At 73.5% G+C, this 112,484-nt stretch carries 106 protein-coding genes, 1 pseudogene and 1 riboswitch (1 of these 108 running past the window's edge); of the genes and pseudogenes, 55 read left to right on the plus strand and 52 right to left on the minus strand.

What is annotated here, in order from left to right:
* Positions 1–344: 344 nt before the first annotated feature.
* Positions 345–986 carry a DNA-3-methyladenine glycosylase gene (locus IE316_RS31630; protein WP_190207970.1) on the minus strand — a complete coding sequence of 214 codons (642 nt, stop codon included), beginning with the start codon at positions 984–986 and terminating at the stop codon, positions 345–347.
* Positions 987–1,136: 150 nt separating this feature from the next.
* Between IE316_RS31630 and IE316_RS31635 the strand changes: the two genes are divergently transcribed.
* From IE316_RS31635 to IE316_RS31645, 3 genes are all read left to right on the plus strand, one after another.
* Entirely contained in the window at positions 1,137–1,919 is a 783-nt protein-coding gene (locus IE316_RS31635) for a sporulation protein (protein ID WP_190207971.1), read from the plus strand.
* A 40-nt stretch (positions 1,920–1,959) separates the two neighbouring features.
* Positions 1,960–2,499, plus strand: coding sequence for a YbhB/YbcL family Raf kinase inhibitor-like protein (locus IE316_RS31640; RefSeq protein WP_190207972.1), 540 nt, complete (start codon positions 1,960–1,962; stop codon positions 2,497–2,499).
* Between the two features lie 146 nt (positions 2,500–2,645).
* Complete coding sequence (locus IE316_RS31645; protein ID WP_190207973.1) at positions 2,646–3,152, plus strand: HNH endonuclease; 507 nt, start codon at positions 2,646–2,648, stop codon at positions 3,150–3,152.
* Positions 3,153–3,256: 104 nt separating this feature from the next.
* Here the strand turns inward: IE316_RS31645 and IE316_RS31650 are convergent, their stop codons facing one another.
* From IE316_RS31650 to IE316_RS31660, 3 genes are all read right to left on the minus strand, one after another.
* Complete coding sequence (locus IE316_RS31650) at positions 3,257–4,210, minus strand: SPFH domain-containing protein (RefSeq protein ID WP_190207974.1); 954 nt, start codon at positions 4,208–4,210, stop codon at positions 3,257–3,259.
* 149 nt (positions 4,211–4,359) lie between these two features.
* Positions 4,360–4,791 (minus strand): NfeD family protein, encoded by a 432-nt coding sequence (locus IE316_RS31655; RefSeq protein WP_190207975.1) that lies wholly within the window; start codon positions 4,789–4,791, stop codon positions 4,360–4,362.
* Between the two features lie 54 nt (positions 4,792–4,845).
* A complete protein-coding gene (locus IE316_RS31660) occupies positions 4,846–5,643 on the minus strand; it encodes an ABC transporter ATP-binding protein (RefSeq protein ID WP_190207976.1) in 798 nt (265 codons plus the stop codon).
* 151 nt (positions 5,644–5,794) lie between these two features.
* Here IE316_RS31660 and IE316_RS31665 point away from each other — a divergent pair, with 151 nt between their 5' ends.
* On the plus strand, positions 5,795–6,574 hold the full coding sequence (locus tag IE316_RS31665) for an Rv1486c family protein (protein ID WP_190207977.1): 780 nt from the start codon (positions 5,795–5,797) through the stop codon (positions 6,572–6,574).
* A gap of 159 nt (positions 6,575–6,733) precedes the next feature.
* On the opposite strand, the gene IE316_RS31670 is transcribed toward IE316_RS31665, so the two are convergent.
* Complete coding sequence (locus IE316_RS31670) at positions 6,734–7,390, minus strand: response regulator (protein ID WP_190207978.1); 657 nt, start codon at positions 7,388–7,390, stop codon at positions 6,734–6,736.
* Positions 7,383–8,528 carry a GAF domain-containing sensor histidine kinase gene (locus IE316_RS31675; protein WP_190207979.1) on the minus strand — a complete coding sequence of 382 codons (1,146 nt, stop codon included), beginning with the start codon at positions 8,526–8,528 and terminating at the stop codon, positions 7,383–7,385. Before IE316_RS31675 ends, IE316_RS31670 begins: the two co-directional genes overlap by 8 nt.
* A 215-nt stretch (positions 8,529–8,743) precedes the next feature.
* On the opposite strand from IE316_RS31675, the gene IE316_RS31680 reads away from it, so the two are divergent.
* The 3 genes from IE316_RS31680 to IE316_RS31690 all read left to right on the plus strand — a co-directional run bounded on the left by IE316_RS31680 (position 8,744) and on the right by IE316_RS31690 (position 11,574).
* A complete protein-coding gene (locus IE316_RS31680) occupies positions 8,744–9,439 on the plus strand; it encodes an SDR family NAD(P)-dependent oxidoreductase (protein ID WP_190207980.1) in 696 nt (231 codons plus the stop codon).
* Entirely contained in the window at positions 9,436–10,542 is a 1,107-nt protein-coding gene (locus tag IE316_RS31685; RefSeq protein ID WP_190207981.1) for an S-adenosylmethionine:tRNA ribosyltransferase-isomerase, read from the plus strand. Before IE316_RS31680 ends, IE316_RS31685 begins: the two co-directional genes overlap by 4 nt.
* Positions 10,543–10,842: 300 nt before the next feature.
* Positions 10,843–11,574 (plus strand): transglycosylase SLT domain-containing protein, encoded by a 732-nt coding sequence (locus tag IE316_RS31690; RefSeq protein ID WP_190207982.1) that lies wholly within the window; start codon positions 10,843–10,845, stop codon positions 11,572–11,574.
* A gap of 90 nt (positions 11,575–11,664) precedes the next feature.
* Here IE316_RS31690 and IE316_RS31695 read toward each other — a convergent pair whose 3' ends face one another.
* Positions 11,665–14,283 carry an FHA domain-containing protein gene (locus IE316_RS31695; RefSeq protein ID WP_190207983.1) on the minus strand — a complete coding sequence of 873 codons (2,619 nt, stop codon included), beginning with the start codon at positions 14,281–14,283 and terminating at the stop codon, positions 11,665–11,667.
* A 382-nt stretch (positions 14,284–14,665) separates the two neighbouring features.
* On the opposite strand from IE316_RS31695, the gene serB reads away from it, so the two are divergent.
* Entirely contained in the window at positions 14,666–15,889 is a 1,224-nt protein-coding gene (gene serB / locus IE316_RS31700; RefSeq protein ID WP_190207984.1) for a phosphoserine phosphatase SerB, read from the plus strand.
* A 69-nt stretch (positions 15,890–15,958) separates the two neighbouring features.
* On the opposite strand, the gene IE316_RS31705 is transcribed toward serB, so the two are convergent.
* From IE316_RS31705 to IE316_RS31715, 4 genes are all read right to left on the minus strand, one after another.
* Positions 15,959–16,477, minus strand: a complete 519-nt coding sequence (locus IE316_RS31705) for a SixA phosphatase family protein (protein ID WP_190207985.1) — start codon at positions 16,475–16,477, stop codon at positions 15,959–15,961.
* A gap of 115 nt (positions 16,478–16,592) precedes the next feature.
* Entirely contained in the window at positions 16,593–16,799 is a 207-nt protein-coding gene (locus tag IE316_RS31710) for a hypothetical protein (RefSeq protein WP_190207986.1), read from the minus strand.
* 230 nt (positions 16,800–17,029) lie between these two features.
* The gene (locus IE316_RS36055) at positions 17,030–17,146 is read right to left on the minus strand and encodes an SGM_5486 family transporter-associated protein (RefSeq protein ID WP_097262240.1); all 117 of its coding nucleotides are present in this window, start codon (positions 17,144–17,146) and stop codon (positions 17,030–17,032) included.
* 34 nt (positions 17,147–17,180) lie between these two features.
* Positions 17,181–18,620: a CynX/NimT family MFS transporter gene (locus IE316_RS31715; protein ID WP_190207987.1), complete on the minus strand. Its 1,440-nt coding sequence runs from the start codon at positions 18,618–18,620 to the stop codon at positions 17,181–17,183.
* A gap of 70 nt (positions 18,621–18,690) precedes the next feature.
* On the opposite strand from IE316_RS31715, the gene IE316_RS31720 reads away from it, so the two are divergent.
* A complete protein-coding gene (locus IE316_RS31720; protein ID WP_190207988.1) occupies positions 18,691–19,389 on the plus strand; it encodes a FadR/GntR family transcriptional regulator in 699 nt (232 codons plus the stop codon).
* A 147-nt stretch (positions 19,390–19,536) separates the two neighbouring features.
* Here IE316_RS31720 and IE316_RS31725 read toward each other — a convergent pair whose 3' ends face one another.
* The 3 genes from IE316_RS31725 to fabG form a co-directional block, all read right to left on the minus strand.
* The gene (locus tag IE316_RS31725; protein ID WP_190207989.1) at positions 19,537–19,887 is read right to left on the minus strand and encodes a hypothetical protein; all 351 of its coding nucleotides are present in this window, start codon (positions 19,885–19,887) and stop codon (positions 19,537–19,539) included.
* A 166-nt stretch (positions 19,888–20,053) separates the two neighbouring features.
* Positions 20,054–20,821 (minus strand): enoyl-ACP reductase FabI, encoded by a 768-nt coding sequence (gene fabI / locus IE316_RS31730; protein ID WP_190207990.1) that lies wholly within the window; start codon positions 20,819–20,821, stop codon positions 20,054–20,056.
* 5 nt (positions 20,822–20,826) lie between these two features.
* Positions 20,827–21,531: a 3-oxoacyl-[acyl-carrier-protein] reductase gene (gene fabG / locus IE316_RS31735; RefSeq protein ID WP_190207991.1), complete on the minus strand. Its 705-nt coding sequence runs from the start codon at positions 21,529–21,531 to the stop codon at positions 20,827–20,829.
* A 256-nt stretch (positions 21,532–21,787) separates the two neighbouring features.
* Between fabG and IE316_RS31740 the strand changes: the two genes are divergently transcribed.
* From IE316_RS31740 to tyrS, 3 genes are read left to right on the plus strand one after another with little or no spacing between them, the layout of a single operon-like run.
* Positions 21,788–23,344 (plus strand): TldD/PmbA family protein, encoded by a 1,557-nt coding sequence (locus IE316_RS31740; RefSeq protein WP_190207992.1) that lies wholly within the window; start codon positions 21,788–21,790, stop codon positions 23,342–23,344.
* Entirely contained in the window at positions 23,341–24,744 is a 1,404-nt protein-coding gene (locus IE316_RS31745; protein ID WP_190207993.1) for a metallopeptidase TldD-related protein, read from the plus strand. Before IE316_RS31740 ends, IE316_RS31745 begins: the two co-directional genes overlap by 4 nt.
* Before the next feature lie 44 nt (positions 24,745–24,788).
* Positions 24,789–26,057 (plus strand): tyrosine--tRNA ligase, encoded by a 1,269-nt coding sequence (tyrS, locus tag IE316_RS31750; protein WP_190207994.1) that lies wholly within the window; start codon positions 24,789–24,791, stop codon positions 26,055–26,057.
* Positions 26,058–26,320: 263 nt separating this feature from the next.
* On the opposite strand, the gene IE316_RS31755 is transcribed toward tyrS, so the two are convergent.
* Entirely contained in the window at positions 26,321–26,605 is a 285-nt protein-coding gene (locus tag IE316_RS31755; protein WP_190207995.1) for a GlsB/YeaQ/YmgE family stress response membrane protein, read from the minus strand.
* 258 nt (positions 26,606–26,863) lie between these two features.
* On the opposite strand from IE316_RS31755, the gene IE316_RS31760 reads away from it, so the two are divergent.
* Both IE316_RS31760 and IE316_RS31765 read left to right on the plus strand, forming a co-directional pair.
* Positions 26,864–27,262, plus strand: a complete 399-nt coding sequence (locus tag IE316_RS31760; RefSeq protein WP_190207996.1) for a DUF3099 domain-containing protein — start codon at positions 26,864–26,866, stop codon at positions 27,260–27,262.
* 262 nt (positions 27,263–27,524) lie between these two features.
* Positions 27,525–27,803 (plus strand): hypothetical protein, encoded by a 279-nt coding sequence (locus tag IE316_RS31765; RefSeq protein ID WP_190207997.1) that lies wholly within the window; start codon positions 27,525–27,527, stop codon positions 27,801–27,803.
* Here the strand turns inward: IE316_RS31765 and moaA are convergent.
* From moaA to IE316_RS31780, 3 genes are all read right to left on the minus strand, one after another.
* Positions 27,800–28,789, minus strand: coding sequence for a GTP 3',8-cyclase MoaA (gene moaA, locus IE316_RS31770; RefSeq protein ID WP_229910640.1), 990 nt, complete (start codon positions 28,787–28,789; stop codon positions 27,800–27,802). The two genes, IE316_RS31765 and moaA, sit on opposite strands and share 4 nt — an antisense overlap.
* Positions 28,790–28,948: 159 nt before the next feature.
* A complete protein-coding gene (locus tag IE316_RS31775) occupies positions 28,949–30,574 on the minus strand; it encodes a monocarboxylic acid transporter (RefSeq protein WP_190207999.1) in 1,626 nt (541 codons plus the stop codon).
* Positions 30,571–30,927, minus strand: coding sequence for a DUF485 domain-containing protein (locus IE316_RS31780; RefSeq protein ID WP_190208000.1), 357 nt, complete (start codon positions 30,925–30,927; stop codon positions 30,571–30,573). Before IE316_RS31780 ends, IE316_RS31775 begins: the two co-directional genes overlap by 4 nt.
* A 256-nt stretch (positions 30,928–31,183) precedes the next feature.
* Here IE316_RS31780 and IE316_RS31785 point away from each other — a divergent pair, with 256 nt between their 5' ends.
* The 8 genes from IE316_RS31785 to IE316_RS31820 all read left to right on the plus strand — a co-directional run bounded on the left by IE316_RS31785 (position 31,184) and on the right by IE316_RS31820 (position 40,283).
* Complete coding sequence (locus tag IE316_RS31785; protein WP_190208001.1) at positions 31,184–32,701, plus strand: S8 family serine peptidase; 1,518 nt, start codon at positions 31,184–31,186, stop codon at positions 32,699–32,701.
* Between the two features lie 64 nt (positions 32,702–32,765).
* Positions 32,766–34,280: a S8 family peptidase gene (locus IE316_RS31790; RefSeq protein ID WP_190208002.1), complete on the plus strand. Its 1,515-nt coding sequence runs from the start codon at positions 32,766–32,768 to the stop codon at positions 34,278–34,280.
* 89 nt (positions 34,281–34,369) lie between these two features.
* Entirely contained in the window at positions 34,370–35,380 is a 1,011-nt protein-coding gene (locus tag IE316_RS31795; RefSeq protein ID WP_190208003.1) for a CopD family protein, read from the plus strand.
* 115 nt (positions 35,381–35,495) lie between these two features.
* Positions 35,496–36,482 carry a DEDDh family exonuclease gene (locus IE316_RS31800; RefSeq protein WP_190208004.1) on the plus strand — a complete coding sequence of 329 codons (987 nt, stop codon included), beginning with the start codon at positions 35,496–35,498 and terminating at the stop codon, positions 36,480–36,482.
* A 132-nt stretch (positions 36,483–36,614) separates the two neighbouring features.
* Entirely contained in the window at positions 36,615–36,848 is a 234-nt protein-coding gene (locus IE316_RS31805; RefSeq protein ID WP_190208005.1) for a metallothionein, read from the plus strand.
* A gap of 48 nt (positions 36,849–36,896) precedes the next feature.
* Complete coding sequence (locus IE316_RS31810) at positions 36,897–37,691, plus strand: SURF1 family cytochrome oxidase biogenesis protein (protein ID WP_190208097.1); 795 nt, start codon at positions 36,897–36,899, stop codon at positions 37,689–37,691.
* A gap of 49 nt (positions 37,692–37,740) precedes the next feature.
* Complete coding sequence (locus IE316_RS31815; RefSeq protein ID WP_190208006.1) at positions 37,741–39,522, plus strand: glycoside hydrolase family 15 protein; 1,782 nt, start codon at positions 37,741–37,743, stop codon at positions 39,520–39,522.
* A gap of 5 nt (positions 39,523–39,527) precedes the next feature.
* Positions 39,528–40,283 (plus strand): SDR family oxidoreductase, encoded by a 756-nt coding sequence (locus IE316_RS31820; RefSeq protein ID WP_190208007.1) that lies wholly within the window; start codon positions 39,528–39,530, stop codon positions 40,281–40,283.
* Between the two features lie 9 nt (positions 40,284–40,292).
* Here IE316_RS31820 and amaP read toward each other — a convergent pair whose 3' ends face one another.
* From amaP to IE316_RS31845, 5 genes are read right to left on the minus strand one after another with little or no spacing between them, the layout of a single operon-like run.
* Positions 40,293–40,880, minus strand: coding sequence for an alkaline shock response membrane anchor protein AmaP (gene amaP, locus IE316_RS31825; RefSeq protein WP_190208008.1), 588 nt, complete (start codon positions 40,878–40,880; stop codon positions 40,293–40,295).
* Positions 40,877–41,521, minus strand: a complete 645-nt coding sequence (locus IE316_RS31830) for a DUF6286 domain-containing protein (protein ID WP_190208009.1) — start codon at positions 41,519–41,521, stop codon at positions 40,877–40,879. Before IE316_RS31830 ends, amaP begins: the two co-directional genes overlap by 4 nt.
* Positions 41,518–41,901 carry a hypothetical protein gene (locus tag IE316_RS31835; protein ID WP_373311372.1) on the minus strand — a complete coding sequence of 128 codons (384 nt, stop codon included), beginning with the start codon at positions 41,899–41,901 and terminating at the stop codon, positions 41,518–41,520. The genes IE316_RS31830 and IE316_RS31835 overlap by 4 nt, the downstream gene beginning before the upstream one ends.
* Positions 41,898–42,083 (minus strand): hypothetical protein, encoded by a 186-nt coding sequence (locus tag IE316_RS31840; RefSeq protein WP_190208011.1) that lies wholly within the window; start codon positions 42,081–42,083, stop codon positions 41,898–41,900. Before IE316_RS31840 ends, IE316_RS31835 begins: the two co-directional genes overlap by 4 nt.
* A 35-nt stretch (positions 42,084–42,118) precedes the next feature.
* A complete protein-coding gene (locus IE316_RS31845) occupies positions 42,119–42,601 on the minus strand; it encodes an Asp23/Gls24 family envelope stress response protein (RefSeq protein ID WP_190208012.1) in 483 nt (160 codons plus the stop codon).
* Between the two features lie 87 nt (positions 42,602–42,688).
* Here IE316_RS31845 and IE316_RS31850 point away from each other — a divergent pair, with 87 nt between their 5' ends.
* Positions 42,689–43,420, plus strand: a complete 732-nt coding sequence (locus IE316_RS31850; protein ID WP_190208013.1) for a nucleopolyhedrovirus P10 family protein — start codon at positions 42,689–42,691, stop codon at positions 43,418–43,420.
* Positions 43,421–43,444: 24 nt separating this feature from the next.
* Here the strand turns inward: IE316_RS31850 and IE316_RS31855 are convergent, their stop codons facing one another.
* The 6 genes from IE316_RS31855 to IE316_RS31880 all read right to left on the minus strand — a co-directional run bounded on the left by IE316_RS31855 (position 43,445) and on the right by IE316_RS31880 (position 50,192).
* A complete protein-coding gene (locus IE316_RS31855) occupies positions 43,445–44,257 on the minus strand; it encodes an enoyl-CoA hydratase/isomerase family protein (protein ID WP_190208014.1) in 813 nt (270 codons plus the stop codon).
* A gap of 147 nt (positions 44,258–44,404) precedes the next feature.
* Complete coding sequence (locus tag IE316_RS31860) at positions 44,405–44,626, minus strand: helix-turn-helix domain-containing protein (protein ID WP_003976983.1); 222 nt, start codon at positions 44,624–44,626, stop codon at positions 44,405–44,407.
* A 335-nt stretch (positions 44,627–44,961) separates the two neighbouring features.
* Complete coding sequence (locus IE316_RS31865; RefSeq protein WP_190208015.1) at positions 44,962–46,560, minus strand: ABC-F family ATP-binding cassette domain-containing protein; 1,599 nt, start codon at positions 46,558–46,560, stop codon at positions 44,962–44,964.
* A gap of 186 nt (positions 46,561–46,746) precedes the next feature.
* Positions 46,747–48,150, minus strand: a complete 1,404-nt coding sequence (locus tag IE316_RS31870) for a hypothetical protein (protein WP_190208016.1) — start codon at positions 48,148–48,150, stop codon at positions 46,747–46,749.
* A 181-nt stretch (positions 48,151–48,331) separates the two neighbouring features.
* Positions 48,332–49,450, minus strand: coding sequence for an alpha/beta hydrolase family protein (locus tag IE316_RS31875; RefSeq protein ID WP_190208017.1), 1,119 nt, complete (start codon positions 49,448–49,450; stop codon positions 48,332–48,334).
* A gap of 64 nt (positions 49,451–49,514) precedes the next feature.
* On the minus strand, positions 49,515–50,192 hold the full coding sequence (locus IE316_RS31880; protein WP_190208018.1) for a class II aldolase/adducin family protein: 678 nt from the start codon (positions 50,190–50,192) through the stop codon (positions 49,515–49,517).
* 205 nt (positions 50,193–50,397) lie between these two features.
* Here IE316_RS31880 and IE316_RS31885 point away from each other — a divergent pair, with 205 nt between their 5' ends.
* The 9 genes from IE316_RS31885 (at position 50,398) to cobI (ending at position 63,082) form a co-directional block, all read left to right on the plus strand.
* Complete coding sequence (locus tag IE316_RS31885; RefSeq protein ID WP_190208019.1) at positions 50,398–51,636, plus strand: inorganic phosphate transporter; 1,239 nt, start codon at positions 50,398–50,400, stop codon at positions 51,634–51,636.
* Between the two features lie 40 nt (positions 51,637–51,676).
* Complete coding sequence (locus tag IE316_RS31890; RefSeq protein WP_190208020.1) at positions 51,677–51,898, plus strand: hypothetical protein; 222 nt, start codon at positions 51,677–51,679, stop codon at positions 51,896–51,898.
* Between the two features lie 132 nt (positions 51,899–52,030).
* Positions 52,031–52,150: riboswitch (cobalamin riboswitch) on the plus strand.
* A gap of 102 nt (positions 52,151–52,252) precedes the next feature.
* Entirely contained in the window at positions 52,253–53,206 is a 954-nt protein-coding gene (locus IE316_RS31895) for a cobalamin biosynthesis protein (protein WP_190208021.1), read from the plus strand.
* Positions 53,203–54,711 (plus strand): cobyric acid synthase, encoded by a 1,509-nt coding sequence (locus tag IE316_RS31900; protein ID WP_190208022.1) that lies wholly within the window; start codon positions 53,203–53,205, stop codon positions 54,709–54,711. The genes IE316_RS31895 and IE316_RS31900 overlap by 4 nt, the downstream gene beginning before the upstream one ends.
* On the plus strand, positions 54,708–58,364 hold the full coding sequence (gene cobN / locus IE316_RS31905; RefSeq protein ID WP_190208023.1) for a cobaltochelatase subunit CobN: 3,657 nt from the start codon (positions 54,708–54,710) through the stop codon (positions 58,362–58,364). Before IE316_RS31900 ends, cobN begins: the two co-directional genes overlap by 4 nt.
* Positions 58,361–60,379: a putative cobaltochelatase gene (locus IE316_RS31910; protein WP_190208024.1), complete on the plus strand. Its 2,019-nt coding sequence runs from the start codon at positions 58,361–58,363 to the stop codon at positions 60,377–60,379. The genes cobN and IE316_RS31910 overlap by 4 nt, the downstream gene beginning before the upstream one ends.
* Positions 60,379–60,978: a cob(I)yrinic acid a,c-diamide adenosyltransferase gene (gene cobO, locus IE316_RS31915; RefSeq protein WP_190208025.1), complete on the plus strand. Its 600-nt coding sequence runs from the start codon at positions 60,379–60,381 to the stop codon at positions 60,976–60,978. Before IE316_RS31910 ends, cobO begins: the two co-directional genes overlap by 1 nt.
* Entirely contained in the window at positions 60,972–62,354 is a 1,383-nt protein-coding gene (locus IE316_RS31920; RefSeq protein WP_190208026.1) for a cobyrinic acid a,c-diamide synthase CobB, read from the plus strand. The genes cobO and IE316_RS31920 overlap by 7 nt, the downstream gene beginning before the upstream one ends.
* A complete protein-coding gene (gene cobI, locus IE316_RS31925; protein ID WP_190208027.1) occupies positions 62,351–63,082 on the plus strand; it encodes a precorrin-2 C(20)-methyltransferase in 732 nt (243 codons plus the stop codon). Before IE316_RS31920 ends, cobI begins: the two co-directional genes overlap by 4 nt.
* A 29-nt stretch (positions 63,083–63,111) precedes the next feature.
* On the opposite strand, the gene IE316_RS31930 is transcribed toward cobI, so the two are convergent.
* A complete protein-coding gene (locus tag IE316_RS31930; protein WP_190208028.1) occupies positions 63,112–63,837 on the minus strand; it encodes a ZIP family metal transporter in 726 nt (241 codons plus the stop codon).
* Positions 63,838–64,008: 171 nt separating this feature from the next.
* Here IE316_RS31930 and cobM point away from each other — a divergent pair, with 171 nt between their 5' ends.
* From cobM to cobC, 6 genes are read left to right on the plus strand one after another with little or no spacing between them, the layout of a single operon-like run.
* Positions 64,009–64,824, plus strand: coding sequence for a precorrin-4 C(11)-methyltransferase (gene cobM / locus IE316_RS31935; protein ID WP_190208029.1), 816 nt, complete (start codon positions 64,009–64,011; stop codon positions 64,822–64,824).
* A complete protein-coding gene (gene cbiE, locus IE316_RS31940) occupies positions 64,821–66,053 on the plus strand; it encodes a precorrin-6y C5,15-methyltransferase (decarboxylating) subunit CbiE (RefSeq protein ID WP_190208030.1) in 1,233 nt (410 codons plus the stop codon). Before cobM ends, cbiE begins: the two co-directional genes overlap by 4 nt.
* Positions 66,050–67,723, plus strand: coding sequence for a precorrin-3B C(17)-methyltransferase (cobJ, locus tag IE316_RS31945; RefSeq protein WP_190208031.1), 1,674 nt, complete (start codon positions 66,050–66,052; stop codon positions 67,721–67,723). Before cbiE ends, cobJ begins: the two co-directional genes overlap by 4 nt.
* A complete protein-coding gene (locus IE316_RS31950; RefSeq protein WP_190208032.1) occupies positions 67,720–68,304 on the plus strand; it encodes a precorrin-8X methylmutase in 585 nt (194 codons plus the stop codon). Before cobJ ends, IE316_RS31950 begins: the two co-directional genes overlap by 4 nt.
* Positions 68,301–69,224, plus strand: coding sequence for a sirohydrochlorin chelatase (locus IE316_RS31955; RefSeq protein WP_190208033.1), 924 nt, complete (start codon positions 68,301–68,303; stop codon positions 69,222–69,224). Before IE316_RS31950 ends, IE316_RS31955 begins: the two co-directional genes overlap by 4 nt.
* Positions 69,214–70,275, plus strand: a complete 1,062-nt coding sequence (cobC, locus tag IE316_RS31960; RefSeq protein ID WP_190208034.1) for an Rv2231c family histidinol phosphate aminotransferase CobC — start codon at positions 69,214–69,216, stop codon at positions 70,273–70,275. The genes IE316_RS31955 and cobC overlap by 11 nt, the downstream gene beginning before the upstream one ends.
* A 24-nt stretch (positions 70,276–70,299) precedes the next feature.
* On the opposite strand, the gene IE316_RS31965 is transcribed toward cobC, so the two are convergent.
* Positions 70,300–71,214, minus strand: a complete 915-nt coding sequence (locus IE316_RS31965; protein ID WP_190208035.1) for an SCO1860 family LAETG-anchored protein — start codon at positions 71,212–71,214, stop codon at positions 70,300–70,302.
* Between the two features lie 192 nt (positions 71,215–71,406).
* Positions 71,407–72,498: an amidohydrolase family protein gene (locus tag IE316_RS31970; RefSeq protein ID WP_190208036.1), complete on the minus strand. Its 1,092-nt coding sequence runs from the start codon at positions 72,496–72,498 to the stop codon at positions 71,407–71,409.
* Between the two features lie 251 nt (positions 72,499–72,749).
* Here IE316_RS31970 and IE316_RS31975 point away from each other — a divergent pair, with 251 nt between their 5' ends.
* From IE316_RS31975 to thpD, 5 genes are all read left to right on the plus strand, one after another.
* Positions 72,750–73,853, plus strand: a complete 1,104-nt coding sequence (locus IE316_RS31975) for a pyridoxal-phosphate-dependent aminotransferase family protein (RefSeq protein WP_190208037.1) — start codon at positions 72,750–72,752, stop codon at positions 73,851–73,853.
* Between the two features lie 306 nt (positions 73,854–74,159).
* The gene (gene ectA, locus IE316_RS31980) at positions 74,160–74,672 is read left to right on the plus strand and encodes a diaminobutyrate acetyltransferase (RefSeq protein WP_190208038.1); all 513 of its coding nucleotides are present in this window, start codon (positions 74,160–74,162) and stop codon (positions 74,670–74,672) included.
* Positions 74,673–74,742: 70 nt separating this feature from the next.
* Positions 74,743–76,014, plus strand: coding sequence for a diaminobutyrate--2-oxoglutarate transaminase (ectB, locus tag IE316_RS31985; protein WP_190208039.1), 1,272 nt, complete (start codon positions 74,743–74,745; stop codon positions 76,012–76,014).
* Between the two features lie 53 nt (positions 76,015–76,067).
* The gene (locus IE316_RS31990) at positions 76,068–76,472 is read left to right on the plus strand and encodes an ectoine synthase (RefSeq protein ID WP_190208040.1); all 405 of its coding nucleotides are present in this window, start codon (positions 76,068–76,070) and stop codon (positions 76,470–76,472) included.
* A 7-nt stretch (positions 76,473–76,479) separates the two neighbouring features.
* Positions 76,480–77,373 carry an ectoine hydroxylase gene (gene thpD / locus IE316_RS31995; RefSeq protein ID WP_190208041.1) on the plus strand — a complete coding sequence of 298 codons (894 nt, stop codon included), beginning with the start codon at positions 76,480–76,482 and terminating at the stop codon, positions 77,371–77,373.
* 72 nt (positions 77,374–77,445) lie between these two features.
* Here the strand turns inward: thpD and IE316_RS32000 are convergent, their stop codons facing one another.
* Positions 77,446–78,525 (minus strand): aminotransferase class V-fold PLP-dependent enzyme, encoded by a 1,080-nt coding sequence (locus IE316_RS32000; protein WP_373311376.1) that lies wholly within the window; start codon positions 78,523–78,525, stop codon positions 77,446–77,448.
* Between the two features lie 33 nt (positions 78,526–78,558).
* Entirely contained in the window at positions 78,559–80,103 is a 1,545-nt protein-coding gene (locus IE316_RS32005; RefSeq protein ID WP_190208043.1) for an aldehyde dehydrogenase (NADP(+)), read from the minus strand.
* 101 nt (positions 80,104–80,204) lie between these two features.
* On the opposite strand from IE316_RS32005, the gene IE316_RS32010 reads away from it, so the two are divergent.
* The 3 genes from IE316_RS32010 (at position 80,205) to IE316_RS32020 (ending at position 83,237) form a co-directional block, all read left to right on the plus strand.
* Positions 80,205–80,978: an IclR family transcriptional regulator gene (locus tag IE316_RS32010; RefSeq protein WP_190208044.1), complete on the plus strand. Its 774-nt coding sequence runs from the start codon at positions 80,205–80,207 to the stop codon at positions 80,976–80,978.
* A gap of 81 nt (positions 80,979–81,059) precedes the next feature.
* The gene (locus IE316_RS32015; protein ID WP_190208045.1) at positions 81,060–82,514 is read left to right on the plus strand and encodes a peptidoglycan D,D-transpeptidase FtsI family protein; all 1,455 of its coding nucleotides are present in this window, start codon (positions 81,060–81,062) and stop codon (positions 82,512–82,514) included.
* 153 nt (positions 82,515–82,667) lie between these two features.
* Positions 82,668–83,237, plus strand: coding sequence for a SigE family RNA polymerase sigma factor (locus tag IE316_RS32020; protein WP_190208046.1), 570 nt, complete (start codon positions 82,668–82,670; stop codon positions 83,235–83,237).
* Here the strand turns inward: IE316_RS32020 and IE316_RS32025 are convergent.
* The 15 genes from IE316_RS32025 to IE316_RS32095 all read right to left on the minus strand — a co-directional run bounded on the left by IE316_RS32025 (position 83,228) and on the right by IE316_RS32095 (position 100,275).
* Positions 83,228–84,286 (minus strand): dienelactone hydrolase family protein, encoded by a 1,059-nt coding sequence (locus tag IE316_RS32025; protein ID WP_190208047.1) that lies wholly within the window; start codon positions 84,284–84,286, stop codon positions 83,228–83,230. The genes IE316_RS32020 and IE316_RS32025 overlap by 10 nt on opposite strands.
* Complete coding sequence (locus IE316_RS32030; RefSeq protein WP_190208048.1) at positions 84,276–85,385, minus strand: pectinesterase family protein; 1,110 nt, start codon at positions 85,383–85,385, stop codon at positions 84,276–84,278. Before IE316_RS32030 ends, IE316_RS32025 begins: the two co-directional genes overlap by 11 nt.
* Positions 85,386–85,454: 69 nt before the next feature.
* A complete protein-coding gene (locus IE316_RS32035; RefSeq protein WP_190208049.1) occupies positions 85,455–86,780 on the minus strand; it encodes a pectate lyase family protein in 1,326 nt (441 codons plus the stop codon).
* Positions 86,781–86,813: 33 nt separating this feature from the next.
* Entirely contained in the window at positions 86,814–87,587 is a 774-nt protein-coding gene (locus tag IE316_RS32040) for a rhamnogalacturonan acetylesterase (RefSeq protein ID WP_190208050.1), read from the minus strand.
* Between the two features lie 106 nt (positions 87,588–87,693).
* Positions 87,694–89,055, minus strand: a complete 1,362-nt coding sequence (locus IE316_RS32045; RefSeq protein WP_190208051.1) for an ABC transporter substrate-binding protein — start codon at positions 89,053–89,055, stop codon at positions 87,694–87,696.
* Positions 89,056–89,127: 72 nt separating this feature from the next.
* The gene (locus IE316_RS32050) at positions 89,128–90,633 is read right to left on the minus strand and encodes a glycoside hydrolase family 43 protein (RefSeq protein ID WP_190208052.1); all 1,506 of its coding nucleotides are present in this window, start codon (positions 90,631–90,633) and stop codon (positions 89,128–89,130) included.
* Positions 90,630–91,475 carry a DUF6807 domain-containing protein gene (locus tag IE316_RS32055; protein WP_190208053.1) on the minus strand — a complete coding sequence of 282 codons (846 nt, stop codon included), beginning with the start codon at positions 91,473–91,475 and terminating at the stop codon, positions 90,630–90,632. Before IE316_RS32055 ends, IE316_RS32050 begins: the two co-directional genes overlap by 4 nt.
* Entirely contained in the window at positions 91,472–92,629 is a 1,158-nt protein-coding gene (locus tag IE316_RS32060; RefSeq protein WP_190208054.1) for a Gfo/Idh/MocA family protein, read from the minus strand. The genes IE316_RS32055 and IE316_RS32060 overlap by 4 nt, the downstream gene beginning before the upstream one ends.
* Positions 92,626–93,522: a carbohydrate ABC transporter permease gene (locus IE316_RS32065; RefSeq protein WP_190208055.1), complete on the minus strand. Its 897-nt coding sequence runs from the start codon at positions 93,520–93,522 to the stop codon at positions 92,626–92,628. The genes IE316_RS32060 and IE316_RS32065 overlap by 4 nt, the downstream gene beginning before the upstream one ends.
* The gene (locus IE316_RS32070) at positions 93,519–94,454 is read right to left on the minus strand and encodes a carbohydrate ABC transporter permease (protein WP_190208056.1); all 936 of its coding nucleotides are present in this window, start codon (positions 94,452–94,454) and stop codon (positions 93,519–93,521) included. Before IE316_RS32070 ends, IE316_RS32065 begins: the two co-directional genes overlap by 4 nt.
* A 101-nt stretch (positions 94,455–94,555) precedes the next feature.
* Positions 94,556–96,286, minus strand: coding sequence for an L-arabinonate dehydratase (gene araD, locus IE316_RS32075; protein ID WP_190208057.1), 1,731 nt, complete (start codon positions 96,284–96,286; stop codon positions 94,556–94,558).
* Complete coding sequence (locus tag IE316_RS32080; protein WP_190208058.1) at positions 96,274–97,182, minus strand: dihydrodipicolinate synthase family protein; 909 nt, start codon at positions 97,180–97,182, stop codon at positions 96,274–96,276. Before IE316_RS32080 ends, araD begins: the two co-directional genes overlap by 13 nt.
* A complete protein-coding gene (locus IE316_RS32085; RefSeq protein ID WP_190208059.1) occupies positions 97,179–97,841 on the minus strand; it encodes a GntR family transcriptional regulator in 663 nt (220 codons plus the stop codon). Before IE316_RS32085 ends, IE316_RS32080 begins: the two co-directional genes overlap by 4 nt.
* A 329-nt stretch (positions 97,842–98,170) precedes the next feature.
* Positions 98,171–99,337: a hypothetical protein gene (locus tag IE316_RS32090; RefSeq protein ID WP_190208060.1), complete on the minus strand. Its 1,167-nt coding sequence runs from the start codon at positions 99,335–99,337 to the stop codon at positions 98,171–98,173.
* Positions 99,334–100,275, minus strand: coding sequence for a 5-dehydro-4-deoxyglucarate dehydratase (locus IE316_RS32095; RefSeq protein ID WP_190208061.1), 942 nt, complete (start codon positions 100,273–100,275; stop codon positions 99,334–99,336). Before IE316_RS32095 ends, IE316_RS32090 begins: the two co-directional genes overlap by 4 nt.
* 237 nt (positions 100,276–100,512) lie before the next feature.
* Between IE316_RS32095 and IE316_RS32100 the strand changes: the two genes are divergently transcribed.
* The 6 genes from IE316_RS32100 to IE316_RS32125 all read left to right on the plus strand — a co-directional run bounded on the left by IE316_RS32100 (position 100,513) and on the right by IE316_RS32125 (position 106,549).
* Positions 100,513–101,322 (plus strand): NAD-dependent epimerase/dehydratase family protein, encoded by an 810-nt coding sequence (locus IE316_RS32100; protein WP_190208062.1) that lies wholly within the window; start codon positions 100,513–100,515, stop codon positions 101,320–101,322.
* A 262-nt stretch (positions 101,323–101,584) separates the two neighbouring features.
* Complete coding sequence (locus IE316_RS32105; protein WP_190208063.1) at positions 101,585–102,355, plus strand: DeoR/GlpR family DNA-binding transcription regulator; 771 nt, start codon at positions 101,585–101,587, stop codon at positions 102,353–102,355.
* 78 nt (positions 102,356–102,433) lie between these two features.
* Entirely contained in the window at positions 102,434–103,804 is a 1,371-nt protein-coding gene (locus IE316_RS32110) for an ABC transporter substrate-binding protein (RefSeq protein WP_190208064.1), read from the plus strand.
* The gene (locus IE316_RS32115; protein ID WP_190208065.1) at positions 103,801–104,742 is read left to right on the plus strand and encodes a carbohydrate ABC transporter permease; all 942 of its coding nucleotides are present in this window, start codon (positions 103,801–103,803) and stop codon (positions 104,740–104,742) included. Before IE316_RS32110 ends, IE316_RS32115 begins: the two co-directional genes overlap by 4 nt.
* Positions 104,739–105,563, plus strand: coding sequence for a carbohydrate ABC transporter permease (locus IE316_RS32120; RefSeq protein ID WP_190208066.1), 825 nt, complete (start codon positions 104,739–104,741; stop codon positions 105,561–105,563). Before IE316_RS32115 ends, IE316_RS32120 begins: the two co-directional genes overlap by 4 nt.
* Positions 105,560–106,549: a zinc-dependent alcohol dehydrogenase family protein gene (locus IE316_RS32125; RefSeq protein WP_190208067.1), complete on the plus strand. Its 990-nt coding sequence runs from the start codon at positions 105,560–105,562 to the stop codon at positions 106,547–106,549. The genes IE316_RS32120 and IE316_RS32125 overlap by 4 nt, the downstream gene beginning before the upstream one ends.
* Here the strand turns inward: IE316_RS32125 and IE316_RS36330 are convergent.
* A pseudogene (locus IE316_RS36330) lies at positions 106,545–106,692 on the minus strand (cobyrinate a,c-diamide synthase); the annotation flags it as partial. The gene IE316_RS32125 and the pseudogene IE316_RS36330 sit on opposite strands and share 5 nt — an antisense overlap.
* Positions 106,693–106,781: 89 nt before the next feature.
* Here IE316_RS36330 and IE316_RS32130 point away from each other — a divergent pair.
* Positions 106,782–107,981: a TerD family protein gene (locus tag IE316_RS32130; protein WP_190208068.1), complete on the plus strand. Its 1,200-nt coding sequence runs from the start codon at positions 106,782–106,784 to the stop codon at positions 107,979–107,981.
* Between the two features lie 142 nt (positions 107,982–108,123).
* Complete coding sequence (locus IE316_RS32135) at positions 108,124–108,396, plus strand: hypothetical protein (protein WP_229910641.1); 273 nt, start codon at positions 108,124–108,126, stop codon at positions 108,394–108,396.
* An 82-nt stretch (positions 108,397–108,478) separates the two neighbouring features.
* Here IE316_RS32135 and IE316_RS32140 read toward each other — a convergent pair whose 3' ends face one another.
* Positions 108,479–109,909 (minus strand): hypothetical protein, encoded by a 1,431-nt coding sequence (locus IE316_RS32140; protein WP_190208069.1) that lies wholly within the window; start codon positions 109,907–109,909, stop codon positions 108,479–108,481.
* Between the two features lie 279 nt (positions 109,910–110,188).
* Between IE316_RS32140 and IE316_RS32145 the strand changes: the two genes are divergently transcribed.
* Complete coding sequence (locus IE316_RS32145) at positions 110,189–112,006, plus strand: DUF8508 domain-containing protein (RefSeq protein ID WP_190208070.1); 1,818 nt, start codon at positions 110,189–110,191, stop codon at positions 112,004–112,006.
* 3 nt (positions 112,007–112,009) lie between these two features.
* Here the strand turns inward: IE316_RS32145 and IE316_RS32150 are convergent, their stop codons facing one another.
* Positions 112,010–112,484, minus strand: partial view of an antibiotic biosynthesis monooxygenase family protein gene (locus tag IE316_RS32150; RefSeq protein WP_190208071.1) — the 3' portion only. Its footprint extends 230 nt past the window's final position; the window shows 475 of its 705 coding nt (coding positions 231–705); its start codon lies beyond the right edge, outside the window; it ends in the stop codon at positions 112,010–112,012.

Genomic DNA, 112,484 nt, shown 5'->3' on the forward strand with positions numbered 1-112,484 from the left:
CTTTGTACTCACCCGAGAGACTCTCTCAGGCTTTCCTCCGGGCGCTTCCCTTCGGTCTTGCGTTTCCGACTCTATCAGATCCTTTTCCGATCCGATTCCCTGTCGGCGGGATTGCCGTGAGGCTTTGGGCTTTCGCCCGGCGGCCTTTCGACATTCACTACGTTAGCCGATTCCCCGACCGATTCATAATCGGGCTTCCGCGGGTTCGAATTCGGGCATGCGAGCACGCCGAATTCATCCCCGCCGAGGGGAAGTCGTAGGTAGTGGGTGGCCGCTCCGGCTGCAGGCGAATGCCGTACCCGGTTCAGCGGCTCGGGCCACATTACGCGGCGCGCGACGCGGCGTCAACTCCGGCGTCGCCGCGGCACATGGGCGCGGTACGGGCTGACCGTCGGGTCGTCGGCGATCCAGTACCGCCAGGGGTGGACGCCTCCTTCGCCGGCCACGCCGGTGCGGGGACCGTTCCGTACCTGATCACGGGGAACGGGGGTGCCGGTCAGGATGCGCAAGGGGGTGTCGCCGGCGGCGCAGGCGTCGGTGCCGTTGAGGGCCCGGTCCACGCCGAGGGCGGTGGCCAGCCGGGCGGGGCCTTTGGCCAGTTCCTTGTCATTTCGGGCCGAGAGTCGACGGGTGCGGGCCAGTTCGGCGCCCTCGACGATCTCGCCGGCCCGGAGCAGGACGGCGCTCGCCCGGCCCTCGGGGCCGCAGACCAGGTTCATGCAGAACCACATGCCGTAGGTGAAGTAGACGTACACGTGTCCGGGGGGACCGAACATCACGTCGTTGCGGGGCGTGCGCCCGCGGTAGGCGTGGGAGCCGGGGTCGTTCTGGCCGTCGTACGCCTCCACCTCTGTCAGGCGGAGGGCGATCGGACCGTCCGGGGTGCTGCGGACCAGGACGCGGCCGAGGAGGTCGGGCGCCACCTCCAGGATGGGCCGGTCGAAGAAGTTCCTGGGCAGGGGCGTACGGTCGGGGCTCGCGATCATGCCGTCCGAGCGTAACGCAGTGCGGCTCGGGCGGGGGTGGCCAGGGGGTGGGCCCCTTGCCAGGGTGAGGGGCGCGGAACCGGCCGCGGCCGTATCGCGTTTGTAGGGATCAAGGGTCCGGACCCGTCAAGCCTGGGAGAGGGAAGACACATGGCGTTCAAGAAGCTGCTCGCGAGTCTGGGAGCCGGCGGGGCCTCGGTGGAGACGGTGCTGAACGAGGACAACGTCGTGCCGGGCGGTGTCGTCCAGGGCGAGGTGCGGATCCAGGGCGGGTCCGTCAACCAGCAGATCGAGGGACTGTCGGTCGGGCTGCAGGCCAAGGTCGAGGTGGAGAGCGGCGACCAGGAGTACAAGCAGGACATCGAGTTCACGAAGGTGCGTCTGGGGGGTGCCTTCGAGCTGCAGGCGAACGCCGTGCACGCGGTGCCGTTCGGGCTGGAGATCCCCTGGGAGACGCCGATCACGACGATCGACGGGCAGTCGCTGCGCGGGATGCACATCGGGGTGAGCACGGAGCTGGCGATCGCACGGGCCGTGGACTCCGGTGACCTGGACCCGATCAGCGTGCACCCGCTGCCGGCGCAGAAGGCGATCCTGGACGCGTTCATCCAGCTCGGCTTCCGGTTCAAGAGCGCGGACATGGAGCGCGGGGTGATCCGGGGTACCCGGCAGAAGCTGCCGTTCTACCAGGAGATCGAGTTCTTCCCGCCGCAGCAGTACCGGGGGCTGAACCAGGTCGAGCTGAGCTTCGTCGCCGATGAGCAGGCGATGGACGTGGTGCTGGAGATGGACAAGCGGCCCGGTCTGTTCAGCGAGGGCAGCGACACCTTCCGGTCGTTCACGGTCGGGCTGCACGACTACCAGGGGACCGACTGGGCGGCGTACCTCAACCAGTGGCTGTCCGAGGTCGGCAGCAAGCGGAACTGGTTCTAGGCTCGGTTCCGACTGCACGTAACGATCAGGAGGTACCGAGGTGACCGAGCTCAAGCGGCGGCCGCTCCCCCATGACTTCCACCCGCCCGTGCCAGCCTTCACCGTGACGAGCGAGGACGTCCAGGAAGGGGCGACCCTCAAGGACGCCCAGGTCTACGCGGCGGGCAACACCTCGCCGCACCTGCGCTGGGAGGGCTTCCCGCCGGAGACCAAGAGCTTCGCGGTGACCTGCTACGACCCGGACGCGCCGACCGGCAGCGGGTTCTGGCACTGGGTGGTGTTCGACATCCCGGCCTCGGTGACCGAGCTGCCGGCGGGCGCGGGCAGCGGCACCTTCGAGGGGCTGCCGGAGGGCGCCGTGCAGGCGCGCAACGACTACGGCACCCAGGATTTCGGCGGGGCCGCGCCGCCCGCCGGGGACGGGCCGCACCGGTACGTGTTCACGGTGTACGCCGTGGATCAGGAGAAGCTGGGCCCGGACGCGACGGCCACCCCCGCGTTCGTCGGCTTCAACCTGCGGTTCCACACCATCGCCCGGGCGCAGTTGATCGGTGAGTACGAGGTGCCCGCCGAAGACTGACGTTCATGGAACGTTTGCCCGCCCCTGGTCTTGGAAGTGATCAGGGGCGGGCACTTTTTATTTCGTTGTCCATCCCGGCGTGCCCGGCCAGAGTTGATCCAAGCCCGCCAGGGAGTGGGCCGGTGTGCACGGGAGGTGGGCTGGTCATGCGGGACACGCTGGTGCTGAATGCGAGCTTCGAGCCGTTGTCGACGGTGACACTGAACCGAGCCGTCGTTCTGGTGCTCCAGGACAAGGCCGTCGTCGAGCAGGCCCATCCCGAACTGCGCATGCGCGGGGCCGCGGTGGACATACCCGCGCCCCGGGTGATCAGGCTCTGCCAGTACGTACGGGTGCCGTTCCGAAGACGTGCCCCGTGGTCGCGGCGGGGCGTGCTGGTGCGGGACCGGCACCGGTGCGCGTACTGCGGGCGGCGGGCGACGACCGTGGACCACGTGGTGCCGCGGTCGCAGGGCGGGCAGGACACGTGGCTGAACACGGTGGCGTCCTGCGCGGAGGACAACCACCGCAAGGCGAACCGGACGCCGGAGCAGGCGGGGATGCCGTTGCTGCGGCAGCCGTTCGAGCCGACGCCGGCCGATGCGATGCTGCTGGCGCTGGGGCGGGAGGACTTCGCGGCGCTGCCCGAGTGGCTGGCTCTGGACGCGGCGTGAGGTCTTCGCCGTAGGGGCTTGGTTCGAGGGCTTGGCTGGTGCCTTCGGGCGCGGGTTCCCGTGGCTCGTCGCGCACGGTTCCCCGCGCCCCTTCGGGCGCCCGCTCAGTCTATGGACGGCTTCTCGCGGCGCTCCTGGGCGGGGACGGTGCCGGGGCCCGGGGTGCCGGGGGTGCCCGGGGTGCCGCCGCCGAAGTTGCCGAAGGCGCCGGAGAGGCCCTTGAGGGCGTCGCCGATCTCGCTGGGGACGATCCAGAGCTTGTTGGCGTCGCCCTCGGCGATCTTCGGCAGCATCTGGAGGTACTGGTAGGAGAGCAGCTTCTGGTCCGGGTCGCCGGCGTGAATGGACTCGAAGACCGTACGGATGGCCTGGGCCTCGCCCTCGGCGCGCAGGGCGGCGGCCTTGGCCTCACCCTCGGCGCGCAGGATCTGGGACTGCTTCTCGCCCTCGGCGCGCAGGATCTCGGACTGCCGTACACCCTCGGCCTGGAGGATCGCGGCGCGCTTGTCGCGGTCGGCGCGCATCTGCTTCTCCATCGAGTCCTGGATGGAGGTGGGCGGCTCGATCGCCTTCAGCTCGACGCGGTTGACGCGGATGCCCCACTTGCCGGTGGCCTCGTCGAGGACGCCGCGCAGCGCCGCGTTGATCTCCTCGCGGGAGGTCAGGGTGCGCTCCAGGTCCATGCCGCCGATGATGTTGCGCAGGGTAGTGACGGTGAGCTGCTCGATGGCCTGGATGTAGCTGGCGACCTCGTAGGTCGCGGCGCGGGCGTCGGTCACCTGGTAGTAGATGACCGTGTCGATGTTGACGACCAGGTTGTCCTGGGTGATCACCGGCTGCGGCGGGAACGGGACGACCTGTTCCCGCAGGTCGATGCGGTTGCGGATGGTGTCGATGAACGGGACGACGATGTTGAGGCCCGCGTTGAGTGTCCGCGTGTAGCGGCCGAAGCGCTCGACGATCGCGGCGCTGGCCTGCGGGATGACCTGGATCGTCTTGATCAGGGCGATGAAGACCAACACCACCAGGATGATCAAGACGATGATGACCGGCTGCATGGTCGTTCCCCGTACCCTTCTCCGCCTCGGCGCTCTCGGCAGATCCTTAATTGGTGCACATTGTACGGCTGTTGAGGATCTTGCTGGTCGAGTCTGACAGACCGTCGCCTGTCCTGGGGAGGTCTTCCCCCCACTCATGTGGTGCGGGGTCAGAGGATGATCGCCGTGGCGCCCTCGATGTCCACGACGTCCACTTCCTGGCCTGGTTCGTAGGAGCGGCCGTTGTCGAGTGCGCGGGCCGACCAGATCTCTCCGGCGAGTTTGATGCGGCCTCCGGAGCCGTCCACGCGTTCCAGGACGACGGCCTGTCTGCCCTTCAACGCCTCGACTCCGGTGACCAGTTCGGGGCGCTGGTCGCGGTGCCGGGCGGCGATCGGGCGGACGACGGCGATGAGGGCGACCGAGACGACGGCGAAGGCGAGGACCTGGACGACGACGCCGGCGCCGAAGCCGGAGGCGATCGCGGCGGCGACGGCCCCCACGGCGAACATGCCGAACTCGGGCATCGCGGTCACGACGAGAGGGATACCGAGTGCTGCCGCGGCGACGAGCCACCACACCCATGCGTCGATGTCGTTCACATGGTCATGGTAGGACCGCGCATCGCCGTGGGGACAGGGCGCGAAAGGGGCGGGTCAGGACAGCGGGAGGCCGTGCGCGGTCCAGCGGTCGCCGATCTGCTCGACGACGAGGGGCAGTCCGAAGCAGAGGGAGAGGTTGCGGGAGGTGAGTTCCAGCTCCAGCGGGCCGGCGGCGAGCACCTTGCCCTGACGGATCATCAGGACGTGGGTGAAGCCGGGGGCGATCTCCTCGACATGGTGGGTCACCATGATCATGGAGGGGGCGATCGGGTCGCGGGCGAGGCGGCCGAGGCGGCGTACCAGGTCCTCGCGGCCGCCGAGGTCGAGGCCGGCGGCGGGCTCGTCGAGGAGCAGCAGTTCGGGGTCGCTCATCAGGGCGCGGGCGATGAGGGTGCGCTTGCGCTCGCCCTCGGAGAGGGTGCCGAACCGGCGGTCCAGGTACTCGGACATGCCGAGGCGGTCGAGGAAGGCGCGGGCGCGCTGCTCGTCGATCTCCTCGTAGTCCTCCCGCCAGGTCGCGGTCATGCCGTACGCGGCGGTGAGCACGGTCTGCAGGACGGTCTGGCGCCTGGGGAGCTTGTCGGCCATGGCGAGGCCGGCCATGCCGATGCGGGGGCGCAGGTCGAAGACGTCGGTGCCGGGCCTGCCGAGGGTCTCGCCGAGGATGGTGGCGGTGCCGGTGCTGGGGTAGAGGTAGCTGGAGGCGACGTTGAGGAGGGTGGTCTTGCCGGCGCCGTTGGGGCCGAGGATCACCCAGCGCTCGCCCTCCTTGACCGACCAGGAGACCTGGTCCACCAGAGCCCGGCCCTCGCGGACCACGGATACGTCCTGAAGCTCCAGAACATCGCTCATGAGCGCGTTGTCTCCCCTTGCAGTGTGGCCGGTCTCGGCTGTCGCGTACGCCTGTGGCTCGGTCCGCCGCGCCGGTGGGCGCAGCCCTCTAGGAAATCTACGCCACCGGCCGCCTTCACCATTCCATCGGTCCGGTCCTTAGGGTGGGAGCATGCTCACGGAACCACGTGCAGGGCGCCTGGCCGCCTGGGGAAATGCCCTGCTTGCCGGACTTGTCTCGCCGGACGACGCGGTGCTGGCGATCGTCGGCGAGGACGCGGTGCACCGGGTGGCGGGGCTGCCCGGCGAGTCGGCGCCGGTCGGTCTGACGCTGGCGCTGGGGAGGCTGCGGGGCCTGGGGGCGAGCGGGCTGCGGGTGGCGCTGCCGGCGCCGGGGCATCCGCTGGGGCTGAGCGGGCCGCCGGAGTTCAACGCGCGGGCGCTGGACGCGGAGGAGGCGGTGCTCTGCCACGGTGCGGCGCTGGGGCTGGTGCCGGAGGTGTACGAGGCCGGGCCCGAGGGTGATGTGCACGTGGAGGTGGTCTGGCACTGTCTGCCGGTGCGGGAGGCGCCGCCGGCGGACGTGCCCTCGCTCGGGGAGGCGGAGCGGGAGCTGGCGGAGGCGCTGCGCGAGGCGACGGAGGTGTTGACGCGGCTGGACGTGGCCGGGTCGGGGCCGGTGGCGGAGGCGGCGGTCGCGGCGTACCGGGCGCGGGCGGAGGCGGGGCGGGAGGTGCTGGCGCCGGGGTATCCGCCGCGGGCGGTGCGGGTGCTGGAGCTGGCGCAGCGGGTGGGGATGCTGGTGGCGCTGGCGTACGAGAACGGGCACGGGGGTGCGGTGAGCGCGTCCGAGATGGCGGCGCGGTCGCAGGCGTTGCGGCCGGTGGAGCGGACGGCTCGGCGGGCGCAGGTGGCGGCGTACAACTCTGTGGTGGAGGAGCGGGGGCGGTGACGGTGTAAGGGCGGTGCGGTGTCTGTGCGGGGGGGGTGTGGGGTGCGCGGCCCGGCGTGGCGGGGTGCCTCCCCCAGAGGGGGGACCCCCAGCGCCCACCCTTGCCGCCCTGCGGCACGACTGCCCGCGGGCTGGCGGGGGCCGGCGCGGAGGTGTGGTTCAGGTCGGAGGGGGAGCCTCCGGGGTGGTGTGGCGGACGGCCCAGAGGGCGGCCTGGGTGCGGTCGGACAGGTCCAGTTTCATGAGGATGTTGGAGACGTGGGTCTTCACCGTCTTCTCGGAGAGGACCAGGGCGCGGGCGATCTCCCGGTTGGAGCGGCCGTCCGCTATCAGTGCCAGTACCTCGCGCTCCCGTTCGGTGAGGGTGCCCGCGCGGCCCTGACCGGAGCCGGGCCCTTCCGCGGCGAGCAGCGCGTCGGCGACCTCGGGCTGGAGCAGGACGTGCCCGGCGTGCACGGAGCGGATGGCGCCGGCGAGGGCGTCGGGGTCGATGTCCTTGTAGACGTACCCGGCGGCGCCGGCGCGCAGGGCCGGGACCACCGTGCGCTGCTCGGTGAAGCTGGTGACGACCAGCACGCGCGCGGGGTGGTCGAGTTCGCGGAGCCGGCGCAGGGCCTCGACACCGTCCGTGCCCGGCATCTTGACGTCCATGAGGATCACGTCCGGGGCCAGCTCCCGCGCGCGGGCGACTCCCTCGGCGCCGTCGGCGGCCTCGCCCACGACCTCGATGTCGTCCTGCACCTCCAGGAAGGTGCGCAGGCCGCGGCGGACCACCTGGTGGTCGTCGACGAGCAGCACCCTGATCGCGTCAGCCACCGGGAACCTCCATCTCGATCACGGTGCCCTCGCCGGGCGCCGAACGTACGGTCAGGGCGCCGCCGACGCCGCTCGCCCGGTCCCGCATGGAGACCAGGCCGAGGTGGCGTCCCGCGCGGCGCACCAGGCGGGGGTCGAAGCCGGTGCCGTCGTCGCTGACCCGCAGGACGGCACCGGAGCCGCGCCGCTCCAGGGTGACGCCGACGGCCTTCGCGCCGGAGTGCCGCAGGGCGTTGTGCAGGGCCTCCTGGGCGACCCGCAGCAGGGCCTCCTCCTGGGCGGCGGGCAGTGCCTTGACGCCGTGGGCGGTGAAGGTCACGCGCGCGGAGTGGGCGCGGTCGAGGACCTGCACCTGGGTGCGGAGGGTGGCGACGAGGCCGTCCTCGTCCAGGGCGGCGGGCCGCAGCTCCACGACGGCGGCGCGCAGCTCGTCGGCGGCCTCGGCGGCCAGGGCCGCGACCTGCTGGAGTTCGCCCTTGGCGCGGGCGGGGTCGCGGTCGACCAGGCGCGCGGCGGCCTGGGCGGTGAGGCGGAGCGAGAACAGCTTCTGGCTGACGGCGTCGTGCAGCTCGTGGGCGAGCCGGGAGCGCTCCTCGGCGATGGTCAGTTCGCGGCTGCGCTCGTACAGGCGGGCGTTGGTGAGGGCGATCGCGGCGTGCTGGGCGAGGATGCCGAGGAGTTCCTCGTCGTCGGCGGTGAAGCCGCAGCCGCCGTCGGGCTTGGGGCAGTTCTTGTTGGCGAGGAAGAGGGCGCCGATGACCTCGTCGCCGTCGCGGATGGGCAGGCCGAGGAAGTCGGCCAGCTCCGGGTGGGCCGAGGGCCAGCCCTCGAAGCGGGAGTCCTTGCGGACGTCGGCGAGGCGCTGGGGGCCGGGTTCGTGGAGCATCGCGGCGAGGATGCCGTGCTGGCGGGGCAGCGGGCCGATGGCCCGCCACTGGTCGTCGCTGACGCCGTCGACGACGAACTGGGCGAAGCCGCCGTGGTCGTCGGGGACGCCCAGGGCCGCGTACTGGGCGTCGAGCAGCTCTCTGGCGGAGGCGACGATCGTCTTCAGGACGTCGCGCACCTCCAGGTGCCTGCTCATGGCCAGCAGCGCGGTGCTCACCGCGGCGAGGCCGGACCGGGGGCCGTGACTCATGCCCTCACGGTACCGGCGGGGTACGACAGCGCGGATCGGCCCGGTGACGGGCGGGGCCTGGGCCGGGGGACCTAGGGCGCAGGTCGGGTCCGGGCGGCCTAGGGCGAAGGGACCCGGGGGGTTGCGGCCGGTGGCCGAGGTGGGTGGGGCGGGGCGGTTCCTACGGTGAGGGCCCACCGTTCGGGTGGCGTGGACGACGAGGGGACGTGGGGCACATGCCGGTAGCGATCATCACGGGGGCTTCGAAGGGGCTGGGGCGGGCGCTCGCCGGGGCCCTGGCCGGGCGCAACTGGGATCTGGTGCTGGACGCGCGGACGCCGGAGGTGCTCCGGGCGGCGGCGTCGGCGCTGGAGTCGTACGGCACGCGCGTGACGGCGCTGCCGGGGGATGTCACGGACGCCGGGCACCGGGCGGAGCTGGTGGCGGCGGCGCGGCGACTGGGCGGGGTGGACCTGCTGGTGAGCAACGCCAGCGCACTGGGCGCGGAGCCGCTGGTGCACCTGGCGGAGCTGCCGCTGGAGGGGCTGCGGCGGGCGCTGGAGGTGAACGCGGTGGCGGCGCTGGGGCTGGTGCGGGAGGCGCTGCCGCTGCTGCGGGCGTCCGGCGCGGGGACGGTGGTGGTGGTCAGCTCGGACGCGGCGGCGGAGGCGTACGAGACCTGGGGCGGTTACGGGGCGTCCAAGGCGGCGCTCGACCACCTGGCGGCGGTGCTGGCGGTGGAGGAGCCGGGGCTGCGGGTCTGGGCGGTCGACCCCGGGGACATGGCCACCGACCTGTACGCGGCGGCCGTACCGGACGACCGGGAGCCGCGGCCCGATCCGGCCGGGGTGGTGCCGGCGTTCCTGCGGTTGCTGGACGAGCGGCCGGCCAGCGGTCGCTACACGGCGTCGGCGCTGCTGGAGGCGCGATGAGGCTGCGGACGCGGGTGCCGGAGGAGTTGTCGGCGCGGGTGCCGGTCGAGCAGCGGGGTCCGGGGCTGGACCGGGACGCCGTACGGCTGCTGGTGTCGCGGGGCGAGGAGGTGTCGCACCACGCGTTCCGCGAGCTGCCGCGCCTGTTGCGGGCGGGTGACCTGCTCGTGGTGAACACGTCGCCGACGCTGCCCGCGGCGGTCGACGGACGGACCGGGCACGCGCGCGTGGTGGTGCACTTCTCCACCCGGGGCGACGACGGCCGGTGGGCGGTGGAGCTGCGCGAATCGGACGGGCGCGGCACCACGCGCGCGCGTACGGGCACGCGCGCGGAGACAGGGGTGCGGCTGCCCGGGGGGCTGCGGCTGCGGCTGGAGGAGCCGCTGAGCCCGCGGGGCGAGCGCCTGTGGTGGGCCAGGGTGTCGGCGACCCCGGAGGCGGAGCACGGCGAGGCGGACGTGGTGGGGACGCTGCGCCGGTACGGGCGGCCGATCCGGTACGCGTACACCGAGCGGGACCAGCCGCTGGAGGTGTACCAGACCGTGTTCGCGCTGCCGTCCGCCGACGGGTCGGGCAGTGCGGAGATGCCGAGCGCGGCGCGGCCGTTCACCGCGCGTCTGGTGGCGGAGCTGGTGAGCCGGGGGGTGCAGTTCGCGCCGGTGCGGCTGCATACCGGGGTGGCGTCGGCGGAGGTGCACGAGCCGCCGTATCCGGAGCGGTTCGCGGTGCCGGAGGCGTCGGCGCGGCTGATCAACGCGGTGCGGGCCGGGGACGGCCGGGTGGTGGCGGTGGGGACGACGGCCGTGCGGGCGGTGGAGTCGGCGGCGGACCGGGACGGGGTGGTGCGGGCCCGGCGGGGGTGGACGGACCTGGTGGTGACGCCGGAGCGCGGGGTGCGGGTGGTGGACGGGCTGCTGACCGGGCTGCACGAGCCGGAAGCCTCGCATCTGCTGATGCTGGAGGCGGTCGCGGGCCGGGCGGCGGTGGACCGGGGGTACGCGGCGGCGGTGCGGGGCCGCTATCTGTGGCACGAGTTCGGGGACGTGCACCTGCTCCTCCCGCCGGACCCTCACCCAGCGCATTGCGGCAGCAACGGACGGTGAGAACGGCACCCGGCCCGTGTGAGCCCCCGCATAGGGCGCACATCACGTACGAAGGGGAGTAGGAGAGCGACTCGTCCCTTTTGAGCGGGGCAGACAGTCCAGTCTGCCCCGTTTTGCCGTCCCCTGATCCACTACCCGGGATCGTACGTCACACCTTTGCCTGGCGATTTTGCGCCCGCTAACAATGGCTTCGTCGCTCAGCGCCGTGGATATCCCTTCCGCGGCGTTTGTGCCGGAAGCACCAACTGTCCCCACCGGACGAGAGCGACCTCCGCGCTATTCGAAGAGGTCTATCCCGCCATGCCGAAGAACATCCTCACCCGTGGTCATAGTCGTTCCCTGACCCGCACCCACAAGATCGCCATCGCCGGTGTCGGCACCCTGGGCGCCGCCGCCCTCGCGATCTCCGCAGTGCCCGCCAGCGGCCAGACGACCACCACGAGCGAGGCCGCTCCGGCGGCCCAGGTGGCGTACAGCTCGCAGCCGATCAAGGACGTCAAGGCGTCCGTGACCGACCAGCTCGCCGGTGCGAGCGAGAAGGTCGCCTCCATCGAGGCGAAGAAGCAGGCGGCCGCCGAGGCCGCGCAGAAGAAGACCGCCGCGGCCAAGCAGCAGGCCGCCGCCAAGGCCGCCAAGGAGCGCGCCGCCGAGCAGGCCGCCAGCCGGTCCGCCGCGCGCACCCAGACCAAGCAGGTCGCCGCCAAGAGCTACCCGGACAACCTGCACGGCTGGATCACCGAGGCCCTGGACATCATGAAGGCCAAGGGCATCCCGGGCTCCTACCACGGCCTGCACAAGAACATCATGCGCGAGTCCTCGGGCAACCCGAAGGCCATCAACGACTGGGACATCAACGCCATCAACGGCATCCCGTCCAAGGGCCTGCTCCAGGTGATCCCGCCGACCTTCAAGGCGTACCACGTGGCCGGCACGTCCTGGAACATCTACGACCCGGTCGCCAACATCACCGCCGCCGCCAACTACGCGGCCGACAAGTACGGCACCATCGACAACGTCAACAGCGCGTACTGAGGTCGGCGCGGACCTCTTCCCGTACGCACGCACGCCGAAGGGCGGCACCCTCTCGCGGGGTGCCGCCCTTCGGGGCCGTACGGGCGGCCGTCACTTGCGCATGACCTCGGGTTCGTGGCGGCGCAGGAAGCGGGCCACGAAGAAGCCGCAGACCACGCCCAGGGCGATCAGGGCGGCCATGTCCATGCTCCAGGCGCCGGCGGTGTGCTCCCACAGCGGGTCGGTGCCCGCGCCGTCCTCCGGCGGGCTGACCTTGTTGAAGTCGAGCGTGGTGCCCGCGGCGCCGACCGCCCAGCGCGACGGCATCAGGTACGAGAACTGGTTGACGCCGGCCGTGCCGCTCAGCGCGAAGAGGCAGCCGGTGAAGACCACCTGGATGATCGCGAACATCACCAGCAGCGGCATGGTCTTCTCCGCGGTCTTCACCAGCGACGAGATGATCAGGCCGAACATCATCGAGGTGAAGCCCAGCGCCATGATCGGCAGTGACAGCTCCAGCAGGGTGAGCTTGCCCAGGATCAGGCCCTCCGCCGGGATCTCCCGGCTGGAGAAGCCGATCACGCCGACCAGCAGGCCCTGGAACACGGTGATCATGCCGAGCACGAACACCTTGGACATCAGGTACGCCGACCGCGACAGGCCGGTCGCGCGCTCCCGCTCGTAGATCACCCGTTCCTTGATCAGCTCGCGGACGGAGTTGGCGGCGCCGGCGAAGCAGGCGCCGACCGCGAGGATCAGCAGGACGGTGGTGGCGGTGCCGTTCGGGACGATCCTGCCCGTCGCCGGGTGGGCCGGGTTGGGCAGCAGGCCCTTGTCCGGGTGGATGAGCAGGCTCACCGCGCCGAGCACGGCCGGCAGGACCACCATCAGGGCGAGGAAGCCCTTGTCGGAGACGATCACCGAGGTGTAGCGGCGCACCAGGGTGGTGAACTGCGACATCCAGCCCTGCGGCTTCGGCGGCCGCATCGCCTGCATCGGCGGCATCTGCACGGACTGCGGGGCGACGGCGTCGATCTCCGCCGCGTACATCTGGTAGTGCTGCGAGCCCTTCCAGCGCCCGGACCAGTCGTAGTCGCGGTAGTTCTCGAAGGCGGAGAAGACATCGGCCCAGGTGTCGTAGCCGAAGAAGTTCAGCGCCTCCTCGGGCGGGCCGAAGTAGGCGACCGAGCCGCCGGGCGCCATCACCAGGAGCTTGTCGCAGATCGCCAGCTCCGCCACGGAGTGGGTGACGACCAGGACCGTGCGGCCGTCGTCGGCGAGACCGCGCAGCAACTGCATGACATCGCGGTCCATGCCCGGGTCCAGACCGCTGGTCGGCTCGTCCAGGAAGATCAGCGACGGCTTGGTCAGCAGCTCCAGGGCGACGGAGACGCGCTTGCGCTGGCCGCCGGAGAGCGAGGTGACCTTCTTCTCCTTGTGGATGTCCAGCTTCAGCTCGCGCAGCACCTCGTCTATCCGCGCCTCGCGCTCGGCGGCGGTGGTGTCGGCCGGGAAGCGCAGCTTGGCCGCGTACTTCAGAGCCTTCTTGACGGTCAGTTCCTTGTGCAGGATGTCGTCCTGCGGGACCAGCCCGATGCGCTGGCGCAGCTCGGCGAACTGCTTGTAGAGGTTCCGGTTGTCGTAGAGCACCTCGCCCTGGTCGGCGGGGCGGTAGCCGGTGAGCGCCTTGAGCAGGGTCGACTTGCCGGAACCGGACGGACCGATGACCGCGATCAGCGACTTCTCGGGTACGCCGAAGGAGACGTCCTTCAGGATCTGCTTGCCGCCGTCGACCGTGACGGTCAGGTGGCGGGCGGAGAAGGAGACCTCGCCGGTGTCGACGAACTCCTCCAGGCGGTCGCCGACGATCCGGAACGTCGAGTGGCCGACGCCCACGATGTCGGCGGGGCCGAGGAGCTGGGAACCGCCCTTGGGTATCGGCTGGCCGTTGACGTACGTGCCGTTGTGCGAGCCGAGGTCGCGGATCTCCATCCGGCCGTCGGGCGTGGCGTGGAACTCCGCGTGGTTGCGGGAGACTTGCAGGTCGGAGACGACCAGGTCGTTCTCCAGGGCGCGGCCGATGCGCATGACGCGGCCGAGCGAGAACTGGTGGAACGTGGTCGGGCTGCGGTCGCCGTACACCGGCGGCGCGGCTGCGGCGGCGGTGGGGCCCTGCTGCTGCGGAATCCGCGGGGCGGCCTGCTGGGGTGCGGCGCCCTGGTGGTGCTGCGGCTGCACGTGTGGCTGCGGTCGCGACTGCTGGTGCGGTTGCGGCTGTTGCCAGTTGGCCTGGTGGTCCAAGGGCTGCTGGGGCTGTGCCTGCTGGTGCGGGGCCTGCTGGTGCGGGGCCTGGGGCGGCTTCTGGGCCCAGGCCGGGCCCGTGGCGTCGGCGGTGTACGGCTGCTGTGCCGGTGCCTGCGGTGTGGTCACGGCGGCGACCGCGCCGGACAGGTTCAGCAGCGGGCCGTCGGTGGCGTTGCCCAGGTGCACGGCCGAACCGGGGCCCAGCTCCACCCGCTGCAGCCGCTGCCCGGCCACGAACGTGCCGTTGGTGCTGCCGTGGTCCTCCAGGGTCCAGCCGCGGCCGTCGAACGCGATCGTGGCGTGCCGCCAGGAGACCCTGGCGTCCTCGAACACGATGTCCCCCTGCGGATCGCGTCCCAGCGCGTAGGACCTGGAAGGGTCCAGTGTCCAGGTACGTCCGTTTGCTTCCAGTACGAGTTCCTGCACTCCATGCCCCACTGAATCGTCCCCCGATATGCCCCCGTCGCGGGGAGTCCAAGGATGTCGAACATCGGGGGGCACTATTTCAGGCTCGGCCGCCTGACCGAAAGTCGGGCCTTGCGCGGACCGGACCGGCGGCCGTCGTGGCCCTCGGGGCGGGTGGTTCGGGCACGTCGGCCGGTGGGGTCGCGGTGTTCGGACCGGCGGCGCGGACGCGGGTACCGCCATCGGGATCGCGCCACTCGGCGCGGGCGAGCACGTGGACGGCGCTCCCGCCGCGGCCGGGCCCGCGGTGTCCGAAGCGCGGGAAGCGACCCCCGGGGGCCCGTGTCCGCCAGGCGGACCTCGGGCGCGCGAGGCACTCGGTGCCGGATACCGTGGGAGCACCATGAGCGCTTCGCAGACCTCTGACGTCCCCACCCTTCTCGTCAAGATCTTCGGCAAGGACCGGCCGGGCATCACGGCGGGTCTCTTCGACACCCTCGCCGCCTACTCCCTCGACGTGGTCGACATCGAGCAGGTCGTCACCCGTGGCCGGATGGTGCTGTGCGCGCTCGTGACCGCGCCGCCCCGGGGCCAGGAGGGCGATCTGCGGGCGACCGTCCACAGTTGGGCGGAGTCGGTGAAGATGCAGGCCGAGATCATCTCCGGGCTCGGCGACAACCGGCCGCGCGGGCTCGGCCGCTCCCTGGTCACCGTGCTCGGCCATCCGCTCACCGCGGAGGCGACGGCGGCGATCACCGCCCGGATCACCAAGGCCGGCGGCAACATCGACCGCATCTTCCGGCTGGCGAAGTACCCGGTGACGGCGGTGGAGTTCGCGGTCTCCGGGGTGGAGACCGAGCCGCTGCGCACCGCGCTGGTGACGGACGCGGCGGCCCTCGGCGTCGATGTCGCGGTGGTCGCCGCCGGGCTGCACCGCAGGGCGCAGCGGCTGGTGGTGATGGACGTGGACTCCACGGTCATCCAGGACGAGGTGATCGAGCTGTTCGCGGCGCACGCCGGCTGCGAGGCCGAGGTCGCCGAGGTGACGGCGGCGGCGATGCGCGGGGAGCTGGACTTCGAGCAGTCGCTGCACGCGCGCGTGGCGCTGCTGGAGGGGCTGGACGCCTCGGTGGTGGACAAGGTGCGCAGCGAGGTGCGGCTGACGCCGGGCGCCCGGACCCTGATCCGTACGCTGAAGCGGCTCGGCTACCAGGTGGGGGTCGTCTCCGGTGGCTTCACCCAGGTCACCGACGATCTGAAGGAGCGGCTGGGCCTGGACTTCGCGCAGGCCAACACGCTGGAGATCGTCGACGGCAAGCTGACCGGCCGGGTCACCGGGGAGATCGTGGACCGGGCGGGCAAGGCGCGGCTGCTGCGGCGGTTCGCGGCGGAGGCGGGCGTACCGCTGTCCCAGACGGTGGCGATCGGGGACGGCGCCAATGACCTGGACATGCTGAATGCCGCCGGTCTGGGCGTCGCCTTCAACGCCAAGCCGGTCGTCCGGCAGGCCGCGCACACCGCGGTGAACGTGCCGTTCCTGGACACCGTCCTGTATCTGCTGGGGATCACCCGCGAGGAGGTCGAGGCGGCCGACACCGTCGACGAGCGGGCCGACGGGGAGCGCTGAGCGTACTGGTACGGCGGGAGGCCGGGGCCCGGGGGCCGGCCCCCGGGCCCTGCCGCGCGGGCGGGGTCGTCAGTCGGCGGGTGCCCAGTAGTCCTGGAGGGTGGCCACGCCGGGCTCCACGGCCTTCCAGTCACCGGTGAAGGACAGGACGGCGAAGGCGGCGGCCGGGAAGCCGCGCCCGGCCATCCGCTCGCGCACCTCTCCGGCGGTGGCGCCGGCCAGGATGTCGGCGAGACCCTGCACGCCCGGGTTGTGGCCGATCAGCAGGACCTCGCGGACCTCGTCCGGGGTTTCGTTGAGCACGGCGATCAGCTCGCCCGGGGACGCCTCGTAGATCCGCTCCTCGTAGACGGTTTTCGGCCGGTGCGGGAACTCCTGGACGGCCAGCTTCCAGGTCTCGCGGGTCCGGACGGCCGTGGAGCACAGGGCCAGGTCGATGGCGAGGCCGCTGTCGGCCAGGCGGCGTCCGGCCTCGGCAGCGTCCATGCGGCCCCGCTCGGCCAGCGGGCGCTCATGGTCGGGCACCTGCGGCCAGTCGGCTTTCGCATGCCGGAAAAGAACAATCCTGCGGGGTTCTGCGACGCTCATAAAACCCAGCTTCGCATGAAACAGGCCAACGGGCGCAGGGAGTTGACACGGGGGCCGGCGCCCGGGAGGGCGGGGCCCGGCCGACCGGCCCGCCGTACCCGCCGCACGGGTGTCCCTAACGCCCGAGGAACTGGCGCACCAGCTCCAGCAGGTGGGTGATCAAGGGCTCGGCGGTGGCCGCGTGGGCGTCCGCCGGGTCGAGTATCAGCAGGAGCAGGGTGACGAAAGCCAGGGTGGGCAGGGCGAGGGCCCACCAGGGCAGCCGCATGTCGACGCCGCCGCGCGAAGCCGGGTGGGGGCTGGTCTGCGTAGGGGCCGGCATGAGTGCCTCCGCGGGTCTTCGGGCGTTCCTGGTCCGTGGTCCGTCGTCCGTGACCGCGGGTCCGCCCGTCGCCGGGGGCCTCGCGGTCACATCTCGAAGGTACGGAATCCGGGGCCCCCGACCCATCCGGTGATCCACCTACTTCACCCTGAGCCTCGCCCCCTAGGGGACGGGGGGTTAACCCCACCCCCGCCCGTGTTCCCGCGCCCGGCCCGGCGTCCGGGGCCGGGTCACGGAGAGGCGATGGTCGCGATGACGGCGATGATCACGAAGATCGCGAGGAACGAGCCGAAGACGAGCAGCATCTTCTTCTGGCCGTTCTGGGGGTTCGGGTCGAGGACTGGCATACGGCAAGTCTCGCACCCCCCGCCGGCGCCCGGGTCAGCGGGCCGCCGCCTCGTCCTCCACCGTACGGTCCCGGCCCGCCAGGACGCCCACCAGCATCTGCGGCACCATCAGGGCGGCCATCAGGGCGATCGGCAGGCCCCAGCCGCCGCTGTGCTGGTAGAGCACGCCCACCAGCAGCGGGCCGGGGATGGAGATCAGGTAGCCGGTGCTCTGCGCGAACGCCGACAACTGGGCGACGCCCGAGCCGGTCCGGGCCCGCATCCCGACCATGGTGAGGGCGAGCGGGAAGGCGCAGTTGGAGACGCCGAGCAGCAGGGCCCAGAGCCAGGCGCCGCCGGCCGGCGCGAAGTACAGGCCGGCGTACCCGGCGAGACCGCAGACGCCGAGGACCAGGACGATGGGGCCCTGGCTGGGCAGGCGGGTCGCCACGCGCGGGATGACGAAGGCCAGGGGGATGCCCATCGCCATGATGACGGCCAGGAGGACGCCGGCGGTCCCGGCGGCCACGCCCGCGTCGCGGAAGATCTGCGCGACCCAGCCCATGGTGATGTAGGCGGCGGTGGCCTGGAGTCCGAAGAAGACGGCGAGCGCCCAGGCGGTACGGCTCCGGGTGATCCGCAGCGCGGGCCGCTCGGCTCCCGCGGTCCCTGCCCCGGCCTCGGCGGACGCGCCCCGCGCGGAGGCGTCCCGGTCGGCGGCCTCCCGCGCGGGCGCGCCCTGCTCAGCGGCCTCCCGCGCGGACGCACCCCGTCCGGCGGCCTCCCGCCCAGCGGCCCCCCGCGCGGACGCGCCCCGCGCCGCCCCGGTGCGCTCGCCGTTCCGGACGAACGGGAGCCACGGCAGGACGGCCGCCGCCGCCAGCGCCGCCCACACCGTGAGGCCGGGCTGCCAGTCGCCGCCCAGCGCGTCGGTCAGCGGCACGGTCGCCGCCGCGGCGACCGCCGTACCGCAGGCCAGGGCCATGGAGTACAGGCCGGTCATGGACCCCACCCGGTCGGGGAACCAGCGCTTGACGATGACCGGCATAAGGACGTTGCTGACCGCGATGCCCATCAGCGCGAGGGCGCTGGCGGCCAGGAAGCCCGGCGTGCCGCCGGCGTACGGGCGGATCAGCAGCCCGGCCGTGATGGCGGCCATCCCGGCGCACACCACCGCCCCGGCGCCGAACCGGCGGGCCAGCCGGGGGGCGGTGACGCCGAAGACGGCGAAGCAGAGCGGCGGCACGGAGGTGAGGAGCCCGGCCACGCTGCCGCTCATGCCGAGCCCGTCGCGGACCTCTTCGAGGAGGGCGCCGAGGCTGGTGATGGCGGGGCGCAGGTTCAGCGCGGCCAGCACGATGGCGACGACGAGCAGACGCCTGCGCCACGCGCGCGTGGGGGACGCGTCCGCTTCCGCGGTGTCCTGTGCCGCCGGATCGGTCACGGTCGTCGACGTCAGCGTCCGGGTTTCCTCGCTTGGCATGAGGCCCATCATAGAATCATGGGATGAATTGCTGTCCACTCCCCGGTGGTCCACCGCCGGGGCGGCCGTGCGAAGGTGAGCCATGCCCCTGAGCCATCCCCGTCGCTCGGCGCTGTCCGAGCAGGTCATCACCGCGCTCCGCCAGCAGATCACCTCGGGCGAGTGGCCGGTCGGCTCCCGCATCCCCACCGAGCCCGAGCTGGTCGAACAGCTCGGGGTGGCCCGGAACACGGTCCGGGAGGCGGTCCGCGCGCTGGCGCACAACGGCCTGCTGGACATCCGCCAGGGCTCCGGCACGTACGTGGTGGCCACCAGTGAGCTGGCCGGCGTGATGCACCGCCGGTTCGCCGACGCCAATCCCCGGCACATCGCCGAGCTGCGCTCCACGCTGGAGTCGGCCGCCGCCCGGCTGGCCGCCGAGCGGCGCACCGAGAAGGACCTCAAGCAGCTCGACGCGCTGCTGGTGCGCCGCGAGGAGGCGTGGGAGTCGGGCGACACGGAGGCGTTCGTGACCGCGGACGCCACCTTCCACCTGGCGGTCGTGGCGGCCTCCCACAACGACGTGATGACGGCGATGTACGCGGATCTCGGCGAGGTGATGCGGGACTGGCTGCGCGAGGACGTGGGCGCGGAGCTGACACCGGAGACGCGCATGGACCACACCCGGCTGGTGGACGCCATCCGCGCGGGCGACGCCGGGACCGCCCAGGCGGAGGCCGCGGGCTACCCCTTCCTGTGCCGTCCGGGCCGGTTCGGCGCGGGTCCGCCCGCGGACGACTGACCCCGCCGCGCCGGCCTCGTGCCGACCAGCAGCGCCCGGTCAGCCGCACGGTCCCCGGCCGACCGGTCTGCCGTCCCGGCGAGCCCGTATGCCGTCCGGGCGAGCCCGTATGCCGTCCCGCCCGCCCCTCGCACCGTCCCAGCCCGTTCAGCGCGCCCCCGCCCGCGCGTGGCTGACCCACACCGCGCCGACCTCGTGCCAGCAGCGGCCGGTCAGCCGTACGGTCGTGGCGGGGCCGGCCGTCACCGGGGCGCTGTCGCCGTCCAGGTCCCACCAGCGCAGGCACTCGATGTGCAGTTGCAGGCGGTCGGGCTCCGGGTAGGGGTTGTGGCAGTACGCGGTCACCCGGGACCCGGCGGTCCGCACCCGGCACGCGGCGCCGAAGGGGTCCGCCCCCGGGTCCTCGCGGGCCGGGGACGACGACAGCGCCTCGTACGGGACGGCGATCACGAAGAGGACGGCGGCGGTCGCAGCGGCCAGGCGGCGGTACAGGCGCACAAGGGGACCTCCTCGGCCGTGCTGGGGAGGGGAAGCGCGAGGTGAACTCGTCTTCCAGAGTGCGGGGCCGCGGGCCGTGCCGCCCGGTCCGTTGGGCCGGACGGGTGAGGGGCGGACGCACGAGGGCCCGCGTCCCCCGGGGACGCGGGCCCGTGCGGCGGCGGGGTCAGGCGCCGATGGCGTGCAGTCCGCCGTCGACGTGGATGATCTCGCCGGTGGTCTTCGGGAACCAGTCGCTCAGCAGCGCCACGACACCGCGGCCGGCCGGCTCGGGGTCCTTCAGGTCCCACTCCAGGGGGGCGCGGGTGTCCCACACCGAGGCCAGGTCGCTGAAGCCTGGGATGGACTTGGCGGCCATCGAGCCGAGCGGGCCGGCCGAGACCAGGTTGAACCGTACGTTCTGCTTGCCCAGGTCACGGGCGAGGTAGCGGTTGGTGGCCTCCAGGGCGGCCTTGGCCGGGCCCATCCAGTCGTACTGCGGCCAGGCGTACTGGGCGTCGAAGGTGAGGCCGACGACCGAGCCGCCGTTCTGCATCAGCGGCAGGCAGGCCATGGTGAGCGACTTCAGGGAGAACGCCGAGACGTGCATGGCCGTGGCGACCGACTCGAACGGCGTGTTCAGGAAGTTGCCGCCGAGCGCGTCCTGCGGCGCGAAGCCGATGGAGTGCACGACGCCGTCGAGGCCGCCCAGCTCCGCGCCGACCACGTCCGCCAGGCGCCCGAGGTGCTCGTCGTCGGTGACGTCCAGCTCGATGACCTTGGTGGGCTTGGGCAGCTTCTTGGCGATGCGCTCGGTCAGCGTGGGCCGGGGGAACGCGGTGAGGATGATCTCGGCGCCCTGCTCCTGGGCCAGTTTCGCGGTGTGGAAGGCGATGGACGCCTCCGTCAGCACACCGGTGATCAGGACGCGCTTGCCCTCGAGGATTCCGCTCATGGTGATCAGTGACCCATTCCCAGTCCGCCGTCAACAGGGATGACGGCTCCAGTGATGTACGAGGCGTCGTCCGAGGCGAGGAACCGCACCGTCGCGGCCACCTCCTCCGGCTGCGCGTACCGGCCGAGCGGCACCTGGCCCACGATGTTGGCGCGCTGCTCGTCGGTGAGCACCTTGGTCATGTCGGTGTCGACGAAGCCGGGCGCGACGACGTTGAAGGTGATGTTGCGCGATCCCAGCTCCCGGGCGAGGGAGCGCGCGAAGCCGACCAGAGCGGCCTTGGACGCGGCGTAGTTCGCCTGGCCCGCCGAGCCGAGCAGTCCGACGACGGACGAGATCAGCACGACGCGGCCCTTCTTGGCCCGCAGCATCCCGCGGTTGGCGCGCTTGACGACGCGGAAGGTGCCCGTGAGGTTGGTGTCCAGGACGGAGGTGAAGTCCTCCTCGGACATGCGCATCAGGAGCTGGTCCTTGGTCACGCCGGCGTTGGCGACGAGGACCTCGACCGGGCCGTGGGTGTCCTCGATCTCCTTGTAGGCCCGCTCCACCTGCTCGGCGTCGGTGATGTCGCACTTGACGGCCAGGAAGCCGGCCGGCGGCTCCCCCGAGCGGTATGTGATCGCGACCTTGTCGCCGGCGTCGGCGAAAGCGCGGGCGATGGCGAGGCCGATGCCCCGGTTTCCTCCGGTGACGAGAACCGAGCGGCTCAACGGATCACCCTTTCCGTAGCGGTCTGGTACCCGCCCGGACCCCCGGACGACGGGCGGTGACAGCAGGCGGCTTCCTCGAAAACCTATCGGTCCCCGCTTCCGCGCGGAGAATCGGGCACCCACAGTGGCTTACGGGCGGCGCTGTCGGGTCCCTACAGAAAGATCCCCGCCGGACCGGGAAACGTGTGGTCCCGGTGGCGGCGGACGCGACATGATGCGCCGCAGCCCCCGGTCACGCCGACAGGAAGAGACACAGGTGCCCCATAGCATCGACGACAGCTTCACGGCCCTCCCCCTACGCCCCCTCGCCGACGCCGCCCTGGCACGCGCGCGTGCGCTCGGGGCCGAGCACGCCGACTTCCGGCTGGAGCGGATCCGCAACGCCTCCTGGCAGTTGCGGGACGCCCGGCCCGCCGGGTCCTCGGACACCGTCGACCTCGGGTACGCGGTGCGCGTGGTGCACGGCGGGAGCTGGGGGTTCGCGTCCGGCGTGGACCTGACCCAGGACGCCGCCGCCAAGGTCGCCTCGCAGGCGGTGGCGATGGCGAAGCTGTCCGCGCAGGTGATCAAGGCCGCCGGGTCCGACGCGGGGGCACCTCCCACGCCCTTCGGGCAGTGGGGGAAGGTCGAGCTGGCCGACGAGCCCGTGCACGCCGAGAAGACGTGGGTCTCGTCGTACGAGATCGATCCGTTCGCCGTGCCCGACGCGGAGAAGTCGGGGCTGCTGGCCGAGTGGAGCGCGCGGCTGCTGGCGGCGCGCGGGGTCGACCACGTGGACGCCTCGCTGCTCACCGTGCACGAGAACAAGTTCTACGCGGACACCGCGGGGACGGTCACCACCCAGCAGCGGGTGCGGCTGCACCCGGTGCTGACCGCGGTGTCGGTGGACGACTCCAGCGGCGAGTTCGACTCGATGCGGACGCTGGCGCCGCCCGCCGGGCGCGGCTGGGAGTACCTGACCGGCACCGGCTGGGACTGGGACGCGGAACTGGCCGAGATCCCGGAGCTGCTGGCCGAGAAGATGCGGGCGCCGAGCGTGACGCCGGGCCTGTACGACCTGGTGATCGACCCCTCCAACCTGTGGCTGACCATCCACGAGTCCATCGGGCACGCCACCGAGCTGGACCGCGCGCTGGGCTACGAGGCCGCCTACGCCGGCACCTCCTTCGCCACCTTCGACCGGCTCGGCACGCTCCGCTACGGCTCGGAGCTGATGAACGTCACCGGCGACCGCACCGCCGAGCACGGCCTGGCGACCATCGGGTACGACGACGAGGGCGTCGAGGCGCAGTCCTGGGACCTGGTGAAGGACGGCACCCTGGTCGGCTACCAGCTCGACCGGCGGATCGCCCGGCTCACCGGGTTCGAGCGGTCCAACGGGTGCGCGTACGCCGACTCCCCCAGCCATGTGCCGGTGCAGCGGATGGCCAACGTGTCGCTGCGGCCCGACCCCGCCGGGCTGTCCACGCAGGACCTGATCGGGGGCGTGGAGCGGGGCATCTACGTGGTCGGGGACCGGTCCTGGTCGATCGACATGCAGCGCTACAACTTCCAGTTCACCGGGCAGCGGTTCTTCCGGATCGAGAACGGGAGGCTGGCCGGGCAGGTGCGGGACGTGGCCTACCAGGCGACGACCACCGACTTCTGGGGCTCGATGGCGGCCGTGGGCGGCCCGGGGACGTACGTCCTGGGCGGGGCCTTCAACTGCGGCAAGGCACAGCCCGGGCAGGTCGCCGCGGTGTCGCACGGCTGCCCGTCCGCCCTGTTCCGGGGCGTCAACATCCTCAACACCACCCAGGAGGCCGGTCGATGAGCGCCCGCACGCCCCGTACGAGCAAGCCGCACGAGATCGTCGAGCGGGCGCTGGAGCTGTCCCGGGCGGACGCCTGCGTGGTCATCGCCGACGAGGAGTCCAGCGCCAACCTGCGCTGGGCGGGCAACGCGCTGACCACGAACGGCGTCACGCGCGGGCGGACGCTCACGGTCGTCGCCACGGTCGACGGCAAGGAGGGCACCGCCTCCGGGGTCGTGTCCCGGTCCGCGGTGACGCCGGACGAACTGGAGCCCCTGGTGCGGGCCGCGGAGGCCGCCGCGCGGGGCGCGGGACCGGCCGAGGACGCGCAGTCGCTGGTCACCGGGGTGCCGCGGACGCCCGGCTTCACGGAGGCGCCGGCCGAGACCTCGCCGGCCGTGTTCGCCGACTTCGCGCCGGCGCTCGGGGAGGCGTTCGCCCGCGCGCGTGCCGGTGGCCGGGAGCTGTACGGGTTCGCCAACCACGAGATGACCTCGACCTACCTGGGCACCTCGACGGGGCTCCGGCTCCGCCACGACCAGCCCAACGGGACGCTGGAGCTGAACGCCAAGTCGCCCGACCGCACCCGGTCGGCGTGGGCCGGGCGCGCCACCCGGGACTTCACGGACGTCGACCCGGCGGCGCTCGACGCCGAGCTGGCCGTACGGCTGGGCTGGGCCGAGCGGCGGGTGGAGCTGCCGGCCGGCCGGTACGAGACGCTGCTGCCGCCGACCGCGGTCGCGGATCTGCTGATCTACCAGTACTGGTCGGCGTCGGGCCGGGACGCGGCCGAGGGGCGGACGGTGTTCTCCCGGCCGGGCGGCGGCACGCGCGTGGGCGACCGGCTCAGCGAGCTGCCGCTGACCCTGCGCAGCGATCCGGCCGAGCCGGGCCTGGAGACCGCGCCGTTCGTGATCGCGCACTCCTCCGGCGGCGACCGGTCGGTGTTCGACAACGGGCTGCCGGTCGGGGCGACGGAGTGGGTCCGCGCGGGTGAGCTGAACCGGCTCACGACCACCCGGCACAGCGCCGCCCTGACCGGGCTGCCGGTGGCGCCGCCGGTCGGCAACCTGGTCCTGGAGGGCGGCGGCGACCGCTCGCTGGCGGAGATGGTCGCGGCCACCGAGCGGGGGCTGCTGCTGACCTGCCTGTGGTACATCCGCGAGGTCGACCCGGCGACGCTGCTGCTGACCGGCCTGACCCGGGACGGCGTCTACCTCGTGGAGAACGGCGAGGTGGTGGGCGAGGTGAACAACTTCCGGTTCAACGAGTCGCCGGTCGGCCTGCTGGGCCGGGCCACCGAGGCCGGGCGCACCGAGCGGACGCTGCCCCGGGAGTGGGGGGACTGGTTCACCCGGGCCGCGATGCCCCCGCTGCGGGTGCCGGATTTCCATATGAGCTCTGTCAGCCAGGGCGTATAACCTCGTACGCGAACACGAGAACCATCCGAGGAGACACGAGAGACGTGACGGACATCGTCGACGAGCTGAAGTGGCGTGGGCTGTTCGCCCAGTCCACTGACGAGGACGCTTTGCGCAAGGCGCTCGCGGACGGTCCCGTCACGTTCTATTGCGGCTTCGACCCGACCGCGCCGTCGCTGCACGTCGGCCACCTGGTGCAGGTGCTCACGCTGCGCCGGCTGCAGCGCGCCGGGCACCGGCCGCTGGCGCTGGTCGGCGGGGCCACCGGCCAGATCGGCGACCCCCGCCCGACCGCGGAGCGCACGCTGAACGCGCCGGAGACAGTAGCGGGCTGGGTGGAGAAGCTGCGCCGCCAGATCGAGCCGTTCCTGTCCTTCGAGGGCGAGAACGCGGCCACCATGGTCAACAACCTCGACTGGACCTCGGGCCTGTCCGCGATCGAGTTCCTGCGGGACGTCGGCAAGCACTTCCGGGTCAACAAGATGCTGACCAAGGACTCCGTCGCCCGCCGCCTGGAGTCCTCCGAGGGCATCAGCTACACCGAGTTCAGCTACCAGTTGCTCCAGGCGCTGGACTTCCTCCAGCTCTACCGGCGCTACGGCTGTGTGCTCCAGCAGGGCGGCAGCGACCAGTGGGGCAACCTCACGGCGGGCCTGGACCTGATCCACCGGCTGGAGCCGGACGCCACCGTGCACGCCTACGCGACGCCGCTGATGACCAAGGCGGACGGCACCAAGTTCGGCAAGACCGAGAGCGGCGCGGTCTGGCTCGACCCGGAGCTGACCACGCCGTACGCGTTCTACCAGTTCTGGCTGAACGTGGACGACCGGGACATCTCCGGCTACATGCGGATCCTGTCCTTCAAGTCCCGGGAGGAGCTGGAGGAGCTGGAGCGGCAGACCGCCGAGCGTCCGCAGGCGCGGGCCGCGCAGCGCGCGCTGGCCGAGGAGCTGACCACGCTGGTGCACGGCGCCGACCAGACGGCGGCCGTGATCGCCGCCTCCCGGGCCCTGTTCGGCCAGGGGGACCTGGCCGGGCTGGACGAGCGGACGCTGGCCGCGGCGCTGTCCGAGGTGCCGCACGTCAAGGTCGCCGAGCCGGCCCCGGTGGTGGACCTGTTCGCCGAGGTCGGCCTGGTCGCCAGCAAGTCCGCCGCGCGCCGCACGGTCAAGGAGGGCGGCGCCTACGTGAACAACGTCAAGGTGACCGCGGAGGACGCGGTCCCCGCCGCCGAGGACCTGCTGCACGGCCGCTGGCTGGTGCTGCGCCGCGGCAAGAAGAACCTGGCCGCGGTGGAGGTCACCGGCGCCTGACGCGGCACGCTCCGCGCGCCGCCGACACGAGGGGCGGCTCCCGTTCGACCGGGAGCCGCCCTTCGCCGTGCGCGGGGGCGTCGGACGCGGGGCCGCCAGACGCAGGACCGTCAGGCACGGGGCCATCAGGCGCGGGGCCATCGGACGCGGGCCATCAGGCGCGGGGCCATCGGACGCGGGGCCGGGGCCGTCGGACGCGGGACCCGCCGCTGCTCCGCCCGCCGGTCAGGGCGGGGAATCCGGCCCCGCCGCGCACAGCGCCGTCACGCGTGCTCGCGCCTTCTCTTGTTGCCGCGCAGCGCCATGTACACCATGTCGCCGACGCCCACGATGATGATCGCGGCGACGAGCTGGAAGAGGTGCCGCCACCAGTCGATCCCGGGGGTGGCGGCGACGCCGGCCGCGCGGGCGACCGCGTTGCCGACGATGGCACCGAGCATGCCGAAGATGGTGGTCAGCCACAGAGGGCTGTGCTGCTTACCCGGAATGATCGCCTTGGCGATCAGACCGAGTACGAATCCGACGATGATCGCCCACAACCAGCCCATGGCTGCCTCCTCGTCCGGCTCTACGTGAGCATTACGGTCAGTGTCGGCTCGTACCGCGTACGGCGCACGGCGGATACGCCCGTCCGGGGGACCCCGCTACGTGGCCGGGCGCACCCCGTCCGCGCGGCCGAAGGGTGCCCCGGTCTCGTGGCGGGGCCGGGGCGGGCGTACCGTGGTGACTGTCCGGGACCGGCTTCCCGAGCGGGCACGGCCGGATACGGGCGGGGACGGTCCGATGCGGGCGGATGGTGGAATGCGATGCGGAAGCGGAACGGTGGCGGCAACCCCGAGGTGTTCCGGATCACCGGAGCCCGGACGGGCCTGGCGGAGGACGTACGCGGACGGCAGCGCCGGTACGTCATCTCGATGTCGGTCCGCACACTGTCGGTGATCCTCGCGGCCGTGCTGTGGAACGTGGAGCGGCACGTCGCGATCGTGGCGCTGGTGCTCGGCGTGATCCTGCCCTATGTCGCCGTGGTGATCGCCAACGCCGGCCGGGAGAACGCCCCGGGCCTGCCGACGACGTTCGTCACGGCCCCGCTGCCGCCGATGATCGCGCCGCCGCGGCCGGCGACCGGCGGCGCGGAACCCGTCCCGGAAGATGCCCCGTCCGATCGGACGGCGAACACAGCGAGTAAACCGAGCGATCTTTTCTGACCAGACTCGATCAGGAGGAGTCAAGGGCGCGTCGATCGAGCCGTCCGCCGACTCCCCGGCAAGCTCAAAGAAAGCTCAGATCAATCATGCTGTTCCGGTGCCGGGCGGGACGCCTCCCGTGACATACTTCGTAAGCGCTCCGCATCCCCCGTCGGAGCGACTGACCGACGCCGGGCAGCTCCCCCCGTGGCTGCTCGGCGTCGCCTTTTCCACCCGCCGGGTGCGACCGGCCCGCGAGACGAACCCGTGAGTGACCAGACCCGTGAGTGACCAGACCTCCCCCATCTGCTCCGCCAAGGGCTGCCGTACCCCCGCCGTGTGGGTGCTGGCCTGGAACAACCCCAAGCTGCATACGCCCGAGCGGCGCAAGACCTGGCTGGCCTGCGAGGAGCACCGGGAGCACCTGTCGCAGTTCCTCGGGGTACGGGGCTTCCTGAAGGACGTGGTCACCCTCGCCGCCTGGGAATCCGCCGAGTCCCCCCAGGCTCCCCGGGACCCCCAGGCCCCCCGGTCCCCCGGCCCGGCCGGGGACCCGTCCTAGCCGCCGATCGCGGACATCGGGCGGTCCGGCTGGACGAAGGACGGGTCGTCCAGGCCCGCGCCGGCCTTCTTGCCCCACATCGCCCCCTTCCAGAGGCGGGCGATCTCCTCGTCCGGGGCGCCGGAGCGCAGGGCGGCCCGCAGATCGGTCTCCTCGGTGGCGAACAGGCAGGTGCGGACCTGGCCGTCGGCGGTCAGCCGGGTGCGGTCGCAGGCGGCGCAGAACGGGCGGGTGACGGAGGCGATGACGCCCACGCGGTGCGGGCCGCCGTCGACGATCCAGCGTTCGGCCGGAGCGGAGCCGCGCTCCTCGGCGCCCTCCTCGGTCAGCTCGAAGCGGGTGCGCAGCGAGGCGAGGATGTCACCGGCGGTGACCATGCCCTCGCGCTTCCAGCCGTGCTGGGCGTCCAGCGGCATCTGCTCGATGAAGCGCAGCTCGTAGCCGTGCTCGACGGCCCAGGCGAGCAGGTCGGGGGCCTCGTCGGCGTTGAGCCCCGGCATCAGGACGGTGTTGACCTTGACGGGGGTGAGGCCGGCCTCGCGGGCGGCGTGCAGTCCCTCGATGACGTCCTGGTGGCGGTCGCGGCGGGTGAGGGTCTTGAAGACGTCCGGGCGCAGGGTGTCCAGGGAGACGTTGACCCGGTCCAGGCCCGCGGCCTTCAGCGCGGCGGCGGTGCGCTTGAGGCCGATGCCGTTGGTGGTCAGGGACATCCGGGGGCGCGGCGCCAGGGCGGCGACGCGCTCGACGATGCCGGGCAGGCCGGGCCGCAGCAGCGGCTCGCCGCCGGTGAAGCGGACCTCCTCGATGCCCAGGGAGGTGACCGCGATGCCGATCAGCCGGACGATCTCGTCGTCCGTGAGCAGATCCGGCTTGGCCAGCCACTGGAGCCCTTCCTCGGGCATGCAGTAGGTGCAGCGCAGATTGCAGCGGTCGGTCAGCGAGACCCTCAGGTCGGTGGCCACTCGGCCGTAGGTGTCGATGAGCACGTGGGCCCCCTCCCTCGACGCGGATCGGCGGGGCACTTCCGCCCCTCCGACACCTGCGAGCCTACGTGACCGCGCCGACATCGACAGCGGCCGGAAGCCACGAGGTGCGCGCGGGCCCGGTCGTAGGGAGCTACGACCGGGCCCGCGCGGTGGGGTGCGTCAGTGGGCGCCGGTGCCGGTCAGGGACCGGACCTCCAGCTCCGCGTACTTGCCGGCGTCGGGCCGCTCCTTGGACAGGACCGTGCCCAGCCAGCCCATCAGGAAGCCGAACGGGATGGAGATGATCCCGGGGTTCTTCAGCGGGAACCAGGCGAAGTCGACGTCCGGGAACATCGCCTTGGGGTCGCCGGAGACCACGGGCGAGAAGAGCACCAGGCCGACGGCGACGACCAGGCCGCCGTAGATCGACCACAGGGCGCCCTGGGTGGTGAACCGCTTCCAGAACAGGCTGTAGAGGATGGTCGGCAGGTTGGCCGACGCGGCGACCGCGAAGGCGAGCGCGACCAGGCCGGCCACGTTCAGGTCGCGGGCCAGGGCGCCCAGCGCGATGGAGACGATGCCGATGAAGACGGTCGCCCAGCGCGCGGCCCGCATCTCCTCCTTCTCGGTGGCCTGGCCCTTGCGGATGACGTTGGCGTAGATGTCGTGCGCGAAGGACGAGGACGAGGCCAGGGTGAGGCCGGCGACCACGGCGAGGATGGTGGCGAAGGCGACCGCCGAGATGGTGGCCAGCAGGATCGCGCCCCACGCGGAGTCGACGCCGCCGATGTGCAGGGCGAGCAGCGGGGCCGCCGTGTTGCCGGACGGGTTGGACTCGATGATCTCCTCCTGGGAGATCAGCGCCGCCGCGCCGAAGCCGAGGGCGATGGTCATCAGGTAGAAGGCGCCGATGATGCCGATCGCCCAGTTGACGGACTTCCGGGCGGCCTTGGCGTTGGGCACCGTGTAGAAGCGGATCAGGATGTGCGGCAGGCCGGCGGTGCCCAGGACCAGGGCGATGCCCAGGGAGATGAAGTCCAGCTTGGTGGTGCCGGTGGCGCCGTACTGGAGGCCGGGCTCCAGGAAGGCGGCGCCCTTGCCGCTCTTCTCGGCGGCGGAGCCGAGCAGGTCGGAGATGTTGAAGTCGAACTTCAGCAGCACCAGGAAGGTGATCAGCAGGGTGCCGCCGATCAGCAGCACGGCCTTGACCATCTGCACCCAGGTGGTGCCCTTCATGCCGCCGATGGTGACGTACACGATCATCAGGACGCCCACCAGGGCGACGATCAGGATCTTGCCCGCGTCGGAGGTGATGCCGAGCAGCAGGGAGACCAGGACGCCGGCGCCGGCCATCTGGGCCAGCAGGTAGAAGATCGACACGACGATCGTGGAGGTGCCGGCGGCGGTGCGCACCGGCCGCTGGCGCATCCGGTAGGCGAGCACGTCGCCCATGGTGTAGCGCCCGGAGTTGCGCAGCGGCTCGGCGACCAGGAGCAGGGCGACCAGCCAGGCGACGAGGAAGCCGATGGAGTACAGGAAGCCGTCGTAGCCGAAGATGGCGATGGCGCCGGCGATGCCCAGGAAGGACGCGGCGGACATGTAGTCGCCGGAGACCGCCAGGCCGTTCTGGAAGGCGCTGAACTGCCGTCCGCCCGCGTAGAAGTCGGCGGCGTCCTTGGTCTGCCGCCCGGCCCAGACGGTGATGAACAGCGTCGCGACCACGAAGACGGCGAACAGCGTGATGATCAGCGGCCGGTGCTCGCTGGCCTCGTTGGCCGCGAGGAAGGTCTGCTGTACGGGGCTCATGCGCCGCCCTCCATCCGGGACTTGATGGCCTCGGCCTTGGGGTCGAGCTTGGCGGCGGCGTGCCGCGAGTACCACCAGGCGATGAGGAACGTGGTGAGGAACTGGGCGAGTCCGAAGACGAGGGCGACGTTGATGTTGCCGAACAGCTTGTGGCCCATGAAGCCGCCCGCGTAGTTGGACAGCAGGACGTACAGCAGGTACCAGGCGACGAAGGCGATCGTCAGCGGGAAGGCGAAGGAGCGGAAGGCGCGGCGCAGTTCACCGAATTCCGCGCTCTGCTGCACCTCGGTGAACTCCTCGGTGGTCGGAAGTGCGCGTTGCTCTTGCGAGGGGGGCGGTGCGTCGGTGGCCACGGAGTCTCCTCGTACGACGGACATGACGGCTCTGACCTCACGGGGGCTGATTCGTGCTGGTGCTCCCTGACCAACGACACGACGCCCCCCGGGACCCGGTTCAACCCGTCTTCGCACTTTCCGAAGTCACCTGCGGCAGGTCATTGCTGGCCAGCGACTTCGGGGGATAGCTTCACCCTGCACCACCCGGCATGTACCTGCCCGGGCACCACCTGTGCCCCGGGCCGGTCTCGTTTGAGGATGATGTGGAGACCCCATGGCTCATCTGCGCCCCGCACGCCGGCTCGGCCTGGCGATACCCGTCGTGCTGTCGCTGACCGCGTCGCTCGGCTTCCTCCCGGCCGCCGCGTCGGCCGCCCCCGGCGCGGAACCCGCCGCGGACGCCCCGGAGTTGGCCTACGTCGTCAACACCAGCGGCACCGACCACCGCACGATCGCCTCGGTGAAGCGGGCGATATCCGCCGCCGGCGGCAGTGTGGTCGCCGGCTACGACCGGATCGGCGTCATCGTGGCGCACTCGGCCGCCCCGGACTTCGGCGCGGCGATCCGCGCGGTCCGGGGCGTGCGGTCGGCGGGCGCGACCCGCACCGCGCCGCTGACCGCCGCCGGGACGACGGCCGAGGGCGCGGCCGAGTACCTGACGCGGGGGCAGGCGGCGCGGACCGCCGCGGCGGCCGATGAGGGCGAGGAGCCCCTGGAGGCCGACCAGTGGGACCTGCGGGCCATCGGCGCCGACCGGGCCGCGCGGATCGACCCGGGCAGCCGGGACGTCACCGTCGCCGTCATCGACACCGGCGTCGACGACACCCACCCGGACCTCGCCCCCAACTTCTCCCGCTCGCAGTCCGCGAACTGCGTCGGCGGCAAGGCCGACACCTCCGAGGGCGCCTGGCGGCCGTACACCGCCGAGGACTACCACGGCACCCATGTGGCCGGTGAGATAGCCGCCGCCCGCAACGGCGTCGGCGTGGCCGGCGTCGCTCCGGGCGTGAAGGTGTCCGGCATCAAGGTGAGCGACCCGGACAACGGCCTGTTCTATCCCGAATCCGTGGTGTGCGCCTTCGTGTTCGCCGCCGACCGCGGGGTGGAGATCACCAACAACAGCTACTACGTGGACCCCTGGCTCTACAACTGCATGGACGACCCCGACCAGCGGGCCATCGTCGACGCGGTGAACCGGGCCCAGCTCTACGCGCAGAAGAAGGGCGTCCTGCACGTCGCGGCGGCCGGCAACGACAACCACGACCTGGACGCCGACGCGATCCTCGACGAGTCCAGCCCCGACGACTCCACCCCGGTGCCGCGCACCATCGACCCGCACGAGTGCTTCGACGTGCCGACCCAGTTGCCGGGGGTCGTCACGGTCAGCGCGACGGGCGTGAAGAAGGAGAAGTCGTACTACTCCTCGTACGGCAAGGGCGTCGTCGACGTCGCGGCGCCGGGCGGCGACCGGCGCTACCAGCTCCCGGACACCCCCTCGAAGGACGGCCGCATCCTGTCCACGATGCCCAACAACCAGTACGCCTTCCTCCAGGGCACCTCGATGGCCTCCCCGCACGCCGCGGGCGTCGCCGCGCTGCTGAAGTCCGAGCACCCCGGCGCGTCCCCGGCCCGGTTGCGGGCCCTGCTCAAGGCGCAGGCCGACGACACCCCCTGCCCCGCCTCCTACGACCAGGACGGCGACGGCACCCAGGACGCCGTCTGCCGGGGCGGCCGGCACGGCAACGGCTTCTACGGGGCCGGCATCGTCGACGCGCTCCGCGCGGTGAAGTGACCCGCACCTCCCCCGACCCGGCACCCGCACGCCAGCAATCCGTCACTGACTGGAGATCTCGCACATGACTGCGTTCCCCTCGCGCCACCGCCGCGCCCTGGCGATCCCGGCCGGCATGGCCATGGCGACCGCCCTCGCCTTCCTGCCCAACGCGCAGGCCACCGCCGCCGAGCCGCCCTCGGTCACCGCGGACGCCGGCTCGCTCAGCTATGTCGTCAACGTCCTGCCGGGCAAGGCCCCTTCGGCGCACGTCAAGCGCGCGATAGCCCAGGCCGGCGGCACGATCGTGACGTCGTACGACCGGATCGGCGTGATCGTGGTGCACTCGGCCAACCCCGACTTCGCGAAGGCCGTGCGCGGGGTGCGCGGGGTCCAGTCGGCCGGCGCCACCCGCACCGCCCCGCTGCCCTCGGCGGCCACCACCGACGTGGGCACGCCCAAGGTGCTCAGCGCCCGGGAGGCCGCCGCGGCCGAGGCCACCGGGGACCAGGACCCGCTGGAGGGCCTCCAGTGGGACCTGCCCGCCATCAAGGCGGACAAGGCGCACGAGAAGACGCTGGGCAGCAGCAAGGTCACCGTCGCCGTCATCGACACCGGCGTCGACGACACCCACCCGGACATCGCCCCCAACTTCGACCGGAAGGCGTCCGTCAACTGCGTGACGGGCAAGCCGGACACCACCGACGGCGCCTGGCGGCCGAGCGCGGAGGAGTCCCCGCACGGCACCCACGTGGCCGGTGAGATAGCCGCGGCCAAGAACGGCGTCGGCATGACGGGCGTCGCGCCCGGCGTGAAGGTGTCCGGCATCAAGGTCTCCACGACCGAGGGCTTCTTCTACACCGAGGCCGTGGTCTGCGGCTTCATGTGGGCGGCCGAGCACGGCGTCGAGGTGACCAACAACAGCTATTACACCGACCCCTGGTACTTCAACTGCAAGAACGACCCGGACCAGAAGGCCCTCGTCGAGGCGGTCCGCCGGGCCTCGTCGTACGCGGAGAAGAAGGGCGCGGTCAACGTCGCCGCGGCCGGCAACGAGGAGTACGACCTCGCCGCCGACGAGATCACCGACCCGTCCTCCCCCAACGACACCACGCCCACCGAGCGGGTGATCGACCCCTCCGAGTGCTACGACATCCCGACCCAGTTGCCGGGCGTCGTCACCACCGCCGCGACCGGCGCCAAGGGCATCAAGTCGTCCTTCTCCAACTACGGCCTGGGCGTCATCGACATCGCCGCGCCCGGCGGCGACTCCACGGCCTACCAGGCGCCCGCCCCGCCCGCCACCAGCGGCCTGATCCTGGGCACGCTGCCCGGCGGCAAGTGGGGCTACATGGCCGGTACGTCGATGGCCTCGCCGCACGTCGCGGGCGTCGCCGCGCTCATCAAGTCGACCCACCCGCACGCCTCGCCCGCCCTGGTGAAGGCGCTGCTCTACGCGGAGGCCGACGCCACGCCGTGCACCAAGCCGTACGACATCGACGGCGACGGCAAGGTGGACGCGGTCTGCGAGGGCTCCAAGAACCGCAACGGCTTCTACGGCTGGGGCATGGCGGACGCCCTGGACGCGGTCACCAAGTAGTCCCTCCGGGCGGTACGGCCGGCTCCCGCGCGGAACCGGTCGTACCGCTTCGACTTGCCCGGTCCCGGGGCGCTGGTGAAGATCCTCGGGTGACCCTGACGCGACCCACGCCCCCGGCCGCCGCGCCCGCCGGGACCGTCCGGCGGCGCTCCGGCGCCGGACGGGCGGTGGCCGTGCTCGTGCTGGTGGCCCTGGGCGCGCTGATCCCGCTGCTCGGCCCGTCGCCCGCGCTGCACGGCACCGGGGAGGCCGCGGCCCCCGGCACCGGCGGCATCGGCCTGCTGCGCACGGTGCTGTGCGCGGCGCTCTGCGTCCCGCTGGGCGAACTCCTGGTCGGGAAGCTGGCCCGCGCGGTGCCCGGCGCTCCCCCGCTCGCCCCCCGGAGCTGGTCCCCGTACGCGGCGGCGGCCGGGTTCCTGGCCGCGCTCGGGCTCGCCTCGGTGGTGGCCACCGGCAACCTGGTGCCGGGCCGCCTCGCCGACCTCGACCTGGGCGGGCTGCACGCCTCCCGGGACGGCAGGCTGGCGCTGCTGGAGGTCAACGCCTTCCTGCTGGCGGGCCTGTGCGCCCGCTCGGCCCGGCCCGGCACCCAGGTGTGGCCGCTGGCCGCGGTGGCCGTCGCGGAGGCGCTGCGCGCGCACCCGCCGACCGAGCAGAGCCCCTTGGCCGGTTCCGCCCTGACCCTGGTGCACCTGGTCTGCGCCGCCCTGTGGGCGGGCGGTCTGCTCCACGCGCTGCGGATACTGGGCCGCTGGCGGGACGCGGCGGCGGGCCCGGCGCTGCTGGGCCGCTACGCGCGCGTGGCGGCCGGTCTGCTCGCCGCCATCACCGCGACCGGGGTGTGCAGTTCGCTGCGCCGGATGCCACCGGACGGCATCGCCGGGCAGTTGACGGACACCGCGTACGGGCGGGTGCTGCTCGCCAAGGTGCTCCTGGTGGCGGCCGTCGCCGCGCTCGCCCTGTGCGCCCGGGTGAAGCTGGGCCGCGCGGCCGGCCCCCTGGCCGCCTGCGTCCCCGCGCGCGTGGAGGTCGCGGTGCTCGGCCTGGTGGTCGCGGTGTCCGGGCTGCTGACGGCCCTTCCGGTACCGATCCGCTGGTGAGCCGCCGGCCGGCCGGCCGCGGACCTGGCGAACGGTCCCGGGCGGCCCGGGACTTGGGCGCGCCGGGGCCCCTGCGGGACGGCGCTGTCAGTCCCGGCCCGTATCCTCGTGAACCATGCTCGAAGACCGTACGACCGAAGCGTCGTCCCCCACGGTGTGGCCGGCCGCGTACCCACGGGGATACGCGGTCGTCGACGTGGAGACCACCGGCCTGGCCCGCGACGACCGCATCATCTCCGCGGCCGTCTACCGTCTGGACGCGCGCGGCGAGGTCGAGGACCACTGGTACACCCTGGTCAACCCGGAGCGGGACCCGGGCCCGGTGTGGATACACGGTCTGACGAGCGAGGTGCTCGACGGGGCGCCGCTCTTCCGGGACATCGCCGAGGAGTTCGCGGCCCGGCTCGACGGCCGGGTGCTGGTCGCGCACAACGCGGTCTTCGACTGGCAGATGATCGCCCGGGAGTACGCGCGCGCGGAGCGTGAGGCCCCGGTGCGCCAGCGGCTGTGCACCATCGCGCTCGCCAAGGAGCTGGCGCTGCCGCTGCCCAACCACAAGCTGGAGTCGCTCGCCGCGCACTTCGGGGTGGTGCAGCGGCGGGCGCACCACGCGCTGGACGACGCGCGGGTGCTGGCGGAGGCGTTCCGGCCGAGCCTGCGGGCCGCCGCCGCGGGCAGTGTGAAGCTGCCGCTGCAGGAGTGCCGGCCGCTGACCGAGTGGGCGGACCGGCCCACCGCCCGGATCGGCCGCCAGGTGCGCCACGGCGGCTACCCGGTGACGAGTTGGCGCCCCTCCCGCAAGCGGCCCGCGTGCCCGTACCCCAACCCGGGCCGGTACGAAGACGGCAAACCGCTCAAGCAGGGCATGCGGGTCGCCTTCTCGGGTGACACCTCCACCGAGCGGGAGCTGCTGGAGGACCGCGCGACCGAGGCCGGGCTGCACGTGGCGACCAGCCTGTCCCGGCTGACCAGCCTGCTGGTCACCAACGACCCCGACTCGGGCACGTCGAAGGTGGTCAAGGCCCGGCAGTACGGCACCCCGATCGTGGACGAGGCGGCCTTCGGGCAACTGCTGCGGGACGTCGCCCCGGCCGACGGCTGACCGGGCCGGGCGCGGACCGTCGTACAGGTGTGTGCCGTCGGACGGGTGATTGCCGGACGAGACGGGTGAAAGCGGGACGACTCGCCCGGTGCCCGCTCGCCCGGGCCGCGGCGACGGCCCACCCTGTGGCCCATGGCGACATGTGAAGTCTGCGGCAACGACTACGGCATGACCTTCGAGATCCACGCACAGGGCGCGGTCCACGTCTTCGACTGCTTCTCCTGCGCGATCCACCGCATGGCCCCGGTCTGCGAGCACTGCCGGGTGCAGATCATCGGCCAGGGCGTCGAGGCCGAGGGCCACTGGTACTGCGGCGCCCACTGCGCCCGCGCCGAGGGGAGGACCGGAATCGTCGACCGGGTCTGACCCGCACCCCCGTGCGCACCCCCCATGGCCGAGTTGTACGGTCATGGGGTGTACCGCTTCCTGTTGTCCCGGCAGTGGGTGATCCTGACCCTGATCGCCCTCCTCCTCATCCCCACGATGATCAGGCTGGGCTTCTGGCAGATGCACCGCTACGACGAGCGCACCGCCCGCAACGACCTGGTCGCCCGGGCGCTGAGCGCCGACCCGGTGCCCGTGGAGCGGCTCACCTCCCCCGGCAAGCGGATCACCACCGACGAGCGGTACCGCCGCGTCACCGCCACCGGCCGCTTCGACACCGACGACGAGGTCGTGGTCCGCCGCCGCACCAACGCCGACGACGAGGTCGGCTACCACGTGCTGACCCCCTTCGTCCTCGACGACGGCAAGGTCCTGCTGGTCAACCGGGGCTGGATCCCGGCGGACGGCCCCAGCCAGACGGAGTTCCCGAAGATCCCCGCCCCGCCGTCCGGCGAGGTCACCGTCACCGGCCGGATGATGCCCGACGAGACCACCGAGGCCAGCGGCATCAAGGACCTGGAGGGTCTGCCCGACCGGCAGATCATGCTCATCAGCAGCGCCCGGGAGGCCGAGCGGCTGGACGCCCCGGTGCTCGGCGGCTACGTCGTGCTGACCGCACCCGTGCCCGGGAACGGCAGCCCCCAGCCGATCGGCAAGCCCGGTGACGAGGACGCGGCGCTCAACTTCGCGTACGCGATCCAGTGGTGGCTGTTCTCCGCGGCCGTCCCGGTCGGCTGGTGGTTCCTGGTCCGCCGCGAGGTCCGCGACCGGGCCGGGGCGGCCGCCGCGCAGGACCCGGCGGAGGCGGAACCGGCGTCCGTGTAGCGCCCGCCGCCCTGATTGCCCCGTCACCGCGCCGGGCAGACGGAACCCCGTGCATCCCCGTATCGAGGACTACGCGATCATCGGTGACGAGCAGACCGCGGCGCTGGTCGCCACGGACGGTTCGGTGGACTGGCTGTGCCTGCCCCGCTTCGACTCCGCCGCCTGCTTCGCCAAGCTGCTCGGCGACGAGGACAACGGCCACTGGCGCATCGCCCCGGTCGGCGCCGAGCGCTGCACCCGGCGCGCGTACCGGCCCGACACCCTGGTGCTGGACACCGAGTGGGAGACCGCGCAGGGCACGGTCCGGGTCACCGACCTGATGCCGCAGCGCGACCGCGCCCCCGACCTGGTGCGGATCGTGGAGGGCCTGAGCGGCCGGGTGACCGTGCGCAGCACCCTGCGGCTGCGCTTCGACTACGGCTCGGTGGTGCCCTGGGTGCGCCGGACCGACGGCCACCGGGTCGCGGTGGCCGGCCCGGACTCGGCCTGGCTGCGCAGCGACCCGGAGGTCCGCACCTGGGGCGAGGACCTGGGCACGCACTCCGAGTTCACCGTGGCGGCGGGCGAGAAGGTCGCGTTCGTGCTGACCTGGCACCCCTCGCACGAGCCGCGGCCCCGGCAGATCGACCCGTACCAGGCCCTGGAGCACAGCGTCGCCGACTGGCGGTCCTGGGCCGCCCGCTGCCGCTACACCGGCCCGCACCGGGACGCCGTGGTCCGCTCCCTGATCACCCTCAAGGCCCTCACCTACGCGCCGACCGGCGGCATCGTGGCCGCCGCGACCACCTCGCTGCCCGAGGAGCCGGGCGGCGTGCGCAACTGGGACTACCGCTACTGCTGGCTGCGCGACTCCACCCTCACCCTCGGCGCCCTGCTCGCCGCCGGGTACCTGGACGAGGCGGAGGCGTGGCGGGACTGGCTGCTGCGCGCGGTGGCCGGCAGCCCCTCCGCGCTCCAGATCATGTACGGCCTGGCCGGTGAGCGCCGGCTGCCCGAGTACGAGCTGCCCTGGCTGTCCGGGTTCGCCGGGTCCCGGCCGGTGCGCATCGGCAACGCCGCCGTGGACCAGCTCCAGCTCGACGTGTACGGCGAGGTGATGGACACCCTGTCGCTGGCCCGCACCGCGGGGATGCCGGACAAGCCGCAGATGTGGGAGCTCCAGCGGGCCCTGATGGACTTCCTGACGACCGTGTGGCGCGAGCCCGACGAGGGGCTGTGGGAGGTGCGCGGCGGGCGCCGCCACTTCGTCCACTCCAAGGTGATGACCTGGGTGGCCGCCGACCGCGCGGTGCGCACCTTGGAGGCCCGTCCGGAGCTGGCCGGCGACCTCGACGCCTGGCGGGCGCTCCGTGACGAGGTGCACCGCGAGGTCTGCGAGCGGGGCTACGACCCCGAACGCAACACGTTCACCCAGTACTACGGCTCCCGGGAGCTGGACGCCGCGCTGCTGCTCATCCCCCGGGTCGGCTTCCTGCCGCCGGACGACCCGCGCGTCCTGGGCACCATCGACGCCGTGGAGAAGGAACTGCTCCAGGACGGCCTGCTGCACCGCTACAGCACCCGGGCCGGCGCCGACGGGCTGCCGGGCGGCGAGGGCACCTTCCTGGTCTGCTCGTTCTGGCTCGCCGACGCCCTGCACCTGGCGGGCCGCACCGCCGAGGCCCGGGACCTGTTCGAACGGCTGCTGGCGCTCACCAACGACGTGGGGCTGCTCGCCGAGGAGTACGACCCGGCGGCCGGCCGGCAGCTCGGCAACTTCCCGCAGGCGTTCAGCCACATCGGCCTGGTGCACACCGCCCTCGCCCTGTACGGGGACGAGGGGGCAGGATAGGGGCCATGGATCTTGGACTGAAGGACCGGGTGTACGTCGTCACCGGGGCCACCCGGGGCCTGGGCAACGCCACCGCGCGGGAGCTGGTCGCCGACGGCGCCAAGGTGGTCGTCACCGGACGGGACGGGCGGCGTGCCGCCGAGGCCGCCGCCGCGCTGGGCCCGGACGCGGTCGGCGTGGCCGCCGACAACGCCGATCCGGAGGCCGCCGCCCGGCTGATCGCCACCGCCCGGGAGCGGTTCGGCCGCTTCGACGGGATCTGCGTCAGCGTGGGCGGTCCGCCGCCGGGCTTCGTCGCCGACAACACCGACGACCAGTGGCGGACGGCGTTCGAGTCGGTCTTCCTCGGCGCGGTGCGCCTGGCCCGGACGGCGGCGGCCGAACTGGACGAGGGCGGGGTGATCGGCTTCGTGCTGTCCGGCTCGGTGCACGAGCCGATCCCGGGGCTGACCGTCTCCAACGGGCTGCGGCCGGGGCTGGCCGGGTTCGCCAAGTCCCTCGCCGACGAGCTGGGCCCGCGCGGCATCCGGGTCGTCGGCGTCCTGCCGGGCCGCATCGACACCGACCGGGTGCGGGAGCTGGACGCCCTGTCCGCCGACCCGGAGGCCACCCGCACCGCCGCCGAGTCCCGTATCCCGCTGCGCCGCTACGGCCGCCCCGAGGAGTTCGGCCGCGCCGCCGCCTTCCTGCTCTCCCCGGCCGCGTCGTACCTGACGGGTGTGATGCTGCCGGTGGACGGCGGCGTACGGCACGGCTTCTGAGCGGCGGCGTCAACTGACCCTTTCGACGCCGTGCTTGACGCCGCGCAGCCGGACCTCCGCGGGCAGCGCCGCCAGTCCGGCGGAGCGGCGGGCGTGCAGCAGGGCGTGCCCGGTCAGGTCGGCCAGGGCGGTGCCCGGGTCGACGTGCGGTTCCAGTTGCAGCCGGACCCGGGCCCGGGGGGCCGTGCGGCGGCCGGTGAGGCGGACCCGGGCGCCGTCGACGCCGTCGGAGCGGGCCGCCTCCTCGGCGAAGACCCGCTCCAGGGCCCGTCCGCGCAGCACCGCGCCCTCGCCGTCGCCGGTGTCCACCAGCAGCTCGGCGAGCCGGTGCCGGCGCACCGCCGCGACCAGCCACCACAGGGCGAGCAGCAGCAGCACGGCGAGCGCGGCGATCACCACCGGCCACCACCAGCCCGCGTCCCGCCACCGGGTGCGCTGACCCTCGCTGAGCAGCACGTCGTGCCGTCCGTCGTGGATCCACCAGGAGGGCGGGGAGGCACCGAGGCCGACGGCGAGCACCGAGCCGCCGAGGACCAGCAGGACGAGCCCCGCGACCGCGAGCAGTACCCGGTTGACGGTTCTGAGCACCGCGCTCACCCCTTCCGTCCGGGCCGCCGCACCCGCACCGACAGCTTCGGCGGCCGGGCCAGCCCCAGCCCGCGCACGGTGTCGGTGAGTACGGCGTCCAGGTCTGTGCGTACGTCGTCCAGTTCGCGGAAGTGGGAGACCGCGCGGACCTTGGCCTTGGCGCGGCGGGTGCGCACCCGCGCGGACTGCACCCCGGCGACCTCCATGGCGCGGTCGCGCAGCACCGTGGCGGCGGCGTCCCGGTGCAGCCCGGCGCGGACGTCGGGGTGGGTGCGGCGCATCGGCAGCAGCGACCGCAGGCCGGGCGTGAGCGCCAGCAGCAGCAGCCAGAGGCCGAGGGCGGCGGCGACGCCCGCGCCGACCAGCACCCAGGTGTCGTCCAGGGGCCGTTCGGCGAGCTGCCGGGCCAGGGTGCGCCGCCAGCCGAGGGCCCGGCGGCCGGCCCGGACGGCGGCGATGTCGTACAGGAAGGCGCCCGCGAGGACCAGCAGGACCAGGGCGGTGATCGAGGCGGGCAGGCGGCGCGCCGACCAGAAGCGGCGGGCCCGCGCGCCGGTCTCCGGGGCGGGCGGGGGGTCCTGCTGGGCGCCGGCCTGCCCCTCCAGGACGGGGGGCCTGCTGGTGGCGCCCTGCTCGGCGGGTCCGCTCATCGGGTCCTCCCCTGGGGTGCCCGGTACTCCGCTGCCAGGTGCAGCCGTTCGACGTGCACGGTCACCTCGGGCACGCGCAGGCCGGTGAGCGCGCCCACCCGCTGCACCACCCGGTGCCGCACCCGGCCGCAGCGGGCGCCGACGTCGCTCGGGAAGTCCAGTTCGAGGTGGACGCGGACCCGGGCGGCCTCGTGCCGCACCACCACGGTGGCCTGGGGGCGGGCGGCGTCCGGCGGGAGCTGCCCCACCGCTTCGCGCGCCGCCTGGGCGGCGACCTTGGCGACCACCCGGTCCGCGATCCGGGTCGCCCCGCGCTCGCCGGGCGGGACGACGGTCCCGGACGGGGGCGGCTCACCGGCGGCTCCGCTCACCCCGGTCACCGCCGCCGGTCGCCGCGGCTGCGGAAGAAGTCGCCCGGTTCCAGGTCTCCCTCCAGGAACCGGCCGACGACGAAGCCGACGGCTCCCAGGGCCGCCACCAGCAGGAAGGCACCGAATCCGCCGAAGTAACCGGCGAAGCCCAGCGCCATGCCGGCGATCAGGCCGACCACGGCCATGCTCATGGTGCGCTCTCCTCAGTTCGGGGTGACCGGCGCCGTCACTGGATCCGCGGCTCCGGCTGGTCCTCGTCCTCTTCGTCCGGCAGCTTGACGTCGCTGACCGCGATGTTGACCTCGACGACCTCCAGCCCGGTCATCCGCTCCACCGCCGCCACCACGTTCTCCCGTACATCGCGGGCCACATCGGCGATCGACACGCCGTACTCGACGACGATCTCCAGGTCGAGCGCGGTCTGCTTCTCGCCGACCTCGGCCTTCACGCCGCGGGTCACCGACTTGTTCCCGCCGCCGCCGGGCACCCGGTCCCGGACCGCGCCGAAGGTGCGGGACATGCCGCTGCCCATGGCGTGCACGCCCACCACGTCCCGGGCGGCCATTCCGGTGATCTTCTCCACGACGCCGTCGGCGATGGTGGTGCGTCCCCGGGTGCCGGGGTCCCCGCCGCCGCGCCTGGCCGACTGTGCCTTGGCCCCGGTGAGGCCCTCTGTCGCCGTGCCCTGTCGCTCCGTGGTCTCGCTCATCGCCCTGCGTCCCTTCCGGTCGGGGTTCCGTGACCACGTTAAGTGCGGATGCTCGGTCGCGCGCCAGGGATGCGGCAGGCTGGAGGAATGACGACGGCTGACCGGTGGACACGGACGGTGCGGGAGCAGCTCGGCCTCGGCAGGTTCCTGCCGCTGGGCGGGCCGCGGGACGGCGCCTGGATCGCCGAACGGGCGGCGCGCGGCATCCTGCTGGAGGCGGCGGACAGCGTGCCGGGCGTTCGGCTGGACGGGTTGCGGGTCGGGCCCGCCGACCCGGAGGAGGCGCAGGAACCCGCCGTTCCGCCGCCGCCCAGCGCCCTGCCGCCGGGGCCGCTCAGGGTGACCGCCGACCTCGCGGCGACGGCGGACGAGCCGCTGCCGACGACGACCGCCCGGGTCCGTACGGCCCTGGCGACGGCGGCGACGGCCCGCCTGGGCCTGACGGTGACGGAGGTGGACCTGCGGGTGACGGCGCTGCTGGAGGCGGACCGGGAGCCGGCCCGGCCGCCGCGGCCCGAGCCGGCGCCCGGGGACGCGCGGGGGCCGGGCGGTCCGGCCGGCGAGGGCGACGAGGCGCGGGCGGCGGCGGCCGCCCTCGCGGTGGCGGGCGTGACCCGGCTGACGGACACGCTGGGCCGCCCGGCGCACTTCACCGCGTCCTCGGGGGAGGCGGTCCTGCCCCGGCGGCACGTGCGGGTGGAGTGCGCGGTGGACGCGGGCCACCGCACCGTGGAGGTGGCCCGGCGACTGCGCGCCGCGGTGTCCGAGGCGCTGCCGGACCACCCGTCGGTGGCGGTGCTGGTCACGGCGCTGGACTGAGGCGGCGCGCCGGGCCGCCGCGGGCTACTCGCCGAGGCCCGCCAGGTCGCGCAGGCGGCGGGCCTGGGCGGCGCGTTCGGCGGCGCGCTGGGTGTCGAGGTCACGGGTGGTGGCGCCCTGGAGCAGTGCCTTGGTCTCCACCACCGCGTCGCGCGGCGCGGCCAGCACCGCCGACGCCAGATCGCGCACGGCGCCGTCGAGCTGGTCGGCGGGCACGGCGAGGTTGGCCAGCCCGCAGCTCACCGCCTCCTCGGCCGTGACGAACCGCCCGGTCACGCAGATCTCCAGGGCCCGGGCGTAGCCGACCAGGGAGACCAGCGGGTGGGTGCCCGTCAGGTCGGGGACCAGGCCGAGGCCGGTCTCGCGCATCGCGAACTGCGCGTCGTCGGCGACGATCCGCAGGTCGCAGGCGAGGGCGAGCTGGAACCCGGCCCCGATGGCGTGTCCGCGTACAGCGGCGATGGAGAGGATGTCGCTCCGCCGCCACCAGGTGAACGCCTCCTGGTACTCGGCGATGACCGCGTCCAGCTCGGCGTCCGAACCGCGCGCCAGATCGAGGAAGGACGGCTCGCCGTCGAAGCCCTCGGGCGTGAACGCCTGCCGGTCCAGCCCGGCCGAGAACGACTTGCCCTCGGCGCGCAGCACAACGACCCGTACCGTGCCCGGCAGTTGCCGACCGGCCTCGGTGAGCGCCCGCCACAGGGCGGGGCTCTGCGCGTTGCGCTTGGCCGGGTTGGTCAGCGTCACCGTGGCGATCGCGTCGTCGACGGTGAGCCGTACGCCGTCCTGGTCGAGTACGGGACCCGCGGTGCCGTGGTCCTGGGCGGGCGAAGCCATGGGGCGCCTCCGATGGGTGCGGTCGTCCTGGCGTGCCGTACGGGACTCCGTACGACCCACGTAAGTGACTGCACAGTAACCACCCGGTCGGTCATGTGTCCGACCGGGTGGCCACCTTCGGAGAGCCGAGGGGCCGCCCGGGGGGAATCAGGCCGATGTGGCCTTCTTGCCCCGGGTCGCCCCGCCACGCCCTCGGAGCGTGACGCCCGACTCACTGAGCATGCGGTGCACGAAGCCATACGAGCGGCCGGTCTCCTCGGCCAAGGCCCGGATGCTCGCACCGGCGTCGTACTTCTTCTTCAGGTCTGCCGCGAGCTTGTCGCGCGCGGCGCCGGTCACCCGGCTGCCCTTCTTCAGAGTCTCGGCCACCCGTGCCTCCTCATGGGAAGTGCGCTCTGGTCTCCTCATGATCACCCCTCCCGGGCCCGATGGCCACCCATTCGGCAAGGTCGGTGAGACAAGGTTGTGACGACAGGAGCGCGTCCCCACAAGCGGAACGGCGAATTCCAGAGATCGGTGTCCGTACACCCGAACGGGTTCTTCGGTGAAGTTCCTGGTCAGAAAGGCGTCACGGCCGAGCCTCCGGGGACGGAGGGCTCGGCCGTGACAAAGATGTAGGCCACACCTCGGTACGAGGCGGTCTCACACAGATGATGGATCACGGATCGGCCGAATGATCCATACGCCGTGGATCATCCATTCGATCAAGCGAGGGCGACGAGGTCCGCGTAGTCCGCGCCCCACAGGTCCTCGACGCCGTCGGGCAGCAGGATGATCCGCTCCGGCTGGAGCGCCTCGACGGCGCCCTCGTCGTGGGTGACCAGGACGACGGCGCCCTGGTAGGTGCGCAGCGCGCCGAGGATCTCCTCGCGGCTGGCCGGGTCGAGGTTGTTGGTGGGCTCGTCCAGCAGCAGCACGTTGGCCGAGGAGACCACCAGGGTGGCCAGCGCCAGACGGGTCTTCTCGCCGCCGGAGAGCACCCCGGCCGGCTTGTCCACGTCGTCGCCGGAGAACAGGAACGAGCCGAGCACCTTGCGGACCTCCACCAGGTCCATGTCGGGCGCGGCGGAGCGCATGTTCTCCAGGACGGTGCGGTCGGGGTCGAGGGTCTCGTGCTCCTGGGCGTAGTAGCCGAGCTTGAGGCCGTGGCCCTGGATCACCCGGCCGGTGTCGGGTTGCTCCACGCCGCCGAGCAGCCGCAGCAGGGTGGTCTTGCCGGCGCCGTTGAGACCGAGGATGACGACCCGGGAGCCCTTGTCGATGGCCAGGTCGACGTCGGTGAAGATCTCCAGCGAGCCGTAGGACTTGGACAGGCCCTCGGCCATCAGCGGGGTCTTGCCGCAGGGCGCGGGCTGGGGGAAGCGGAGCTTGGCGACCTTGTCGGAGACCCGGGCGGCCTCCAGGCCGGCCAGCAGCTTGTCGGCGCGGCGGGCCATGTTCTGCGCGGCGACCGTCTTGGTGGCCTTGGCGCGCATCTTGTCGGCCTGCGAGTGCAGGGCGGCGGCCTTCTTCTCGGCGTTGGCGCGCTCGCGCTTGCGGCGCTTCTCGTCGGCCTCGCGCTGCTGCTGGTAGAGCTTCCAGCCCATGTTGTAGATGTCGATCTGGGCGCGATTGGCGTCCAGGTAGAACACCTTGTTGACGACCGTCTCGACCAGGTCGACGTCGTGGGAGATCACGATGAAGCCGCCGCGGTAGGTCTTGAGGTAGTCCCGCAGCCAGGTGATCGAGTCGGCGTCGAGGTGGTTGGTGGGCTCGTCCAGGAGCAGGGTGTCGGCGTCCGAGAAGAGGATGCGGGCCAGCTCGATGCGGCGGCGCTGACCGCCGGAGAGGGTGTGCAGGGGCTGGCCGAGCACCCGGTCGGGCAGGTTGAGCGCGGCGGCGATGGTGGCGGCCTCGGCCTCGGCGGCGTACCCGCCCTTGGTGAGGAACTCGGTCTCCTGGCGCTCGTACTGCCGCAGGGCCTTGTCGCGGGTGGCGCCCTGGCCGTTGGCGATGCGCTGCTCGTTCTCGCGCATCTTGCGGATCAGCACGTCCAGGCCGCGGGCGGAGAGGATGCGGTCGCGGGCGAGCACGTCGAGGTCGCCGGTGCGGGGGTCCTGCGGGAGGTAGCCGACCTCGCCGGAGCGGGTGATGGTGCCGGCGGCGGGGATGCCCTCGCCGGCCAGGCACTTGGTGAGGGTGGTCTTCCCGGCGCCGTTGCGGCCGACCAGGCCGATGCGGTCGCCCTTGGCGACGCGGAAGGTGGCGTTTTCGATGAGGACGCGGGCGCCGGCGCGCAGCTCGATGCCGGTGGCGGAGATCACGGACAGACTCCAGGGCGGGTGGGAGGCGGGAGGGGCGGCTGAGGACTGACCCGCTGTCTAATGCGCGAGGAGAATGGCCATGACGGCCATTCTACCGGGGGTGTGCAAGCAGTTTTTCCGGCTCCGGTGGACGGGAGCGCCGCCCGGTCACCGGAGCCGGAGCGGAGCGTCCGGGGTCCGGGCCGCTCAGTCGCCGCCCGTGTGCACCTGGAAGGCCGCCCGGCGCACCGCCTTGGCCAGGGCCGGGTCGGGGTGGGCGGCGGCCAGCGCCACCAGCACCTGCACGGTGCGGGGGTGGCCGACGGCCCGGACCTCGTCCAGCAGCATCGGGACGGTGGGCTGGACGGCGGACTCCAGGTGCCGCACCAGCAGCGGGGCCTCGCCGTGGTCGGCGACGGCGGCGGCGGTGTCCACCCAGAGCCAGGTGGCCTCCTCGCGGGTGAGCACCTCGTGGGCGTCCTCGGGGTCGGCGCCGTCGTGCTCGGCCAGCCAGAGCAGGGCGTAGGGCCGCAGCGTCGGCTCGTCCAGCACGGCCCGGACGTCGGGCTCGGCGGGGGCGCCGACCACGCGCAGCGCCTCGAAGGCCAGGCCGCGCAGCAGGGCGTCCTCGCCCCGGGCGGCGGCGAGCAGCTCGGTGACGGCGCTGCCGACCGGACGGGCGGCGAGCCAGGCGCGGTACTCGGCGCGGGCGGCGTTGGGGCGGAGCTGGGCGCAGCCGCGGAGCATGGCCTCGGCGGACTGCTCGATGTTCCCGGCGGGGCTCTGCGCGGCGACGCAGATCTGCTCCAGCTTGACCCAGACCGCCCAGTTGCCCAGCGGGGTGAGGGTGGCCTGGCCGTCGCCGCAGGTGAGGGCGCCGACGGCGGCCAGGGCGTGCAGGGCCCAGTCCAGCAGCGGGGCGAGCGGGGCGTCGGCGGCGGGTTCCGCCGGGCGCGGGGGCTCGGCCTCGGGGCCGTAGGGGATCTCGCAGCGCTCGGTGCGCAGTTCGGTGACGCGCTGCTCCAGCAGGTCCAGGAGCTGCGGTACCGGGACCGGTCCGGCGGACAACTGGAGGAAGGAGAGCACCTGGGGCATCGCGGAGACGACCTCGGCGACGGCGGCGGGCTCGTGGCCGGCGGGCTCGGGGTGGGCGAGCGACCAGGCGTCGAAGAGGGCGACCCAGCCGCGCAGTACGGCGCTGTCGTCGCGGTCCCAGGCGCGCAGCCGCCAGCCGGGGCGGGCGCTGTCGCCGTGCACCTCGACCAGTCCGGCCAGGCGGGCGGTGTCCCAGTCGGCGCGGACCTGCTCGACGGTCAGGCCCAGTTCCCGGGCGGCGCGCTCGGCGGTGGCGTCGGAGAGGGTGGCCTTGCCGTCGTCGGTGGCGCTGTCCCGGCCGGGGCCGAGCACGGCGTCGGCCCAGCGGGCGACGCGGGCGGCGTCGGCGAGTCCGGCGCGGGCCATGCGGGCCAGCTCGGACCGGGCGGGTGTGCCCTCCGGGGGGCGCGGTGCGGCGCGGCGCGGGCGCGGCTGGTTGATCGCTCTGGGGGCGGCGGCCAGGGATCGCGGGCGGACGAGTCGGAGCCTGGAGTCGCGCGGGATACGGGACGTCACGTGTGCAGTCTTCCGGTTGACGGTCCGAAAACCCAAACGGAATGCCGCCGGGGGCCGTCGGGCGGGCCGGGGCGGGGGCGGCGCGGGGCGTCCGGAGGCGGCGGCCGGCCGGTTCCCGCGCCGCCGAAGCGGAACGGGCGGGGCGGCCGGAGGGGGAAGGCGGGGCCGGTGACCTGGGGGGTCAGGCCAGCGGCGTCAGGAAGCGGCGCAGCACCTCTTCGTACCGCTCGGGGTCGGCGTTCCACATGGCGCCGTGCGGGGCGCCCGGCACGGCGTGCAGGGTGACCAGGCGCGGGTGGGCGGCGGCGAACCGGCGGGACAGTGCCCAGGGGGCGACGGTGTCGTCCGGGCCGTGCAGCACCAGGGCCGGCACGTCGAGGCGGGCGCGGCCGCCGGGGCGTTCGGAGTCGAGCCCGGTGCGGCCCTGGGCGGCGCGGACGGCGAGCGGCAGCAGGGCGCCCGGGGTGCGCCGGGCGGCGGCCAGCGCGCGCAGGGTGGCCTGCCAGTCGAGGACCGGGGAGTCCAGCACCAGGCCCGCGATCAGCTCGCGCAGGCCGGAGCGGGCGGCGGTGCGCAGGGCCATGGTGGCGCCGGTGGACCAGCCGAGCAGCACGATCCGGCGGGCGCCGTGGTCGGCGGCGTAGCGGACGGCGGCGTCCAGGTCGTGCCACTCGGTCTCGCCGAAGTGGTGCAGTCCGTCCAGCGGGCGGGGGGCGCCGAGGTCGCCGCGGTAGGCGAGGGCGAGCAGCGGGAAGTGCAGTTCGTGCAACAGGCCCATCAGGTTCAGGGCGTGTTCGCGGGTGGTGCCCAGGCCGTGCGCGGCGATGATCCAGGTGCCGCGGTCGCCGGGCAGGAACCAGGCCGGCAGCGGTCCGAGTTCGCCGGGGACCTCGACGTCGGTGTGGTGCAGGCCGAGGGCGGTGCGCGGGGTGCCGACGAACAGGTTGGGGGTGAGCCACGCCTTGTCGCCGGGGCGCAGGGTGCCGTGGGTGACGCCTTCCAGACGGCGCACGACGGTGTCGGCCGGGTGGGCGGCGCCGGGCAGGACGGGGCCCACGACGGCGTGCGAGCCGTCGCCGCCCAGTCCGTAGCGGCCGGGGCGCAGCGAGGCGAGGGCCCGGGTGAGGGTGATCTGCCCGGCGGCGGTGCCGTGCACGGTGAGCCGGGGTTCGGTGGGCAGGGGCCGGCCGGGGGGCGCCTTGAGGGCGGCGTCGCTGGCGAGGCGGCCGGCGGCGACGCTCGCGGCGCCGGCGGCCAGGGCTGCGGTGACGGCGGCGGCCGTCGCGGTGGCAGTGCGCACCCGTCCAGTCTCCTTGCGCTGCGGCCCGGCGGCCAGCGGTGGGCGGCCGGGGGTGATCGTCCGGTCAGGGCCGTTCCCGTTGCCCGTACCCGCGCAGCCGCCGCTCTACCTCCGCTAGCTGCCCGGGGGTGAGCAGGGCGGGGGTCAGACCGGGGACGGAGGAGGCGGTGAGCCACAGGCGGCACATCCACTCCAGTTGGGCGGTGCGGTCGTACGCCTGGTCGAGGGTGGCGCCGAAGGTGACGGTGCCGTGGTTGCGCAGCAGGCAGCCGGAGCGGCCGTCGAGGGCGCGGAGCATGTGCGCGGCCAGTTCCTCGGTGCCGTAGGCGGCGTAGGGGGCGACCCGGACCGGGCCGCCGAGGGCGGCGGTCATGTAGTGGATGGGCGGCAGCTCGTCGACGAGGGTGGAGACGGCGGTCGCGTGCACGGCGTGGGTGTGCACGACGGCGCGGGCGCCGGTGCGGCGGTGCAGCGCCAGGTGCAGGGGGAGTTCGCTGGTCGGCACCAGGCTGCCGAGGACCTGCCGGCCGTCGAGGCCGACGCCGGTCACGTCGCCGGGGGTGAGCCGGTCGTAGGGCACGCCGGAGGGTGTGACCAGGACGACGTCGCCGACGCGGACCGAGACGTTGCCGGAGGTGCCGACGACCAGTCCGTCGGCGACCGTGCGCCGGGCCGTCGCCACCAGTGCCTCCCAGGCCCGCGCCTCCTCCTCGCGCACCGGCCTGACCTGCGGTTCCGTCATGCTTCCGCCTCCTCACCGGCGCCCCGCGCGCCCCCGCGCCGCCGCCGTCGGGCGGCGCTGCGGTGATCCTGCCAGGCGGGGGCGGGTCCGCGCGGTGGCGGTGACCCCGGTTACGGACACCCTCGCGCCCTGCCCAGTTCATCTTCCGTTCACCCGCGTTACCTACGTTCGACCAGCCAATGACCTCGAACGATTGCCTGGGTAAATGGAAAGCTTCTCGCTGATCCTCGCGATTGTGGTGGTAACCGCACTCGCGTTCGATTTCACGAACGGTTTCCACGACACCGCGAACGCGATGGCCACGACCATTTCCACGGGCGCCCTCAAGCCCAAGGTCGCGGTGGCCATGTCCGCCGTACTGAATCTGGTGGGCGCCTTCCTGTCCGTGGAAGTCGCCAACACGATCTCCAAGGGTCTCGTCGACGAGACCGGCATCCGTCCCGAGGTCATCTTCGCCGCCCTGGTCGGCGCGATCCTCTGGAACCTGCTGACCTGGCTGGTCGGACTGCCGTCCAGCTCCTCGCACGCCCTGATGGGCGGTCTGATCGGCGCCGCCGTCGCCTCCGCCGGCCTCGGCGCGGTGCACGGCGACGTCCTCGTCACCAAGGTGCTGCTGCCGGCGATCGCCGCCCCGGTCGTGGCGGGCGTCGCGGCGATGGTCGCCTCCCGGCTGACCTACACGCTGGGCCGCAAGGCCGACGGCGAGGCCGCCGCCAAGGGCTACCGCGCCGGGCAGATCGCCTCGGCCGGCCTGGTCTCGCTGGCGCACGGCACCAACGACGCGCAGAAGACCATGGGCATCATCACCCTGGCCCTGGTGGCCGGCGGCGCCCTGGCCCCCGACTCCGACCCGCCGGTGTGGGTCATCCTCTCGGCCGGCCTGGCCATCGCGCTCGGCACCTACCTCGGCGGCTGGCGGATCATCCGCACCATGGGCAAGGGCCTGACCGACCTCCAGCCGCAGCAGGGCTTCGCCGCCCAGACCAGCGCGGCCACGGTCATCCTGGCCTCCTCCCACCTGGGCTTCTCGCTGTCCACCACGCACTCCGTCTCCGGATCGGTGATGGGCGCCGGCCTCGGCCGCAAGGGCGGTGTGGTCCGCTGGTCCACGGCGACCCGGATGTTCGTCGCCTGGGCGCTGACCCTGCCGGCCGCGGCCCTGGTCGCCGCGCTCGCCGAGTGGGTGTGCGGCCTGGGCGACTGGGGCACCGCGCTCGTCGCCCTCTTCCTGGTCGGCTCCAGCTTCGCCATCTGGCGGATCTCCCGGCGCGAGGTGGTCGACCACACCAACGTCAACGCCGTCGGCGCCGAGGAGTCCGGTGTGGTCACCGCCGCCATCGCCGCCGTGACCCCGCCGCCCCCGGCGGGCGTGACCGAGGAGCTGACGGCCACCCTGCCCGCGCCCGAGCCCAAGACCCCGTCGGCCACCGCCACCCCCGTCTGAGCCGCCCGGTCGCCCCCGGGTACGAAGGAAGAGAACCACCATGAAGATCGACTGGGCAGCCCTCGGCTCCGTCTTCGGGGTCAGCCTCGTGGTCACCGTGGCCCTGGTGGCCCTGTTCACCCTCGGCATCGCCGGCCTGTCCCGCCGCGAGCGCGCCACCGCCCAGGGCGGTTCCGCGGCCCTGGCGGTCACCGGCGCCTACGTCTGCTTCGCGGCCTGCGCGGCGGCGGTGGCGTACGGCATCCACCTGATCGTCGCCTGACCGGCGCCACCCGCGCGCGCCCGGCGGGGTGCGGGGCCCCGGCCCCGCACCCCGCCGCACTGTGGGCCTTCGCACACTCCCCCGCCGCAGGTCAACGGCAAGTTGACGGGCGTTCGCGGGGCGTGGTGGACTTCCACAGCCATGTACGGCGGCAGGAGAGGAAGCCCGGTGTGAATCCGGCGCGGTCCCGCCACTGTGACCCGGGGGCGACCCCGGGGAGCCAGGAACTCTCACCGCCGGTCTCGTCGAACCAGGGCGTGGACACCCTGAGTGAGGACACAACGCGATGCCCGGCTGCCGCCGTTCCAGGTTCACCACCAGGTCCCTTCCCGACCGCGCGACCGGCTGAGCCCCGTGCGAGCCGAACGCGTCTTCGCGTACGGCGCCGCCGCCGGCCTCCTCGGTGACCTGCTCCTCGGCGATCCCCGCCGCGGGCATCCGGTCGCCGTGTTCGGCCGTGCCGCGAGCGCCGTGGAACGAGTGCTCTGGCGCGACCACCGGGGCGCGGGCGCCCTGCACACCGCCGTGTGCGCCGGTGGCGCCGTCGCGCTGGGTGCCGTGGCCGAGCGCGCCGCACGCCGCTCCCCCGCCGCCTCCGTCGCGCTGACCGCCGCCGCCACCTGGGCCGTCGTCGGCGGCACCTCCCTCGCCCGGGAGGCCCGCGCCATCGGCCGGGCCCTGGCGGCCGGGGACGTCGAGGGCGCCCGCGCCCGGCTGCCGCACCTGTGCGGACGCGACCCGCAGGCGCTGGACGCCGACGGGATCGCCCGGGCCGTCGTGGAGTCCGTCGCAGAGAACACCTCCGACGCGGTGGTCGGCGCCCTGGTCTGGGGGGCCGCCGCCGGGGTGCCGGGGCTGCTCGGCTTCCGGGCCGTCAACACCCTCGACGCCATGGTCGGCCACAGGTCCCCCCGCCACCTGCGGTACGGCTGGGCCTCGGCCCGGCTCGACGACCTCGCCGGCTGGCCGGGGGCCCGCCTCACCGCCGCCCTGGCCGCGCTGGCCGGCGACGACCGGCGGGGCGCGCTGCGGGCCTGGCGCGCCGACGCCCACCGGCACCCCAGCCCCAACGCCGGCCCGGTCGAGGCGTCCTTCGCGGGTGCCCTCGGCGTCCGCCTGGGCGGCACGCTCTCCTACGCCGGCCGGGTCGAACACCGGCCGGTGCTCAACGGGACGGCGGGCCGCGCCGTCCGGGTGACCGACGTGGCACGGGCCGTACGGCTCTCCCGGCGCGTGAGCCTGCTGGCGCTCGGCGTCTGCGCGGGCGCGCGGCTGCTGACCGCACGGACGAGAGGACGGACCTCATGAGCGGCGGACTGCTGGTCGCCGGCACCACCTCCGACGCCGGCAAGAGCGTCGTGACCGCCGGGATCTGCCGGTGGCTGGTGCGGCAGGGCGTGAAGGTGGCGCCGTTCAAGGCGCAGAACATGTCCCTGAACTCCTTCGTCACCCGCGAGGGCGCCGAGATCGGGCGGGCCCAGGCCATGCAGGCGCAGGCGTGCCGGGTGGAGCCGACCGCGCTGATGAACCCGGTGCTGCTCAAGCCGGGCGGCGAGCGCAGCAGCCAGGTCGTGCTGCTGGGCAAGCCGGTCGGGGAGCTGAGCGCCCGCGGCTACCACGGCGGACGGCAGCGGGAGCTGCTCGGCACCGTCCTGGACTGCCTGGCCGAGCTGCGGGGCAGCCACGACGCGGTGATCTGCGAGGGGGCGGGCAGCCCGGCGGAGATCAACCTGCGCCGGACCGACATCGTCAACATGGGCATCGCCCGGGGCGCCGGACTGCCCGTCCTGGTCGTCGGCGACATCGACCGCGGCGGCGTCTTCGCCTCCTTCTTCGGCACCCTCGCCCTGCTCTCGCCCGAGGACCAGGCGCTGGTCGCCGGGTTCCTGGTGAACAAGTTCCGCGGCGACGTGTCCCTGCTGGAACCCGGCCTCGACATGCTCCACGGGCTCACCGGGCGGCGCACGTACGGCGTGCTGCCCTACCGGCACGGGCTCGGCATCGACGAGGAGGACGGGCTGCGCATCTCGCTGCGCGGGGCCGTGCGGGAGTCGGACACCGCCCCGCCGGTCGGCGAGGACGTGCTGCGGGTCGCCGTCTGCGCGGTGCCGCTGATGTCCAACTTCACGGACGTGGACGCGCTCGCCGCCGAGCCCGGCGTGCTGGTGCGGTTCGTGGACCGGCCCGAGGAACTGGCCGACGCCGACCTGGTGATCGTGCCGGGGACCCGGGGCACGGTCCGGGCACTTCAGTGGCTGCGGGCACGCGGACTCGCCGACGCCCTGGTCAGGAGGGCGGCTGAGGGGCGGCCCGTGCTCGGCATCTGCGGCGGGTTCCAGGTGCTCGGCGAGCACATCGAGGACGAGGTCGAGTCCCGCGCCGGACACGTCGACGGCCTCGGGGTGCTGCCCGTACGGGTGCGGTTCGCCCGCGAGAAGACCCTGACCCGGCCGGCCGGCGAGGCCCTCGGCGAACCCGTCGAGGGCTACGAGATCCACCACGGGGTCGCCACCGTGGCGGGCGGCGAACCCTTCCTGGACGGGTGCCGGGTCGGCCAGACCTGGGGCACGCACTGGCACGGCTCGCTGGAGTCGGACGGCTTCCGGCGGGCGTTCCTGCGCGAGGTGGCCGCCGCCGCGGGCCGCCGCTTCGTCCCCGCCCCCGGCACCTCGTTCGCCGCGCTGCGCGAGGAGCAGCTCGACCGGCTCGGCGACCTGATCGAACAGCACGCGGACACGGACGCGCTGTGGCGGCTCATCGAGTCCGGCGCGCCGCAAGGACTGCCCTTCATCCCACCGGGAGCGCCCGCATGAGCACAGTGTTGTTGTTGTCCACCGCCGACACGGACCTGCTGGCGGCCCGCGCCGCCACGGGCGTCTCCTACCGGATCGGCAACCCGACCCGGGTGGACGTGGCGGAGGAACTCCCCGGGCTGATCGAGGGCGCCGACATCGCCGTCGTCCGCCTGCTCGGCGGCAAGCGGGCCTGGGAGGACGGGCTCGCCGCGCTCAAGGCGGCCGGGCTGCCGACCGTGCTGCTCGGCGGCGAGTCCGTGCCGGACGCCGAGCTGATGGCCGAGTCGTCCGTGCCGGCCGGCGTGGTGGCCGAGGCGCTGCGCTACCTCGTCGAGGGCGGCCCCGGCAACCTCGCCCAGCTCGCCCGGTTCCTCTCCGACACCGTGCTGCTGACCGGCGAGGGCTTCGAGGAGCCGCGCACGATGCCGCAGTACGGCGTGCACGGCGACCGGACGCTCCAGGACGGCCGCCCGACGGTGGGCGTGCTCTTCTACCGCGCCCACGAACTGAGCGGCAACACCGCCTTCGTCGACACCCTGTGCGAGGCCATCGAGGCGCACGGCGCCAACGCGCTGCCCGTGTACTGCGGTTCGCTGCGCGGCGCCGACGCGGGGCTGTACGAGATCCTCGGCCGGGCCGACGCCCTGATCGCCACCGTCCTCGCGGCCGGCGGCACCCACGCCTCCCAGGCGTCCGCGGGCGGCGACGAGGAGTCCTGGGACATCGGCGCCCTCGCCGACCTGGACGTCCCCGTGCTGCAGGGGCTCTGCCTGACCTCCTCCCGGGCCGCGTGGGAGGCGTCCGACGCCGCCCTGTCCCCGATGGACGCGGCGATGCAGGTCGCCATCCCGGAATTCGACGGCCGGCTGATCACCGTGCCGTTCTCCTTCAAGGAGCAGGGCCCCGACGAGGTGCCGGTGTACGTCGCCGACCCCGAGCGGGCCGCGCGGGTCGCCGGGATCGCCGTGCGGCACGCCGCGCTCAGGCACAAGCCGAACGCCGAGAAGAAGCTGGCGCTGGTCTTCACCGCGTACCCGACCAAGCACTCCCGGGTCGGCAACGCGGTGGGGCTGGACACCCCGGCCTCGGCGGTCCGGGTGCTGGACGCGCTGCGGGACGCCGGGTACGCGCTGACCGAGTACCCGTCGGGCGGCGACGAGCTGATCCACCGGCTGATCGAGGCGGGCGGGCACGACGTCGAGTGGCTGACCGAGGAGCAACTGGCCGCCGCGCCCGCGCGGGTGCCGCTGGCCGACTACCGGGCCTGGTTCGACCAGCTCGACCCGGCGCTGCGGGAGGCGATGACCGAGGCGTGGGGCGAGCCGCCGGGCTCGCTGTACGTCGACGGCGACGACATCGTGCTGGCGGCGCTGCGGTTCGGGAACGTCGTCGTGATGATCCAGCCGCCGCGCGGCTTCGGCGAGAACCCGATCGCCATCTACCACGACCCCGACATGCCGCCCTCCCACCACTACCTGGCCGCCTACCGCTGGCTGGAGAACAGCTTCGGCGCGGACGCGATCGTGCACATGGGCAAGCACGGCACGATGGAGTGGCTGCCGGGCAAGGGCCTCGGACTGAGCGCCGGGTGCGCGCCCGACGCGGTGCTGGGCGAACTGCCGCTGATCTACCCGTTCATCGTCAACGACCCCGGCGAGGGCACCCAGGCCAAGCGGCGCGGCCACGCCACGGTCGTCGACCACCTGGTGCCGCCGATGGCCCGCGCCGACACCTACGGCGACCTGGCCAAGCTGGAGCAGCTCCTCGACGAGTACGCGCTCGTCTCCGACCTGGACCCGGCCAAGGCCCCGGCGGTCCGCGCGCAGATCTGGACCCTGGTCAAGGCGGCCGAGCTCCACCACGACCTGCACGTGGACGACCAGCCGGACGACGAGGCGTTCGACGAGTTCGTGATGCACATCGACGGCTACCTGTGCGAGATCAAGGACGTGCAGATCCGCGACGGGCTGCACGTCCTCGGGGGCGGCCCGGTCGGCGAGGCCCGCGTCAACCTGGTCCTCGCCGTGCTGCGCGCCTCCCAGGTGTGGGGCGGCCGGGCGAACGCGCTGCCGGGCCTGCGGGCGGCGCTGGCCGCGCACTTCGGGCTGGTGGAGAAGGAGCTGCTGGCCGAGCCGGGCGCCCCGGTGAAGGTGCCGGCGGAACTGACGGAGCTGGTGGACGGACCGGCCCGGACCGGCGCCGACGCGATCGACCTGCTGGAGCAGCTCTGCCGGCGGTTCGCGCAGGGCATGGAGGAGCGGGACTGGGCGGTGGCGGCCGTCCCCGGCCTGGTCCGCGAGGTGCTGGGCGGGGAGCTGCCCGAGGCGGTCGCCGTGCTGGAGTTCGCCTGCGCCGAGGTGGTGCCGCGGCTGGCCCGGACGACGGACGAGATCGGGCACATCCTGCGGGCCCTGGACGGCGGTTACGTCCCCGCCGGACCGTCCGGCTCGCCCACCCGCGGCCTGGTCAACGTCCTGCCCACCGGCCGGAACTTCTACTCCGTCGACCCCAAGGCGATCCCGTCCCGGCTGAGCTGGGAGGTCGGCCAGTCACTGGCGGACTCGCTGATCGCCCGCTACCTCCAGGACACCGGGGAGTACCCGAAGTCGGTCGGCCTCACCGTGTGGGGCACCTCCGCGATGCGCACCCAGGGCGACGACATCGCCGAGATCCTCGCACTGCTGGGCTGCCGCCCGGTCTGGGACGACGCCTCGCGCCGGGTCACCGGCTTCGAGGTGGTGCCGCTCGCGGAGCTGGGCCGGCCGCGCATCGACGTCACGGTCCGCATCTCCGGGTTCTTCCGGGACGCGTTCCCGCACGTGGTGGGGCTGATCGACGACGCGGTACGGGCGGTGGCGGAGCTGGCCGAGCCCGCCGACGCCAACTACGTCCGGGCGCACGTGGAGGAGGACACCGCCGAACACGGCGACCGGCGCCGGGCCACGGCCCGCGTCTTCGGCTCCAAGCCGGGCGCGTACGGCGCGGGCCTGCTCCCCCTCATCGACGCCCGCAACTGGCGCTCCGACGCGGACCTCGCCGAGGTGTACGCGGTGTGGGGCGGCTACGCCTACGGGCGCGGCCTCGACGGCCGGGCGGCGCGCGGCGACATGGAGACGGCGTTCCGGCGGATCGCGGTGGCGGCGAAGAACGTCGACACCCGCGAGCACGACCTGGTCGACGCCGACGACTACTTCCAGTACCACGGCGGCATGGTCGCCATGGTCCGCCATCTGACGGGCACGAGCCCGGAGGCGTACGTCGGCGACTCGGCCACCCCCGACCAGGTGAGGACCCGCACGCTGGGCGAGGAGACCCACCGCGTCTTCCGCGCCCGGGTGGTCAACCCGCGCTGGATGGCGGCGATGCGCCGGCACGGCTACAAGGGCGCCTTCGAGATGGCGGCGACCGTGGACTACCTGTTCGGGTACGACGCGACGGCCGGGGTCGTGGACGACTGGATGTACGAGAAGCTCAGCGCCGAGTACGTCTTCGACCCGGAGAACCGGGACTTCATGAAGCGGTCCAACCCGTGGGCGCTGCGCGGCATCACGGAGAGGCTCCTGGAGGCCGCCGACCGGGGGCTGTGGGCGGAGCCGGACGCGGAGACGCTGGAGCGGCTGCGCGCGACGTATCTGGAGCTGGAAGGCGACCTGGAGGGCGACGACAAGTGACCACCCCCTTTCCGTTCACGGCCGTGGTCGGCCAGGACGATCTGCGGCTCGCGCTGCTGCTGAACGCCGTCTCCCCGGCGGTGGGCGGTGTGCTGGTGCGCGGCGAGAAGGGCACCGCGAAGTCGACGGCGGTGCGGGCGCTGGCGGCGCTGCTGCCGTCCGTGGACGTCGTCGCCGGGTGCCGGTTCTCCTGCGACCCGGCCGCCCCCGACCCGGACTGCCCGGACGGCCCGCACGAACCGGGGGCGTCCGTCTCGCGGCCGGCCCGGATGGTCGAGCTGCCCGTCGGGGCCTCCGAGGACCGGCTGGTGGGCGCGCTGGACATCGAGCGGGCGCTGTCGGAGGGCGTCAAGGCGTTCGAGCCGGGCCTGCTGGCCGACGCGCACCGCGGCATCCTCTACGTCGACGAGGTCAACCTGCTCCACGACCACCTGGTCGACCTGCTGCTGGACGCCGCCGCGATGGGCGCCTCCTACGTCGAGCGCGAGGGGGTGTCGGTGCGGCACGCCGCCCGGTTCCTGCTCGTGGGCACCATGAACCCCGAGGAGGGCGAGCTGCGGCCGCAGTTGCTCGACCGGTTCGGGCTGACCGTCGAGGTCGCGGCCTCCCGGGAGCCCGGCCAGCGGGTCGAGGTGGTGCGGCGGCGGCTCGCGTACGACGACGACCCGGCCGGGTTCGCCGCGCGCTGGGCCGAGGAGGAGGCCGCCGTACGGGCCCGGATCGTGGCGGCGCGGGAGCTGCTGCCGCACGTCCGGCTCGGGGACGGGGCGCTGCGGCAGATCGCGGCGACCTGTGCCGCGTTCGAGGTGGACGGGATGCGCGCCGACATCGTGATGGCGCGCACGGCGACCGCGCTGGCCGCGTGGGCCGGGCGGACCGACGTCCTCGCCGAGGACGTGCGGCAGGCCGCGCTGCTGGCGCTGCCGCACCGGCGGCGGCGCAACCCGTTCGACGCGCCGGGGCTGGACGAGGACAAGCTGGACGAGACGCTGGAGGAGTTCGGCGGACCGGAGGACGAGGATCCGGACCCCGACCCGGACGGACCGGGCGGCGGGGGCGGGCAGCCGCCCTCCGACGGGCCCGCCGACGGCCCTCCGGAGGAGTCCGGGTCCGGTGGCGGCGCCGCGCGGCCGGAGGCCGGTCAGGGCGGTGAGCCGCAGCCGTCCGGTGCCGGGGAGCAGTCGGCGGTACGGGCGGCGGAGCCGTTCCGTACCAAGGTGCTGAGCGTGCCCGGTGTCGGCGAGGGCGCCGCGGGGCGGCGGTCGCGGGCGCGCACCGAGCGCGGGCGGACCACCGGGGCGCGCCGGCCGAAGGGCGCGCTGGGCAAGCTGCACCTGGCCGCCACCGTGCGGGCCGCCGCACCGCACCAGCGGGCGCGGGGACGCAGCGGTCCGGGGCTGGTGATCCGCCGGGACGATCTGCGGCAGGCGGTCAAGGAGGGGCGCGAGGGCAACCTGGTGCTGTTCGTCGTGGACGCCTCCGGGTCGATGGCGGCGCGGCAGCGGATGAGCGCCGTGAAGGGGGCGGTACTGTCCCTGCTGCTCGACGCCTACCAGCGGCGGGACAAGGTGGGGCTGGTGACCTTCCGGGGGACGGCGGCGGAGGTGGCGCTGCCGCCCACCTCCTCGGTGGACGCGGCGGCGGGGCGGTTGGAGGCGCTGCCCACGGGCGGGCGGACCCCGCTGGCGGCCGGGCTGCTGCGGGCGCACGAGGTGCTGCGGGTGGAGAAGCTGCGCGACCCCGCGCGGCGGGCGCTGCTCGTGGTGGTGACGGACGGGCGGGCCACCGGAGGCCCGGAGCCGGTGGCGCTGGCCGGACGGGCGGCGCGGCTGTTCGCGGCCGAGGGGGTCGCCTCCGTGGTCGTGGACTGCGAGTCGGGCCCGGTGCGGCTCGGGCTGGCGGGGCGGCTCGCGGGCGAGCTGGGCGGCACCGCCGTGACGCTGGACGAGCTGCGGGCGGACTCCCTCGCCGGGCTCGTGAAGGACGTACAGGGAACTTCCAGGAGGGCCGCGTAGTGCCGCAGGGACAGCCGAGTGTCGTACCGGACGACGGACTGACGACCCGTCAGCGGCGCAACCGGCCGCTGGTCGTCGTGCACACGGGCGTGGGCAAGGGCAAGTCGACGGCCGCCTTCGGGCTGGCGCTGCGGGCCTGGAACCAGGGCTGGCCGATCGGGGTGTTCCAGTTCGTCAAGTCGGCGAAGTGGAAGGTCGGCGAGGAGCGGGCGCTGCGGGTGCTCGGCGACTCCGGTGAGGGCGGGACCGTCGCCTGGCACAAGATGGGCGAGGGCTGGTCCTGGGTGCAGCGCGACGCGCAGATGGACAACGAGGAGAAGGCCCGGGAGGGCTGGGAGCAGGTCAAGCGGGACCTGGCCGCCGAGACGTACACGCTGTACGTGCTGGACGAGTTCGCCTACCCGATGCACTGGGGGTGGGTGGACACCGACGAGGTGGTGGAGGTGCTGCGGAACCGGCCGGGGACCCAGCATGTGGTGATCACTGGGCGGAACGCGCCGGAGAAACTCGTGGAGTTCGCGGATCTGGTCACCGACATGTCCAAGGTCAAGCACCCGATGGACGTCGGGCAGAAGGGGCAGAGGGGCATCGAGTGGTGAGCTCCGTGCCCCGGCTGGTGGTCGCCGCGCCCGCCTCCGGGAGCGGCAAGACCACCGTCGCCACCGGGCTGATGGCCGCGCTGGCCGCGCGGGGGCTCGCCGTGTCCCCGCACAAGGTCGGCCCGGACTACATCGACCCCGGCTACCACGCGCTCGCCACCGGGCGGGCGGGGCGGAACATCGACGCGTACCTGTGCGGCCCCGAGCTGATCGGCCCGCTGTTCCGGCACGGGGCGGACGGGTGCGACATCGCCGTGGTCGAAGGGGTCATGGGGCTGTACGACGGGGCCGCCGGGGAGGGCGAGCTGGCGTCCACCGCGCAGGTCGCCAAGGTGCTGGGGGCGCCGGTGGTGCTGGTCGTCGACGCCTCGGCGCAGTCGCGGTCGGTGGCGGCGCTGGTGCACGGGTTCGTCTCCTGGGACCCGGAGGTGCGGGTCGGGGGCGTGATCCTGAACAAGGTGGGGTCGGACCGGCACGAGGGGCTGCTGCGGGAGGCGCTGGAGTCGGTCGGCGTGCCCGTCTTCGGGGTGCTGCGGCGGACGGACCGGGTCGGGGTGCCGTCCCGGCACCTCGGGCTGGTGCCGGTCGCCGAGCGGGGGTCCGCCGCGGTGGACGCCGTGGCGGCGATGGGGGCGCTGGTGTCCCAGGGGTGCGATCTGGACGCCCTCGTGGCGCTGGCCCGGTCCGCCGGGGCCCTGCCGGGGAGCCCCGCCCCCTGGACCCCCGGGGAGTCCCCCGACCAGGACCACCCGGCTCGCGTGTCCGGGAAGCCGAGGCCCCGCGTCGCCCTCGCCGGCGGGGCCGCGTTCACCTTCTCCTACGCCGAGCACGCCGAGCTGCTCGCCGCCGCCGGGGCCGAGGTCGTCGTGTTCGACCCCCGGCGGGACGAGCATCTGCCCGACGGGACCGACGGGCTGGTGATCGGCGGCGGGTTCCCGGAGGTGTACGCCGAGGAGCTGTCCGCCAACGAGCCGTTGCGCGAGGCCGTCGCCGACCTCGCCGGGCGCGGCGCTCCGGTGGCCGCCGAGTGCGCGGGGCTGCTGTACCTGTGCCGGGAGCTGGACGGGCTGCCGATGTGCGGGGTGCTGGACGCGTCGGCGCGGATGGCCGAGCGGCTGACGCTGGGCTACCGGGACGCGGTGGCCGTCGGCGACAGCGCGCTGGCCGCCGCGGGGACGCGGATGCGGGGGCACGAGTTCCACCGGACGGTGGTGGAGCCGGGGGCCGGGGCGGCTCCGGCGTGGGGGGTGCGGGCGCCCGGGCGGCGCCTGGAAGGTTTCGTACAGCGCGGTGTGCACGCGAGTTATCTGCACACGCACTGGGCGTCCCGGCCCGGTGTCGCCCGTCGGTTCGTGGAGAGGTGCCGGACGTCATGAACAGCCATCTGGTCGGAGTCGGGGTGGGCCCCGGTGATCCGGAGCTGGTGACCGTCAAGGGCGTCAACGCCCTGCGGGCGGCCGAGGTCGTCGTCGTCCCCGTGATGGACACCGGGGAGCGGGGGCGGGCGGAGGCGACCGTGCTGCACTACGTGCCCGCCGAGAAGGTCGTCCGGGTGGTGTTCGCGCTGAACGAGCGGTCCGACCGGGCCCGGCGCGAGGCGGCCTGGGACGCGGCCGGCGAGCGGGTGGCGGAGCTGCTGCGGGCGCACGGGCGGGTGGCGTTCGCGACCATCGGCGACCCGAACGTGTACTCGACGTTCACGTATCTCGCGCAGACCGTCGGCGCCCTGGTGCCGGGCACCGTGGTGGAGACCGTGCCGGGCATCACCGCGATGCAGGACCTCGCGGCGCGGTCGGGGGCCGTGCTGACCGAGGGCACCGAGCCGCTGACGCTGGTGCCGGTGACCGCGGGGGCGGCGGTGCTGAAGGAGGCGCTGAACGGGCCGGGGACGGTCGTGGCGTACAAGTTCGGGCGGCAGGCCGCCGAGGTCGCCGAGGCGCTGCGGGAGACCGGGCGGCTGGCGGACGCGGTGTGGGGCTCGGCGCTGGGGCTGGCGGAGGAGTCGGTACGGCCGGCCGCCGACCTCGACGGCGCCCCCCTGCCGTACCTGTCGACGCTGATCGCCCCGCCCCGGCGGGACGGCGGCCGGGGCGGCAAGCTGTGACCGGCCGTACGGCGTGCGGTGCCGGGGTCTCATTCGGCGAGGCCGACCACCAGCCAGATGAAGCCCGCGCCCGCGATCGTGCACAGCAGCGTCGAGCGGGCCGGGTGCGCGTGGTGGGCCTCGGGCAGGATCTCGGCGGCGGCGAGGTAGAGCAGGACGCCGCCGAACAGGCCGAGGTACGCGCCGAGGGCCTGCTCCGGAAGGGTGAACAGCAGCGTGGAGGCCGCGCCGAGGACCGGCGCCACCGCGTCCGCGCCCAGCATGGCCAGGGCGCGGCGGCGGGCGTTGCCGTACAGGCTGGTCAGTGTGTAGGTGTTGAAGCCGTCGGCGAAGTCGTGGGCGATCACGGCGAGCGCGACGGCCAGGCCCATGCCCTCGCCGACCTGGAAGGCCGCGCCGATCGCCACGCCGTCCATGGCGCTGTGCCCGACCATCGCGGCGGCGGCCGTCAGGCCCACCTCCGGGGTGCGGGCGTGCTCGTCGGCGCCGTGCGCGGCCCGGCGGGCGGCGAGCAGGCGTTCGCCCAGATGGGCGAGGAGAAACCCGGCGACGAACAGCAGCAGCGCCTCCGGCACGCCGAACACCTCGTGGCCCGCCGCCTCCAGCGCCTCCGGCAGCAGGTCCAGGCCGACCACGCCCAGCATCAGCCCACCGGCCAGGCCCAGCACCAGATGGCGGCGGTCGGTCACCCGCTGTGCCGTCCAGCCGCCGGCCAGCGTCATCAGGAACGCGCCGAGCGCGACGAAGACCGCCATGGGCTCTTGCTATCCGATCAGGGCCGGTTCACGCACATCCGGCGACGGCGGTACGGGCGGCCGGTGTGAGCCGTAGGTGAACCGTCCGTGAGCTGCCCGTGCGCCGTCCGGCGGGCGAGATGCCCACTTTTTCCCGCTTTTTTCCGTTCTTCAGGAGAGGACCGTATTCCCATGGCCGATGCCCCCGGCAAGGTGACCTTCGTCGGTGCCGGCCCCGGCGCCGCCGACCTGCTGACGTTCCGTGCCGCGCGTGCCATCGCCGAGGCCGACGTGGTGATCTGGGCGGCCAGCCTGGTGCAGGCGGAGGTCCTGGCGCACGCGCGGACGGACGCGGAGGTCCTGGACTCGGCGACGATGTCGCTGGAGGACGTGGTCGCCGTCTACCAGCGGGCCCACCGGGACGGGCTGAAGGTGGCCCGGATCCACTCCGGCGACCCCGCGCTGTGGGGCGGCACGCAGGAGCAGCTCGACCGGTGCGCGGAGATCGGCGTGGCGACGGAGATCGTGCCGGGGGTGTCGTCGTTCTCGGCCGTGGCCGCGCTGGCCGGGCGGGAGCTGACCGTGCCCGAGGTCGCGCAGTCGGTGATCCTGACCCGGCTGGGCGGCGGCAAGACGCCGATGCCCCCCGGTGAGGAGGTCCGGGAGTTCGCCAAGCACGGCACCACCATGGCCGTGTTCCTCTCGGCGGCGCGCAGCGGCCAGTTGGTGCGGGAGCTGCTGGAGGGCGGCTACCCGACGTCCACGCCGGTGGTCGTCGCCTACCAGGCGACCTGGCCGGAGGAGCTGGTGGTGCGGTGCACGATCGGCACGCTGGAGGAGACGGTCAAGGAGCACAAGCTGTGGAAGCACACGCTGTTCCTGGTCGGACCGGCCCTCGACGCGCACGGCACCCGCTCGCACCTGTACCACCCGGGGCACTTCCACGGCTTCCGCAAGGCCGACCCCGAGGCCCGCAGGGCGCTGCGCGAACGGGGTGCCAGCACATGATCACGGTGGTGGGGACCGGCGTCGGTGCGCCGCCCGGCCCCGAGGTGACCGCCGGTGCCGAGCTGGTCGTCGGCGGGCGCCGGCACCTGGACGCGGCGCCGGTACCGGAGTCGGCCGAGCGGGTCGTGCTGGGGGCGCTGGCGCCCGCCCTGGACCGCATCGCGCGGTACGTGGCGCAGGGGCGGCGGGTGCTGGTGCTGGCCTCCGGGGACCCGGGGTTCTTCGGGATCGTGCGGGTGCTGGCGGAGCGGTTCGGGCCGGAGCGGCTCGACGTACGGCCCGGGGTCTCCTCGGTGGCGGCGGCGTTCGCGCGGATCGGGCTGCCGTGGGACGACGCGGTGGTGGTCAGCGCGCACGGACGGGACCTGCGGACGGCGGTGAACGTGTGCCGGGCGCGGCCCAAGACGGCCGTGCTGACCGGGCCGGGCGCCGGGCCCGCCGAGCTGGGCGCCGCGCTGCGCCACGACGCCCGGACCCTGGTCGTCGCCTCCGCGCTGGGCTCGGCCGGCGAGCGGGTGGAGCGGGTGACGCCCGCCGAGGCCGCCGCCCGGGACTGGGGCCCCGCGGTGAGCGTGGTGCTCTGCCTGGCCGGGGAACGGGCGGTGGGCCCGGTGCGCACGCTCGCCGGAGCGGACCCCGGGCCGGCCGGCTGGGCGCTGCCCGAGGACGCCTTCGCCCACCGCGACTCGATGATCACCAAGTTCGAGGTGCGGGCCCTGGCGCTGGCCCGGCTCGGTCCCCGGCCCGGCGACCTGGTCTGGGACGTGGGCGCGGGCTCCGGGTCCGTCGCGGTGGAGTGCGCGAAGCTGGGCGCCGCCGCCGTCGCCGTGGAGAAGACCGCCGACGGCGCGGCCCGGGTCCGCGCCAACGCCGCCGCGCACGGCGTGGACGTACGGGTGGTGCGGGGGGCGGCGCCGGCGGCGCTGGACGGCCTGGACGACCCGGACGCCGTGTTCGTCGGCGGCGGCGGCCGGGAGCTGCCGGACATCGTCACGGCCTGCGCACGGCGCGCCCGGCGGGCGGTGGTGGTGGCCATGGCCGCCCTGGACCGGGTGCCGGTGGCCCGGCGGGCGCTGCTCGACGCCGGTCTGGAGTGCGACGGGGTGCTGCTCCAGTCGTCCCGGCTCGCGCCGCTGCCGGGGGACGTGACCCGGCTCGCGGCGGCCAACCCCGTTTTTCTGCTGTGGGGCCTGCGACCTCACGCCCGTACCGAAGGAGTTCTCCAGTGATCGGCCTCATCTCCGCCACCGCGGCGGGAGCGGCGGCACGCGACCGGCTGGCCGCGGCGTGGCCGGACCGCGTCCGGGTCTACGGCGGTCCCGTCGCGGACGCCGTGCGGACCGCGTTCGCCGAGTGCGACCGGCTCGTCTGCTTCCTGGCCACGGGGGCCGTGGTCCGGCTGGTGGCGCCGCTGCTGGCGGACAAGCGGACCGACCCCGGCGTGGTCGCCGTCGACGAGGCCGGCCGGTTCGCCGTGGCGCTGCTCGGCGGGCACGGCGGCGGGGCCAACGACCTGGCCCGCGAGGTGGCCGGGGTGCTGGGCGCGGAGCCGGTGGTGACCACGGCGACCGACGCGGTGGGCCTGCCCGGTCTGGACACCCTCGGGCTGCCGGTGGAGGGCGCGGTCGCGGCGGTGTCGCGGGCGCTGCTGGACGGCGAACCGGTCGCGCTGCGCGCCGAGGTGCCCTGGCCGCTGCCGCCGCTGCCGGTCGCGGAGCGGGGGGCGTACGTGATCCGGGTGACCGACCGTGTGGTCGAGCCCGGCGAGCGGGAGGCCGTGCTGCGCCCGCCGACCCTGGTGGCCGGCGTCGGCGCCTCCCGGAACGCGCCCGCCGAGGAGATCCTCGCCCTGGTCGAGGGCGCCCTGCGGGAGGCGGGCCTGTCCCCCGCGTCCCTGGCGGAGCTGGCCACCGTGGACGCCAAGGCCGAGGAGCCCGGCATCGTCGCGGCGGCCGAGCGGCTCGGGGTGCCCCTGGTGACGTATCCGGCCGGGGAGCTGGCCCGGGTCGAGGTGCCGAACCCGTCGGAGGCGCCGCTCGCCGCCGTCGGTACGCCGTCCGTCGCCGAGGCGGCGGCGCTGCTGCGCGGCGGCGACCTGCTCGTGCCCAAGCGGAAGTCGGCCATGGCGACCTGCGCGGTGGTCCGGCGCCCGGGCCGCGGGCGGCTCGCGGTGGTCGGGCTCGGGCCCGGCGCCCGGGACCTGCTCACCCCCCGCGCCCGCGAGGAGCTGCGCCGCGCCTCGGTGCTGGTCGGCCTGGACCAGTACGTCGACCAGATCCGCGATCTGCTGCGCCCGGGCACCCGGGTGCTGGAGTCGGGGCTCGGCGCCGAGGAGGAGCGGGCCCGCACCGCGGTCGCACAGGCCCGGCTGGGGCACGCCGTCGCGCTGATCGGCAGCGGGGACGCGGGCGTGTACGCGATGGCCTCGCCGGCGCTGGCCGAGGCGTCCGACGACATCGACGTGGTCGGCGTGCCCGGGGTGACGGCGGCGCTGGCGGCCGGGGCGGTGCTCGGCGCGCCGCTCGGCCACGACCACGTCTCCATCAGCCTGTCCGACCTGCACACCCCGTGGGAGGTCATCGAACGGCGGGTGCGGGCGGCGGCCGAGGCGGACCTGGTGGTCACCTTCTACAACCCGCGCAGCCGGGGCCGGGACTGGCAGTTGCCCAAGGCCCTGGCGATCCTCGCGGAGCACCGGGAGCCGGCCACGCCGGTGGGGGTCGTGCGCAACGCCTCCCGCGCCGACGAGTCCCGCCTGCTGACCACCCTCGCGGCGCTGGACCCGGCCCGCGTGGACATGATGACGGTCGTGACGGTGGGCAACACCGCGACCCGTGAGATCGCGGGGCGCATGGTGACCCCGCGCGGCTACCGCTGGCAGGAGGAGACCGCCCGGTGAACCGTGTCGTCCACCCCATCGAGCAGGAGTCCTACCGGCGGCTGCGCGCCCGCCTGGACACCTCCCGCTTCCCGCCGCTGACCCGGGCGGTGGTGGAGCGGGTCGTCCACTCCGCCGCCGACCTGGAGTACGCCACCGACCTCGTCATGGACGAGGGCGACCTGGTGAAGGCCCATGCCGCGCTGCACGCCGGGGCGCCGGTCGTCGTCGACGTGGAGATGGTCGGCGCCGGCATCACCCGCCGGGAGACCGTCTGCCGGTTGAAGGACGCCGTCGCCGGGCCGGGGCTGACCCGCTCGGCGCACGGGATGCGCCTGGCCTACCAGGAGGTCGGCCCCGGCGCGCTGTGGGTGATCGGCAACGCGCCCACCGCGCTGGAGGAACTGCTCACCCTCGACGCCGACCCCGCGCTCGTGATCGGGCTGCCGGTCGGCTTCGTCGGCGCGGTCGAGTCCAAGGCGGCGCTGCGGGAGAGCGGACTGCCCGCCGTGAGCAACGTGTCCGAGAAGGGCGGCTCCGCGGTGGCCGCCGCCGCGCTCAACGCCCTGCTGTACCACCCCACTTCCGAGGAGACCCTGTGACCACCCCGCCCGCCCTGCTCATCGCCGGCCACGGCACCCGGGACGAGGCCGGAGCCGAGGCGTTCCGCGACTTCGTCCGGCGACTGGGCCGCCGCCACCCCGCGCTGCCCGTCGCGGGCGGCTTCATCGAGCTGTCCCCGCCGCCGCTGGGCGACGCGGTGACCGAACTGGTGGAGCGGGGCGTGCGCCGGTTCGCCGCCGTGCCGCTGATGCTGGTCTCCGCCGGACACGCCAAGGGCGACATCCCGGCCGCGCTGGCCCGGGAGAAGGAACGCCACCCCGGCATCAGCTACACCTACGGCCGCCCGCTGGGCCCGCACCCGGCGCTGCTGCGCGTCCTGGACCGGCGCCTGGCGGAGGCCGTCGACCCGTCCTGGGACCCGGCCGAGGTGACCGTGCTGCTGGTCGGGCGCGGCTCGACCGACCCGGACGCCAACGCCGAGGTGTTCAAGGCGGCCCGGCTGCTGTGGGAGGGCCGCGGGTACGCGGGCGTCGAGACGGCGTTCGTGTCGCTGGCCCGGCCGGACGTGCCGAGCGGCCTGGACCGGTGCCTGACGCTGGGCGCCCGGCGGATCGTCGTCCTGCCGTACTTCCTGTTCACCGGCGTCCTGCCGGACCGGGTGCGGCTCCAGACCGAGGAGTGGGCCGCCGCCCACCCGGCCGCCGAGGTGCGCTCCGCCGACGTCATCGGGCCCGAGCCGGAGCTGCTGGACCTGGTGTGGGAGCGGTACGAGGAGGCCGTCAAGGGCGATCTGCGGATGAACTGCGACTCCTGCGTGTACCGGATCGCGCTGCCCGGCTTCGAGGACAAGGTGGGGCTGCCGCAGCAGCCGCACTTCCACCCGGACGACGACGGCCACCACCACCACGGGCACGGTCACGGGCACGGGCACGGGCACGCCCACTCCCATGCTCACTGAGGGCCCCGATCTGCGGCACCACGGCGACGCCGAGGTCCGCGACGACGGCTCGGCCCTGGTCGACCTCGCGGTCAACGTCCGCGCGGACACGCCCCCGCCCTGGTTGCGCGAGCGGATCGCCCGCTCGCTGGGCTCCCTGGCCGCCTACCCGGACGGGCGGGCGGCCCGGGCGGCGGTGGCGGCCCGGCACGGGCTGCCGGTGGAGCGGGTGCTGCTGACGGCGGGCGCGGCGGAGGCGTTCGTGCTGCTGGCGCGGGCGCTGAAGGTGCGCCGGCCGGTCGTGGTGCACCCGCAGTTCACCGAGCCGGAGGCGGCGCTGCGGGACGCCGGGCACACCGTCGACCGGGTGCTGCTGCGGCCCGGGGACGGCTTCCGGCTCGACCCGGCGGCCGTCCCCGAGGGCGCCGACCTGGTGGTGGTCGGCAACCCGACCAACCCGACCTCCGTCCTGCACCCCGCCGAGGCGCTCACCGCGCTGGCCCGGCCCGGGCGGACGCTGGTGGTGGACGAGGCGTTCATGGACGCGGTGCCGGGCGAGCGGGAGGCCCTCGCCGGGCGCACGGACGTGCCCGGCCTGGTGGTGCTGCGCAGCCTCACCAAGACCTGGGGCCTGGCGGGGCTGCGCGTCGGCTATGTCCTCGCCGCCCCGGAGACGGTCGCGGAGCTGGCACGGGCCCAGCCGCTGTGGCCGGTGTCGACGCCCGCGCTGGTGGCGGCCGAGGCGTGCGTGGGGCCCCGGGCGCTGGCGGAGGCCGCGCACGCCGCCCACCGCGTCGCCGCGGACCGCGCCCACCTGGTGGCCGGGCTCGCCGGGCTGGCCGGTGCCGGGGTGCGGGTGGTGACACCGGCCGAGGGTCCGTTCGTACTGGTCCGGTTGCCGGACGCGGCCGCCGTACGGCACCGGCTGCGCGCCCTGGGGTACGCGGTGCGGCGCGGCGACACCTTCCCGGGGCTCGGGCCGCGGTGGCTGCGGCTGGCGGTACGGGACCGGGCGACGACGGACGGGTTCCTGGCGGCACTGCGGCGGGCGGTGACCGAAACCGCCGGGTGAGCCGGGAGAGGCGGGTCAGCCGGGTCAGCCGCGCCGGCGCCGGGCGACGAGCAGCGCGCCGCCGCCCGCGGCGACCAGGGCGACGGCGCCGCCCGCCACGTACGGGGTCGCGGAGTTCCCGCCGGTCTCGGCGAGGCCGGCCTCGGCGGGGGCGCCCTGCGGCTCCACCTGGGCGCCCGGCCGCTCGGACCCGGCGGGGGCGGGGCCGCCGTCCGCGCCGGGTGTCTCGCAGGTGGCCCGCGCCAGAGTGAGCGTGCCCTCGACCTCGGCGACGTTCAGCTTCAGCGGGTCGACGGAGACGGTCAGCCGCAGCGCGGTGGCGGCGGCCGTACGGGAGGTGGTCTCCTCCTCGGACAGGTCCAGTTGCACCTCGCCGACGCCCGGCACCGTCACCTGGGTGGTGCCGCCCGCGGTCAGGGTGACCTTCTTGCCGAGGACGGTGACCGGGCCCAGCAGTTCGGCGTCGGCGACGGGGGCCTTCCCGGCCGCGCAGACGGCCCGGGAGGTGACCTGGGCGACCTCGATCAGGGAGAGCAGGGGCAGACCGGGCACGTGCACCGCGGCCCGGGCGAGTTCGGTACGGCCCTGCGCGCGTCCGCCGGTGACGGTGGCCTCGGCGTCGGCGACGTCCGCGCGCAGGACGCTGAACGGCCTGCCGCCGTCCACGCCGTCCAGGGTGGCGGTCAGCGCGGTCTTCCGGGCGCTGGCGGGCGCCTGGACCTCGTTGAGGGAGACGGCGAGGGGGACCCGTACCGTCTTGTTCAGCAGGCCCACGTCGAGGCCGGTGCGCAGGACGACGGCGCTCGCCCGTCCCGGGCCGGCGGGCCCGGTGGCGTGGGCGGTGCCCGTGCCCAGGGTCGCGGGACCGGCGGCCAGGGCGGTGGCCGCCGCGACGGTGGCGAGCCGGCGGGCGGGCAGGCGGGAGGTGGTGCGGTTCACTGTGGTGGGACCCCCAGGAAGACATGCGTGCGGGGCACGCATGAGCGATGTGCTCGGGACCCCGTCAGGATGTCCGCCCCGGCGACCGGCCGTCAGCCGCCTGATGACGCTTCACACCATCGTGGAGTTTCCGCGTACGTATTCGATTCCTCCGGCACGGGTGTGCCCCGGCGTCCCTCCCGTCCCCGCGGGCTAGCCGACGACGCGTCCGCGCAGCACCACCCGGCGCGGGGCGGCCAGCACCCGCACGTCGGCGCGCGGGTCCGCCTCGTACACCACCAGGTCGGCGGGGGCGCCCTCGGTCAGGCCGGGCCGGCCGAGCCACTCCCGGGCCGCCCAGGTGGTCGCCGCCACCGCCGCGACGGGCGGGAGGCCCGCGGTGACCAGTTCGGCGACCTCGGCGGCGGCCAGGCCGTGCGGCAGGGTGCCGCCCGCGTCGGTGCCGACGTAGACCGGCACGCCCGCGTCGTAGGCGTCGCGGACGGTGTCGTGACGGCGGGCGTGCAGCCGGCGCATGTGGGCGGCCCAGCGGGGGAACTTGGCCTCGCCGCCGTCGGCCAGGCCGGGGAAGGTGGCCGTGTTGACGAGGGTGGGCACGATGGCCACGCCCCGCTCGGCGAAGAGCGGGATGGTGTCGTCGGTGAGGCCGGTGGCGTGCTCGACGCAGTCGATGCCGGCCTCGACCAGGTCGCGCAGGGAGTCCTCGGCGAAGCAGTGCGCGGTGACCCGGGCGCCGAGCCGGTGCGCCTCGGCGATGGCGGCCTCGACCGCGCCGCGCGGCCAGCACGCCGCGAGGTCGCCCAGGTCGCGGTCGATCCAGTCGCCGACCAGCTTCACCCAGCCGTCGCCGCGCCGGGCCTCCTGGGCGACGTACGCGACGAGGTCCTCGGGCTCGATCTCCCAGGCGTAGTTGCGGATGTAGCGGCGGGTCCGGGCGATGTGCCGGCCGGCCCGGACGATCCTGGGGAGGTCCTCGCGGTCGTCGATCCAGCGGGTGTCGGAGGGCGAGCCCGCGTCGCGCAGCAGCAGCGCGCCCGCGTCCCGGTCGGTCAGCGCCTGCTTCTCGGCGGTCTCCGCGGGCACCGCGCCGTGCCGGTCCAGACCGACGTGGCAGTGCGCGTCGACCAGGCCGGGCAGCACCCACCCCTCGACCGTGCGGACCTCGGCGGCCCCCGCCGGCCGGTCGTACGAGATCCGCCCGCCGATCACCCACAGCTCGTCCCGGACCTCCTCCGGCCCGACCAGCACCCGACCCTTGACGTGCAGCACCGTGTGATCGCTCATGCCCGGCACCTTAGGGCCTGTCCCGGGCGGCAAAGGAGGCGGGCGGAAGGGTCCGCCGGCCCCGCCACCACGGCGGAATCCGCGGTTCCGGGCGTGGCGGTGTCGCAACCAACCGGCTCCGGCGGGAGTGCCGGGCGGGCCCGCGGTTACCCTCGTCTCACCTGATCCCGACGAACACACCCGACGCACACCGTCCGTACCGCCGAAGAACGCAGTCCGTCCCGCTGACCGTGATCGAAAAGAGCACCGCCGTGAGCCACCCCCTCCTCGACCTCGCCCCGCTGAGCGCCGACCGCTTCGCCTCCATCGAGGCCCGGGTGGCCCGGCTGCTGGACACCGCGCAGGACGTCGTGATCACGCAGGGCGAGGCGCTGCTGCCGCTGGAGGGCGCGATCCGCGGGACGGCCGGGCCGGGCACCGTGGCGCTGAACGTGATCACCGGGCCGTACGGGCAGACCTTCGGGGACTGGCTGCGGGACTGCGGCGCGACCGTGCACGACCTGGCGGTGCCGTTCCACACGGCGGTGACGGCCGACCGGATCGCCGAGGCGCTCGCCGAGCACCCGGAGACCGACTTCGTCTCCCTGGTGCACGCCGAGGCGGCCACCGGCAACACCAACCCGGTCGCGGAGATCGGCGAGGTGGTGAAGGCGCACGGCGCGCTGTTCTACCTGGACGCCGTCGCCTCCGTCGGCGCGGAGCCGGTGCTGCCGGACGCGTGGGGCGTGGACCTGTGCGTGATCGGGGCGCAGAAGGCGATGGGCGGCCCGGCGGGCGTGTCGGCGGTGTCGGTGAGCGAGCGGGCGTGGGCGCGGATGGCGGCCAACCCGCGGGCGCCGCGCCGGTCGTACCTGTCGCTGCTGGACTGGAAGGAGCGCTGGATCGACGGCGGGCGCAAGGCACTGCTGCACGCCCCGGCGCAGTTGGAGATGCTCGCCCTGGAGGCGTGCGTCGAGCGGATCGAGGCGGAGGGCCTGGAGACGGTGATGGCGCGGCACGCCTCGGCCGCGGCGGCCACCCGGGCCGGCGTGCTGGCGCTGGGCGGCGGCCTGGAGCCGTACGTGCACCGGGCCCGGGAGGCGGCGCCGGTCGCCACCACCCTGCGGACGCCGGCCGGGGTGGACGCCGCCGAGCTGGTGGCACGCGCGCTGCGCGCGGACCCGGCGCTGCCGCTGGCGGCGGGCGGGGGCGCGCTGGCCCGGGAGATGATCCGGGTCAACCACTACGGGCCGCTGGCGACCCGCGAGGCGGTGCGCGGCAGCCTGGCGGCGCTCGGTGCCGCGCTGGCCGAGCAGGGCCGGCCGGCCGACCCGGACGCCGCGTCGCGGGCGGTCGAGGAGACCTGGCCCGCGTAACCGGCGGATCTTTTCCCGCTGCGAATTCCCGCGTGTTTTCCTGGATATAGCAAGCATAATTCCCGTAATCTTCTGCCCGCTTTCCAGAAGGCTAAACGCCAAGATTCCGCGAACACTCCGGGCGGATCAGGTGAGTGTGACCCGTCACACAAACGGCCCGATTTGTGCTTTATATCCGGTGCAAATCATCCCATAACCCCGCCTTCTCGCGTGAGCACCCGGGTCCGCGCAATAACACACGACACGCGCATCCGTAACCCCGTCCGGCGATGCATTTTTGAATTCCGCTGGGTAACTTCACTTCGCATGACTGCCGCACACGCAGACCTGCAAATCGACTGTCCGAGAGTGACGGACGGGGCCGCGCTGTGGCGGATAGCGAGGGATTCGAAGGTGCTCGACCTGAACTCGTCCTACAGCTATCTGCTGTGGTGCCGGGACTTCGCCGCCACCTCCGCCGTCGCCCGCGCCGAGAGCGGCGAAGCGGTCGGCTTCGTCACCGGCTATGTGCGGCCGGACCGCCCCGACACCCTGTTCGTCTGGCAGGTGGCGGTGGACGCGGCGTACCGCGGTCGCGGGCTCGCCGCCGCCCTGCTCGACGGTCTGGCCGCCCGGCTGGTGGCGCAGCGGGGGCTGACCACGCTGGAGACCACCATCAGCCCGGACAACTTCGCCTCGCAGCGGCTGTTCGCCTCGTTCGCCGAGCGGCACGGCGCCGGCCTGGAGCGCGAGGTGCTGTTCGACGCCGGTCTGTTCCCCGACGGACCGCACGAGCCCGAGGTCCTGCACCGGATCGGCCCCCTGTCGCCCGCCCGCTGACACCGGACCCTCTGACCGACTTCGACCCCCCTCACCCCCTCACCCCCTCACCCACGAGGAGCGTTTCGCCGTGACCATCACCCAGCCCGACCTGAGTGTCTTCGAGACCCTGGAGTCCGAGGTACGCAGCTACTGCCGCGGCTGGCCCACCGTCTTCGACCGCGCGCACGGCAGCCGCATGTACGACGAGGACGGCCACGAGTACCTCGACTTCTTCGCCGGAGCCGGTTCGCTGAACTACGGGCACAACAACCCGGTGCTGAAACGGGCGCTGATCGACTATCTGGAACGGGACGGCGTCACCCACGGCCTCGACATGTCCACCACCGCCAAGCGCCGCTTCCTGGAGACCTTCCAGAACCTGGTGCTCCGCCCCCGCGACCTGCCCTACAAGGTCATGTTCCCGGGGCCGACCGGCACCAACGCGGTGGAGGCCGCGCTGAAGCTGGCCCGGAAGGTGAAGGGCCGCGAGGCGATCGTGTCGTTCACCAACGCCTTCCACGGCATGTCGCTGGGCTCGCTCGCCGTGACCGGCAACGCCTTCAAGCGGGCCGGGGCCGGCATCCCGCTGGTGCACGGCACGCCCATGCCGTTCGACAACTACTTCGACGGCCAGGTCCCCGACTTCCTCTGGTTCGAGCGGCTCCTGGAGGACCAGGGCTCGGGCCTGAACAAGCCGGCCGCCGTGATCGTGGAGACCGTGCAGGGCGAGGGCGGCATCAACGTGGCCCGGCCCGAGTGGCTGCGCGCCCTGGCCGAGCTGTGCGAGCGGCAGGACATGCTGCTGATCGTCGACGACATCCAGATGGGCTGCGGGCGCACCGGCGCGTTCTTCTCCTTCGAGGAGGCCGGCATCACCCCCGACATCGTGACCGTCTCCAAGTCGATCAGCGGCTACGGACTGCCCATGTCGCTGTGCCTGTTCAAGCCCGAGCTGGACGTGTGGGAGCCGGGCGAGCACAACGGCACCTTCCGCGGCAACAACCCCGCCTTCGTCACCGCCACCGCCGCCCTGGAGACGTACTGGACGGACGGCGCGGCGATGGAGAAGCAGACCCGCGCCCGCGGCGAGCAGATCGAGCAGCACCTGATCTCGATCACCGAGGAGAACCTCGCCGACATCAAGGAGTACCGGGGCCGCGGACTGGTCTGGGGCCTGGAGTTCCACGACAAGGAGCGGGCCGGCCGGATCGCCAGGCGCGCCTTCGAACTCGGGCTGCTGATCGAGACGTCCGGCCCGGAGAGCGAGGTCGTCAAGCTGCTCCCCGCCCTCACCGTCACCCCCGACGAGCTGGACGAGGGCATGACGCTGCTCGCCCGCGCCGTCCGCGAGACCGTCTGACCCGGCGCCACCCCCACTCCCCCGAACCCCCACCTAGGAGGCATCGCAGCACCGTGATCGTCCGTTCGTTCAAGGAGATCGAAGGCACCGACCGGCACGTGCGGAGCGCGTCCGGCACCTGGGAGAGCAAGCGCATCGTCCTGGCCAAGGAGAAGGTCGGCTTCTCCGTGCACGAGACGATCCTCTACGCCGGCACCTCCACCGACATGTGGTACGCCAACCACATCGAGGCCGTCGTCTGCACCAAGGGCGACGCCGAGCTGACCGACCGCGAGACCGGGAAGACGTACCGCATCACACCCGGCACCATGTACCTCCTCGACGGCCACGAGCGGCACACGCTCAAGGTCAACGAGGACTTCCACTGCATCTGCGTCTTCAACCCCCCGGTGACCGGACGGGAGGACCACGACGAGAACGGCGTCTACCCGCTGCTCACCGAACCCGAGGAGGTGTGAGTCCACCGTGACCGCGACCACCGTCACCGACCTGTACCCCACCCGCGGCGCCACCGAGGTGGCCACCCCCCGGCAGGACCCGGTGGTCTGGGGCGCCCCCGACGCGCCCGGACCGTTCGGGCCGGCCGACCTGCACGCCTTCGAACGCGACGGCTTCCTCGCCCTGGACGAGCTGATCGGCGAGGACGAGGTGGCCGGCTACCGGGACGAGCTGAACCGCCTGGTCGAGGACCCGGACGTGCGCGCCGACGAACGCTCGATCGTGGAGCCGAAGTCCCAGGAGATCCGGTCCGTGTTCGAGGTGCACCGGATCAGCGAGGTGTTCGCGCAACTGGTGCGCGACGAGCGGGTGGTCGGCCGGGCCCGGCAGATCCTCGGCTCCGACGTCTACGTCCACCAGTCGCGGATCAACGTCAAGCCGGGCTTCGGGGCCAGCGGCTTCTACTGGCACTCCGACTTCGAGACCTGGCACGCCGAGGACGGACTGCCCCGGATGCGCACGGTCTCCGTCTCGATCGCGCTGACCGAGAACTACGCCACCAACGGCGGGCTCATGATCATGCCCGGGTCGCACAAGACCTTCCTGGGGTGCGCGGGGGCCACGCCGAAGGACAACTACAAGAAGTCGCTCCAGATGCAGGACGCGGGCACGCCGTCGGACGAGGCGCTGACGCGGATGGCCGCCGACCACGGCATCAAGTTGTTCACCGGCAAGGCGGGGTCGGCGACCTGGTTCGACTGCAACGCCATGCACGGCTCCGGCGACAACATCACGCCGTTCCCCCGCAGCAATGTCTTCATCGTCTTCAACAGCGTGGAGAACGCGGCGGTGGAGCCCTTCGCGGCGCCGGTACGGCGGCCCGAGTTCATCGGCGCGCGGGACTTCACCCCGGTGCGCTGACCACCCACCGGGCCGGTGCCTTCGTCCGTGCGGGACGGGCGGCACCGGCCCGGTCGCGTGCGCGTACGTGCTCTACAGCGCGTCCAGCAGCCGGTCGACGTCGGCGGCGGTGTTGTAGACGTGGAAGGCGGCCCGCAGGTTCCCGGCCCGGTCGGCGACCTCGATGCCGGCCCGGCTCAGCTCGGCCTGGCGGTGGCCCAGTCCGGGCACCGAGACGATGGCGGAGCCGGGCGCGTCGACCGGCTCGTGGCCCAGCGCGGCCAGCCCCGCCCGGAACCGGTCGGCGAGCGCCAGGTCGTGGGCGCGCACCGCGTCCACGCCCAGCTCCTCGACCAGGGCGAGGGAGTGCCGGGCGCCGGTGTAGGACAGCAGCGCGGGACTCTCGTCGTACCGCCGGGCGGAGCGGGCGTACTCGGTGACCGGGCCGTAGGTGCTCTGCCAGGGGTGCTCGCCCGCCGCCCAGCCCGCGAACAGCGGGGTGAGGCCGCCGAGGTCCTCGGGGACGACGAGGAAGGCCACGCCGCGCGGGCAGAACACCCACTTGTAGGCGACCATGGCGACGAAGTCGAAGTCGCCGGCGGTCAGCGGCAGCCAGCCGGCCGACTGGGAGACGTCCACGAGGGTCCGCGCGCCGTGCGTCCGGGCCGCCTCGCGCAGCGCGGCCAGGTCGGCGAGCCGTCCGTCGGCGGACTGCACGGCGCTGACGGCGACCAGGGCGGTGTCCGGGCCGACCGACTCGGCGATCCGCTCCAGCGGCACCGCGCGGACCTTGAGGTCGCCGCGTGCGTGGAAGGGGTTGACCAGGGAGGCGAAGTCGCCCTCGGCGGTGAGGACTTCGGCGCCCGCGGGCAGCGCGGCGGCGACCAGGCCGCTGTAGACGGCGACGGACGCGCCGGCCGCGACCCGGGTCGGCGGCACCCCGGCGATCCGGGCGAAGGCGGCGCGGGCCGCCTCCACGTCGGCGAACATGTCGGAGGGCTGCCCGGCCGCCACGGACTCGGTCGCCTCCCGCATCGCGGCCACCGTACGGGCCGGCAGCAGGCCCAGGCTGGCGGTGTTGAGGTAGGTGTTCTTCGGCTCGAACTCGGCACGGACGAGGGTCTCGAAGGTCTCCATGGCCTTACTGTGCGGCCCCCGGGACCCCTCGTCCATCCGTTAATTCCGCGCGATCACCCCAAGGGGGCCTTATACGGCCTGGTCCCCGCGCTCCAGTCGGCCGTTGAACCGGCGCGGCAGCCCCAGCGGGTTGTCGTCGCGCAGCTCCGGCGGCAGCAGCGCCTCCGGCGCGTTCTGGTACGCGACCGGGCGCAGCCACCGCTCGATGGCCGTGCCGCCGACCGAGGTGGAGGTGGAGGTCGTCGCCGGGTAGGGCCCGCCGTGGTGCTGGGCGGGGGCGACGGCGACCCCGGTGGGCCAGCCGTTGACCAGGACGCGGCCCGCGAGCGGGGTCAGCTCGGCGAGGATCTCGGTGCCCCGGCCCTCGCCGGCCGCCTCGGCCTCGGAGAGCTGGACGGTGGCGGTGAGGTTGCCCGGCAGCCGGGACAGGACCGCCTTCGCCTCCGCCTCGTCCTGGTAGCGGGCGACCACGGTGACCGGCCCGAAGCACTCCTCCAGGAGCAGGTCGTGCTCGCCCTCGGCGGCCAGCCTCGCGGCCGGCACGGTCAGGAACCCGGGGCTGACGCTGTGCTCGCCGCCCGCGCCGGGCGTCACCGGGGCCTCCACGTCGGGCAGTGCGGCCCGTTCGGCGACGCCCGCGACGAAGTTGTCCCGCATCCGGTGGTCGAGCAGCACCCCGGCGTCGGTGGCGCTGACGGCGTCGGTGAGGGACTTCACCAGGCCGTCGCCGGCCGCGCCGGACGGCACCAGCACCAGGCCGGGCTTGACGCAGAACTGGCCGACGCCCAGGGTCATCGACCCGGCCAGGCCGGTGCCGATCGCCTCGGCGCGTTCGGCGGCGGCGGCCTCGGTGACGACCACCGGGTTCAGCGAGCCGAGTTCGCCGTGGAAGGGGATCGGGACCGGGCGGGCGGCGGCGGCGTCGAACAGGGCGCGTCCGCCGCGGATGGAGCCGGTGAACCCGGCGGCGGCGACCAGCGGGTGCTTGATCAGTTCGACGCCGGCCTCGAAGCCGTGCACCAGGCCGAGCACGCCGTCGGGGATGCCGTGCGCGGCGGCGGCCCGCCGCAGCACCGCGGCGACCAGCTCGGACAGGGCCGGGTGGTCGGGGTGGGCCTTGACCACGACCGGGCAGCCGGCCGCGAGGGCGCTGGCGGTGTCGCCGCCGGCCACGGAGAAGGCGAAGGGGAAGTTGGAGGCCGAGTAGACCGCGACGACCCCGAGCGGCACCTTGTAGCGGCGCAGGTCGGGGATGGGCGGGGTCGCGGTGTCGTCGGGGTGGTCGATGACCACGCCGAGGTACTCGCCCTCGTCGACGATCTTCGCGAAGGCCCGCAACTGGTAGCAGGTGCGGGCGAGTTCGCCGCCGAGCCGGACCGGGCCGAGGGCGGTCTCGGCGTCGGCCACCTCGACCAGGCCCTCCTTGGCGGCCTCCAGCTCGTCGGCGGCGGTGCGCAGGAAGGCGGCGCGGACGGCGCGGTCCGCGAGGGCCGCCCGCGCGGCGTGCGCGGCGCGGACGGCGGCGTCCACCTCCTGGGCCGTGGCCTCCACCGCGACCTGTTCCCGCTGCTTCCCGGTACGGGGGTCGACGCTCCAGACTGGTGCTGCTGCCACCGCGGGTCCCTCCAGATCTAGGGACGTTCGATATACTGAACGCTGTCTCTATGGGTGAATGAGTGGAGACTATTTCCCGTCCAACGAAGGGGTCAAGGGCGATGTCGGCAGGCGAGACAGGCGGCGGAGCGCAGGTCAAGTCCGCGGTGCGGACGGTGGAACTGCTGGAGTACTTCGCCGGGCGCCCCGGCATGCACTCGCTCGCCGCGGTGCAGGAGGCCGTCGGCTATCCCAAGTCCAGTCTCTACATGCTGCTGCGCACCCTGGTCGAGCTGGGCTGGGTGGAGACCGACGCCACCGGCACCCGGTACGGCATCGGGGTACGGGCGCTGCTGGTCGGCACCTCCTACATCGACGGCGACGAGGTGGTCGCGGCGGCCCGGCCGACGCTGGACCGGCTCTCCGACGACACCACCGAGACCATCCACCTGGCCCGGCTGGACGGCACCAACGTGGTCTACCTGGCCACCCGGCAGTCCCAGCACTACCTGCGCCCCTTCACCCGGGTGGGCCGCCGGCTGCCCGCCCACTCCACCTCGCTGGGCAAGGCGCTGCTGAGCACCTACTCCGACGAGCAGGTCCGCAAGCTGCTGCCGCAGACGCTGCCCGCGCTGACCGAGCACACCATCACCGACCGGGAGAAGCTCATCGAGGAGCTGCACCAGGTGCGCGAGCAGGGCTTCGCCGTGGACCGCGAGGAGAACACCCTGGGGCTGCGCTGCTTCGGCGTGGCGATCCCCTACCGCACCCCCGCGCGGGACGCCATCAGTTGCTCGGTGCCGGTGGCGCGGCTGACCCCGGCGCACGAGCAGATGGTCAAGGACGCCCTGTTCGACGCCCGCGACCGGCTGACCCTGGCCACCCGGCGGCTGTGATCATGAACGAATGATGAGAAACCGTCCCGGACCCGGGTGGACGGGAACGATTCACCGGGGTCCGTTCGTCTTGTCGGCGGGATGAACAAGACGATCAGGCGCGCGGCGGTCTTCACGCTGCTCCTGGTGTTCGCTCTGCTGGTCAGGGCGACCTGGGTGCAGTTCTACGAAGGCCAGGCCCTCGCGGACGACAAGGACAACCGGCGCAACGCGATCGAGACGTACGCGGAGCCGCTCGGCGACATCATCGTGGCCGGCGAGTCGGTCACCGGCTCGGCCCGGACCAGCACCGGCGACCTCGCGTACAAGCGCACGTACAAGGACGGCGAGCTGTACGCGCCGGTGACCGGCTATGCCTCGCAGGCGTACGCCCCCACCCAGTTGGAGGGCATCTACCAGGACCTGCTCAACGGCACCGACCCGCGGCTCAAGAGCGTGCTGGACACCGTCACCGGCCGGCGGGCCGACCCGGGCGACGTGGTGACCACGATCGATCCGGCGGTGCAGAAGGCCGGGTTCGAGGCGCTCGGCGACACCAAGGGCGCGGCCGTCGCCCTCGACCCGAAGACCGGCCGGATCCTGGCGGTCGTCTCCACCCCGTCCTACGACCCGTCCTCGCTGACCGACGCCAACACGGCCGGGAAGGCGTGGCGGCGGCTCACCGGGGACGAGGACAAGCCGCTCACCAACCGGGCGCTGCGCCAGCCGCTGCCCCCGGGCTCCACGTTCAAGCTGGTCGTGGCGGCGGCGGCGCTGGAGGACGGGCTGTACGGCTCGGTGGACGAGGCGACCGACAGCCCGGACCCGTACACCCTGCCGGGCACCGTCACCCCGCTGTCCAACGAGAACCCGAACGCCCCCTGCGAGAACGCCACCATCCGCACCGCGCTGCGGTACTCGTGCAACAACGTGTTCGGGAAGATGGCCGTCGACCTGGGCCAGGACAAGGTCCGGGCGATGGCCGAGAAGTTCGGCTTCAACGACCAGACGCAGGACGTGCCGGTACGGGCCTATCCCAGCGTCTACCCGAAGGACATGGACGAGGCGCAGACCGGCCTGTCGGGTATCGGCCAGTTCGACGTGACCGCGACCCCGCTGCAGATGGCCATGGTGTCGGCGGCGATAGCCAATGACGGCGAGCTGGTCTCCCCGCACATGGTGTCGCGGACCACCGACGCCGGCGGCGATGTGCTCCAGGACTACGACAAGGGCGCGCGCACCGAGCGGATCGTCAGCTCCGCCACCGCCGGGCAGTTGCGCTCCGCGATGCGCACGGTGGTCGAGGAGGGCACCGGCACCAACGCCCGGATCGACGGCGTGACCGTGGGCGGCAAGACCGGCACGGCCCAGCACGGCGAGAACAACAGCAAGACGCCGTACGCCTGGTTCACCTCCTACGCCGAGTCCTCCTCCGGGCAGGAGGTGGCCGTGGCGGTCATGGTCGAGCAGTCCGACGCGGCCCGCTCGGAGGTCAGCGGCAACGGCCTGGCGGCACCGGTGGCCAGGGCGATGATGCGGGCCGCGCTGGCCGGTTAGCGCGGCGCTGCCCGGGTGGCGGAAACCCGGTTCGGCGGGCCACACGGTGTTCGACGTGCCGTACGGATCCGGGCGGGGCGCTGCTACAGTGCCGGTCCCGTCCCCGGCGTACGGCTGTTCGACGCCGGGTCCGCCGCCGGGAGGGAGACGCCCGTGAGGACAGTCGCCGACGACGCGGCCGCCGCGGAGTTCCACGCCTTCTTCGAGCGCCACTACGCCGAACTGGCCCGGCTGGCCCACCTGCTGACCGGCGAGCGGGACGGCGCCGACGACCTGGCGGCCGACGCCCTGCTGGCGCTCTGGCACCACTGGGACCGGGTCCGCGCGGCCGAGCACCCGGTGGCGTACGCGCGCGGGGTGGTCGCCAATCTGGCCCGTACCCGGGTGCGCAGCGCGGTACGCGAGCGCCGCCGGATCGCCCTGTTCTGGGCGCAGCGCGAGGAACGGGCGGAGAACCCGGACGTGCCGGGCGTCGTCGACGTGCGCGAGGCGCTGCGGCAACTGCCGTTCCGCAAGCGGGCCTGTGTGGTGCTGCGGCACGCGGCCGACCTCTCCGAGAAGGACACCGCGCTCGCCCTGGGCGTCTCGGTGGGCACGGTGAAGAGCCAGACGTCCAAGGCGATGGCCGAGTTGCAGCGGCTGCTCGGCGGCCGGGGGCCGGCGCGGACGGTGCGCGCGGCGGTGGCCAGGACGGGCGGCCTCGCGGACGCGAGCTACGACTGAGCCGCGAGCCAGGTGAACACCTCGTCCTGCATCCGCGCGGGGAAGGCGTGACCGGTGTCCGGCCACAGCTCCGCGCGGAGCCGGCCGGCGGCGCCGAGGGCACGCCAGACGGCGCGCAGCCTGTCGTAGGCGGTGCGGACGCCCTCGGCGATGAACAGGGGGTCCTGGGCGCCGCCGAGGAACAGCATCGGCTTGGGCGCGGCGAGGCTCGCCACGTCGGGCAGGTCGAGGTGCCGGGCCAGCCCGGGGTGCAGCATGTGGAAGGCGGACTGGCCGCGCAAGGTGTTGCCGCCCGGCACCAGCAGCCCCTTCAGACCGGTCATCCAGCACACGCTCGCCCCGGCGGTGACGGCGTCGCTGAGCGCGGCGGTCTGCCAGGCGCGGAAGCCGCCCATGGAGAACCCGAGGGTGGCGACCCGCCGGGCGTCCACCCGGTCGAGGGAGGCGAGGAACCCGGCGGCGCGTTCGTCCTCGCGGGCCATCAGCCCGGCCAGCGAGCTGCCGAGGTGCAGCAGGGTGCTGGCGACGGCCTGCTGGTGCTCGTAGGTGAGGGGCTCGCGGTCGCCCCAGCCGTAGGCGTCGAAGCAGAGCACCACATGGCCGCGCCGGGCGAGTTCGTCGCCGGGGAAGCGGCCGTCGAAGTGCCGGGCCGCCCACTCCTCTGCGGCGGCCCGCCGGGTGCCGTCGTACCAGGGGCGGACCAGTTTCTCCTTGCCGATGTCGAAGCGGGAGCCGTGGTCGTGCAGGAGCAGCACGGCGGGGAAGGGCCCGGGGCCGTGCGGGGTGAGCAGGGCGCCGCGGACCCGGGCGTAGCGGGTGAGGGAGACGGTGACCAGCTCCCGCCGGTAGCCGTCCCCGTCCGCGCGGGCCGAGAACTCGGGGGCGTACGGCGTGGCGTCCTGCCGGTCGACGAAGAGGTGTTCCTCGACCTTGGCGCGGGCCGCCCGCCGCCACTGCCCGAAGTCCCGGACCGGCGCGGTCCCCCAGGCCAGCGGGAAGGTCAGCTCCGCGGTGAGTGCCGGGTGGAAGCCGGGCAGCTCAGCGGGCATCCGGCCGCCAGTCGCCGAGGTAGGCCCGGCGGGTGTGCGCGGCGGCCTCGGCGCGGGTGAGCTGGGGCCGGTTCTCGGGGACGGTGATCGCGGCGCCGGGCCCGGTGTTGCGGTACTCCCGGAAGCGCTGCTGCTGCCACGGGTAGGCGTCCCGCATGTCGGCGTAGGGCGCGACCGCGTCGATGCCCGCGCCGAGCCTGCTGTCGCGGACGGTGAGCATCGGGCGGGCGGTGAGGTCGGAGCTGGGCACCCAGGGCCGGGCCAGCTTGTAGTAGCCGTCGGGGGCCGCGCCGCTGACCCTGCTCTCCGTCACCAGGTAGCCGCGCGGGTTGGCGCCCGCCGTGGACGGCGCGAACACGAAGCCGTACGGGGCGGCGGCCAGGTCGGTGCGGACCAGGGTGCGGAAGTGGCAGCGCTCGTACACCGCGGTCGCCCGGCCGAAGACGAAGTCGACGTCGCCCTCGACGTAGCAGTGGGCGTAGTACTGGCGGGCGAAGTGGTCCAGGGCGCGGGTGTCGGCGTACAGGGTGTCCTGGTGGCCGAGGAACCGGCAGTGGAAGAACGCGGTGCGGTCGCCCTGGGCCTTGAGGGCGACGGCCTGGGTGCCGGTCCAGTTGGGGTGGTCGGCGCGCAGCCAGTCGTTGGCGAAGGTGATCCAGCGGGCGGTGAAGCCGTCGGCCCCCACGGTGGTGGTGGCCGAGCCGCTGGTGCCGTAGGTGCCCGAGCCGTCCGGCTTGGGGGTGCCGGCGGCGTTGTCGTAGACGATGACGGTGGCCCGGGGGTCCTCGGCGGCGCCGATCCAGGTGGCGTCGGTGCGGGTGGCGTCGACGGTGACCGTCTCGCGGTAGGTGCCGGGGGCGAGGACCAGGGTCCATCCGCTGCCGGTGGCGGCGGTGACGGCGGCCTGGACGGTGGTGAAGTCGCCCCGGCCGCGCGGGTCGACGTAGAGGGTCCTCGGGGTGCGGCGGGCGGCCGGGGAGCCGTACCGGCCGAACGGGCGGGGGCCGGCCGTGGCGGGTGCGGCGGCGAGGGCGAGGGCGGCGCCCGTGCCGGCGCCGGCCAGGAGGAAACCCCGGCGGGTCAGGGGAGGTCGGTGCATGCGGGTGCTCCTTCGGGGCGCGGGTGGGCCGGGGCGGTGCGGTCGCCCCGGCCCGGTTCGGGGGGCGGGTCAGCGCAGCTTGCCGGCGCCCGCGCCGCGGCCGACGAGGGCGGGGACGGCCTTCGCCGGGTCGACCTTGGTGCGCAGGGTCGGCGTCCAGCCCGCGCCGGAGCGCAGGGTCTCGGCGGGGATCTCCGCGTTGTGCACCGCGATCAGGTCCACGGGCCGGCCGTTGACGCGGTTGTGGGCGGCGGTCACCGGCGCGTCGCTCCACTTCTTGAGCACCTTCGCGGGGCTGATCCCGGCGGGCAGGGTGATGGCGTTGTACTCGGCGACCAGCGCGGACTCCTTGCCGATGCCGAAGCTGTAGGAGTAGTCGTCACCGGCCACGAAGTGGTTGTCGTAGACGTCGACCTGGCCGAAGCGGACCCGGGGCGCGCGCTCGACCAGGTCCTTGAACAGGTTGTGGTGGAAGGTGGCGCGCAGGTGCCCGCGGTCGCCGGCGGCCGTGGACTCGCTGTCGCTGTTGCCGATCAGGATCGTCTTGTCGTGCTCGGTGAAGACGTTCCAGGACGCGGTGACGAGGTCGGCGCCGCGCACGATGTCCAACTGCCCGTCGTGCTGCTGGTACAGCATCCCGAAGTAGGTCGGGGCCGCGCTGTCCGGGTGCTCGCCGTCGGTGAAGGTGTTGTGGTCCAGCCACACGTGGGTGGAGCCGTAGACGACGGCGCTGTCGTACTCGGAGTTCCAGTTGCCCTGGGTGCCGTCGGTGGGGTCCCACTGCGGGAAGCAGTCGACGGGGCTCTCCAGGGTCAGATTGCGGACGATGACGTTGTCGACGCCCTTGATCTGGAGGCTGGCGCCCTTGAGGCCGGCGTCGCGGCCGACGCCGATGATGGTGGTGTTGGCGGGCACGTTCGCCTTGATGGCCTGGTCCTGCCGGGCGGCGGAGGCGCGGCGCAGCCCCTCCGGGCTGTCGTCGGGCTCGGCGCTCAGATCGGTGTCCAGTCCCCAGGTCTCGGGCGCGTACGCCGCCAGGTAGGCGCCGAAGTCGTAGCCGGGGACGGCGAACGCCTCGCAGCCCTCGGAGACGGCGTCGATGGTGCCCTTCACCTTGATGATCCGGGGCGCGGTGCCCTGGACGGCCAGCGCCTGCTTGAACTCGGCCCAGGTGCGGACGGTGAACACCCGCCCGGCCTCGGCGGCGGCCCCGCCGGTGGTGCCGGTGCCCTGGGCGGCCCAGCCGTCCGAGGCCGGCAGCGTCTGCCGGGCGGGGTCGCGGTGGTGGCCGTGGGCCTGGGCGGGGACGCCCGCCAGGCTCAGTACGACGGCCGTGCAGCCCGCCAGGACGGTCGCTCTCTTCATGGCATGCCCATGCCATACATGTCTGTTCATGGTGCGGCTCTCCTTCTGCGAGGAATGCGTGGGTTACGCGGGCCAGTCGATCCAGGACGCGGGGATGCCGGCGTCCAGCCGGCGCACGTCCCGGTGGGCCAGGACCCGGGCGCGCAGCAGTTCCCGCGCGACGATCCGGGCGACCTCGATCGCGCCCGGCGGGTTGAAGTGCGTGTTGTCCTGCTCGGTCGCGGTCCAGTTGAAGTACGTCTTGGTCGCCTCCGCGCCGAGCCGCTGCCACAGCGCCAGCGACAGCGCCTGGACGTCCAGCAGCGGCACGCCCTCCGCGGCGGCCAGCGCCCGCATCGCCGCCGGGTACTCCCCGTGGCTCGGCAGCGCGGTCCCGGCGGCGTCGAACCGGCGCCGCTCGACGGGGGTGGCCAGCACCGGCCGCGCACCGCGGTCCCGGGCCCCCTCGACGTACCTCCGCAGGTACTGCTGGTACGTCGACCAGGGCTCGGTGTACCGGGTGGGGTCCTCCTTCTTCTCGTCGTTGTGCCCGAACTGCACGAGCAGCAGGTCCCCCGGCCGGATCTCCCCCAGAATCACCTCCAGTTGCCCCTCGTCGACGAAACTCTTCGAACTCCGCCCGTTCACCGCGTGATTGGCGACGGGAATGTCGTTGCGGAGAAAGAACGGCAGCGCCATTCCCCACCCGGTCTCGGGCGCGGCGTCGGCGTATTTCTGCGCGGCGGTGGAATCACCGGCGATGTAGAGCGTCCGTCCGGGCCGCTTGCCGCCCGCGGCGAAGGGAAGAGGAACGGCGGCGATCGCCGCGCCGGTGAGTTGTCTTCGGCTGAGGGACATACCGTGAACCTTCCAGATGACCTAGGGGCGCGGGGAACTGCGCGGCCGGCCACGGACGGCCCGCGGCCCGAAAACCACAGACCGCCCACGGCGAACCCGAAAAGAACTACCCCTTCTGCTCGTCCCACTCCTTCTGCGCCGCGTTCAGCTCCTCGGCCATCCCGTCCAGGAAATCCTTCGCCGACATCTTCCCCAGCAGCACCTTCTGGAAGTTCGGCTCGTTGTCCGCCTTGGAAACGGTGTTCCAGTCCGGCAGGTAGTACGGCAACTGCACGATCGTCGTGGAACCGTCGGTCAGCGCCTCGGCCGCCAGCTTCGTGGGCTCCGCCTCGGAGATCCACGCGTCCTTCGCCGCGTCGTTGTTGGCCGGCACCTGGCCCGCCGACTCGTTGAACTTCGAGTTCTGCTCGTGCGAGGTGGCGAACTCGATGAACTTCCAGGCGGCTTCCTTGTTCTTGCTGCTCTTGAACAGGCCGAGCCCGTCCACCGGGTTGGAGACCTGCACCCGCTTGCCGGTGGACCCGACCGGCTGCGGAATGCCGCGGAACTTGTCCGTGCCGAACGCCTTCACATGGTCCTGGTACGAGCCGAGGTTGTGGTTGAGCATGCCGATCGTGCCGGAGTCCCACTGGGCGACCATCTTGGTGAAGTCGTTGTTGAGGTCGGCGGCGGGGGTGACCTTCTTGTAGAGGCCGGCGTACTTCTCCAGCGCCTCGACGTTCTTCGGGTCGTTGAGGGTGGTCTTCTTGCCGGAGGAGTCCCAGAACGAGGTGATGCCGGACTGCCCGTACATCGCGTCCAGGGCCTGGGCGATCGACCCGGCGCCGCCGCGGATGGTGTAGCCGAACCGGTTCTTGCCCTTGTCCGTGAGCTTCTCCGCGGCCTCGAAGAACGCGTCCCAGGTGGTCGGTTCCTTGAGGCCGGCCTTGTCGAACAGGTCGGTGCGGTAGTAGAGGACGCCGTTGTTGGCGGAGGTCGGCACCGAGTACAGCGTGCCGTCGTCGCCGCCGGCCGCCTTCAGGGACTCGACCATGTCCTCGTTGAGCTTGCCGTTCAGCGAGGACTTGGCGAGCCGGTCGTCCAGCGGGTCCAGCGCGTTCTGCGCGGCGAACCCGGCGAGCATGGCCGCGCCGACCCCGCCGACGTCCGGCAGGCCGCCGCCCTGGATGGCGGTGTCGACCTTGGACTGGTACTCGGTGGAGGCGATCCCGACGTACTCCACGTCGATGTCCGGGTTGGCCTTCTCGAAGTCGGCGATGATCGTCTTCCAGACGTCGGTGCGGACACCGCCGTTGTTGTCCCAGAAGACGATCTTGCCCTTGCCGCTGCCCTCGGCGCCCTTGTCGCCGCCCGCCCCGCTGCCGTCGTCTCCGCAGGCGGTGGCGGTCAGCGCGAGGACGGCGCCCAGGGCGACGGCGGCCGGCGTCCGGCGCCTGCGGGGGCTGCTGCTGCGATTGCTGCTCTTCATTGGTCGGCTCTCTTCTTCGAGATCGAGCGGATGGGTCGGGCAGGTGCACGTGCCAGGGGCGTGGGGGGAGGTTCAGGGGGCGGTGGTGATCCGGAACCGGGTGAACGCGGCGGTGCCGGCGGGTCCCGGTCCGGCCGGGGCCAGCGCGAACAGGCCGAGCAGCGCGCCGACCCAGCGCCAGGGGGTGGCGGCGAAGACCTGCCCGGAGGGGCGCGGGCCCTCGCCGAGGTCGTAGGAGAACCGGCAGCGGGCCCCGGCGCCCAGGTCGATGCGGAGCCGGACGCGTCCTTGCGGGGCGGGCCGGGCGTGGGCGGCGTCCCGTTCGGCGTCGGCGACCGTCTCGGCGAACCGGTGCACCAGGTGCACCGCGCCGTCCGCGCCCCGCTGGAGCCCGATCCAGCAGTACGCGTCCCCGAGGACCGCCAGCCCGGCCCGCGCGCCGGGTTCCTCGCTGTCCAGGCGGAGGTCGACCTCGACCGCGCCGGGCAGGCCGGGCAGCCGCTGGGTGAGGACGTTCGGCAGCCGGCGCAGGTCGTGCGCGTCGGCCGAGCGGACGCAGGTCAGCCGCAGCCCGTCCCCGGAGTGCTGGGTGGCCCAGCCCTCCCGGGGGTTGGCGGTCCACTGCCACTGGCGGCCGTACCGTCCGCCGGGGAAGTCGTCGTCGGTGGCGGGCGCGGCCGGCACCTGCGGCGGCAGCGCGGGCCGCCGGTAGGAGGCGACCGGAGCGCCGTCGTCGCCGAGGACCGGCCAGCCCGCCGCGTCCCAGCGCATCGGCTGGAGGTGGACGACCCTGCCGTACGCGCCGCGCTGCTGGAAGTGCAGGAACCAGTCCTCCCCGACCGCCGTGCGCACCCATCCGCCCTGGTGGGGGCCGTTGACGTCGGTGTCCTTCTGCTCCAGGACGACCCGTTCCTCGTACGGTCCGAAGAAGTCGCGGGAGCGGAAGGCGCCCTGCCAGCCGGTCTCCACGCCCCCGGCGGGGGCGAGGATCCAGAACCAGCCGTCGTGCCGGTAGAGCTTGGGGCCCTCCAGGGTGAACCAGCCGGGGATGCGGTCGCCGTCGACGATCACCTTGCCCTCGTCCAGGAGGCCGGTGCCGTCGGGGCGCATCCGGTGGCCGGTGAGCCGGTTCTTGACGCCGGAGCGGGACCGGGCCCAGGCGTGCACCAGGTACGCCTCGCCGGTCTCCTCGTCCCACAGCGGGCAGGGGTCGATCAGGCCCCGGCCGGCCTTGACCAGGTGCGGGCGGGTCCAGGGGCCGCGGATCGCGGGGGCGTTGACCTGGTAGACGCCGTGGTCGGGGTCGCCCCAGAAGATCCAGAAGCGGTCGGCGTGGTGGCGCAGGGCCGGGGCCCAGACCCCGCAGTCGTGCCGGGGCACGGCGAACGCGGCGGCCGGTTCCAGGCGGTCCAGGGCGTGGCCGACCAGGGTCCAGTCGACCAGGTTGCGGGAGTGCAGCAGGGGCAGTCCGGGGACCCGGCCGAAGCTGGAGGCGGTCAGGTAGAAGTCGTCGCCGACGCGGATCACGTCCGGGTCGGACCAGTCGGCGTTCAGCACCGGGTTGGTGTAGGTGGTCACGGGCTCACCGCCTTGCGGACCAGGGCGGCGGCGCCCTGCTCGTCGAGGCGGCCGTCGGCGACGACGGTGACGATCCGGCGGACCAGGGTGTCGCCGGGGCCGACGGTGAGCCGTGTGTCGTGGGCGAGGGAGGAGCCGACGCCCGGGTACTCCTCGGTGCGCACGAACCACGGGTCGCGGCGGGTGCGCCCGGTGGCGCCGGCGAAGACCAGCGACCAGGTGGAGCCGACCAGGGCGAGCCAGTCGGCGGCGGTGCCGTGCACCTGCCGCTCGCCCGCGCGGCCGGCGGTGAAGACGTCCGGGGCGGTGGCCTCCTTGCGGGCCCGCCAGAAGAACCCGCCGTAGGCCGCGCCGGGCCGGCCGTTGGTGGCGGGGCTGCCGATGGTCAGGGCGCCCGCGGTGACGTTGGTGAGGGAGAAGGTGAGGTCCAGTGCCCAGGCCCGGTCGGTGAGGTCGGTGGCCGCGACGGTACGGCGCTCCCGGAACAGCTCGGCACGGGCGGCGGTCCAGCGCAGTTCCTCCACGAAGCCGTCGGGGTCGCGGAGCGGGAAGGCGGTGTGCCGCTGGGTGCCGTGGTTGTCCAGCTCGGTCGGGCCCTGGTCGCGGACGTAGGTGCGCCCGCCCCAGAAGTTGTGCCCCTCGACGTCGGGGACGGCGACACCGACGCCGAGGTGGTGCGGGTGGTCGGCGGGGGCGGACTCGGTGACCGCGGTGCCGGCCAGGGTGGTGACGGGGTGCAGGTACGGGCGCGGGGAGAGCCGGGCGGGCAGCTCGGGCCGGACCACGTACCGGGCCACGGGGCGGCCCGCGACGCGCAGGACCGGGGAGTCGGTGCCGGTCATCGGGTGCTCACCTCTTTCTGCGGGTGCCGCACGGGCGGTGCCCAGGGGGCGCCCAGCTCGGTGTAGAGGGCGAGGGTGTCGGCGGCGCCCGCGACCAGGGCGTCGACGCCGGGGACCACCCGGCGGCGCTCGGCGTCGGTCCGGTGCCAGGCGGAGGCGGGCAGCGGCTCGGGGTCGGGGGCGCACCGGACGGCCTCGACCACCCGCATGAAGGCGCCGGTCGCCTCCGGCGGCACCAGCAGGGCGGCGCCGGTGGTGAGGTGGTCGACGAGGTTCTCCAGCAGGTCGGTGCGGCCGTACTCGTACTCCTCGGGGCCGTGGCCGGCCCGCTGGAGCAGGACGCGGTCCTGCTTGTACCAGAAGGTGATCCGGCCCTGGCTGCCGTGCACCAGGACGTACGGCTCCCCGGCGCGTTCGGCGCACAGGGTCGCGGCGACGGTGACCCGGGGGCCGGCCGCGGGGGTGATCCGGACGCAGGAGGTGTCGTCGGCCTCGATGTCGTTGGCGCGGTTCAGCTCGGTCTCGATCAGGTCCACGTCCCCGGCGCGGGTGCTGCCGCCGAGCGCGAGGGCGGTGGCGACGGCGTGCGCGAGGGGGTTGGTCAGCGCCCCGTCGACCACGTCGGCGCCGTCCATCCGGCGCCGCCCGGCCCAGGGCGCCCGCCGGAAGTACGCCTCGTCGCGGACCCAGGCGCCGGCCCCGCCGATCCCGGTGACCTCGCCGATGGCGCCCTGGGCGATCAGGTCCCGGATGGCGGGCACCGCGCCCGAGCCCAGCGACTGGAACCCGATCTGGCAGGCCACGCCGGCCTCGGCGACCCCGTCGGCCATCCGCCGGTACTCGGCGTAGGACGGTGCCGGGGGCTTCTCCAGCAGCAGGTGGACGCCCCGGCGGGCGGCGGTCAGCGCCAGGTCGGTGTGGGTCGGGATCGGCGTGCAGATCACCGCGATCCGGGCGCCGGTGGTGTCCAGCAGGGCGCCGAGGTCGGCGGACTGCTCGGGCAGGTCGCCGCCGTACTCCTCCTCGGTGAGCGGGGTCAGTTCGCAGACGCCGGCCAGGCGGACCAGGCCCGCCCGCTGCAGGCGGCGCAGGTTGGCGACGTGCCAGCGGCCGTGGCCGCGGGCGCCGGCGAGGACGACGGGTAGCGGGTTCACCCCTTCACCGCCCCCGCGCTGAAGCCGGTGATCAGCCACTTCTGGATGAAGGCGAAGACGATCACGACGGGGACGGCCGCGATGATGCCGCCCGCGGCGAGCGCGCCGAGGTCGACGCTGTCCGCGCTCATCAGGGTGTTCAGACCGACCGGGATGGTCTGCTTGCTCTGGTTGTTGAGGAACATCAGGGCGAACAGGAAGTGGTTCCAGGAGTGCACGAAGGCGAAGGAGCCGACCGCGATCAGACCGGGGCGCAGCAGCGGCAGGACGACGATGCGGAAGGCCCGCAGCCGGCCGCAGCCGTCCACCCAGGCGGCCTCCTCCAGGGAGTACGGCACGTTCTTGATGAAGTTGCTGATCAGGATCATCGACAGCGGCAACTGGAAGACCGTCTCGGCGATGATGACGCTGCCCAGGGAGTTGAGCATCCGCAGCTCGGCGAAGATCTCGAAGAGCGGGACCAGGAGCAGCGCGCCGGGCACGAACTGGGAGCAGAGCAGCGCCAGCATGAACACCCGTTTGACCTTGAAGTCGAACCGGGCGAGGGCGTAGCCGCCGGCCAGGGCGACGGCCGTGGTCATCACCAGGGTGGCGAGGCCGACCAGGACGCTGTTGCCGAAGTAGGTGCCGAAGCTGCGCTCGGTCCAGACCTTCTCGAAGTGCTCGAAGGTCATCGGCCAGGGCACCAGCGAGGTGGAGCCGGCCGGGCGCAGCGAGAACAGCAGGATCCAGTAGAACGGGACGAGGGTGAAGACCAGGTAGACGCCGAGCGGCAGATAGACCTGCCAGCGCGGGACCTCGTCCCAGGCGGGGCGCTTCTTCGCGAGGCGCGGCGGGGCGGGGGCGGCCGGGGCGGGGGCGGGGGCGGCCACCGTGGCTTCCTTGGTGATCACTTGTTGTCGCCTCCGAACTTGCTCAGCCGCAGATAGACGATCGAGCAGAAGAGCAGGATCACGAACGCGACGGTGGTCAGCGCCGACGCGTAGCCGAAGTCGTGGGACTCGACGGAGGTGTTGGCGATGTAGAGCGGGAGGGTGGTGGTCTCGCCCGCGGGCCCGCCGCCGGTCAGGGTGTAGAGCAGGTCGACGTTGTTGAACTCCCACACCGCGCGCAGCAGGGTGGAGAGGATGATCGCGTCCTTCAGGTGCGGCAGCGTGATGTGCCAGAACTGCTTGAGCCGGCCGGCCCCGTCGACCTCGGCGGCCTCGTAGAGGTCCTTGGAGACGGACTGGAGGTCGGCGAGGATGAGGATCGCGAAGAAGGGCACGCCCCGCCAGAGGTCGGCGACGATCGCCGCCGGGAAGACGGTGGAGGTGTCCGACAGCCAACTGGTGCCGTAGGAGCCGATGCCCAGGTCGGCAAGGTAACGGGTGATGCCGGTCTGGGAGTTGTAGAGCAGCACCCAGATCGCGGAGGTCAGGACGCCGGAGACGGCCCAGGGCGAGAAGACCAGGGCGCGGCCCAGGCCCCGGCCCACGAAGGTCTGGTTGACGATCAGCGCCAGCGCGAGCCCGAACAGCAGTTGCAGTCCGACCTCGACGAAGACCCACTTGGCGCTGAAGACGAGGGTGTCCCAGAAGACCGGGTCGTCGGTGAAGATCTTGGTGAAGTTCCCGAAGCCCGCGTAGCCGTTCCGCCACGGCTTGGTGGGGTTGTAGTCCTGGAGGCTGTAGTAGAAGACGCTGATGACCGGGTAGGCGATGAAGCCCAGCATCAGCAGACCCGCCGGGGCGATCAGCAGGTACGGGAGCCTGCGCGGCGTGGCGGAGGCACGGCGCCGCCTCGGTGGCGCGGGCGGTTTCGCCACGGCTGCGGCTTGGGCCATGACTGTTCTCCGTTCTCGGTACGTCGTGCGCGGGTCGCGCAGGAAGCGCTTTCTGCGGGTGCAGGGGTGTGCGGTGGTGCCGTGCGATCGGGGGGGCGGGGTCAGCCGGCGTACGGGTCCTGCACGGTGCCCGGGCGGGCGAGGAACTCGAAGTCGCAGCCGGTGTCGGCCTGGGTGATCTGTTCGTTGTAGAGGGCGCCGTAGCCGCGTTCGTACCGGGCCGGGGGCGGGGTCCACTCCGCGCGGCGGCGCTCCAGCTCGGCGTCGTCCACGTCGAGGCGCAAGGTGCGGGCCTCGACGTCGAGGGTGATCAGATCGCCGGTGCGGACCAGGGCGAGGGGGCCGCCGACGTAGGACTCGGGGGCGACGTGCAGCACGCAGGCACCGTAACTGGTGCCGCTCATCCGGGCGTCGGAGATGCGGACCATGTCGCGGACGCCCTGCTTGAGCAGGTGGTCGGGGATGGGCAGCATCCCGTACTCGGGCATTCCGGGGCCGCCCTTGGGACCGGCGTTGCGCAGCACGAGCACGCTGTCGGCGGTGATGTTCAGCGCCGGGTCGTTGATGGTGCGCTGCATGGTCTTGTAGTCGTCGAAGACGACGGCGGGGCCGGTGTGCCGCAGCAGGTGCGGTTCGGCGGCGATGTGCTTGATGACGGCGCCGTCCGGGCAGAGGTTGCCGCGCAGGACGGCGACCCCGCCCTCGGCCGCGACCGGGTTGTCGCGGGGCCGGATCACGTCGTCGTCGTGGACCAGGGCGCCCTGGAGCTGTTCGCGCAGGGTGTCGTGGGAGACCGTGGGCCGGTCCAGGTGGAGCAGGTCGGTGATGCGGGAGAGGAACCCGGGCAGTCCGCCGGCGAAGTGGAAGTCCTCCATGAGGTACGTCCGGCCACCGGGGCGGACGTTGGCCAGGACCGGGACCGTGCGGGCGATCCGGTCGAAGTCGTCCAGGGTGAGCTTGACGCCCGCCCGGCCGGCCATGGCGATCAGGTGGATCACGGCGTTGGTGGAGCCGCCGAGGCCCAGGACCGTGGTGACGGCGTCCTCGAAGGCGTCCTCGGTGAGGATGTCGCTCAGCTTGCGGTCCTGGCGGACCAGTTCGACGACGCGCAGTCCGGCCCTGGCGGCCATCCGGTCGTGCCCGGAGTCGACGGCCGGGATGCTGGAGGCGCCGGGCACGGTGACGCCGAGGGCCTCGGCGGCGGCGGTCAGCGTGGAGGCGGTGCCCATCGTCATGCAGTGGCCGGGCGAGCGGGCCAGGCCGCTCTCCAGTTCCTGCATCTCGCAGTCGCCGATCAGCCCGGCCCGCTTGTCGTCCCAGTACTTCCACATGTCGGTGCCGGAGCCGAGGGTCTCGCCCCGCCAGTGCCCAGGCAGCATCGGCCCGGCGGGCACGAACACGGCCGGCAGGTCGACGCTGGCGGCGCCCATCAGCAGGGCGGGCGTGGACTTGTCGCAGCCGCCCATCAGCACCGCCCCGTCCACCGGGTACGAGCGCAGCAGCTCCTCCGTCTCCATGGCGAGGAGGTTGCGGTAGAGCATCGGGGTGGGCTTCTGGAAGGTCTCGCTGAGGGTGGAGACCGGGAACTCCAGCGGGAAGCCGCCCGCCTGCCACACGCCCCGCTTCACGGCCTGGGCGCGGTCGCGCAGGTGGACGTGGCAGGGGTTGATGTCGGACCAGGTGTTGAGGATCGCGATGACCGGCTTGCCGAGGTGCTCCTCGGGCAGGTAGCCGAGCTGGCGGGTGCGGGCGCGGTGGCTGAAGGAGCGCAGTCCGTCCGTGCCGTACCACTGGTGGCTGCGGAGTTGCTCGGGTGTCTTCATATCGACCATCCGGCGGCGATGGCGGCGACCTCGGCGCGCTCGCTCTCGGGCAGCGGGCAACTGGGCGGGCGGACCTCCCGGCGGCACAGGCCGAGCGAGGCGAGGGCCTCCTTGACGACGGTGACGTTGTTGGCGGAGCCGTTGGCGGCGCGCAGCTCCTCGAAGCGGCGGATCTGCTCCCAGACCTTCATGGCGGCCGGGTAGTCGCCGGCCCGCAGCGCCTCGATCATGTTCAGCGAGACCGCGGGGGCGACGTTGACCAGGCCCGAGGTGAAGCCGGTGGCGCCGGCCGAGAAGTACGAGGGGGCGTACGGCTCGGCGAGGCCGGCGATCCACACGAAGCGGTCCAGGCCGGCGTCGCGGGCGAAGGCGGCGAACTTCGCCGCGTCCGGCACGGCGTACTTCACGCCGATGACGTTGGGGCAGGCGTCGGCGAGTTCGGCGAGGCGGGCGCCGGTGAGCTGGGCGTTGCGGATGTAGGGCACCACGCCCAGCTCGGGCACGGCCTCGGCGACGGCCCGGTGGTAGTCGACCCAGCCGGCCTGGGAGACGTAGGGGTGGACGGGCTGGTGGACCATCACCATGGTGGCGCCGAGGTCCCGGGCGTGCCGGGCGGAGGCCACCGCGGTGGGCACGTCGTGGCCGACGCCGACCAGGATCGCGGCGCGGTCGTCGGCCTCCTCGACGGTCAGCTCGGTGACCAGGCGGCGCTCGGCGGGGGTGAGGGCGTAGAACTCGCCGGTGTTGCCGTTGGGGGTGAGGGTGGTGATGCCGGCGTCGAGCAGCCGGCGCAGCAGGGCCCGGTGGGTGGCGGGGTCGACGGTGCCGTCCTCGGCGAACGGGGTCACCGGGATGGCCACGACGTCGGCCAGGGCCGCGCGCTGGGTCTCGAACGTCCTTGTCATGCCTGACCGTCCTCTTCGTGGGCCGCGGAGTGGGGGAAGGCCCGGTCGACGAACGACGCGATGTGCGCGTGCAGGGCGCGCGCGGCGCCGTCCGCGTCGCCGGCCAGGGCCAGGCGGAGGATCTCCTGGTGCTCGCCGGCCTCCCGCTCCCAGGAGGGGTCGGCGGCCCAGGCGACGGCGGAGACGAGGGCCGCCTGGTCGCGGACCTCGTCGAGCATCCGGCCGAGCAGCGGGTTGCCGCACGGCAGGTACAGGGCGCGGTGGAACTCGCGGTTGGCCAGGGACCGTTCGGCGGTGTCCGTGGCCCGGTCGGCACGGGCCAGCGCGTCCCGGGCGGCGTCCAGGGAGGCCCCGCGGCGCACGGCGCGCTTGAGCGCCTCGGGCTCCAGGAGCAGCCGCACGTCGTAGACCTCGCGCGCCATGTCCGCGTCCACCATGCGCACCGTGACGCCCTTGTACTGGCTCATCACGACCAGTCCGGTGCCGGCCAGCGTCTTCAGCGCCTCGCGGACCGGGGTCTTGGAGACCCCGAACTGCGCGGCGAGCTCGGTCTCCACCAGCGCCTGACCCGGAGTCAGCTTCCCGGTGAGGATGCGGCGTTTGATCTCCTCCAGCACGTACTGCGTGCGGGAGGGGATCGGCGTGGGCACAGAGGTCATGCGCGCCTCTCGGATGTCGCGTCGACTCGCGTATCGGATCTCACGTATGTGATCTCGCGTATCGCGTCTCATATATGACGTACGAAGTACGACGCGTTGAAGGTAGAAGCGCCCCTGTGTTTCGTCAATGCTTCCGACAAAGAAAGCGCCCCGAAGGGGCGCGGGGCGGTATCCATGTGCGGCTCCGCCGCGTGAGCGCGACAAGCCACGACGGGCCCGCACCCGACACCCCACGCCCACCCCCACCCACCCAGGGGCGCGGGGAACTGCGCGACAAGCCACGACGGGCCCGCGGTCGACGAACAACCCGGGCCCCCGCGGCGCCCCCGTCAGCGCGCGGCCAGCGCGGACCGCACCGCCTCCAGATCCGCATCCGACGCCAGCCCCGCGTGATACAACCGCAGCTCCGTCGCCCCCAGCTCCCGCGCCCGCGCCAGGTCGGCGGCGAGGGTGCCCGGGCTGCCGCCCATCCCGGAGACGATCGTCAGGTTGGCGGCGAGGACCGTCCCCTCGCGGGCGTGCTCCGCGAACGGCGCCAGCAGCCCCGCCCCGCCCGTGCAGGGCACGACCACGCCGTCCGCGACGCCGAGGATGTGCGCGGGGTCGACCCCCGCGTTGGCGCCGCAGTGGTACGACACCGGGTCGGCGTGCAGCAGCACCTGGAACCCGTCGGGCGCCGCGGCCCGCACCGCGCCGACCGCCGCCTCCTGGAGCCCGCGCGCGGTGGTGTCCCGCCACGCGCGCGTGGCCCGCGCCCGCGTCTCGCCGAGCAGTTTCTCCACGCCCGCCCAGCCCCCGTCGGACGGTGCCGACCCCCGCCACACCGGCTCCAGCGCCTCGCGCACCGCGGCGGCCAGTCCGTCGGGGTCCAGGCCCTGTCCGCCGTACCCGGCCCGGCAGTCGGGGCAGAAGCAGAGCGACATCAGATACTGCCCGGCGTCGCCGAGCCCGACCCCGCCGGTCTTGTCGTGGGCGTGCAGATGGGCCAGCCCGTACCAGCCGAGGGACTCCAGTTCGGTGCCGCGCGCCCCGGGCCGCACCGCCGCCTCGGCGGCCAGGTCGACCAGGTACGCGCGCGTGGCGGGTTGCGCGACGCACGGCGCCCAGGGGTAGCGGTCGCCGTAGGCGTTGACGACCGAGGTCTGCGGGTGCTCGGCGCCCAGGCGGGAGTTGTGGGCGAGGACGACCCAGGTGTGCACCTCCAGGCCCGCGTCCGCGAGCGCGGCGGCGGCCGCCCCGTACGCGTCGCCGGGCGCCCAGGCACCGGCCGGGTGGGGGCGCAGGGCGCGGCCGGTCCAGCGGTCGTCCGGCGGGTAGAGCACGGCGGCGTGCTCGGCGGTGACGACCCGGTGCCGGGGGTGGCGGGGGGTGAGGGCGCGGGTGGAGTGGTAGGCGGCGGCCAGCGTCACCTGCTCCACGCCGAGGTCCGCGACGGTCCGGGCGGCGGCCGGGTCGCCGTTGACGTCCCAGGGGTAGACGAACGCCGATGCCTTCACCGGGCCTCCTCCAGCAGGGCGTGCCCGCGCTCGGTCAGCCGGGCGAGCTGCTTGACGTGGTCCTCGGCCGGCTCGTGCAGCGGGGGCCGCACCTCCCCCACGTCCAGCCCGCCGAGCCGTACCCCGGCCTTGACCAGGGAGACGGCGTACCCGCGGCCCTGGGCGCGCAGTTCCACGAACGGCCGGTAGAAGCCGTCCAGCAGCCGCTCGACGGTGGCGTCGTCGCCGGTGTGCAGCGCGCGGTGGAAGGCGAGGGCGATCTCGGGGGCGAAGCAGAAGACGGCGGAGGAGTACAGCGTGACGCCGATGCCCCGGTAGGCGAGCTGGGTGAGTTCGGCGGTCGGCAGCCCGTTGAAGTACAGGAAGTCGCCGGGGACCTCGGCGCGCACCGCGCTGACGGTCCGCTGCATCAGGTCCAGGTCGCCGACGCCGTCCTTGAGGCCGACGATGCCCTCGGTGCGGGCGAGTTCGACCACGCTCGCCGGGGTGAACACGGCGTTGTCGCGCTGGTAGACGACGACCGGCAGGGAGGTCGCCGCGGCCACCTCCCGGTAGTGCCGGACCAGGCCCTCCTGCCCGGCGACGACCAGGTACGGCGGCATGGCGAGCAGTCCGTCGGCGCCGGCCTCCTCGGCCAGGCGCGCGTACCGCACGGCGAGCGCGGTGCCGTACCCGGCGCCGGCCACCACGGGCACCCGGCCGGCCGTCTCCTCGACGGCCGCGCGGACGCACGCCTGGAACTCCTCGGGGGTGAGCGCGTGGAACTCCCCGGTGCCGCAGCACGCGAACACGGCGGCGGCGCCCGCCGCCACGCCCTGGCGGACATGGGCGCGGAAGACGTCGAGGTCGACCTCGCCGCCGGGGCCGTATGCCGTGACGGGGAAGAACAACGGCCCGCTGGGGACGGTGAGTCGTACGGCGAGAGGGGCTGACGTCACGGGCGCTCCCGATTCCATCGGTATCGGTTCCATATTCATGATCTGTGTCCACATTTATGAACAGACTCACGCTAAGCCGCCTCCTGGAGGCCGGTCAAGCGGGCCGGCGCCCGACACACCAGGGGTTTCGCGGTTTGGGCAGACCTCTTGACGGGCCCCGACGCCACTCCCTAGCGTGTCCACGCTTGTGAATGCCGTACGCGCATATGCACACGGTCGACCCAAGGAGACCCGAGGATGCCCGCTCCCCGCACCGTCCTGCTCACCGGCGCCGCCGGCGGACTCGGCACCCTGATGCGGAACCTGCTCCCCGCCTTCGGCTACGAGCTGCGCCTGTTCGACCTGCGCCCGATCGAGGGCGAGCCGGACGCGATCACCGCGGACCTCTGCGACACCGCGGCCGTCCGCGAGGCGGTCCGGGGCGTCGACGCGATCATCCACCTCGCGGGCATCTCCCTGGAAGCCCCCTTCGAGAAGATCCTGAAGGCCAACATCGAGGGCACGTACCACCTCTACGAGGCCGCCCGCGAGGAGGGCGTCGGGCGCGTCGTCTTCGCCTCCTCCAACCACGCGGTCGGCTGGACGCCCCGCCCGCAGGGCGACGACCCGCTCATCCCCGTCGACACCCCGCGCCGCCCGGACACCTTCTACGGCCTGTCCAAGTCCTTCGGCGAGGACCTCGCCCAGCTCTACTGGGACAAGCACGGCCTGGAGACCGTCTCGGTCCGCATCGGCTCCTGCTTCCCCGAGCCGACCAGCGTGCGGATGCTGTCGGTGTGGATGAGCCCCGCCGACGGCGCCCGCCTCTTCCACGCCGCGCTGACCGCGGAGAACGTCGGCCACACCGTCGTCTACGGCTCCTCCGCCAACACCCGCCTGTGGTGGGACCTCAGCACCGCGCGGGCGCTCGGCTACGACCCCTGCGACGACTCCGAGCCGTACGCCGCGAAACTCATCGCCGAACAGGGCGAACTGGACCCGGACGACCCGGCCCACGCCCGCCTGGGCGGCCACTTCGTGACCGACCCGCCGATCTGGCCGTACTGACCGGATCTCATCGCCACACGGAGCGGACGGGCAGCGAACGGGCCCGTCCGCTCCACCATTCGGGCATCCGCGCTGCCCGATCCCACCTCCCGCGGTACCGCGCCCCAGGTACGCGACGGTCACCCCGCAGCCGAACCGGGCACAAGCGGGCAGCATCCCTTCCGCAACAGACCTGGTCAGCACCGCGCACCCGCTGTAGAACTTCCTCCACGGGCCCCGGCGGGCCCGAACGGGCAAGGACGCGCGTGAGGCAGGTGGGGACATGGGCACCAGGACGGCGGAAGAACGCCAGCGCGAGATCGTACGCATCGCCCGGGCCACCGGCTCGGTCGACGTGACCGCCCTCGCGGCCGACCTGGCGGTCGCCAAGGAGACCGTCCGGCGCGATCTGCGGGCCCTGGAGGACCACGGCCTGGTCCGCCGCACCCACGGCGGCGCCTACCCGGTGGAGAGCGCCGGGTTCGAGACCACCCTCGCCTTCCGCGCCACCAGCCACGTGCCCGAGAAGCGCCGGATCGCCACCGCGGCCGCCGAACTGCTCGGGGACGCCGAGACCGTCTTCGTCGACGAGGGCTTCACCCCGCAGCTCATCGCCGAGGCCCTGCCCGGGGACCGCCCGCTGACCGTGGTCACCGCGTCCCTGCCGGTCGCCGGGGCGCTCGCCGGACGCGGCGACACCTCGGTGCTGCTGCTCGGCGGCCGGGTCCGGTCCGGGACGCTCGCCACGGTCGACCACTGGACCACCAGGATGCTGGCCGGGTTCGTCATCGACCTGGCCTACATCGGCGCCAACGGCATCTCCCGGGAACACGGCCTGACCACCCCCGACCCGGCGGTCGGCGAGGTCAAGGCGCAGGCGATCCGGGCCGCCCGCCGCACCGTGTTCGTGGGCGTGCACACCAAGTTCGGGGCGGTCAGCTTCTGCCGGTTCGCCGAGGTCGGCGCCCTGGAGGCGATCGTCACCAGCACCCTGCTGCCCGCCTCCGAGGCCCACCGCTACTCCCTGCTGGGCCCCCAGGTCATCCGCGTCTGAAAACCCAACTCACCCACCTGTAGGGCGCGTCCGCACCCTCGCGCGCCCTTTATCTCCCCTTATGTTCAGGAGCGATCCATGCGAACCCAGAGCCGACGGAGGCCGCGAGCCACGCTCGCCGCGGCCGCCGCAGGGACGCTGCTCGCCCCGCTGCTCTCCGGCTGCTGGGTCGGGGCGGGCGGAGCCGGGTCCGGTGGCGACGCCATCAACGTCCTGATGGTCAACAACCCGCAGATGGTGCAGTTGCAGAAGCTCACCGCCGGCCACTTCACCAAGGAGACCGGCATCAAGGTGAACTTCACCGTCCTGCCGGAGAACGACGTCCGCGACAAGATCAGCCAGGACTTCGCCAACCAGGCCGGCCAGTACGACGTGGCCACCCTGTCCAACTACGAGATCCCCATCTACGCCCGCAACGAGTGGCTGCACGAGATGGACCCCTACGTCGCCAAGGACACCGCCTACGACGAGCAGGACATCCTGCGGCCGATGCGCGAGTCCCTCACCGGCGACGACGGCAAGCTCTACGGCCAGCCCTTCTACGGCGAGTCGTCCTTCCTGATGTACCGCAAGGACGTCCTCGCCGAGAAGGGCCTGACCATGCCGGCCCGCCCCACCTGGACCCAGATCGCCGACATCGCCGCCCGGGTGGACGGCGCCGAGCCCGGCATGAAGGGCATCTGCCTGCGCGGACTGCCCGGCTGGGGCGAGCTCATGGCCCCGCTGACCACCGTGGTGAACACCTTCGGCGGCACCTGGTTCGACCAGGACTGGAAGGCCCGCCTGGACTCCCCCGAGTTCGAGAAGGCGACCAAGTTCTACGTCGACCTGGTCCGCGAGCACGGCGAGTCCGGCGCCGCCCAGGCCGGCTTCGCCGAGTGCCTGAACAACATGACCCAGGGCAAGGTCGCCATGTGGTACGACGCCACCTCCGCCGCCGGTTCCCTGGAGTCCGCCAAGTCCCCGGTCAAGGGCAAGCTCGGCTACGCCCCCGCGCCGGTGGAGAAGACCGACTCCGCCGGCTGGCTCTACACCTGGGCCTGGGGCATCCAGAAGGCGTCCCGCAACCCCGACAAGGCGTGGAAGTTCGTCTCCTGGGCCTCCAGCAAGGAGTACGAGCAGTTGGTCGGCGACCGGGTCGGCTGGTCCGACGTACCGGCCGGCAAGCGCGCCTCCACGTACGACAACCCGGACTACCGGGCGGAGGCCGCCGCCTTCCAGGAGATGACCAAGGAGGCCATCGAGGGCGCCCGGCCCAAGGACCCCGGCGTGCAGCCCCGGCCCGCGCCCGGCATCCAGTTCGTCGGCATCCCCGAGTTCACCGACCTCGGCACCAAGGTCTCCCAGGAGATCAGCGCGGCCATCGCCGGACGCCAGTCGGTCGAGTCGGCCCTGAAGAAGTCCCAGGCCCTCGCCGAGGAGATCGCTAAGGAGTACGAGGGACGATGACCGCCACGACCACGGCCCCCGTGGCCGCCCCCGACGTCCGCACCCCCGCACGGCGCCCCTCCCCCCGGCTGCGGGCCTGGGCCACCCGGGCCCCGCTGCTGCCCGCCCTGGTCTTCATGATCGCGGTCACCCAGTTGCCGTTCGTGGCCACGCTGGTGATCTCCTTCTTCGACTGGAACAGCCTCTATCCGGACGCCCGCAGCTTCACCGGACTCGCCAACTACGGCGAGGTCCTCTCCGACGCCGATCTGCGCAAGTCGGTGTGGACCACGGTCCTGCTGACCGTGGCGGTGGTGCTCGCCAGCCTGATCCTGGGTCTGGCCCTGGCACTGCTGCTGGACCGCAGGTTCCGGGGCCGCGGCCTGGTGCGCACCCTGCTGATCGCCCCGTTCCTGGTGGTCCCGGTCGCCGCGGCGCTGCTGTGGAAGCACGTGCTCTACAACCCCGAGTACGGCCTGCTCAACGGCCTGCTGCACTACGTCGGCGGCCCCCAGCCGGACTGGATCTCCGACACCCCGCTGCTCGCGGTGGAGGCGTCACTGGTGTGGCAGTGGACGCCGTTCATGATGCTGATCCTGCTGGCCGGCCTGCAGAGCCGCGACCAGCAGCAGATCGAGGCCGCCCGGGTCGACGGGGCGAGCGACTGGCAGATCTTCCGCCACCTCACCCTCCCCCATCTGCGCCGCTACCTCGAACTCGGCGCCCTGCTCGGCTCGATCTACATCGTGCAGAACTTCGACGCCGTCTTCACCCTCACCTCCGGCGGCCTGGGCACCGCCAACCTGCCCTACACCGTCTACCAGAGCTTCTACCAGGCCCACGAGAACGGCCTCGCCTCGGCCGCGGGCGTCCTGGTCGTCATCGGCTCGATCATCATCGCGACCTTCGCGCTGCGCGTGGTGTCGTCCCTGTTCCGCGAGGAGGTCTCCCGCGCATGAACGCCATCCGCAGAAACGGCCTCGGCCTGGTGGCCTGGCTGGCCGGCGTCGTCTTCTTCCTGCCCATCGCGTGGATGGCGCTGACCTCCTTCCACTCGGAGGAGGACGCCGCCACCAACCCGCCGTCCTTCGCCGCCGCCCTGACCCTGGACGGCTACCGGGAGTTCTTCGGCGCGGGCGGCGGCGCCAGCCCCTGGCCCTCGCTGATCAACTCGGCGGTGGCCTCGGTCGCCTCCACCCTGCTCGTCCTGCTGCTCGCCCTGCCGGCCGCGTACGCGCTGTCCATCCGGCCGGTGAAGAAGTGGACGGACGTGCTGTTCTTCTTCCTCTCCACCAAGATGCTGCCGGTGGTCGCGGGCCTGCTGCCGATCTACCTGTTCGCCAAGAACACCGACCTGCTCGACAACATCTGGCTGCTGGTCGTCCTCTACACCTCCATGAACCTGCCGATCGCGGTGTGGATGATGCAGTCCTTCCTCGCCGAGGTGCCGGTCGCCGTGATCGAGGCGGCCCGGGTGGACGGCGCGAAACTGCCGGTGATCCTGGCCCGGGTGGTCGCGCCCATCGCCCTGCCGGGCATCGCCGCGACCTCGCTGATCTGCTTCATCTTCAGTTGGAACGAACTGCTCTTCGCCCGGGTGCTGACGGGCGTGGTCGCCGAGACCGCCCCCGTCTTCCTGACCGGCTTCATCACCAGCCAGGGCCTGTTCCTGGCCAAGGTGTGCGCCGCGTCGCTCGTCATCTCCCTGCCGGTGCTCGCCGCGGGGTTCGCCGCCCAGGACAAACTGGTCCAGGGCCTGTCGTTGGGAGCCGTGAAATGAAGGCCGCCGTCATCGAGTCCGTGGGCCGCGCCGTCGTCACCGAGGTCCCCGACCCGACGCCAGGGCCGCGCGAGGTCGTCGTCCAGGTCGCCGCCTGCGGCCTGTGCGGCACCGATCTGCACATCCTCCAGGGCGAGTTCGCGCCCAAACTGCCGATCACGCCGGGCCACGAGTTCGCGGGCGAGGTGGTCGGCGTCGGCACCCAGGTCACCGAGGTCGCGGTCGGCGACCGCGTCGCGGTGGACCCGTCCCTGTACTGCTACGAGTGCCGCTACTGCCGCGAGGGCCACAACAACCTGTGCGAACGCTGGGGCGGCATCGGCGTGACGACGGCCGGCGGCGCCGCGCAGTACGCGGTGGCGCCCGTCGCCAACTGCGTGAAGCTGCCCGAGCACGTGCGCACCCAGGACGCGGCCCTGATCGAGCCCCTGTCCTGCGCGGTCCGCGGTTACGACGTGCTCCGCTCCCGGCTCGGCGCCCACGTGCTGATCTACGGCTCCGGCACGATGGGCCTGATGATGCTGGAACTGGCCAAGCGGACCGGCGCGGCCAGCGTGGACATGGTGGACGTGAACCCGGCCCGCCTGGAGACCGCCCGCGGCCTGGGCGTCTCGGCCTCGGCCGCGTCGGCGGACGAACTCGACCGCCCCCAGGGCTGGGACCTGGTCATCGACGCCACGGGCAACGCGGCGGCGATCCAGGACGGCCTGGACCGGGTCGCCAAGGCCGGAACGTTCCTTCAGTTCGGGGTGGCGGACTACGCGACGCGCGTGCGGATCGACCCGTACCGCATCTACAACCAGGAGATCACCATCACCGGTTCGATGGCGGTCCTGCACAGCTACGAACGGGCGGCGGAACTGTTCGCCAACGGCGTCCTCGACCCGGAGATCTTCATCAGCGACCGCCTCCCCCTGGACCGCTACCCCGAGGCACTGGAACAGTTCGCGGCGGGCGTGGGCCGCAAGATCGTGGTCGTGCCGTAAAACCCCCTGGGCCCCCGCTCCTCAAACGCCGGACGGGCTGATTCTTCAGCCCGTCCGGCGTTTGAGGACGAGGCCGTTCAGGCCGATCGGGGGTCCGGGGGCGGAGCCCCCGGGGATGGGACGGGTAGGGGCGGCGGGGGCGAAAACCGTCCGCCCGACCGCCCGGCCGACCGATCGGCCGACGGTAAGGGAACGGTAAAACGCCCTCGCTCGTTCACCCGGCATGACAGTCATGACCCCCGGCTCGAACATCCCCCTCCCCGCCACCCGCGTGACGGTGGACGTCACCGCCCCCGTGCGGCTCGACGTATCGGGCCTGCTGCTCACCGCCGACGGCAAGGTGCGCTCCGACGACGACTTCATCTTCTACAACCAGCCCACCGGCCAGGGCGTCACGTACCGCTCCGGCGGCGGCACCGCCCCCGACGCGATCACGGTGGACACCGGCGCGGTCCCCCCGGGCATCGAGAAGATCGTCGTCACGGCCAGCCCCGACGCCCCCGGCCAGACCTTCCAGGGCATCGAGCCCACGGCCACCATCCGCAACGCCGACGACCAGGCCGTGCTGGCCACCTTCACGCCCCCGCGGCTCGGCACCGAGACCGCCCTGGTGATCGTGGAGATCTACCTGCGCAACGGCGCCTGGAAGGCCCGCGCCGTCGGCCAGGGCTACGCCAACGGCCTCGCGGGCATCGCCACCGACTTCGGCGTCTCGGTCGAGGAACCGGCCGCCCCGGCCGCCCAGCCGGTCACCCCGCCCCCCGCCGCCGTCCAGCCCCCGCCCCCGCCGGTCACCGCCCCCGCCGCCCCGCCGGCCCCGCCGGCCGCGCCCCCGGCCCCCGCGCCCGGCACCGGCAAGGTCAACCTGGACAAGGGCCGCGTCAGCCTGCAGAAGAACCAGACGGTCTCCCTGGTCAAGGGCGGCCGCCCGGTGCTCTCCACGGTCCGGATGGGCCTCGGCTGGGAACCGGCGTACCGCGGCAAGGACATCGACCTGGACGCCTCGGTCATCGCCTACGGCCCGCAGCGCAACCACATCGACAGTTGCTACTTCGGCAAGCTCCAGATCGTGGGTGGCGCCATCCAGCACTCCGGTGACAACCTCACCGGCGAGGGCGGCGGCGACGACGAGGTGATCAGCGTCGACCTGGGCCGGCTCCCGCAGGAGGTCACCGGTCTGGTCTTCACGGTCAACTCCTTTTCCGGGCAGAAGTTCACCGAGGTCGCCAAGGCGTACTGCCGGCTGCTGGACGGCGCCACCGGCGAGGAGCTGGTCCGCTTCGACCTCACCTCCGCCGAGCCGCAGACCGGTGTGCTGATGGCGAAGCTGATCCGGCAGTACTCCGGGGAGTGGGAGATGACCGCGCTCGGCGACTTCGTGAAGTCCCGCACCGTGCGCGGGATGGTGAAGCCGGGCGCGCAGGCCCTGTGACCGGACACCGGCCCCCTCCGCGCCGAGGAGGGGGCCGGTCCGGGGCGCCGCGTCCGACGAAGTCCGGCGCGGGCCCTTGACCCGCGCCGGTGGTCGCAATAGACCTCCAACCACCTGGAGGACCGTGGGGAGGCGAGCCGCGGTGGACGCACGTCGGGCGCGCAGCCGCCACGAGGCCGAGCTGATGGGCCTGCCCGGGGTGACCGGGGTCGGCACCGGCCGGGACGAGCAGACGGGCGAGGAGGTCGTCGTCGTCTTCGTCACCCGCGACACACCCCGGGACCGGCTCGCGAAGCCGGACCTGATCCCGGAGGAGCCCGACCTGATCCCGGAGGAGCCCGACCTGATCCCGGAGGAGCTGGACGGCGTACCCGTACGGGTCGTCGTCATCGGCGAGTCGGGGCCGCGGGAGTAGCCGCCCGGGCCCGCGATCCACAGCACTCGCCGCACCCGAGGAACAGCCCAGCTCACCCCTCCGCCGCCAGGGGCACCCCAGGTCAACCCCCTTGTTGCGACCGCGCCTTGAACGCCGCCTTGCGGGCCTCCTTGGCCACCTTCTTGTCGGGGTGCAGCCGCCCCATCGCCTCCAGGACGTCCGCGGTGGCGGGGTGGTCGACCCGCCAGGCGGTGTCGAAGAAGCCGCTGTGCTGCGCGGCCAGGCCCTCCACCAGGGCGCGCAGTTCCTCGGAGTTGCCCTCGGCGGCCAACTGCGCGGCGACCGTGTCGACGGTCAGCCAGAAGATCATGGCCTCGGACGGGGCGGGCACGTCCCCGGCGCCGTGCTCGGTGAGCCACACCCGGGCCAGTCCGCCCAGCTCCGGGTCGCCGAGGACCTCCCGCAGCGCGGGCTCGGCCTCGGCGCCGACCAGGGCGAGGGCCTGCTGGCAGCGGAGCCGGCGCAGCGGTGCCCCGGCGTCGGTGCCGCGCGCCGCGGCCAGCAGCTCCCGGGCGGCGGCCAGCGGCTCCCGGCGGGCCAGCCAGTGCTCGGTCTCGGCGTGCGCGGCGCCCGGCGGGAACGCGGCGGTGCCGTCGAGCAGCGCGTCGGCGCCCTTGTCGGCGAGGTCCCCGACGGCCGGCGCGTCGAACCCGGCCTCCAGCAGCCGGGCCCGCAGCCCGTACAGGCCGAGCGGGGTGAGCCGCACCATGCCGTAGCGGGCCACGTCGGTGTCGTCGACGGGCGGCGCGGGCTCCTCGCCGGTGTCGGACATCAGCTCCTCGTCGACCGGCCGGTACGCCACCAGCCCGACCGGCTCCAGCAGCCGGAACTGGTCGTCCAGCTTCATCATCGCCTCGGAGACCCGCTCCAGCACGGCGTTGCTGGGCTCCTCCATGCCGTCGGGGACCAGGACGGAGGCGGCCAGCGCGGGCAGCGGCACCGGGGCGTCGCCGGGCGCGTCCTCGCCGACGGTGAGCAGGTACAGGTTGGCGAGCACCCCGTCGAGGAACTCCGCCTCGGCCTCGGGGTCCCAGTCCACGGCGGACAGGTCCAGCTCGCCCTCGCCCTCGGCCATCGCGTCGATCAGCGAACCGAGGTCGGGCACGCTGGCGTCGGCGAGGACCGACTCCAGGGCGGCCAGCCAGACGCCGAGCACGTCCCGCGGGGAGCCGCCGGTGATCCGGGACAGCTCCTCGCCGGCCGTGACGGTGCCCGCCTCCTCGTCGGCGACCTCGACCAGCCCCGCGTCCACGGCCACCCGCCACGCCTCGCTCGCCTGGGCGGGGGCGTCGCCGCCGGTCAGCCCCAGCGCCTCGGCCGCCGCCGGGAGCTGCTCCTCGGCGAGCGCGCCGCCCGCGTCGACACGGGTGTCCGCCCCGGCCCAGCGGGCGAGCCGGACGGCCCGGGAGAGCAGGGGGGTGGAGAGCGCGTCGCGGGCCAGCTCCGCTTCGGGGTGCAGCCGCGCGGGCGGCAGGGTGGAGCTGTCTGACATCAACTGTTTCTCCTCGCGCACCTCGACCGCCGTACGGCCACCTGGACGCCGTACGGCTCAGCCGCTCAGCCTAGACGGGTTTCCACCCATGCCGCCCGGTTCATCTCCCCGTCGGCCGCCGTACATGGCCGAAACCTTGACAACGGGCCCGCTCCCGCAGGAGATTGACGCGCGTAGAAGTAGGGGGCACAAGTGTTCACTCAAGGGTGCTCGTCCCCCTCCCGTCCCACTCCTCACCCTCGTTCCGGCGTTTCACCGCTCAGTCCCCGGAGGGCTCCCTTGCCGAGCAAGTCGTCCGCGCGTCTCGCCGCGCTCACCGTCGCCGCCGTGTGTTCCGCGGCCTCCACCGTCGTCATCGGCTCCCCCGCGCACGCCGCCTCCGTGCGCGTCCACGACATCCAGGGCACCACCCGGGTCTCCCCGTACGCCGGACAGCAGGTCACCGACGTGACCGGGATCGTCACGGGCGTGCGCACCTACGGCTCCTCCAAGGGCTTCTGGATGCAGGACCCCGCCCCGGACGCCGACCCGGCCACCAGCGAGGGCGTCTTCGTCTTCACCAGCTCCACCCCGAAGGTCGCCGTCGGCGACGCGGTCAGCGTCTCCGGCACGGTCTCGGAGTACGTCCCCGGCGGCACCTCCTCCGGGAACCAGTCGCTGACCGAGATCACCCGCCCCGCCGTCACCGTCGTCTCCAGCGGCAACCCGGTCCCCGCCGCCACCCGGATCGACGCCCGCTCGGTGCCGCGCGCCTACACCCCACAGGCCGGGGGCGGCTCGATCAACGCGCTGCCGCTGCGCCCGGACAGGTACGCCCTGGACTACTACGAGTCCCTGGAGGGCATGAACGTCCAGGTCGCCGACGCCCGCGTGGTCGGCGCCACCGACCCGTACACCGAGCTGTGGGTGACGGTGAAGCCGAAGGAGCACCCCAGCGCGGGCGGCGGCACGGTCTACGGCTCCTACGACTCCCAGAACACCGGCCGGCTCCAGATCCAGTCCCTGGGCAAGGCCGCCGACTTCCCCGACGCCAACGTCGGCGACACCCTCGCCGGGACCACCGCCGGCCCGCTGGACTACAACCAGTACGGCGGCTACACCCTCGTCGCCGGCCGGCTCGGCACGCTCCAGGACGGCGGCCGGGAGAAGGAGACGACCCGCGCCGCGTCCCGCCGCGAGCTGGCGGTGGCGACGTACAACGTCGAGAACCTCGACCCGTCCGACGACACCTTCGCCGCGCACGCCGCCGCCATCGTGCACCACCTCGGCTCCCCCGACATCGTGTCCCTGGAGGAGATCCAGGACGACAACGGCGCCACCGACGACGGCACGGTCGCCGCCGGCCGGACGGTGACGAAGCTGATCGACGCGATCGTGGCGGCCGGCGGCCCGCGCTACGACTGGCGCTCGGTCGACCCGGTCGACAAGGCCGACGGCGGCGAGCCCGGCGGCAACATCCGCCAGGTGTTCCTGTTCGACCCCGAGCGGGTCTCCTTCACCGACCGCGCGGCCGGCGACGCGACCACGGCGACCGGGGTCACCAAGGTCCGCGGCAAGGCCGCGCTGACCCACTCCCCCGGCCGCGTCGACCCGTCGAACCTCGCCTGGGAGAACAGCCGCAAGCCGCTCGCCGGCGAGTTCGTCTTCCGCGGCAGGACGGTCTTCGTCATCGCCAACCACTTCGCCTCCAAGGGCGGCGACCAGGGGCTGACCAGCCAGTACCAGCCCCCGGCGCGCGGCTCCGAGACCCAGCGGCACCTCCAGGCGACGGCCGTCAACACCTTCGTCAAGCAGATCCTCGCCGCCCAGAAGAACGCGGACGTCATCGCCCTCGGCGACATCAACGACTTCGAGTTCTCCACCACGGCCCGCCTGCTGGAGGCCGACGGGGCGCTGTGGTCGGCGGTGAAGTCGCTGCCGGAGGACGAGCGGTACTCGTACGTCTACCAGGGCAACAGCCAGGTGCTGGACCAGATCCTGGTCAGCCCGGCGATCCGGCGCGGCGGCCACTTCACGTACGACAGCGTGCACGTCAACGCGGAGTTCCACGACCAGATCAGCGACCACGACCCGCAGGTGCTGCGGTTCCGCCCCTAGGGCCTAGCCGGGCACCAGGCCGAGGGCGTGGTCGTACCGGCTGCCGGTGAAGCCGCGCACGTCCGGATGGGTGCGCACCCGGTCCCACAGGTCGGTGGGGGAGCCGATGCCCTCGCCCGGCGCGGCCAGGACCGCGTCGTAGGCGTCGGCGCTCTCCCACTCGGCGTAGTTCAGCACATGGGTGCCGTCGGTGCTCAGGTGGAAGTGGGCGGAGATCAGGCCGCGGTGGCCCACCGGGTCGTCGGCGACGGCCTCGAGGACGAGGCCGACCCAGTCGCCGCGGCGGTCGGCGGCGCCCGGGGCGAAGTCGATGCGGACGGTCACGATCAGGCCGGGGACCCGGGTGTCCCCGGCCCGGCGCTCCCGGCCGGCGTGGCGGCGGTACCGCCCGAGCCCCAGCCGTTCGATGCCGGGCACGGCGGTGTCGATCTCGTCGACCCGTTCCTGCCGCTGGGTCCGGGCGAACGCCTCGTACGCC

This window comes from Streptomyces fumanus (assembly GCF_014655295.1).
Taxonomy (GTDB): Bacteria; Actinomycetota; Actinomycetes; order Streptomycetales; family Streptomycetaceae; genus Streptomyces; species Streptomyces fumanus.

Coding starts and splice junctions, on each gene's coding strand:
- IE316_RS32110 (WP_190208064.1), top strand. CDS start 102,434: ATGCGAACCCAGAGCCGACGGAGGCCGCGAGCCACGCTCGCCGCGGCC.
- IE316_RS31685 (WP_190207981.1), top strand. CDS start 9,436: ATGAGGCTGCGGACGCGGGTGCCGGAGGAGTTGTCGGCGCGGGTGCCG.
- IE316_RS31715 (WP_190207987.1), bottom strand. CDS start 18,620: ATGATGGGCCTCATGCCAAGCGAGGAAACCCGGACGCTGACGTCGACG.
- IE316_RS31885 (WP_190208019.1), top strand. CDS start 50,398: ATGGAAAGCTTCTCGCTGATCCTCGCGATTGTGGTGGTAACCGCACTC.
- IE316_RS31710 (WP_190207986.1), bottom strand. CDS start 16,799: ATGCCGGCCCCTACGCAGACCAGCCCCCACCCGGCTTCGCGCGGCGGC.
- IE316_RS32085 (WP_190208059.1), bottom strand. CDS start 97,841: ATGACCTCTGTGCCCACGCCGATCCCCTCCCGCACGCAGTACGTGCTG.
- IE316_RS31705 (WP_190207985.1), bottom strand. CDS start 16,477: ATGAGCGTCGCAGAACCCCGCAGGATTGTTCTTTTCCGGCATGCGAAA.
- IE316_RS31820 (WP_190208007.1), top strand. CDS start 39,528: ATGGATCTTGGACTGAAGGACCGGGTGTACGTCGTCACCGGGGCCACC.
- IE316_RS31970 (WP_190208036.1), bottom strand. CDS start 72,498: ATGAGCGATCACACGGTGCTGCACGTCAAGGGTCGGGTGCTGGTCGGG.
- IE316_RS31775 (WP_190207999.1), bottom strand. CDS start 30,574: ATGAGCCCCGTACAGCAGACCTTCCTCGCGGCCAACGAGGCCAGCGAG.
- cbiE (WP_190208030.1), top strand. CDS start 64,821: ATGATCACGGTGGTGGGGACCGGCGTCGGTGCGCCGCCCGGCCCCGAG.
- IE316_RS32040 (WP_190208050.1), bottom strand. CDS start 87,587: ATGTCCCTCAGCCGAAGACAACTCACCGGCGCGGCGATCGCCGCCGTT.
- IE316_RS32045 (WP_190208051.1), bottom strand. CDS start 89,055: ATGAAGAGCAGCAATCGCAGCAGCAGCCCCCGCAGGCGCCGGACGCCG.
- IE316_RS31785 (WP_190208001.1), top strand. CDS start 31,184: ATGGCTCATCTGCGCCCCGCACGCCGGCTCGGCCTGGCGATACCCGTC.
- IE316_RS32015 (WP_190208045.1), top strand. CDS start 81,060: ATGAACAAGACGATCAGGCGCGCGGCGGTCTTCACGCTGCTCCTGGTG.
- cobI (WP_190208027.1), top strand. CDS start 62,351: ATGAACAGCCATCTGGTCGGAGTCGGGGTGGGCCCCGGTGATCCGGAG.
- IE316_RS32120 (WP_190208066.1), top strand. CDS start 104,739: ATGAACGCCATCCGCAGAAACGGCCTCGGCCTGGTGGCCTGGCTGGCC.
- IE316_RS31760 (WP_190207996.1), top strand. CDS start 26,864: ATGCGGAAGCGGAACGGTGGCGGCAACCCCGAGGTGTTCCGGATCACC.
- IE316_RS32125 (WP_190208067.1), top strand. CDS start 105,560: ATGAAGGCCGCCGTCATCGAGTCCGTGGGCCGCGCCGTCGTCACCGAG.
- IE316_RS31660 (WP_190207976.1), bottom strand. CDS start 5,643: ATGAGCGATGTTCTGGAGCTTCAGGACGTATCCGTGGTCCGCGAGGGC.
- IE316_RS32070 (WP_190208056.1), bottom strand. CDS start 94,454: ATGGCCCAAGCCGCAGCCGTGGCGAAACCGCCCGCGCCACCGAGGCGG.
- IE316_RS31690 (WP_190207982.1), top strand. CDS start 10,843: ATGCCGAAGAACATCCTCACCCGTGGTCATAGTCGTTCCCTGACCCGC.
- IE316_RS31650 (WP_190207974.1), bottom strand. CDS start 4,210: ATGCAGCCGGTCATCATCGTCTTGATCATCCTGGTGGTGTTGGTCTTC.
- IE316_RS31830 (WP_190208009.1), bottom strand. CDS start 41,521: ATGAGCGGACCCGCCGAGCAGGGCGCCACCAGCAGGCCCCCCGTCCTG.
- ectA (WP_190208038.1), top strand. CDS start 74,160: ATGACTGCCGCACACGCAGACCTGCAAATCGACTGTCCGAGAGTGACG.
- IE316_RS31840 (WP_190208011.1), bottom strand. CDS start 42,083: ATGAGCATGGCCGTGGTCGGCCTGATCGCCGGCATGGCGCTGGGCTTC.
- IE316_RS31630 (WP_190207970.1), bottom strand. CDS start 986: ATGATCGCGAGCCCCGACCGTACGCCCCTGCCCAGGAACTTCTTCGAC.
- cobC (WP_190208034.1), top strand. CDS start 69,214: ATGCTCACTGAGGGCCCCGATCTGCGGCACCACGGCGACGCCGAGGTC.
- serB (WP_190207984.1), top strand. CDS start 14,666: ATGAGCGCTTCGCAGACCTCTGACGTCCCCACCCTTCTCGTCAAGATC.
- IE316_RS31890 (WP_190208020.1), top strand. CDS start 51,677: ATGAAGATCGACTGGGCAGCCCTCGGCTCCGTCTTCGGGGTCAGCCTC.
- IE316_RS32000 (WP_373311376.1), bottom strand. CDS start 78,525: ATGGACGAGGGGTCCCGGGGGCCGCACAGTAAGGCCATGGAGACCTTC.
- cobN (WP_190208023.1), top strand. CDS start 54,708: ATGAGCACAGTGTTGTTGTTGTCCACCGCCGACACGGACCTGCTGGCG.
- IE316_RS32025 (WP_190208047.1), bottom strand. CDS start 84,286: ATGCCCGCTGAGCTGCCCGGCTTCCACCCGGCACTCACCGCGGAGCTG.
- IE316_RS31845 (WP_190208012.1), bottom strand. CDS start 42,601: ATGAGCGAGACCACGGAGCGACAGGGCACGGCGACAGAGGGCCTCACC.
- IE316_RS31900 (WP_190208022.1), top strand. CDS start 53,203: ATGAGCGGCGGACTGCTGGTCGCCGGCACCACCTCCGACGCCGGCAAG.
- fabI (WP_190207990.1), bottom strand. CDS start 20,821: ATGAGCGGAATCCTCGAGGGCAAGCGCGTCCTGATCACCGGTGTGCTG.
- IE316_RS32030 (WP_190208048.1), bottom strand. CDS start 85,385: ATGCACCGACCTCCCCTGACCCGCCGGGGTTTCCTCCTGGCCGGCGCC.
- IE316_RS32115 (WP_190208065.1), top strand. CDS start 103,801: ATGACCGCCACGACCACGGCCCCCGTGGCCGCCCCCGACGTCCGCACC.
- IE316_RS31720 (WP_190207988.1), top strand. CDS start 18,691: ATGCCCCTGAGCCATCCCCGTCGCTCGGCGCTGTCCGAGCAGGTCATC.
- cobM (WP_190208029.1), top strand. CDS start 64,009: ATGGCCGATGCCCCCGGCAAGGTGACCTTCGTCGGTGCCGGCCCCGGC.
- IE316_RS31930 (WP_190208028.1), bottom strand. CDS start 63,837: ATGGCGGTCTTCGTCGCGCTCGGCGCGTTCCTGATGACGCTGGCCGGC.
- IE316_RS32140 (WP_190208069.1), bottom strand. CDS start 109,909: ATGTCAGACAGCTCCACCCTGCCGCCCGCGCGGCTGCACCCCGAAGCG.
- IE316_RS31800 (WP_190208004.1), top strand. CDS start 35,496: ATGCTCGAAGACCGTACGACCGAAGCGTCGTCCCCCACGGTGTGGCCG.
- IE316_RS36055 (WP_097262240.1), bottom strand. CDS start 17,146: ATGCCAGTCCTCGACCCGAACCCCCAGAACGGCCAGAAGAAGATGCTG.
- IE316_RS31850 (WP_190208013.1), top strand. CDS start 42,689: ATGACGACGGCTGACCGGTGGACACGGACGGTGCGGGAGCAGCTCGGC.
- IE316_RS31790 (WP_190208002.1), top strand. CDS start 32,766: ATGACTGCGTTCCCCTCGCGCCACCGCCGCGCCCTGGCGATCCCGGCC.
- araD (WP_190208057.1), bottom strand. CDS start 96,286: ATGGTCGATATGAAGACACCCGAGCAACTCCGCAGCCACCAGTGGTAC.
- IE316_RS32035 (WP_190208049.1), bottom strand. CDS start 86,780: ATGAACAGACATGTATGGCATGGGCATGCCATGAAGAGAGCGACCGTC.
- IE316_RS32080 (WP_190208058.1), bottom strand. CDS start 97,182: ATGACAAGGACGTTCGAGACCCAGCGCGCGGCCCTGGCCGACGTCGTG.
- IE316_RS31755 (WP_190207995.1), bottom strand. CDS start 26,605: ATGGGCTGGTTGTGGGCGATCATCGTCGGATTCGTACTCGGTCTGATC.
- IE316_RS32100 (WP_190208062.1), top strand. CDS start 100,513: ATGCCCGCTCCCCGCACCGTCCTGCTCACCGGCGCCGCCGGCGGACTC.
- IE316_RS32010 (WP_190208044.1), top strand. CDS start 80,205: ATGTCGGCAGGCGAGACAGGCGGCGGAGCGCAGGTCAAGTCCGCGGTG.
- IE316_RS31665 (WP_190207977.1), top strand. CDS start 5,795: ATGCTCACGGAACCACGTGCAGGGCGCCTGGCCGCCTGGGGAAATGCC.
- IE316_RS31680 (WP_190207980.1), top strand. CDS start 8,744: ATGCCGGTAGCGATCATCACGGGGGCTTCGAAGGGGCTGGGGCGGGCG.
- IE316_RS31635 (WP_190207971.1), top strand. CDS start 1,137: ATGGCGTTCAAGAAGCTGCTCGCGAGTCTGGGAGCCGGCGGGGCCTCG.
- IE316_RS32130 (WP_190208068.1), top strand. CDS start 106,782: ATGACCCCCGGCTCGAACATCCCCCTCCCCGCCACCCGCGTGACGGTG.
- IE316_RS31855 (WP_190208014.1), bottom strand. CDS start 44,257: ATGGCTTCGCCCGCCCAGGACCACGGCACCGCGGGTCCCGTACTCGAC.
- IE316_RS32105 (WP_190208063.1), top strand. CDS start 101,585: ATGGGCACCAGGACGGCGGAAGAACGCCAGCGCGAGATCGTACGCATC.
- IE316_RS31745 (WP_190207993.1), top strand. CDS start 23,341: ATGAGCGCCCGCACGCCCCGTACGAGCAAGCCGCACGAGATCGTCGAG.
- IE316_RS31645 (WP_190207973.1), top strand. CDS start 2,646: ATGCGGGACACGCTGGTGCTGAATGCGAGCTTCGAGCCGTTGTCGACG.
- IE316_RS32055 (WP_190208053.1), bottom strand. CDS start 91,475: ATGACCGGCACCGACTCCCCGGTCCTGCGCGTCGCGGGCCGCCCCGTG.
- IE316_RS31805 (WP_190208005.1), top strand. CDS start 36,615: ATGGCGACATGTGAAGTCTGCGGCAACGACTACGGCATGACCTTCGAG.
- IE316_RS31675 (WP_190207979.1), bottom strand. CDS start 8,528: ATGAGTCACGGCCCCCGGTCCGGCCTCGCCGCGGTGAGCACCGCGCTG.
- IE316_RS31880 (WP_190208018.1), bottom strand. CDS start 50,192: ATGACGGAACCGCAGGTCAGGCCGGTGCGCGAGGAGGAGGCGCGGGCC.